Genomic DNA, 113,485 nt, shown 5'->3' with positions numbered 1-113,485 from the left:
CGTCGCTGACCCTCACGCTCGACGACGGCGACACCCTCGCGCTCCGCTTCGACGAGGACGCCGTGACGTGGGAGGGCCTCGGCACCTCCGGCCGGGACCCCTACGACGCCGTCCGCGTGCGCGACGACGTGGTGTTCGTCAACATCCCGTTCGAGAGCCGTGAACGCGAGGCACTCACCCTCGTGATCTCCTCCACCACGAATCGCGCGACCGTCATCCGCTCCCGCATCGCGGCAGAGGCCGTCGAGGGCACACCGCAGGTCGGCCAGGACTTCTGGGCGGCGACGACGGATGCGGGGCCGGTCACCGGCGAGGTCCCCGGCCCCAGCCGCGACCTGATCGGCAAGCGCAACATCTACCGCTACAGCCCGCACCACCTGTACGAGCACGTGTACGTGTCGAGCCAGCGCTACGCGTGGCAGTGCCTGGAGGGCGTGCAGCGCGGTCACGGCGACATGGACCTGTCGACGGTGTGGAAGTTCGCCGACGGGCTGTATCTGTTCTGCTTCCGCGAGTTCCGCATCGCGGTAGCGAGCGTCTGGCTGCACGACCTCGGCTACCAGCTGATGACGACAGGGATCTTCCTCGGACTCAACGGCGACGGCGATTCCGAGCACTCGCGGGCCGGCGGCCACATCTATCCGCTCGGGTCCGTCGCCTACCCCGACGCACAGCCCGTCTGACCGACGACGAGAAGAGGACACACCATGGGCAACGCCGACATCATCCGCGAGCACTACGCGGCGAGCGACCGCGGCGACCTCGACGGGATGCTCGCGCCGTTCGCGCCCGACGTGCGGTGGACCGAGGCCGCGGGCTTCCCCTACGCGGGGACGTACATCGGTCCCGATGCCGTCGCCGCGAACGTCTTCCGACGGATCCAGGAGGACTGGGACGACTACACCGTGGCGATCGACGAGGTCATCGACGCGGGAGACGTGGTCGTGGGAATCGGCACCTACTCCGGCACGTTCCGGCGCACCGGGCGCTTCTTCGCCGCGCGGGTCGCCCATGTCTGGCGCCTGACCGACGGCGAGGTCGTCGCATTCGAGCAGTTCACCGACACCGAGCTGGTGGCTCGCGCCCTGCGCGACTGAGTCCCGCACCTCCAGCAGCACCGCCCGCACCGCATCACCCGAACACACAGCACCACCCGAACACACAGCACCACCCGAACACACAGCACGACCCGAACACGAGAGGCAGGAATCACATGAACAAGCGAGCATCCGGCACCGCGGCACTCATCGCCGTGGCAGCCCTCGCCCTCGCCGGCTGCGCCGGTGGAGACGGCGGATCCGGCGGAGGCGAAGGCGCCCCGATCGTGGTCGGGTCCATCAACACGATCAGTGGACCGGCGACGTTCCCCGAGGCCTCGCAGGCCGCGGCCGCCGTCTTCGACGCCTTCAACGACGCCGGCGGACTCGACGGGCGCAAGATCGACTACAAGACCCTCGACGACAAGGGTGACCCGGCGACGGCCACGGCGTCGGCCCGGGAGCTGGTGGGCAGCGACGGCGCCGTGGCCCTGGTCGGCTCCGCGAGTCTGATCGAGTGCGAGATCAACGCCAAGTACTACGAGCAGGAGAGCATCCTGTCGATGCCCGGAATCGGCGTGGACACGGGGTGCTTCGACAGCGAGAACATCTCGCCCGCTAATGTCGGCCCCTTCAACGACATGACCCTCACACTGCAGTACGGGTCGGAGGTGCTCGGGCTCGACGACATCTGCATCCTGCTCGAGATCGCCGGCTCCACCCGTCCGACCTACCAGGCCGCGATCGACAAGTGGTCCGAGATCACCGGCAAGGAGCCGAAGTACGTCGACGACACGGTCCCGTACGGCGCATCCGACTACACCCCCTACATCGTCAAGGCGCGCGAGCAGGGCTGCAAGGCCCTCGCGATCAACCCGGTCGAGCCCGACGCGATCGGACAGGTCAAGGCCGCCAACGCACAGGGCTGGGACGACGTGACCTGGCTGTACCTGACGAGCGTCTACAGCGAGAACTTCGCCGAGGCGATCGATGACGCGGGCGCCGGCATCTACGTGCCCGCCGAGTTCTACCCGTTCACCGACGACAGCGAGATCAACTCCGATTGGCGCACGCTGATGGAGGACAACGACATCCCGCTCACCTCGTTCTGCCAGGGTGGCTACCTCGCGGCGACCTACTTCATCGAGGTGCTGAAGGGCATCGACGGCGACATCACCCGCGAGAGCGTGTCGGCGGCGCTGAAGAGCATGGACCCCATCGAGAACCCGATGGTCGGCACGCCCTACGCGTTCGGCACGCAGAACACCGCGGGCTGGCCGATCATCCTCAAGTCCGGCACCCACGCCTGGGAGCAGGTCGCCGACGACTGGCTCCGCATCGGCGAGTAGTAGCCCCACAGACCGCCTGCCGCCGGGCGCATTACCGGCGGCAGGCCCTTCCCCCTCCCCCCTCGGAACAGAAAGGACGCCCCATGCTGCAAGGCGCCATCGCCGGACTCGCCGCCGGCGGCCTCTACGCGGTTCTCGGCGTGTGTCTGACGCTCATGTCGCGTCTGGTGCGGGTCGTGAACTTCGCCCAGGCTGCGACCGGCATGTTCGGCGGCTTCACGGCCGTCTGGTTGGTGCGCGAGCTCGGACTGCCCATCTGGGCCGGCTCCGTGCTCGGTGTGCTCGTGGCAGGCCTCCTCGCCGCGGCGATCGGCTTCATCGCGGCGACATGGTTGTCCGAGGCATCGACGACCACCCGCTCGGCGATGACGGTCGGACCGCTCCTGCTGCTGATCTCGATGTCGTTCATCCTGTTCGGCAACAAGCCGCAGCCGTTCGCTCCGATCATCGCCGGTCCCGCGTTCTCGATCGGCGGCGTCGTGGTCAGCCAGGTCACCGTCGCGACCGTCGCTATGGCCGTCGTGACCGCAGTCGCCGTCCGGATCGTCCTGCGGCGCACCAGGGTGGGAACGCAGCTGCGCGCCCTCTCCGAGCGTCCGACGACGGCGGAACTGCTCGGCATCCGCTCCCGACCGCTCTCGATCGCGGTGTGGTTCGTCACGGGGGTGATCAGCGCGATCGCGATCATCATCGTGGCGCCGTCGCAGTCCAACGACGCCACCAGCCTGTCGATGCTCATCGTTCCCGCCGCGGCAGCCGCGCTGCTCGGCGGCTTCCGCCGTCTCGACCTGGCTGTCGTCGGCGGACTCGTCCTGGGGGTGCTGGGCGGACTCGTCGCCCAGATCGACGAGGTGGCGCTGGTGCGCAACTTCCTCCCGTTCCTGTTCATCGTCGTCCTCCTGTTGTGGACGCAGCGCAAGGAGGTGTGGGATGCCGCTCGCTGACCGCTCGTGGTTCCGCGTCACATGGCCGTTCGCCGTCGCCCTCGCCGGCATCGGGGTCGGCGCGATCCTCAGCTCGGCCCTGCCGGGTTACTTCGTCTTCCTCGCGATCAGCGCGGTCACCGCCGCGATCGCGATCCTCGGGCTGGGCATCGTGACCGGCTCAGCGGGAATGATCGCGCTGTGCCAGCTCACCTTCGCCGCCGTCGGCGCGTGGATCGTGTCGCTGCTGAACGTGATGCAGGCGCCCGGCGGGTTCATCGTGTGGCTTGTGCTGGGCGGCATCGCCGCCGGCCTCGTCGGCATCCTCGTCGGACTTCCCGCTCTGCGCCTGCGCGGTGTGAACCTCGCGGTCGTGACCCTCGGATTCGCCGCGGCCGCCGATGTCACCCTGGTGCAGATCCAGTTCCCCGGCTCCTCCGAGGGCACGGCCATCGAGCGGCCCGCGATGTTCTCGAACGACCGGCAGTTCTTCTTCCTCTCCATCGTGGTGCTGGCGGTCTGCGCACTCGGGGTGTTCTTCCTGCAGCGGGGGCGCTGGGGCTCGAGCTGGAAGGCCGTCGCGTTCTCCGAGCGCGGAACGGCCGCTGCGGGGCAGAGCGTGCAGACGGCCAAGCTGACCGCCTTCGCGGTGTCGGCGGCCCTCGGCGGCATCTCCGGCGGGCTGCTCGCCGGACAGGTGCAGCTGCCGTTCGCATCGAGCTTCACGCCTCTGCAGTCCCTCGCCCTCTACGTGCTGGCCATCATGTCGGGAGCCCACCTGATCGACATGGCGATCTTCGGCGGTCTGCTGTGGGTGCTGGTGCCCGAACTCCTCAAGCGCTGGGGCATCCCGCAGGACTGGGGCTTCGTCGTCTTCGGAGTGCTCGGCGTGCAGGCTCTCACCAGCGGCACCAACCTGGGTCAGGGCATCCGCAACCTGCTCTACCGCCGTGCGGACCGGCGAACAGCGAACGCGCAGCTCACCGCCCTGCCGCCGGATGCCGGCGCAGACGAGGCCGCCATCACCACGACCACCACGGCGACGGTCGACGAGGCTGCGCTGAGCGGCGCGCCCGTGCTCACCGTGGAAGGGCTCACGGTGCAGTTCGGCGCTCTGAAGGCACTGGACGACGTCTCGTTCCACGTGCCGGCCGCATCGATCATGGGCTTGATCGGACCCAACGGAGCCGGCAAGTCGACCTTCGTCGATGCGATCAGCGGGTTCCTGCCCAAGCACGGTGGACGCGTACTGCTGGGCGACCGCGATCTGGCGGGGCTCTCCCCCACCCGGCGCGCGCGACGGGGCCTGCGGCGCACCTTCCAGCAGGACCGGGTTCCGCCCGCTCTCACGGTCGGCGCCTACGTGCGCTTCGTGGCCCGGCGCCGCCTGGCGACCTCCGACATCGACGAGGTGCTCGCGTTCTTCGGATGCCCGTCCTCGCGCGCGCGCCTCTCCAGCGTCGATGTGGGTACGCGTCGACTGGTGGAGGTCGCCGCGAACGTGGCCGCCCGTCCGCGTCTGCTAATCCTCGACGAACCGGCCGCCGGCCTCTCGCACGAGGAGCACCTGGCGCTCGCGGCGCGGCTGCGCGACCTGCCGGCACGCTACGGCGTCGCCCTGATCATCATCGAGCACGACCTCGATCTCGTCCGTTCCGTATGCCCCACCCTGACCGTGCTCGACTTCGGTCGGGTGCTGGCGAGCGGACCGCAGGCCGAGGTCCTCGCGAACCCCGACGTCGTGAAGGCGTACATGGGAGAGACGGAGCTTCTGACATGAGCGAACTCGTACTGGACGCCGTGACGGTGAGCCGCGGCGCCGGGCCCGTGATCTCCGACGTCTCGCTGCGGGTCGCCGGCGGAGAGGTGCTGGCGCTGGTCGGTCCGAACGGCGCGGGCAAGACGAGTCTGATCGAGTCGGTGTCGGGGGTGACGCCCCACTCCGCCGGCACGATCACCCTGGATGGAGAGCCGATCGACAAGCTCTCCCGCGTGGCGCGGGCGCGCCGCGGCATCGTGCACATCGAGCAGGGGCGAGCGGTGTTCCCCTCGCTGACGGTGCGCGAGAACATCTCGCTCACCGCACGCACCCCGTCGGAGTTCGACGCGGTGCTGGCGCAGTTCCCCGAGCTCGAGAAGCGCATCGACGCGCCCACCGCCCTGCTGTCGGGCGGGGAGCAGCAGATGGTCGTGCTCGCCCGCGCCTTCGCCGCGAAACCCCGCATCCTGCTCATCGACGAGATGTCGCTCGGGCTCGCCCCCGTGGTGTTCCTGCGGCTGATGCCGATCGTGCAGTCAATCGCCGAGTCCGGTGTCGGCGTGCTGCTGGTCGAGCAGTTCACCCAGCTCGCCCTCGGACTGGCCGAGGAGGCGGTGGTCGTCGCCGGAGGGCGCGTCTCCTTCCAGGGAACGGCGAAGGCGCTGCAGGCCGACCCCGAGCTGCTGCACCGCGCCTACCTCGGCGGCTGAGCGCCGCGTCCTCGCGCTGAGCGGTGGTGGGGTTAGCCTGAAGGGGTGACCGAGATCATCCACGCCCGCGCCGCCCTCCTCGACATGGACGGCACCCTCGTCGACTCGACGTCGGTCGTCGAACGGCTCTGGCTGGCGTGGGCGGAGCCGCACGGGATCGCACCGGAGACGGTGCTGAGCGTGGTGCACGGCCGCCAGGGGCACCAGAGCATGGCGATCATGCTGCCCGAACGCGACCACGCGATCAACCTGCGCGAGAACGACGTCATGCTCGCGAACGAGGCGGAAGACGTGGACGGCGTCATCATGATCCCCGGAGCGGACGCCCTGCTGCGCACCCTCGAGCCGTTCCCGCACGCCATCGTCACCTCGGCGAACGTCGCCCTCATGACGGCACGGATGCGCCAGGCCGGACTCACCGTCCCCACCCTCGCTGTCACCGCGGAGAACGTCTCCGCATCCAAGCCCGACCCGGAAGGCTTCCTCCGGGGCGCAGAGCTGCTGGGAGTCGCCCCCGCCGACTGCGTCGTGTTCGAGGACTCCGGCGCCGGCATCCGCGCGGGGCTCGCGGCCGGGATGCGCGTGATCGGGGTCGGACCGCACGCCGCAGCGTACGAGCCCACCTTCCTCGTCGATGACCTGACGCAGGTGAAGATCGACGCCGACGGCGACGGCTTCACGCTCACGATCGGCTGAGACCCCCGCGCCGTCAGGGGCGCCGGCGACTACATCCCCGCGTGATCGAACGCGATCGTGGGCACATCGACCACGTGAGAGCCGCCGTCCGCCACGATGACGGCGCCCGTGATGTAGGACGACTCCCCTGAGCCGAGGAAGCGCACCACCGAGGCGATCTCGGACGGGCGGGCCGGGCGCCGCAGCGGCACGTCGGCCGTCACTGCGGCGTACGCCTCCTCGCGCGATCCGAGACCCGCGTGCGAGGCGAACTCGTCCATCTCGTCATCGGCCATGGGTGTCTGCACCCAGCCGGGACAGATCGCATTGACCCGGACGCCGTGCCGACCGTAGTCGCGCGCGAGAGTGCGGGTCAGACCGATCAGGGCGTGCTTGCCCACCGTGTAGCCGGCCACCGAAGGACCGGCGAAGAGCCCGGCGAGCGAGGAGACGATCACGATCTGCCCCTTCGCCTCGATCAGGGCGGGAAGGGCCTCCCTCGCCATCGTGAACGCGGTGGTGAGGTTCGCGCGGATCGCGGCCTCCCAGCTCGCGTCGTCGGTGTCGCCGACCGGTGAGAATCCGTGGCCCCCGGCATTCGCGACCAGCACGTCGATGCGCCCGAAGCGGGCCAGCACCTCGGCGACCGCCGCCTTCGCCGAGGCGGTGTCCGCCGCATCCGCGATGACGGGCACTGCACCGACCGCCCGCTCCACCTCCTGCAGGGGCGCCGCCCTTCTGCCGACGACCACGACGTGCGCTCCCTCCGCCGCGTAGCGCTCGGCGATCGCGGCGCCGATGCCGGTGCCCCCTCCGGTGATGACGACGACGCGCCCCGAGACGCTCGATCCGACCACGAGTCCCATGTCTTCTCCTGTGTTCTCTCCGACGCGCGTGCGCGCGATGGTCTTCGCTGACGCGGTCGCGTCAGGCGGGGAATCCCGACCGGGCCGTGTACCCGAAGTCGCTGATCAGGGTCGTGCCGTTCACGGCTCTGGAATGCGGCGACAGCAGGTAGGCCACGTGCGCGGCGACCTCATCCGCCGTCTGCACGGGGAACGCCGGCTCGTCGAGGGCGGCCTCGCCCAGATCGCCGCGGCTCATCGGCGTGTCGACGATCGACGGAGCGACCGAGTTCACACGGATCCCGGCGCCTGCGAGATCGACCGACAGCGCACGTCCGAACTGCACCAGCGCCGCCTTGGACGCGCAGTACGGCGCCATCCCGGGAGAGGCGACGGAGGCCGAATCGCTGGCGAGCAGGACGACGGATGCGTCGACCGCGAGGCGCAGAGCGGGGAGCGCGTGCTTGAGCACCAGGAACGGCCCCGTCACGTTGACCGCGAGCACGGCGTTCCAGGCGGCGAGGTCGGTGTCCTCGATCAGTGAACCGACCGGACCGGACACCCCCGCGCAGCTCACGACGTGGTCCAGCCCGCCGAGGGCCGCGACCGCGGCGGACACGGCTGCGCGCACCTGCTCCTCGTCGGTGACGTCGGCGACGACGCGAACCGTCTCCTGCGCCGGCCCGGTCGATGCCCGCACCACGTCGGCGGTGGCGTCCAGGGCGGCGCTGTCCCGGTCGAGCAGCGCCACGCGGGCGCCCTCCTGCGTCAGGAGGCGGGCCGTGGCGCGGCCGATGCCGCTCCCGGCTCCCGTGATCAGGACCGTCCTGGCGTGCAGCTGCAGATCCATCTCGTCCTTCGCAGGCCGTCGCTGCACCGGCGGTGCGGCAGGAGGACGGCGGTGTCATCACGGCCATCCTGCTCCCCCGCCGGTGCGGTGTCGAAAGCATGGGAGCGGGCTGTGCACGCTGACACCATCGTCTTTCCCTCAGGGTCAAGCGCACCGCCGACAGCACGAGCAGACTCGCTCTATCGACGATTCCCCTCGTCGTCGATGCCGTGTCCGCACGGCCGTCACCGAGCAAAGGAGCCGACGTGGCAGACCCGACATCCGCGTCCACGACGCACACGCACACCTCTCTCCGACCCGGCGCCCTCGGCGTCGCCGGGATCGTCTTCCTCGTCCTCGCCGCTGTCGCCCCGCTGACCGGCATCGTGGTCGTGGCCTCGCTCGCGATCGCGCTGGGCAACGGCGGCGGCACGCCCATGTCGTTCTTCCTGGTGGCGGCGATCCTGCTGCTGTTCGCGATCGGCTACGCCCAGATGTCGAAGCAGCTCGTGAACGCGGGAGGCTTCTACGCCTTCGTCGTGAAGGGCCTCGGCCGCACCGGCGGACTGATCGCCGGTCTGATCGCGACGCTCGGCTACAACTTCTTCGTCGTCGGCACGATCGGAACCAGCGGGTTCTTCATGCAGACGATCATCCGCGACCTCACCGGCCTCGACGTGCACTGGCTCGTGTGGGGTCTGCTCTCCATCGTCGTGTGCTTCGTGCTGGCGAGAGTCGGCGTCGACTTCAGCTCGAAGATCCTGGGGGTCTGCCTCGTGCTCGAGGTGCTGATGCTCGTGGTGTTCGACATCTCGGTCCTCGTGCAGACCGGCTACGACGTCTCGGCGTTCAGCCCCGAGGCCGTGTTCTCCGGCTCGCTGCCGATCGGCTTGCTGCTGGCGGCGACCGGATTCCTCGGCTTCGAGGCGACGGCGCTGTTCAGCGAGGAGGCCAAGCAGCCACTGCGCACGATCCCCCGGGCGACCTACACCTCGATCATCGCGATCGGCGTCATCCTGGGTGTCACCACGTGGGCGGTGGTGAGCGCGACCGGTGTGGCGCAGGCCCAGGCCACGGCGCTGGAGCACCTGCCCACCGGCGACCTGATCTTCTCCATCTCGCAGCAGTACCTGGGCGGCCCGCTCACGACCGTGATGATGATCCTGCTGCTGGTGAGCCTGTTCGCCGCCATGCTCGCGTTCCACAACTCGGCGACCCGGTACCTGTACTCGCTGGGACGGGCGAAGATCCTCCCGCAGGCTCTGGCGCGCACCCGCCCGAACGGCGCCCCGCAGCTGGCGGGGATCGTGCAGGCCGGGTTCGCCGCCGTCGTGGCGATCATCTTCGCTCTCGCCGGCGCAGACCCGATCCTCACGCTCGTCCCCGCCATGCTCGGTTTCGGCACCCTGAGCGTGCTCATCCTGCAGGGCCTGGCCGCGATCTCGATCGTGGTGTACTTCCGTCGGCGCCAGGATCCGCGGTGGTGGAGCACGTTCATCGCCCCCGGCATCGGCTTCCTCGGCATCGCCGCGATCTCGGTCCTCGCAGTGGTGAACTTCAACATCGTCGCCGGATCGGAGGAGCTCGCCATCCGTCTGATGCCCCTGCTCCTCGTCGTCGCCCTGATCGGCGGCATCGGGTACGGCGCCTACCTGAAGCGCACCAAGCCGGCCGTCTACGAGGGCCTCGCCACCGACCTGGAGAAGTTCAGCGACCGCTGAACCGGCTCACCCACCGAAGGAGAACCCATGACCACGCTGAACCCCGCCGACACCTCGACCTGGTTGCCGCTGGAGGGGCTCGCTCCCGGCTTCGACGCCAACAAGGCCCCCCACTCCACCGCGCTGAGCGGCACCGAGGTCACGGTCGTCGACGGGCGCGGCACCCGCATCGTGCACCGATTCGCGGAGTCCACCGTCACCTGGGACTACCACCCGGGAGCGGAGGACGACACCGAAGCCGCGTCCGACACCGACGACTACGAGGCGTTCGAGGTCGACGAGCAGCTCTACTTCGTGCAGTTCCACCACCGCTATCTGCCGAACGAGGCCGTCTCGCTCGTGCTCGACCTGCGTCAGGGACGCGCGCTGGCCGTCCTCTCCGAGATCCTGCCGGCGCCGGAGCAGGGCCGCACCCGGGTGCAGCACCACTTCGCCCCCGGCGTGATCGAGGGCATCGAAGCGCGCGGGGCCGAGGCCGCTCCCACGACCACGCTCATCGGTCGCCGCGTCGAGTGGGTCTACAGCGAGGAGCACGCCTACGAGCACGTCTACCTGTCGTCGCGGTGGTACTCGTGGCAGTGCCTCGCCGGCCCCGAGCGCGGGCTCGCCGACACGGATGAGAACAGCGTGTGGCAGATCCGCCCCGGCATCTACGTGTTCGCCTGGCGCGAGAAGGTCATCCCCTGCGCGTCGGTGACCATCGCCGACCACCGCGACGTGAACGCCATCCGCTCGCACGGGGTGCTGTTCGGCCTCGACGAGAGCGGAGAGGTGCCGACGCACTTCACGTTCGGCGCCCATGGACGTCTGCTCTCCACGACGCTGCATGCGCCGGAGCTGGAGCCTGCGACCTTCGGAGGCGTGTGAGATGACCGACGTCGCCGACCTCATCGTCACCGGTTCCGTGATCCGCACGGCCGACCGTGCGAACCCCGTGGTCGAGGCCTTCGCCGTGCGCGACGGCCGGATCCTCGCCGTCGGGGCGCGCTCCGACATGGAGGGGCTCCGCGGGCGCAGGACCCGACTGCTCGAGGTCGGCGACGCGGCCGTGTATCCCGGCTTCGTCGACGTGCACAACCACCACGCCCTCGCCGGGCGCACGGACCTGTTCGAGCTGTCGCTCGCTCCGTCGCTGACGCTCGACCAGGTGCTCGACCGGGTGCGGGAGAAGGCCGCCGATCTGCCGGAGGACGCCTGGATCGTCGGCGGCGCTGTCGCGACGACGTTGCTGCCGGCCCTCGCGAACACCGCTAGTCGCCGGCGTCTGGACGAGGCGAGCGGAGGGCGCCCGGTGATGCTGATGGAGGACTCGCGTCACAACCGCTGGGCGAACAGCCGAGCGCTCGAGCTCGCAGGGATCACGGCGCAGAGCATTCCCGACGCGGGTGTGACGCTGCTCGATCCCGACGACGGCACGCCCTCCGGCGTGCTGCTGGAGGCCGCGGGGATCCCTGTGCAGGAGGCGTACGACCGCACGGGTGGCCTCACGCCGCAACAGCACGCGGCGGCCTCCCGGCGCGGCGTCGAGATCCTCAACTCCTACGGCGTCACGACGTTCCAGGATGCGGGTGTCTCGGTGGACATCCTCCGCGCGCTCGCCGATCTCGACGGCGCCGACGAGCTGCATGCCTGGGTCGTGTCGTCCCTGCTGATCAACGACGAGATCTTCGGCTTCGATCCGATCGGCGCTGCTCTCCTCGACCGCGGAGAGGAGTTCCGCTCCCGGCATCATCGTCCCGACTTCGTGAAGATCTTCCTCGACGGCGTTCCGCCGGCGCACACGGCCGCATTCCTCGACCCCTATCCGACCGACGCAGCCCACGGTGCGCACTTCCACGGCGAGACGACCATGACCCTGGACGAGCTCACCGGGTGGCTGCGCGCCGTCGCTGAGCGGGGACTCGGTGCCAAGGTGCACTGCACGGGAGACGGCTCGGCCCGCCTGGTCCTCGATGCCGCGCAGCGGCTGCGGTCGGAGGGCTTCACCACGCCCGTGCAGATCGCGCACGGCCAGTTCCTCGCCGACTCCGACATCCCTCGTCTGGCGGCGCTGAACGTCTCCGCCGACATCTCCCCGTTCATCTGGTACCCGGGAGTGATCCCGCAGGCCCTCGCCGACGTGCTCGGCGATCGGGCCGAGCACTCTCAGCCCAACCGCGCGCTGCTCGACGCCGGAGCGCTGGTCGCCGGAGGCAGCGACTGGCCCGTGAGCGAGTCCCCGAACACTCTGGAGGGACTGCAGGGCCTGGTCACCAGGGCCGATCCTCTCGGCCGCGCTCCGGGAACGCTCTGGCCGGAACAGGCCATCACGGCCGAGGAGGCGTTGGAGGTCTTCACGATCAACGCGGCGACCGCGATGGGCCTCGGCGCCGAGACCGGCTCCCTCACCCCCGGGAAGTCCGCCGACTTCGTCGTGCTCGCGCGTGATGCGATCGCGGGACCCGCCGACGAGATCGTGCGCACCCCGGTCGTGTCGACGTGGTTCGCCGGCCGCCGCGTGCACGGACACTGATCGGGGATGCGGCGCCGCGCCGATACGATGAGGCGATGCGACGCTTCCCCTCGTCCGTGTACTCCGTCGGAGAAGAGCCGGATCCGCGATTCTCGCTCGCCAACGAGCGGACGTTCCTGGCCTGGACCCGAACCGCGCTCGCACTGATCGCCGGCGGCGTGGCTCTCGAGGTGCTCGGTCTGGATCTGCATCCGGGCTTCCGCCTTGCGGCGTCGCTGCTGCTGATGGTCACCGGGACCGTGGTCGCACCCCTCGCCTGGTGGGAGTGGATGCGCGCGGAACGGGCGCTGCGGCAGTCGCGGCCGCTGCCCGGAGCCCTGTCCGCGATCCTCCTCGCCGTCGTGGTGGTGACGGTCGGACTGCTGGTCCTGGCCGGCGTCCTGTGGCGCTGAGCGCGTCGGGATCATGATGCGCCGCACCGCGTCACCGCCCCGGTTGTACGATCCCGGCCTGCAGCCGGAGCGGACCGAGCTGGCGTGGCGGCGCACCGCGCTCGCGATCGCGATCGGTTCGCTGCTCTCGCTACGGGTCTTCCCCCTCGTGATGCCTCCCGCCTTCGCCGCCTGGGGCTTCGCTCCCGGGGTCGTCGGCGTCGGCACCGCCTGTGTGCTCTGGGTCGCGGCACGAAGACGACAACGCCGCGCGACCGCGGTGCTCACCGGGAGCGCCGCGGGTGCGCTTCCCGGCGGTGCCCTCCTGCTCCTGCTCACCGTGTTCGCGACGGGTTTCGGGGCGATCGCGGTGATCTTCGTCGCCGTCGCGCTGCCGCTGATGTGAACGAACGCAGCACGGTCAGCTCGGCAGACCGGACGGGATGAGGTCGATCGGCGCAGACAGCTGCTCTCGGCGTCGGGGCGCACCCGGAACAGCGGGCCCCCGTCGTCGAGCGGGGGCACCGCGTTCCACCATGCCTCGGCGTGCCGGCGTTGTGCCGGACCTTCAGTCCTCGAGGAGGAATCGGGCGCCGCGCTCGCCGATCAACGCGGCCGGTGCGTTCGTGTTGCCGGTGGGCACGGTCGGGATGACCGAGGCGTCCATGACGTGCAGCCCCTCCACCCCCTGCACGCGCAGACGGGCATCGACCACGGCCTCGGGGTCGGACCCCATCCGACAGGTGCCGACCTGGTGGTGGTAGGTGATGGCCGTGCGACGCACCCAGTCCTCGACCTCATCGTCGGCGATCTCGGGACCGGGGTACGCCTCGATCGCCCCCCACTCCTCGCCCAGCGCAGGACGCGCACCGATGCGACGGCACTGACGCACGGATGCGGCCAGCGCGGCCACGTCCCGATCGTCCTGGAGCGCGGCGAGATCGATCAGGGGCGGGTCGGCCAGACCAGGGCCGGACAGCGTCAGACGCCCACGACTGTGCGGCGTCACCAGGCCCGCCATCAGCGTGAACCCGTCGTCACCACGAGGGTCGAGCTCGCCCCACATGGGCACGGAGAAGTGGATCGGCTGCGTGTCGGGCTCTGCCAGATCGTCGCGGCTTCGCCAGAAGAGATGCGTCTGGGTGACGGACACCCCCGGCTGCGGGGGCCCGACGGGACGACGGGTGGTGAAGATCACGGGTGAGAGGAGGTGGTCGTGGAGGTTGGCGCCGACACCGGGCGCATCGTGCACGACCGGGATCCCGAGCGCGGCGAGATCCGCCGCGGGGCCGATCCCCGAGCGCAGCAGGATCACGGGGGAACCGATCGCCCCGGCGGAGAGGATCACGTCGTCGGCGAACACCTCCTCCGCACCCTCGCCCTCCCCCAGGCGCACGCCGACCGCTCGGCCGTCGCGCACGATCACCGAGTGCACCTCGACGCCGGTGCGGATCGTCATGCGCTCGGCCACCGGCTGCGCGTAGGCGGTCCAGGTGTTGACACGGCGCCCGTCCCGCATCGTGACCTGCTCCTGCGAGACGCCGTCGAGCACTCCCCCGTTGTAGTCGGGGTTGTGCGGCAGGCCCTCCTGCACCGCGGCGTCGATGATCGACGCCTGGATCGGCGAGAGGGGGTAGTCGTCGGTCACGGGCAGCAGATCGTTCTCGATCGCCTGATACACCGGCTCCACCTCGGACCAGCCCCACCCGGTGGCCCCCGCGCGTTCCCACGCGTCGTAGTCGGAGGCGGCGCCGCGCACCCAGATCATGGCGTTGAGGGCATGCGATCCGCCCGTCACCTTCCCTCGCGGGAGGTGCAGTCGGCGCCCGCCCGCGTGCTCCTGCGGAACGGTGAAGAAGTCCCAGTCCTCGGCGGAATGCCACAGCTCCCCCGCACGGGACGGATCGTGGATGGCGGGGTTCGTGTCGTAGCCGCCGGCCTCGATGAGGGTCACATCGACCCCCGCGTCGCTCAGGCGTCGTGCGATGATCGCACCCGAGGTCCCTGCGCCGACGACGATGACGGAGCGCATCGGTCAGGCCTTCCGGGCGGGGCCGGAGACGACCTGGGTGACGGCGACGGACTTGAGGCCCTCGACGCCGAACTCCAGGCCGTAGCCCGAGCTCTTGACACCGCCGAACGGCACCATCGGGTGCAGTCCGCCGTGGGAGTTGATCCACACCGTTCCGGACTGCATCCGCGACGCCGCATCGCGCGCCGCCTCGGGATCGCTCGCCCACACGGAGGCTCCGAGACCCACATCGACCGCGTTCGCCCAGGCGAATGCCTCGTCCACGTCGGTGTAGCGGATCACGGGGAGCGCGGGGCCGAACTGCTCCTCCTGCACCAGCGCCGCATCGTTGTCGATGTCGGCGACGATGGTGGGCCGGTAGAAGAGCTCGCCGAGCTCGGGCGCCGCCTCGCCACCGGTGACGATGCGCGCGCCGCGGCTCTTCGCATCCTCGACCAGGCGGCTGACGATGTCGAACTGCGGACGGTTCTGCAGCGGCCCGAGCACATTGCCCTCATCGAGGCCGTTGCCCATCGGCACGGAACCGGCGATCGCCGCCAGCGCATCGACGACGTCGTCGTAGACGGAGTCGTGCACGTACAGACGCTTCATCGCCGCGCAGGTCTGACCCGTGTTGATGAACGCGCCCCAGAACAGATCCTCCGCGATGGCGGCGGCGTCCGTGCCCGGCAGCACGATCCCCGCATCGTTGCCGCCGAGCTCGAGGGTGAGACGGGCCAGGTTGCCGGCGGAGCTCTCGATGATGCGGCGGCCGGTGGCGGTCGAGCCGGTGAACATGATCTTGTCGATGTCGGGGTGCGACGACAGTCGAGCACCCACCTCGCGGTCGCCGGAGACGCCGATCAGCACGTCGTCCGGCAGCACCTCGTTCATCACCGCGATCATCGCGAGCACGCTCAACGGCGTGTACTCGCTCGGCTTGGCCACGACCGTGTTGCCCATGCGCAGCGACGGACCGATCTGCCAGATCGTGATCATCAGCGGCCAGTTCCAGGGACCGATCGCGCCGACGACGCCCGCGGCCTTGTAGACGAGCTCGGCGTGCATGGTGTCGTCGTCGACGAGCACCTGCGACTCGAGCACCGTGGTGGCGTTGGTGCGCAGCCACGCCGAGCAGGCACCCAGCTCGAAGCGGGCGTTCGGGCCGTTGAGCGGCTTGCCCTGCTCGCGGGAGAGCAGATGGGCGAGGCCTTCGGCGTTGGCGTCGATCGCGTCGGCCGCGGCGAGGAGCAGCGCGCTGCGCTTCTCGTGCCCGAGCGCCTCCCAGCCCGGCTGCGCGGCCTTCGCCCTCGCGATCGCGTCGTCGAGGTCGTCGACCGTGGCGACGGGTGCTCTGCCGATGACCTCGCGGGTCGCGGCATCCGGGATCTCGCGGCCGGCACCCTCGAGCGCCTGGATGCGGTCGAGCAGCGCTGCGGCTGCGGAAGCTGCGGAATCGGACATCGGTGTCTCTCCTTCGAGCGTGGCGCTGGCCGGCGGCGGGGTGGACGCCGGTCGTCCTCTCATTCTCGGACGAGCACCGTCACCGCACTTGTCGCGGAGCGCGCCGCAGATGTCCGAGTGCGAAGGATGATCCGGTCGGGGCTCAGTTGCGGGGGTAGTCCTCGAAGATGAGCGTGGTCCTCGTCGAGCGGATCGACGGGATCGCCTGGATGTCCTCCAACACGATGCGACGCAGATCGCGAGCATCGTTCGCCCGCACCAGCAGGATCACGTCGAAGTCGCCCCCGACCAGCGCCATGTGCTCGATCTCGGGTATCGAGCGCAGCCGTTCGCTCACGGCCTGCCACGTCGCCTGCTCGATCGCGAGGGTCACATACGCGCTGGCGTGGTGCCCGAGGAGCACGGGATCGGTGCGCACGGAGTACCCCATGATGACGCCGGCATCGGTCAGGCGCTTGATCCGCGCATGGGCGCCGGCGCGGGAGATGTGCACCGCGTCCGCGATCGCCGTCATCGATGCCCGCGCGTCACGGCGCAGCTCCTCGAGGATCGCGCGATCCGTCTCGTCCAGAGCGACCATGCGACCCCTTCCCTCAGCGCAGTATTTCTGACACTTCGATCAAGAATGCCTCACTCCAGCCACATTCATCCAGGATTCTTCAAAAGATCTTGGATGACTGTCGCCCCGCAGGCAAGCTGTCCTCACCGAGTTCGGCAAGGAGGGCGAACGCATGCTGCACACCGACCTGCTCCCGCGAGACACCGCGGTGCAACTGATCGACCAGAGCGGAGCGCCGGTCGTGGACGACCGGTACGCGCTCCCCGACACCGACACCCTCCTGGCTGCCTACCGCGGGCTCGTCGAGGGCCGACGCATCAACGATCAGGCCGGAGCCCTGGTGCGCCAGGGGCGCCTCGCCGTCTACCCGTCGTCGCACGGCCAGGAGGCCTGCCAGGTCGGCGCCGCGATGGTTCTCGGCTCCACCGATTGGCTGTTCCCGACCTATCGCGACTCGGTCGCCGTGATCGCTCGCGGGGTCGAGCCCGCCGACGCCATGGTCCTCCTCAAGGGCGACTGGCACTCGGGGTACGACGTGCGCGCGCATCGCGTCGCCCCGCAGGCCACGCCGCTCGCCACGCAGCTGCTGCATGCGGTCGGCTTCGCCCAGGCCGCGAAGCATCGGGGCGAGGACACCGTGGTGCTCGCCCTCTGCGGCGACGGTGCGACCAGCGAGGGCGACTTCCACGAGGCGATGAACTTCGCCGCGGTGTTCCACGTCCCCGTCGTCTTCTTCGTGCAGAACAACGAGTTCGCGATCTCGGTCCCGCTCGCGCGGCAGACGGCGGCCCCCTCCCTCGCCCACAAGGCCGTCGGCTACGGGATGCCGGGACAGCGCGTCGACGGCAACGACGTCGCCGCGGTCCTCACCGTGCTCGGCGATGCCGTGTCTCGCGCCCGTGCCGGCGGGGGCCCGTCCCTCATCGAGGCGCACACGTATCGGATGCAGGCGCACACCAACGCCGACGACGACACCCGCTATCGCGAGCGCGACGAGGTGCAGGCCTGGGTCGCCCGTGATCCGCTGGTGCGACTGCGCGCACACCTCACCTCCACCGGCGCACTCGACGCCGAGGCCGAGGAGCGCTTCGCGGCGGGCGCGGAGGAGATCGCGACCGCGATGAGGGCCGCCCTGAACACCGATGCCGACCTCGATCCCGAAGACCTGTTCCGCTTCGTGACCGAGACCCGAGCCCCGCAGCTCGATGAGCAGTGGCACCTGCTGCGTGACGAGATCGAGCGCTCCGGTCTCGCCGATGCCGGAAGCACCCTGAACGGAGGCCACCGATGACGATCGCACAGGACGACACCCGCACCGAGACCGCGTCCGGCACGACGACGATGACGATGGCGGCCGCGCTCAACAGAGCGCTGGCCGACGCCATCGAGTCCGATCCGGATGTCGTGGTCTTCGGCGAGGACGTGGGCGCGCTGGGCGGCGTCTTCCGCATCACCGACGGACTCACCGCGCGCTTCGGCGAAGAGCGCTGCTTCGACACCCCGCTCGCGGAATCCGGCATCGTCGGCACCGCCGTCGGCATGGCCATGAACGGTCTGCGTCCCGTGGTGGAGATGCAGTTCGACGCGTTCGCGCTCCCCGCGTTCGAGCAGGTCGTCAGCCATGTCGCCAAGCTCGGCAACCGCACCCGCGGCGGTATGCGGATGCCTCTGGTGATCCGCATCCCGTTCGGCGGCGGCATCGGCGGTGTCGAGCATCACTGCGACTCGTCCGAGGCCTATTACGCGCACACGCCGGGCCTGACCGTCGTCAGCCCGTCCACGCCGCAGGATGCCTACTCCCTGCTGCGTGCGGCCATCGCCTCCCCCGACCCTGTGATCTTCCTCGAGCCCAAGAAGCTCTACTGGGCCAAGGGCGAGGTCGACACCTCGATCACGGCGGAGCTGGGAACAGCACGCATCGCCCGCGACGGCACGGATGTGACGCTTCTGGCCTACGGAGCCTCCGTGCCTCTGGCGCTCGAAGCGGCCGAGGTCGCCGCCGCCGAAGGACGCAGCGTGCAGGTCGTCGACGTCCGCTCGCTCTCGCCGTTCGATGACGCCACCGTGACGGCCGCCGTGAAGTCGACCGGTCGCGCCGTCGTGATCGCCGAGGCGCCGGGCTACGTGAGTGTGGCGTCCGAGATCCAGGCCAGGGTGTTCGAGCGCTGCTTCGAGTACCTCGCCGCTCCCGTACGACGGGTGACGGGCTTCGACACCCCCTACGCCCCTCCGAAGCTCGAGCACTGGTACCTCCCCGACGTCGACCGCGTGCTCGACGCGATCGACACGCTGCACTGGGAGGACGAGGCATGAGCACTCCGCTGAAGCCGCATGCGGGCGCCCAGGTGTTCCGGCTCCCCGACCTCGGTGAGGGCCTGACCGAAGCGGGCCTCGTGCAGTGGCTCGTCGCCGTGGGCGACACCATCACGACCGATCAGCCGATCGCCGAGGTCGAGACCGCGAAGAGCATCGTCGAGCTGCCGTCGCCCTTCGCCGGGGTTGTCACCGCGCTGCACGGCACCGCCGGCGACACGATCGACGTCGGCGCCCCGGTGCTCGAAGTGGCCGATCCCCTGACATCGCCGGCGCCGTCCGCCCCGTCTCCTGGGGCCCAGCCCGAGCACGAGGCGTACCGCGAGGAGGAGCGCGCGGGTTCCGGGAACGTCCTCATCGGCTATGGAACGACCGCGCGCACCGCGAAGGGACGACGACGCCCGTCCGCCGCCTCGGTGTCCGCGCCGCGCGAGCAGGTGTCGCCGGCGGCGCCGGCGGCGTCGCATGCCGCGCCCCGCACCTCCGAGGCTTCCGCGCCTTCGGGCCCGGCCGATCGCCGCCCGGTCGCCGTCCGCTCCCCGCTCGTGCGTCGACTCGCCAGGGATCTCGGTCTCGACGTGCACGCGATCACCGCGACCGGCGCCGACGGCGCCATCACCCGTGCCGACGTGCTGCGAGCCGCCGTGGACAGCGCCGTCGACGGCGCCGCCGCCCACCACGCCGGCACCACAGGACCTCGAACCGGCGAGACCGTGGACGGGCTCGGGGTGCGCGCCCGCGAACGGATGTCTCCCCTGCGCCGGGCCGTCAGCGCCAAGCTCACCCGCAGCAGGTCCGAGATCCCCGAGGCCACCGTCTGGGTCGACGTCGACGCCACGGCCCTGTGGGACCTGCGCGGGCAGATGGCCCCCGAGGGTGGGAAGGCGCCGTCCCTGACCGCACTCCTCGCCCGCTTCGTGCTGCTCGCGCTGGAGGACCATCCTCTGCTGGCGTCGCGGCTGAGCGAGAGCGGAGACGAGATCATCTCCTTCGACGGCGTGAACCTCGGGATCGCCGCGGATACGGAACGGGGGCTCCTGGTGCCGGTGCTCCCCCGCGCCCACGAGCTCACCGTGGCACAGCTCGACACGGCGCTGCGCGAACTCACCGTCACGGCGCGCTCCGGCACCATGCCGCCGGAGCGCCTGCGCGGGTCGACCTTCACGCTCAACAACTACGGAGGCCTGGGCGTCGACGGCTCGGCCGCGATCATCAACCACCCCGATGTGGCGATCCTCGGCATCGGTCGGATCATCGAGCGTCCGTGGGTGGTCGACGGGGCGATCGTGGCTCGACGGATCGTCCAGGTCTCGCTCGCGTTCGACCACCGCGTGTGCGACGGCGGCTACGCTGCCGGCTTCCTGCGGCGGGTGACCGAACTCATCGAGCACCCCCTGCGAGCGTTCGGGAGGGTCTGACCGAAAGCGCGGGTTCTCGATTCCGACGGCGCCGATGCGCTACGCTCGGCAATTACTGACCGACCATTCGGTCATGAATAGCCGGGGCGCCTCGTCGCCCTCCCCTCCCGGAATCGCAGAACAATGGAGTTCGCATGACGTCAGCAGTCTCCGACCGCACCTCGTCCGCACGGATGCCCGCCGAAGAACGGCGGGTGCTCGCCGGCACCCTCGTGGGCACCTCGATCGAGTGGTACGACTTCTTCATCTACGCCCAGGCCGCGGGATTGGTGCTCGCACCGCTGTTCCTGGCCCCGATCGCCCAGGAGAGCCCCGGCTTCGCCCAGGTCCTCTCGTTCGCGACCATCGGCATCTCCTTCCTCTTCCGCCCCCTCGGCGCGATCGTCGCCGGCCACCTCGGCGACAAGCTCGGGCGCAAGAAGATGCTCGTGCTCACCCTCATCATGATGGGGCTGTCCACATCGCTCATCGGCATCCTGCCGACCTACGCCGCGATCGGCGTCGCCGCGCCCATCCTGCTGATCCTGCTCCGCATCGTGCAGGGATTCTCCGCGGGCGGCGAGTGGGGCGGAGCCGCACTGATGGCGGTCGAGCATGCGCCGAGCAACCGACGAGGACTCTTCGGCGCGTTCCCGCAGATCGGTGTCCCCGTCGGCATGATCCTCGCCACCTCGACGCTGTGGGTGCTCACCAGCTCGATGTCGCCGGAGGCCTTCCTCGAGTGGGGCTGGCGCATCCCGTTCCTGCTCTCGATCGTGCTCATCGCGGTCGGCTACGTGATCCGCCGCGCCGTCGACGAGAGCCCGGTCTTCGAGGATCTGCGACGTCGCCGCAAGGAGGCATCCGCTCCGCTGAGCCGCCTGTTCCGCCAGAACACCAAGCAGGTGGTCCTGACCGCGATCATCTTCATCGCCAACAACGCGGCGGGCTACCTGCTCATCGCGTTCTTCGCGACCTACGCCGTCGCGACGCTCGGCATGGAGCGTCCTCCGGTTCTGCTGGCGACGACGCTCGCCTCGTTCGGATGGCTCATCTTCACCCTCTGGGGAGGACACCTCTCCGATCGACTCGGTCGCATCCGCACCTTCCAGATCGGGTACGTCGCACTCGCCCTGTGGGCGGTGCCGATGTGGTTCCTGATCGATACCGCGAACATCCTCTGGTACTTCGTGGCGTTGTTCGTGATGACGTTCGCGCTCGGTCTCTCCTACGGGCCCCAGGCCGCGCTCTACGCCGAGATGTTCCCCGCGAACGTGCGCTACTCGGGAGTATCCATCGGCTACGCCCTCGGCGCGATCCTCGGCGGGGCGTTCGCGCCGATGATCGCCGAAGCCCTGATGAACCAGTTCCACGCGGCCTGGACGATCGGCGCCTACATCGCGGTCGCCGCGGTGATCTCGCTCATCGGGGTCTCCCTCGTCAAGGAGACCAAGGGCGTCGATCTGCTCACGTGAGCCTCGGGCCGACCACCCGGGATCGCAGCGATCCCTGAGTCTGTGACATAATTACCGGACGATCGGTCAGTAATTCGGATCGATCGTCCGGACACGGGCCACCCGTCGAGACAACGCAGTCAGGAGTTCCGCATGACCGAGGCATACCTCGTGGGAGGCGTACGCACCCCGGTCGGACGCTACGGTGGCGCGCTCGCCTCCGTCCGCCCGGACGACCTCGCATCGATCGTCGTGCGCGAAGCGGCGCTGCGCACCGGAATCGACCCGCTGCAGGTCGAGATCGACGAGGTCATCCTCGGTGCCGCCAACCAGGCGGGCGAGGACAACCGCAACGTCGCCAGGATGGCGGTGCTGCTCGCGGGGCTTCCCGACAGCGTCCCCGGAATCACGGTCAACCGGCTCTGCGCCTCGGGGATGTCCGCCGTCACGATGGCGGCGCAGGCCGTCCGCGCCGGCGACGCCGATGTGATCCTCGCCGGCGGAGTCGAGTCGATGACCCGCGCGCCCTGGGTGCAGGCCAAGCCGGAGAAGGCCTGGGCGAAGCCCGGTGCCGCGTTCGACACCTCGATCGGCTGGCGCTTCCCGAATCCGCGCCTTCTGGCGCGCGAGAAGGCGACGTTCTCGATGCCGGAGACGGCGGAGGAGGTCGCCCGCGTCGACGGCATCAGCCGCGACGAGGCGGATGCCTTCGCGCTGCGCTCGCAGGAGCGCGCCGCCGCGGCGATCGCGGGCGGGCGGTTCGAGGCGGAGATCGTCGGCGTGCCCGTCGGCTCCGGCGAGGTCACGGTCGACGAGGGTCCGCGGCCGGAGACGACGCTCGAGGGCCTCGCGCGGCTGCGACCCGTCGTGGCCGGCGGTCAGGTCGTCACCGCGGGCAACTCCAGCGCCCTCAACGACGGTGCCTCCGCGATCGTGGTGGCGAGCGCTGCGGCAGTCGAGCGCTACGGTCTGGTGCCGCGTGCCCGCATCGTGGCCGGCACCAGTGCGGGCCTCGCGCCCGAGGTCATGGGCCTCGGTCCGGTTCCCGCGACTCAGAAGGCGCTGCGACGGGCGGGCCTCTCGATCGACGACATCGGCTCGATCGAGCTCAACGAGGCCTTCGCCACGCAGTCCATCGCCTGCATCCGACGGCTCGGCCTCGACGAATCGCGCGTGAACGCCGACGGTGGAGCCATCGCCCTGGGCCACCCTCTCGGTTCGTCCGGGTCCCGGCTGCTGGTCACCCTCCTCGGCCGCATGGAACGCGAGGGGTCGCGCTACGGCCTGGCCACCATGTGCGTCGGCGTCGGACAGGGCGCCGCCCTGATCGTGGAGAAGGTGTGATGTCGGAACCCTCGCCCGCCGGCGATCCCCTCCTCGTCGAGAGCCACGGCGACCGTGTGGTCGCGACGCTCCATCGTCCGCACAAGCGCAACGCGATCGACCAGGCCACCATCGATGCGCTGCACGCGCTGTGCGCCGAGCTCGAAGCCGCACCGCGCCCCTTGATCCTCACCGGCGCCGGCGGCGTGTTCGCGGCTGGGGCCGACATCGCCGAGCTGCGCGAGCGCCGCGCGGCCGACGCACTGCGCGGTATCAACGCTCACGCGTTCATCCGCCTCGCCGAACTGCCCATGCCGGTCATCGCGGCGATCGACGGATATGCGCTCGGGGGCGGAGCCGAACTCGCCTATGCCGCCGACATCCGCATCGCGACCCCGTCCATCGCCATCGGCAACCCCGAGACCGGACTGGGCATCCTCGCCGCGGCAGGAGCCGGATGGCGGCTGAAGGAGATCGTCGGAGATGCCAGGGCGATCGAGCTGCTACTCACCGGTCGCACCGTGAAGGCCGAGGAGGCGCTGCGCATCGGACTCGTCTCGGCGACCCACGAGCCGGCGGACCTGCTGCCGGCCGCGCACGCCATCGTCGATCGCATCGTCCGGAACGACCCGGCAGCCACCATCGCGACCAAGCGCGTGTTCCGCGCGCCTCGTGACCACCACCCCGCCGTCGACCTGGAGGCACAGGCCGAGCTGTTCGAGAGCCCGGAGAAATTCCGACGGATGACCGACTTCCTGGAGCGGAGAGACCGATGACCGAGACCAGTTCCCTCGCCCCTGGGCACGTGGGCGTGCTCGGCGGCGGACGGATGGGCGCCGGCATCGCCCACGCGTTCCTGCTCGCCGGTTCCCGGGTCACCGTCGTCGAGCGCGATGCCGACGCCGCACAGGCGGCCGCCGCCCGTGTGCTCGAGTCGGTCGACTCGTCGATCGCCAGAGGCACGGCGCTCGCACCCGTCGAGGAGTATCGGGAGCGTCTCGCGACGGGCACGGATGCCGCGCTGTTCGCCCCGTGCACCCTCGTCGTCGAGGCGGTGCCCGAGGACCTCGCGCTCAAGATCGATGCGCTCCGCCGTGTCGAAGCACACGTCGCCTCCGACGCCGTGATCGCCTCGAACACCTCCTCCATCTCGATCGATGAGCTGGCCGCGGTGCTCGATCGCCCCTCGCACCTGCTCGGCATGCACTTCTTCAACCCGGTGCCCGCCTCCACGCTCGTCGAGATCGTGCGCGGAGCGAGCACCGCTCCCCCGCTCGTCGACTCCGCCCGCGGCTGGGTCGCCGCCCTCGGCAAGACGCCGATCGTCGTCGCCGATGCTCCCGGGTTCGCGTCGTCCCGGCTCGGTGTCGCGCTCGGACTCGAGGCGATCCGCATGCTCGAGGAGGGCGTCGCCTCCGCCGAAGACATCGACACGGCGATGACGCTCGGATACAAGCATCCGGTCGGACCGCTCCGACTCACCGACATCGTCGGACTCGACGTGCGGCTGGGCATCGCCGAGTACCTCGCCGCCCATCTGGGTGAGCGCTTCGAACCTCCGGCTCTGCTGCGTCGCCTGGTCGCCGAGGGCCACCTCGGCCGCAAGAGCGGACGCGGCTTCTACGAATGGGACGCCTCATGAAGGGAACTGAGATGACCGAGATCCTCCCCAGCTACGTCGAGGGAGAGTGGTGGACGCCGGCGTCCGCGGCTCGGGCCACCGAGGTGCGTGATGCCTCGACGGGAGAGGTCGTGGCCCGCGTCTCGACCGACGGACTCGACCTGGGTGCCGCGCTCGACCACGCCCGCACGGTCGGGCAGGCGTCGCTCGGGGAGCTCACGTTCCACCAGCGCGCCGTGCGGCTCAAGCAGCTCGCCCTCGCCCTCACCGAACGCAAGGCCGAGCTGTACGCGCTCTCCAGCCGCACCGGCGCCACGACACAGGACTCGTGGGTGGACATCGACGGTGGGATCGGTGTGCTGTTCGCGTACTCCAGCAAGGGCCGTCGCGAGCTGCCCAACGCCAAGGTCTACGTCGACGGCGGCGTGGAGAACCTCGCCAAGGACGGCTCCTTCCTCGGCCGCCACATCTACACGCGACTGCGGGGCGTGGCGGTGCAGATCAACGCCTTCAACTTCCCGGTCTGGGGGGCGCTGGAGAAGTTCGCTCCCGCATTCCTCGCCGGCGTCCCCACCCTGGTGAAGCCGGCGACCCCGACCGGGTATCTCGCCGAGGCGATGGTGCGCGTGATGGTCGAGTCCGGTCTGCTCCCCGCGGGCTCGCTGCAGCTCGTCTCCGGCAGCGTGCCCGATCTCTTCGACGAGCTGCGGCTCGGCGACCTCGTGGCCTTCACCGGTTCGGCGTCGACAGCAGAGCAGCTGCGCGCGCACGAGTGCGTGCAGACGGGAGGCGTGCGCTTCACGAGCGAGACCGACTCGATCAACGCCTCGATCCTCGGGACGGATGCCGTCGCCGGCACGCCCGAGTTCGATGCCTACATCAAGCAGCTCGTCGCCGAGATGACCACGAAGGCCGGGCAGAAGTGCACGGCCATCCGTCGCGCGATCGTGCCGACGGCTGCCGTCGACGACGTCATCGCCGCGGTCCGCGAGCGGCTGTCCGCGCGGGTCGTCCTCGGCGATCCGCGCGCCGAGGGGGTCACGATGGGTCCGCTCGCCTCGACCGCACAGCGCGAAGAGGTGCTGCGTCAGGTGGGGCGCCTGCAGGCCGGCGGCGGAGAACTCGTGATCGGTACGACCGACGCCCCGATCGTGCGTCACGTCGACGGCAGCGAAGGACCCGCCCCCGATGGCGCCTTCGTCGCACCGATGCTGCTGCGATTCCCCGACGCCCAGAGCCCGGCGGTCAACGAGATCGAGGCGTTCGGCCCGGTGTCGAGCATCATCGGCTACCGCACCCTCGACGAGGCGAGCGCCCTGGTGGCACGCGGCGGCGGCTCGCTCGTGACGAGTGTGGCCACGCACGACCCCGAGGTCGCGGTCGCGCTCGCGACGGGCATGGCCGCCTACAACGGACGCGTGCTCTTCCTGGACCGCGATGATGCCCGCAGCTCGACCGGACACGGCTCCCCGCTCCCGAACCTCGTGCACGGCGGCCCAGGCCGCGCGGGCGGAGGCGAGGAGCTCGGCGGCATCCGCGCGGTGCTGCATCACATGCAGCGCACGGCCGTGCAGGGTTCTCCGACGATGATGACCGCCCTCACCGGCGTCTGGCATCAGGGCGCGGCCGCGCGCCCCTACGAGCAGGACGGCGGCGTGCATCCGTTCCGCAAGTCTCTGGCCGAGCTCCACGTGGGCGATCAGGTCAGAAGCGGCTCGCGCACCGTGACCCTCGACGACATCGAGACGTTCGCGGCGTTCACCGGCGACACGTTCTATGCGCACATGGATGAGACCGCAGCCTCCGCGAACCCGTTCTTCCCCGGACGCGTCGCGCACGGGTATCTGCTGGTGTCGTGGGCTGCGGGTCTCTTCGTCGACCCGGCGCCCGGTCCCGTGCTGGCGAACTCCGGGCTGGAGAACCTGAGGTTCGTGACGCCGGTCTCCCCCGGCGACGACATCCGTGTGGAGCTCACCGCGAAGCAGATCACCCCGCGCGAGACCGACGAGTACGGAGAGGTGCGCTGGGACGCCGTGCTGAAGAATCAGCACGATGACATCGTGGCCACCTACGACGTGCTCACGCTGGTCGCGAAGGAGCAGGCGGCGGCGTAGCAGCGGCGCCGGAGTCGGGGTCAGACGGCCGCGGCTCCGGCCTCACCGCGTGTGCGCAGCCCGTCGAGAGCGAGGGCGACCACATCGTCGGCGAGACGGTCGGCGCCCTCGCGTCCGCCGGGGCGGTACCACTCGACGATCGAGTTGATCATCCCGAACACGAGTCGCGCGACGACGCTCGCATCGATGTCGGCCCGCAGCGCGCCTTCGCTCTGCGCCTCCGACACGAGCGCGGTGATCCGACGGTCGAAGGCCCGCCTGCGGATCAGCGCCTTGCGCTCGACATCGGTGTTCCCCCGCACGCGCAGCAGCAGCGTCACGGCCGGCAGCTGGTCGACGAGCACACGGACGGCGCCGCGGAGCACGTGCTCGAGCCTGTCGACAGCGCTGGGTGCAGCCGGCCCCTGGGCCGATTCGGGAAGCGGGTTCTCCACGACGGCCTCGAGGCCGCTCAGGGCCGCGTCGAGAGCCAGGTCGAGGATCTCATCCTTCGAGCCGAAGTGATGGTAGATCGCCGACTTCGACAGACCGAGCCGCTCGGCGAGCATGCCGATCGACGTGGCGTCGTACCCGTATTCGTTGAAGGCGGCGACGGCGACACCGAGGATCCCCTGCTGGTCGTACCCGGGGCGGCCTCGTCGTGTGCTCTGCATCTCGGACATCACCCCACAGTCTCGCACCCGATGGGGCGTGCGCACCGGAGCATCGGCCGCGAGGCGACCGCGGTGTCGCTGGTCGTCACCGCAGGTCGTACACCCGCTTGTACTTCCCCTCGCTCCGAGGCAGCGTCCCCGGCTCGGCGAGCTGAACCGCGACGGTCGATCCCACGAAGATCTTGATCCGCTGCGCGAGCACCTCCGCCGCGCTCTGGCAGGTCTCCACGGACAGGTCGGGATGGCGCTCGATCCGCACCTTCAGCGTGTCCATCCGTCCTTCCTTCGACAGCTCGAGGATGAAGTGTGGGGTCAGCTGCTCGATCCCCAGGACCAGCTCCTCGATCTGCGTGGGGAACAGGTTCACACCGCGCAGGATGATCATGTCGTCGTTGCGACCGGTGATCTTCTCCATCCGTCGCATCCCCGGACGCGCGGTCCCCGGCAGCAGTCGGGTGAGATCGCGGGTGCGATAGCGGATCACGGGGAACGCCTCCTTGGTGAGGGAGGTGAAGACGAGCTCGCCGAGTTCGCCGTCCGGCAGCGCCGCCCCGCTGTCCCCGTCGATGATCTCCGGCAGGAAGTGGTCCTCCCACAGATGCGGACCGTCCTTGGTCTCGAGGCACTCATTGCCCACCCCCGGCCCCATGACCTCGCTAAGCCCGTAGATGTCGAGGGCGTCGATCCCCAGACGCTGTTCGAGCTCGTGACGCATCTCGTTCGACCACGGCTCGGCGCCCAGCACCGCGACCTTCAACGACGTGGAGCGCGGGTCGACGCCCTGCGCAGCCATCGCGTCGGCGATCGTGAGGAGGTAGCTCGGCGTGCACAGGATCGCATCCGGCTCGAAGTCGAGGATGAGCTGCACCTGGCGGGCGGTCTGGCCGCCGGACATGGGGATGGCGGTCGCTCCGAGCGCTTCGATGCCCGCGTGCGCGCCGAGACCGCCGGTGAACAGCCCGTAACCGTAGGCGTTGTGCACCTTCATCCCGCGGCGGATCCCGCTCGCACGCAGCGAGCGCGCCACCAGCGAAGCCCACCTGTCGAGGTCGCCCCGCGTGTACCCGACGACCGTGGGTCGCCCTGTGGTGCCGCTGGAGGCGTGGATGCGGGCGACGTCGGACATCGGCACCGCGAACATCCCGAACGGGTAGGTCTCGCGCAGATCCTCCTTGGTCGTGAAGGGCAGCAGCTGCACGTCGTCGAGGGTGCGGATGTCTTCCGGACGCACACCCGCCTCATCGAGTTTGCGCGTGTAGAGAGGCACGTTCGCGTAGGCGTGGCGCACGGTCTGCTGCAGTCGGGCGAGCTGGAGCGCGGCGATCTCGTCGCGACCCATGCGCTCTTCGGCATCGAGCTCGGCGGCTGCGGGCGGGCGGACACGGGAGGATGTTGCGGTCGTCATCGACACGGGGTGCTCCAGGGGGTCAGAAGGTCTGGCTGGTGGTGCGGGAACGCCCGCGGAACTCGGCGACGGGGTCGCCCTGCTCGTCGACGACGGTCACGTCGTAGATGCCGGAGCGTCCGGTGCGCGATCGCCGGATCGCGGTCGCGGTGAGCGTCTGGCCGGAGACGGTCGGCTTGAGGAAGGAGATGTCCGCTCCGGCGGCGACCGTGACCCGATCGTCTTCGTTGCACGCGATCGCGAAGGCGGTGTCGGCCAGGGCGAAGACGAATCCGCCGTGGGTGATCTGGAAGCCGTTGGTCATGTCATCCCGCACGCGCATCGAGACGACCGCGTGCCCCGGATCGTCGCGTTCGACGACCAGGCCCAACGAGGCCGAGGCGCGGTCGCGCTCCATCATGGCGCGATTGGGTCGCACGGCGTCGGTCGCCTGCGTCGTCGCTTGTGTCATCGTCGACCTCCTCGTCGAGCGGGTCGGACGTCGCACCTGCGACATCCGACCCGCTCATACTAACCGAACGATCGGTCAGTTAGTCAACGGAGTCGGCGAGCGCCGCCGTGGCGGCGGCCCGCGCTGCGGCGGCCGAGGGGGCACCGAGCGCGGCTGCCGCCGCTCGACGGCACGCCGCCGGAGACACCGCGCTCAACCGCGCAGCGACCCGCCCCAGCGACCGCGGGGCCATCGACAGGGATGTCACCCCCAATCCGACCAGCACGGGTGCGAGCTCGGGGTCACCGCCGGCCTCGCCGCACACCCCCACCGGTTTGCCGGCAGCACTGCCCGCGTCGCCGACGATACCGATGAGTCTCAGCACCGCGGGCTGCCAGGGATCGTTCAGATCTCCCAGGTCGCTGAGCAGCCGGTCCGCCGCCATCGTGTACTGCGCGAGATCGTTGGTGCCGAGGCTGACGAAGTCGACGACCTCGAACAGCTCGGCGGCGAGGAGAGCCGCCGACGGCGTCTCGATCATGATGCCCACCCGGTCGAGGCCCGCGGCCCGGCACCGTTCGGCGAAGCCAGCGGCCTCATCGACCGTCGCCACCATCGGAGCCATCACCTCGACCTGCGCCGCCTCCTCGGCAGCCGCCCGAGCGAGCGCAGCCAGCTGGCCGTCGAGGAGCTGAGGGCGCCGGCGCGCGATCCGCAGTCCGCGCACGCCGAGGGCGGGGTTGTCCTCGCTCTCGGCGTTGGCGAACGGCAGCGGCTTGTCGCTTCCCGCATCGAGGGTGCGCACGACGACCTTGCGCTCGGGGAAGGCGGCCAGCACACCGCGGTAGGCGGCGACCTGCTCGTCGATGCTCGGAGCATCGACGCGATCGAGGAAGCAGAACTCCGTGCGGAAGAGCCCGACGCCCTCCGCGCGGGCCGAGGCGGCGCTGACCGCGTCGGCTGCTCCGCCGACGTTGGCGAGCAGCGGGATCCGTTGCCCTCCGGCGAGCACGCCGACACCGTCGAAGTCGACGGCGGTCGCCGACGCCCGCGCCAGCGCGATGACCGATTCGGCAGGCTCGACCTCGACCGTGCCCCGGTCGCCGTCGACGAGCACCATCACGCCGGCGGGGATCGCTTCGGCGTCGTCGAGACCGACCACGGCAGGCAGACCGAGCGAGCGCGCGATGATGGCGGTGTGCGAGGTCGGCCCGCCCTGAGCAGTGACGAGGGCGACGCATGCTCCCCCGGCTAGCAGCGCGGTGTCGGCGGGAGCGAGATCGGGGGCGACCAGGACGAAGGGCTCATCGCGCTCCGGGACGCCAGGCATGTCGACCTCGAGGATCTCGGCGATGATCCGGTCGCGCACGTCGCGGATGTCGGCGATGCGCTCGGCCATCCGGCCCCCGAGCGCAGCAAGAGCCTTCTCGTGGACGACGGCCGTCTCCCAGACCGCGCGGGCAGCGCTGCATCCCTTCGACCGCACGAGCGCGGTCGCCTCGGACACCAGCTCAGGATCGGATGCCAACAGGCGGGAGGCATCGAGGATCGCCTTGGTCTCCCCCGTCGCCTGCGCGGTGCGCGAGCGCAGCTGATCGGCGACGGCGACGGCCGCCCACTCGATGGCGGAGACCTCGGAATCCCGATCCGCTTCGGCGACGACCGTGTCGGGGTCGGGTTCGGGAAGCGGGGGTGCGAGGTGGACGACGCGGGCGGCGACCTGGCCGGGGCTCACCCCGCGCCCGCGAAGCACGGAGCCGGCCGCGATCTCGCGCGTCGGACCCGTCCCCTTCTCCGGCGTCGACGGCGGAGCTTCCGCGGCTCGCGTCGTCGGTACGGCGTCGTTCTCGGGTCGGCTCTCCTGACGCACGTCGTCGGTGCCCTCACCGAAGCCGTCGTCGAACAGCGCGACCAGGCGATCGAGCACCTCCGTCGCGTCATCGCCGCGTGCGGACAGTTCCAGTTCGTCGCCCTGCCGCGCGCCGAGGACGAGCAGACGCGTCAGGCTCGCCGCCGCGGCATCGGGGCCATCGGGAAGGCGACGCAGGCGCACGTCCGCTCCTGCCGCCGCCGTGGCGATCAGGGCCGCAGGACGCGCGTGGATGCCGAGCGGATTGCGCACGCGCACGCGGCGCACCTGCACATCTGCGTCCGACGCCGGGGGAACAGTGGGTCCCGATGCGTGCTCTTCCTCGACGCCGAGCGCGCCGGTCTTCGCTCCGAGAGCGGCCGACGCCTCCGAGGCGACGTCGTCGAGCGACCCGCCGGCCGCCGCAGACACCGCGGCGGCGAGGAGTCCCTCCACGAACGGGGCCGGCGCGAGCCGCACGGGCACGACGCTGGATCGCAGCTCGAGAGCGAGCTCGGCGCTGAGCACAGCGGACCCCAGGTCCATGAGGACGAGCACACCGTCGCAGTCTGCGGCGAGCTCATCGATGGCGGCTGCCACCGCGACGGCGTCGGTTCCGAGGATCGGTGCGCCATCGGCATCCACGCCGGCTCCGGCCGCTACCTTCACCCGCACACCGCCGTCATGGACCATCTGCAGGGCAAGCTCCAGCGCCGCCTCCCCGAGCCGTGCACTGTGGGAGACGGCGACGATGCCGATCATCAGGCGTCGTCCGCGACCGCCGCGGCGAGCGTGTCGAAGAGGATCGCGGTCGATGCCGCCCCCGGGTCGAGGTGCCCGGCGCTGCGCTCCCCGAGGTAGCTCGCCCTGCCCTTGCGGGCGACGAGAGGCAGAGTGGCGTCGCGTCCGGCCGCGGCCGCGTCAGCGGCGGCCTTGGCCGCGTCCGGGACCGATGCCCCCGCGGCGAGCGCGGCGTCCATCGCGTCGACCGCTGGCGCCATCGCGTCGAACATGGTCTTGTCCCCCGCTTCGGCCTTGCCCCGCGCGACGATGCCGTCGAGTCCTGCCCGCAGCGCGGCCGCGAGAGCGGGGCCGTCGAGGGCGGTCACCGGCCCCGCCGCCATCCCCATCCTCAGGAAGAACGTTCCGTAGAGGGGTCCGCTGGCTCCGCCGACGGAGCTGACGAGAGTCATCCCGACGGTCTTCAGCAGCTCATCGACCGTTCCTGGCGCTCCGGCGGAGAGCTTCTCGCCGACGGCGCTCATGCCGCGAGCCATGTTGGCTCCGTGGTCGGCGTCGCCGATGGCCGAGTCGAGTTCGGTGAGCCAGTCGCGCTTCTCGGTGACGGCCGCACCGAACCGGGAGACCCAGTCGGTGAGCACGACGGTGTCGACCACGGCCATCAGACGCCCCACCGCAGACCGGGGGTGTTCACCGGGGCATCCCACAACCGCAGCAGCTCATCATCGGCCTTGAGCAGCGTCACCGAGCATCCGGCCATGTCGAGCGAGGTGATGTAGTTGCCGACGAGGTTCCTGGCCACCTGCACGCCGGACTTCTCGAGAAGCGCTGCGACCTCGCCGTACATGAGATACAGCTCGATGAGCGGCGTCGCGCCCATGCCGTTGAGCATCACGATCGCGGGCCCTGTGGCATCGATGTCGGCGAGGATCGGCTCGACCAGCTGCCGGGCGATCTCGGACGCCGGGGCGAGGGGTTCGCGATGACGACCCGGTTCGCCGTGGATGCCGATGCCGATCTCCATCTGGTCGTCCGGGAGGTCGAACGTGGGCTTGCCCGCAGCAGGGACCGTGCAGCTGGTGAGAGCCATGCCCATCGAGCGGCCCTGTCCGTTCACCTTCTTGGCGAGCTCGACCACGGCGGCGAGGTCGCGCCCCTCCTCCGCGGCCGCACCGACGATCTTCTCCAGCAGCACGGTGAGACCCACCCCGCGGCGTCCGGCCGTGTAGAGCGAGTCCTGCACCGCGACATCGTCGTCGACGATGACGCTGCCGACCTCGATCCCCTCCATGGAGGCGAGCTCGGCGGCCATCTCGAAGTTCAGCACGTCACCGGTGTAGTTCTTGACGATGTGGAGCACACCGGCTCCGCGATCCACGGCCTTGGTGGCCACCTGCACGCGGTCGGGGGTGGGCGATGTGAACACCTCACCGGCCACAGCCGCATCCAGCATCCCGGTGCCGACGAAGCCGCCGTGCAGCGGCTCGTGGCCGGAGCCACCACCGGAGACGATGGCGACCTTGCCCTGCGCCTTGGGGGTGGCGCGGGTGATGGCGTGGTTGTCGAGGTCGACGGAGAGCTCGGGATGAGCGAGCGCGACGCCCTTCAGGGATTCGACGAGAACGTCTTCCGGGGCGTTGATGAGCTTCTTCATCATTCGATCTCCTTTGATCCTTCGTGGTGTCTTTCGCAAAAATCCGAAAGCAATTCGTTAATGTCGAATATGCTCGGAGCCTGCCGGGTTGTCAAGATCATTCGTGAAGCCCGGCTCCATCTGCACCGGCTCGACGACGCACCGGAAGGAGGCCTCCCGTGATCCAGGCGATCGATCGCGCGGCGAAGGTCCTCGAACTGCTCCAGGGAGCACGCCACCTCGGCATCACCGACCTCGCCGCGGCCCTCAACCTGCCGCCGTCGACCGTGCACGGGATCGTGAAGTCGCTGCGTTCGCACGGACTCGTCGCGAAGGAGCGGGGTGGTCAGCGCTACATGCTCGGTCCGACCCTGCTGCGCCTGAGCAACGTCTATCTCGACACCCTCGACGTGCGAGCGCGGGCGATGCGATGGACGCAGGAGCTCGCGCGCCGCACCGACCTCTCGGTGCGCCTGGGCGCCCCGCACTTCACCGACGTGCTCGTGATCCACCACAATCTGCGCCCGGATGACAGTCAGCAGATGCTCGAGACCGGGGTCGCCATCCCCGCCCACGCCTCGGCGATGGGCAAGGTGCTCCTCGCCTACGACCAGGGATTCCAGCAGAGCGTCTTCGAACAGCCGCTGCGCAGCCTCACCGGCGACACGGTGACCGACCTCGCCCGCCTCACCCTGGAGCTGCCGGCCATCGCCGAACGCGGCATGGCCGGGGAGTTCGACGAAGCGGTGCTCGGCGAGTCGTCGATCGCGGCCCCCGTCGCCGATGCCTCGAACGCCATCGTCGCCGCCGTCGCCGTGGTGCTGCCGACCTCGCAGACGCCCGCCTCGGATGCGATCCTCAACGCCCTGCGCGAGACGGCCCGCAACATCTCGCGCGAGCTCGGCGCCACCACGTGGCCGCCGCGCGTCGCCCCGGCCGATGACTGAGAGCCTCTCGCCTCGACCCGGCGAGGTGGATCGCGCTCAACCGCGCAGCGCCAGGGCGAACGGCAGCACCTGGGTCGCCCCGGCCTGACGGAGCACACGGGCAGCGACCGTCATCGTCCACCGGCTGTCGACCAGATCGTCGACGAGCAGCACAGGACCAGAGGGCACGTCGAGGTGCTGAGCGCTGAAGCGGTCCCAGAGCCCGGCGAGGCGGAAGACGCTGTTCCCGCCCGGCCCTCCGGTGGGCCCACCCGCGACAGGGTCGAGCGCGCCGAGATACGGCAGGCGGCCGACGTCGGCGAGCCCTCGGGCGAGCGCATCGACCAGCAGCGGATGCGAACGCGAGGGCATGGCGACGACGGCGACGGGGCGCTCCTCCCACCCCCATCCGGCGAGAACCCGGATGCAGGCCTGGAGCAGCTGGGGCGTCACCGCGGCGTCGGGCGCACCGGCGGCGAAGATCTCGCGTAGTGCCCCTCCCCAGCCCAGGTCGGTGAGACGCGCGAGCGCCCGCCCCTCCCCCGCCTGCTCGTCGGCGGGGATGCGTCCCTTGACCGGCACCTCGAGCCGATCGGCACCGGTCGGCCATGCGCGCCGAGGCTCGATCGGGATGCCGACGCGGTCGAGCGACTCCGCCGCCTGCGTGCTCGCGGACTCGCCGATCTCGCGCGGGAACCACCCGCCCGCGCAGTTGTCGCACCTCCCGCAGGGCGCCGCCGTGTCGTCGTCGAGCGACCGCTGCAGGAACTCCATGCGGCATCCGTCGGTCTGCTCGTACTCGATCATGTGCTGCTGCTCGGCGAGGCGCTCGGCGGCGATGCGCTCGTAGCGTTCGGCGTCGTAGGTCCACGGCTCACCGGTCGCGACCCATCCCCCCTGCACGCGCCGGACCGCACCGTCGACGTCGAGCACCTTCAGCAGCAGCTCCAGCGGCGTGCGGCGGATGTCGACCATCGCCTCGAGCGCCGGCGTCGAGATCGGCGCATCGCCGAGCGCGTCGATCACTCGCTCCGCGCGTTCCCGATCCGGCATCGAGGCCGTCGCGAAGTAGTGCCAGATGTCGCGGTCTTCGACCCCCGGCAGCAGCAGCACGTCGGCGCTCTCACTCGCACGGCCGGCACGACCCACCTGCTGGTAGTACGCCACGGGAGACGACGGCGCTCCGAGGTGCAGCACGAATCCCAGATCGGGTTTGTCGAAGCCCATGCCCAGCGCGCTCGTGGCGACCAGAGCCTTGACCTCGTTGCGCTTGAGCATGCCCTCGGACTCGGCGCGCTCCTCGGTGTCGGTCTGCCCGGTGTAGGCCCGCACGTCGTGCCCGTGATCTCGCAGCAGGCGGGCGGTGTCGACGGCAGCCGCGACGGTCAGCGTGTAGATGATGCCGGAACCGGGAAGATCGTCGAGGTGGCTCAGCAGCCACGCGAGGCGGCTCGCCGAATCGCGCAGGCGCAGCACGCCGAGGCGCAGCGAGGTACGCGCGAGCGGTCCGCGGATCGTGAGCACCGGCTCTGCTCCGGAATCGCCGCGCAGATCGCCACCCGCCTGGAGGCTGCCGAGCTGCTCCGCCACATCCGCCACGACCCGGCTGTTCGCCGTCGCGGTGGTCGCGAGCACCGGCACATCGGCGGGCATCTGGGCGATCAGGTCGCGCAGCCGCCGGTAGTCGGGGCGGAAATCGTGGCCCCAGTCGCTGATGCAGTGCGCCTCGTCGACGACGAGCATCCCGATGCGGCGAACGAGCGCCGGCAGCTGCTGCTCACGGAAGGCCGGGTTGTTGAGCCTCTCCGGCGAGACCAGCAGGACGTCGACCTCGTCGCGGTCGAGCTGCCCGAGCACGTCGGTCCACTCGTGCGCATTGGTGGAGTTGATCGCGACCGCACGCACCCCTGCACGCTCGGCGGCCGCGATCTGGTCGCGCATGAGCGCCAGCAGCGGCGACACGAGCACGGTCGGCCCCGCCCCCTGACGCCGCAGCAGCAGCGTCGCGACGAAATAGACCGCCGACTTGCCCCAGCCGGTGCGCTGCGCCACCAGCGCGCGGCGGCGCCCTTCGACGAGCGCCTCGATCGCCTCGTACTGGCCGTCGTGGAAGTCGGCGTCTGAGCGGCCGACGAGCTCGCGCAGCGCCGCGCGGGCGGCCTCGCGAGTGTCGGTAGAGGCTACGGAGGTCATGTTCCCACTCTGCCCCACCCCGCCGACACCCCGGTGGCGGCATCCCCAGGTTCGCCGGCCCCTGGGCGCGTCCGTTCGTCTAGCGTGAGGACATGATCACACGTGAGCTCGCCGTCGCCCTGCGAGACCGCGGACTCGTCTGGCACCCCGCGGAGGGCGATCGCTTCCAGCTCGACCTGCCGGACGATGTGGAACTCGAGGCGGAGGCCGAGGTCTTCACCGTCAGCGAGATGACGATCGAGGCCCGACAGACTCCGAGCGGCACCGACCTGGCGTTCAACGGGACCACCGAGTGGGCTCTCGACGCGGTCACGCTCGCGGATGCGGTGTGGCTGCCGAGGGAGGATCAGCTGCGCGACCTGCTCCGGGGCACCTTCCGCGCACTGGTGCGCCTCGACGACACCTTCCGGGTCGACATCGAGATCGACGGAGATGCGCTCGCATTCGAGCATCCCGACCCCTCCGAGGCCTACGGGCGAGCCCTCCTGGAGCTGATCTCCCGCTCGCATTGAGAGTCGCGCCTTGAATCCGACCGTCCTCTGTGTCAGAATTACCTAACGATCGGTCAGTAAAGTTGACCGGATGCCGAGGAGTCGACGATGACCAGTGCCGCAGACCTGTCCCTGGTGGGCGAGATCTCCGATGAGGAACGTCTCTTCGACGAGCTCATCGCCAACGAGCAGCGCATCGAGCCGCGCGACTGGATGCCGGAGGCGTATCGCAAGACGCTGGTCCGGCAGATCTCCCAGCACGCGCACTCCGAGATCATCGGCATGCAGCCGGAGGGAAACTGGATCACGCGCGCGCCGAGCCTCAAGCGCAAGGCGATCCTGATGGCGAAGGTGCAGGACGAGGCCGGCCACGGCCTCTACCTCTACTCCGCAGCGCAGACCCTGGGCACCACGCGCGACGAGATGATGGATCAGCTCATCAGCGGCAAGGCGAAGTACTCGTCGATCTTCAACTACCCCACCCCGACCTGGGCGGACATGGGCGCGATCGGCTGGCTCGTCGACGGCGCCGCGATCTGCAACCAGGTGCCGCTGTGCCGGGCGTCGTACGGCCCGTACGGGCGCGCCATGGTGCGGGTCTGCAAAGAGGAGTCGTTCCACCAGCGCCAGGGCTTCGAGATCCTGCTGACCCTCATGCAGGGCAGCGAGGAGCAGCGCGCGATGGCCCAGGATGCGGTGAACCGCTGGTACTGGCCGAGTCTCGCGATGTTCGGGCCGCCCGATGACCAGTCCCCCAACTCGGCGCAGTCGATGAAGTGGAAGATCAAGCGGTTCTCGAACGACGAGCTGCGTCAGCGGTTCGTCGGCATGCTCGTGCCCCAGGCCGAGATCCTCGGCGTGACCCTGCCCGACCCCGACCTGCGCTTCGACGAGGAGACGGGCCAGTACGTGATCGGCGAGATCGATTGGGACGAGTTCTTCGAGGTGGTGCGCGGCAACGGACCGTGCAATGCCGAGCGTCTCGAACGGCGCCGCACCGCGCACGAAGAGGGCGCCTGGGTGCGCGAGGCCGCGGCCGAGTACGCGCGCAAGCAGTCCCTCAAGACGAAGGCGGTGGCGTGATGGCGACGCCGGGAGCAGACGAGCGCGAACCCTGGCCCCTGTGGGAGGTCTTCGTGCGCGCGAACCGGGGCCTCAGCCACGTGCACGTCGGCTCGCTGCACGCGCCGGACGCCGAGATGGCGATCCGCAATGCCCGCGACCTCTACACGCGCCGCGGCGAGGGCGTCTCGATCTGGGTCGCGCCGGCAGACGCGATCACCACGAGCGACCCGGACGCCAAGGGCGCGTACTTCGAGAGCCCCGCCGGCAAGAACTACCGCCACGCCGTGTACTACACGGCCTCCGAGGGAGTGCCGCACCTGTGAGCGCACCGCACCCGACCACCGCGCACGAGGGCACCGACGTCCACGGCGACATCCACGGCGACGTCTCCGTCGACGAGATCAGCCTCTCGCAGGAGCTCTCCGGCACCGGCGCGGTCGCCGCGTCGGCCGACATCGCCGAGTATGCACTGCGCCTCGGCGATGACGCGCTCATCCTGTCCCAGCAGCTGGGCGCCTGGATCTCGCGCGCCCCCGAGCTGGAGGAGGACGTGGCCCTGGGCAACATCGCGCTCGACCTGCTCGGCCACGCACGCTCCTTCCTGCACTATGCCGGCTCGTACGACGGCCGCAGCGAAGACGATCTCGCCTTCTTCCGCGACGAGCCCGAGTTCCGCTGCGCCTGGATCGTGCAGCAGCCCAATGGCGACTTCGCCCAGACCATCGCGCGGCAGTTCGTGGTGGCCACCTACATGTTCGAGCTGTACTCGGCCCTGCGCGCCAGCAGCGACGAGACCTTCGCCGCGATCGCCGAGAAGTCGCTCAAGGAGGTCGACTACCACCGCGATCACGCCGTGCAGTGGATGCTGCGACTCGCCGGCGGCACCGAGGAGTCCCGCACCCGCATCATCCGGGCGATCGGTGACGTCTGGCCGTACGTCGACGAGCTGTTCCGCGACGACGACCTGATCGACCGGCTCGGAGATGCGGCCGCGCGGCCCTCGAGCCTGCGCCCCGCGTTCGACCGCGTGGTCGACACCGTGTTCGCCGAGGCGGACGTGTCGGTTCCCGCCGTCATGTCCTCGTCGGCGGGTGGGCGCGACGGCGCGCACGCGACGCCGCTCGGACACATCCTGGCCGAGATGCAGGTGCTCGCCCGACGGCATCCGGGGGCGACATGGTGACCCTCACCCCGACGCAGGCCGCCTGGCGGATCGCCGCCTCCGTCCCCGACCCCGAGGTGCCCGTCCTCACGATCGAGGACCTCGGCGTTCTCCGTGCGGTCGAGGTCGACGGCACCAGCGTCCACGTCGACATCACCCCGACCTACAGCGGTTGTCCCGCGATGGACACGATCCGCGACGACGTGATCCTCGCCCTCACCGCCGCCGGCTTCGACGAGGTCGAGGTGCGCCTTGTCCTCTCCCCCGCCTGGACCACGGACTGGATGACGGAGGCAGGCAAGACCAAGCTCGCGGCCTACGGCATCGCGCCGCCCTCCGGCCGGGCTGCCGTCTCGACCGGCCCCATCCGCCTCTCGCTGAGCGTGCGCTGCCCTCGTTGCGGGTCGCTCGACACCCACGAGGTCTCCCACTTCGGCTCGACCTCGTGCAAGGCGCTGTTCGAGTGCCGCGCCTGCCTCGAGCCCTTCGATCACTTCAAGGTGCACTGACATGTCGCTCTTCACCTCCGCGCCGGTTTCCCTCCCGCGTGCGACGACGCCGCGCGCGGCCGCTCCGCGCACGCGCGCCCGCTTCCACACCCTCACCGTCGAAGACGTGCGCCCACTCACCGACGACGCGGTCGAGGTGACGTTCACCGTGCCCGCCGCACTCGCCGACGAGTACGACCATCTTCCCGGCCAGTACGTCGCGCTGCGCACCACCCTCGACGGCGTCGAGGTGCGGCGCTCCTACTCGCTGTGCCGTGCGCCGGAGCACCGCGACGACGGACAGGACACCCGGTTGAGCGTCGCCGTGAAGCGCGACGAGGGCGGACTCTTCTCGACCTGGGCGCAGACCGGCCTGCACGCCGGATTCGAGATCGACGTGATGAGCCCGCAGGGCACGTTCACCTCGGCGCTCGACGACCTCGACGACCGCCACGTGGTGGGCATCGCCGCCGGCTCCGGCATCACGCCGCTGATGGCGCTCGCCCACACGGTGCTGACGCGGTCCGAGACGTCGCGGTTCACACTGCTGTACACGAACAGGGCCACGCTCGACGTGATGTTCCTCGAAGACCTCGCCGACCTCAAGGACCGCTACCCGACCCGACTCGTGCTGCACCATGTGCTCTCCCGCGAGCAGCGGGCGGCTCCGGTGCTCTCCGGGCGGATCGACGAGGAGAAGCTGCGCACGATCCTCGGCACGCTGATCCCGCCGTCGAGCGTCGACGAGTGGTTCCTGTGCGGACCGCTCGCCCTGGTCGACCTCTGCCGCGAGGTGCTGGCCGACGTCGGGGTCGAGCGCTCGCACATCCGCTTCGAACTGTTCACCACCGGCGACGAACCGGCTCGCGCGGCCCGACCCGTGCAGGTGCGCGCCGGCGAGAAGACCGTGCGCATCGAGGTCACGCTCGACGGCGTCTCCTCGACCGTGGAGAGCCCGGTCGACGCGCACGAGTCGGTGCTCAACGCGGCACTGCGCGTGCGGCCCGATGCGCCGTTCGCGTGTGCGGGCGGTGTCTGCGGCACCTGCCGTGCCCGCGTGATCGAGGGCAGCGTGACCATGACCGAGAACTACGCCCTGGAGCCCGACGAGCTCGAGCGCGGATTCGTGCTCACCTGCCAGTCCCATCCGACCAGCGACCGCGTGGTCGTGGACTACGACGTCTGACCCGGAGGCCCCCATGATCGACCTCGCCATCGCCGACGACGTCGCGACGATCGTCCTGAACGCACCGTCGAAGCTGAACGCGCTCGACGAGAGGGCCCTGGCGGATCTGGATGCCGCCTACGAGGCCGCGGAGAGCGCCGGTGTGCGCGCCCTCGTGCTCCGCGGCGAAGGGCGCGCGTTCTGCGCCGGGCGGGACATCTCGGGGGTCGACCCTCGGGGCGACGATGTGCTCGGCTATCTCGGCGGCCTCGTCACCCCGCTGCTGCAGCGCATGGCGCGCTTCCCCGCACCGACGTTCGCCGTCGCGCACGGCGCCTGCCTCGGGGTCGGACTCGGGCTGCTCATCGCGACGGACGTCGTGTACGTCGCGGAGTCGGCCAAGATCGGGTCCCCGTTCGCCGCACTCGGCGCGACCCTCGACTCAGGTGGACACTCCCTGTTCCTCGACCGGCTGGGGGCGCACAAGACACTCGACCTGATCTACACGGGGCGCCTCATGAGCGGCGCCGAGGCCGTGGCCTCCGGCCTGTTCTCGCGCGTCTTCCCCGATGACGAGGTCGTGCAGGCGACGACCGATGCCGCAGCCACCGCTGCCCGCGGCGCGACGGCGGCGTTCCTCGCGAGCAAGGAGCTCATCGCCCGTATCCGCGACGAGCGGCTCGCGCTGTGGGACGCGGTCGGCATCGAGAACGCCGCACAGGCCGCACTGTGCGACACCGATGACTACCGCGAAGGGTTCGCGGCCTTCCAGGAGAAGCGCACGCCTGTCTTCCACGGGCGCTGAGCGCGCCGGTCAGCGCACCAGCTGACGCAGGATCGTCGGGTCCTTGATCTTGTCGTCGGCGGACAGCATCACGACCTTCGAAACGATCTCCGCCGTACGCGGATCGTCGTCGACGAATGGGAGGAAGACGCGCCCGCGGTGTTGCGCGCTCACCGGGATGATGAACAGCGTGTCCCCCGGGATGCGATGCACGATGCCCGATCCGAGGTGCACCGAGTAGGTGCCCAGCGCTCCCTTGATGCGCACGTGATGCCCGTCGGCCTCGACGTTGCGCATTCCGAGGAGCCGGCACGTCTCATCGACGATGCGCGCTCTCAGCTCGATGGTCGACTCCGAGCTCTGCGGGTCGACACCGCTCACATGCGCGACCGACACCACGAGATCGAGGTCTCGCATCGTCTCGGAGAACACCCGCGGTGGGACCTCCGACAGCGGGATCGCGAGACGCGAACCGACATTCCCGAACCGGACGTCGTCGGTCACGGCCTCCTCGACCTCGCCCGGAGTCCCCCAACCACCAGAGGTGTTGCAGAACGCGATGATCCGTTCGTTGTGGAATGTGCGCTCGTAGCCGAGCCCGTGATCGCGCACCCAGCCGCGGGCAGCGAAGAGTCCGGCAGCGCGGCGAGAGTCGAGCTGGTGGCCCACATACCTCCGCGAGGAGATCCCCTGCTCTGCCTGCTCGTTCTCATTGAGCACGTACAGCTCGCGGAAGAGCTGCTTGAACGGCTGCGGCCGACCGCGTGTCATGACCGCGTGCTGCAGGTCGGGCCAATCGCCGCTCGTCAGCAGATCGAGCGGGTGAGCGATGCGCAGACCACCGACCGCACGGATCACCGACTCATCGGCCAGGATGAGCTCGTCTCCCCCGGCGCTGAGGAATCCGGCTCGGCCCTCGCCGTCGACCATCACCAGCTCGGGAAGCATCCGTCCCAGAATGGGGTGCGACTGCAGAAGGGAAAGCTCTTCGGCGTCGATCACGTCGCCGACGACGCAGGCGGCCTCGAGCGACTCGCGCATCCGCTGCGCCTGCTTCTTGAGTTCGCGAGCGCGGACAGTCAGAGCGGTGATGCCTTCCACCTTGCGGCTCTTGGCAGGCACCGCGGCGAGCGGCTTCCCGGCGCGGTCGACCTCGATGACCGGCATGCCCAGATCGTCGATGCTCAGGCTCACCGTCACGTCGCCGTCGACGGCAGTGACGGCACCGCGGCCGAGGTCTGCGGCGGTCCTCGCCTCCATCGCCCACGTCAGACGTTGCGGGTCACGGTATCCGGCCGCCCGCGCGAGGTTCTCCAGCGCGGTGTGCACGGCGGCCGTCTCGGTCGCACGACGCTGCGGTCCTGACGTCTTCCCCGAGCGGACGAAACCGCGCAGCACCTCGTAGCGGCGCAGGACTTCATCCGAATCGCCCGACAGCGGCAGTAGACCATACGCGCGGACGGCGTCCTGGTGACGCTTTTCGTGCATGCGAGTGAGCAGCTCGTCTTCGCCGGTCCTGCCTCGCAGCACGTTCGCGAACAGCTCCGCTTGCTTCTGCTGCCCGGCGGTCGAGGCATATTTCGCCGCCTTGAGCACGCGGTCGAGACGGTCGTCGCCCAGCTCTGCGTGCATCCGCGCGAACCACTGGACGTCGGCACTGCCGACCTCGCGGTCCTCGTCGGTCACCGGTGTGCGCCGGTGGATCTCGCTCGCTCTCTCCGTACGGACCCACCCCTTGATCTCATAAAAGTCCGCAGGGGTGTGCGCATGGACCCACCAGACCGCTGAGGCGAACCCCGGCCACCCGAGGTGCTGCTCGAACAGCTCCGCCCACTGCGGGGCGTACATCGCGGTCTCGACGATGCGGCTCTCCGGGATCTTCGAGCCGGCAAAAGCTCGGCCCACCGATTCGACGGTCTCGTCCGCCCCGGGAGTGTGAATCCGCACCAGGTGGGACAAGACACCGTCGCGATCCGAGACGTACAGATAGCGGCGCACGAAGGGACGACGCCCGAGCGCCTGCAGTACCGCGACCAGGCTCTCGGCGCCGGTCGCCCGCTGCAGGGCCATCGCCATGACCGAGTTCGGCGTCGGGAACTCGCCACGTGGCAGTTCGAGGTCGACCACTGCACGCTGCACCTGTTCGACCAGTCTCTGCACCTGCGGGCTCGCCGAGGTGATCCGACTGAACAGCGCCAGCGGATTGGGTTCGATGACATTGAGCTCGCAGTTCAGCGACGGATGCGTGACGACGTGGTCGATGAGATCGGCGCGGCTGGCGATGCCGCGCTCGAACGCCTCGATCACGAATCTCAGCGGCGGCCGGAACCGGAAAGGCTGGTCGACGACGACCTTGGCCGGATGCCAGCGAGATAGCGGAGAGAGCTCGATCCGCTCTCCGCTCCACTGATCGACGACGCCCTCCGGTTCGTCGATGAAGCGGAGCGTCCGCCACAGCCGGTCGAGCTGCCCGTCATCGAGCGCGGCAGGATCCAAGGAGCCGAGCGCCGACCTGGTCGCGCCGGCGCTCTCGCGGGGATCGACCCCGGCATGACGATTCGATAGGATCTGCACGTTCCGCGGTCCGATCAGCTCCTCGACCGGCAGCTGGGAGGCCTCCAGATCGATCAGGTCGAGCACAGGATCCACCCACGTCGACCTCCGCTCTCGACGAGCCAGATGCTCGATCAACGAGAGGCGGAGCGATCGAGTCGACGGGTTGACCTCCTCCCCGAGATCACCGATGACCTGTCTCGCCAGTGGATAGGTGCCCGCTGAGAGCAGCCGCAGAAGGTCGAGCTCGACCCCGCCGTCCACCAGGTCCGCGCTGATGCGCTCCCACCACGGTTCCACGAGAGCCTCGAGCGGCATTGAACCGTCCTCGTTGCGCGCGACGCCCTTGACGTTGGAGAGGAGTTCGACGCCGCCGGGAGTGTGCACCTCGACACTTGCGTGCTCGTCGAGCCAGGCGCCCAGCGACTGCCAGATGCGTCGCGCCCCTGGGTGGTAGATCGCCCATCGTGATGTCGGGGGCGCGATCGGCCGCACGGCCGGCGTGCGATCTTCGACACCGTAGTGGAGAAGAGCGGGCAGCTGTGCAGTGCCCGTGGGGGTCGTCGTCGCGTCGGAGCGGAGCGCGCCGGTGGGCTCGTCCTGCGCAGCTGGGTCCCTCGGTGACGTCGATGCCGCCTGCGCGGTTCCAGCCCCGCTCTCCGTGAGCCCCGCGAGCTGCGCCAGCTCATCGGCCGCGCGCCGCTGCTCGGGCTTCCCGGCGCGCAGGCGCGCCAGCGTCGCCTCGACAGCGTCGGGACCCTGCTTCTGGAGAAGCTGGAGCGCCGTCTTGCGGATGTCGTCGGTCTTGCGCGTCAGAGCCTTCTCGAGCAGCAGCGCCTCCTCACCGGTGATCTCATCGATCTCGAGGGCGACGCGTGCCGAGGTGCGCACATGCCAGGAGACGTCCAGCGCAAGGGTGAAGAGCTCCGCACGGTACTTGGTGGGGTCTTTGGCGAACTTCGCCACCGCGTAGCGGCGCGCGTCCGCCGAGGCGATCGTGAGGTCGATCTCATCGGGGCCGGAAGCCGCCGTGAGGAGGTCGACGAGGTCCGACCGCTTCAGAGCCTCGATGCGAGAAGCCAGGATTCCCGTGTCGATGTTCTGCGAAACCCCTACCTGGTGCACGCGCTCTCGCAGCACGGAGAGGGCTCCCTCCGAGAGCGGAGCCGGCCCGCGCACGAAGCCACCGTCGACCCACCAGGCCCCCAGCGCGGTGCGCAGCACCGCGAGATCTCCATCCGCGAAGGCCGTCACGAGAACATCGGCGGCGGCGGGGCGAGCGAGCATGACGAGGATCCGCGCCGCGGCGAGGCGCTTCCCCGCATCGGGTTCGGCCAGGAGCACGGAGGCTGCGGCGATGGTCGCCTCGATGTCGCGGAATGCGAGCGCCCACAGGCCGAGGAATGCCTCGGTTCGCGAACCGGTACGCAGCTGCTCGGTCGAGGGAGGGGTTCGCGTGACCGTCGCGAGCGTCGCGAGGGCTTCGGCAGCCTGAGCGGATCGCCGGGTGTCGAGCGTCTCCCGCGTCCACCCTGAGAGCGCATGGATCGTGCTGGAGAACCGCACGAGGTCGTTCTCGACGATGAGCTCGAGCAGAAACGCGAACGCATCGGGGTGACCGGCGGGCGCCGCTTCGAGGATCGTCTGACGCAGCCCCTCGGCCCGCCCGGCCTCCAGCAGCTGCCTGCCGACGAACTCCCACGCCGCCGGGTCATTCGCCGCCAGCAGCGCCCGATAACCCTCCCGTGACGGGCCGCCGACCGGATGCGTGCCTTCGAGGCTGTCGATGAGGATGCGTCGCACCTCGGGATTCCCGGCGTCGAGCACCGAGGCGAAGACCTCGCCCAGCGGCGTGTACTCCCCGAAGTACAGCAGCCAGGTCGCCTGCCACTCGACCGGATGCGGGTAGTGGTTGACGTGCCTCAGCAGCGTGTCGAGCGTCACCCACCTCGACGACAGCGTGTCGGCGGAGCGCTCGGACCTCGCCCGCTCCCACCAGGCGGCCAGCTCGGTTCCGAGCGGAGGGCACAGCGCGACGAGGACCTTACGGAGCTTCCCGTCGGAGAGTTGATCGAGTTCGGTGGCGAGTGCCGCCGCTTGCTGCTTGAGCTCCTCACGGACGACGGCGTCGAAGTCTCCCGACCGATCGTTCAGATTCTCCGCGATGCGTCGAGCGAGACGTGGTGCCACCATGCCGCTCGCGCGGATCGGGCGTCGACCGTTGTGATCACAGGAGCACTTCTTCTGCAGTTCTTCGTGGGCCTGTTCGGCGGTCAACAACTGATTCCCTATCCCGTCAGCGCGACCAGTCGCACCAGCCGGAGCCGGGAATGCGGTTCGATCGTGACGATGTCGTCGAGGTCGGTGATCCGGAGATCGTCAAGAAAGGCGAGGAAGAGCTCGTCTGCAAAGGCCTCGACGGCGCGCGCGTGGGCGGCGTCGAGCGTCGGAGCCGCAGGGAGGGCTCGCGGCTCACGGCCATAACGGCCCGTCTCCGCACCCTCGATCAAATCGACCGGAGTGAGGATCTGCAGCAGTGCCGAACGAGACCGATGCGCGTCGTAGGCGGCGAGCCCCTGCGCGACCAGCGGCCGCAGCAGAGCACGAAGGGAGCGACGGCCGTCGAGCTCGTGGATCGTGAGGGTCTCCCCAACCGCACGACTGCCCAGCGTTGCGGTCTCGACGATCATGCGACTCATTGTGACATGCGGCCTCGGACATTCTTGACGGGGCTACCCCGCGGCTCACCCGGGCGGTCGACCAGGATGCGGATGTCCGGCCCCGGTGCGACAATGCCCACATGATGCTCGCTGAGCTCGTCACCACCGCCGACCGCGTCGGAGCCACATCGTCGAGGCTCGCCAAGATCGACTCCCTCGCCGAGCTGCTCGTGCGCGCGGATCCGGCCGAGCTGCCCGCGCTGATGGGGCTGCTGCTCGCGTCACCGCGCCAGGGCCGGCTCGGCGTCGGATGGCGCGGACTCACAGCGATCGAGATCGCACACGCCGTCGATCCCACGCTGAGCGTCGGCGATGTCGATGCCGCGCTCGACGCGCTGGCCGCGACCTCCGGTTCCGGCTCGGCGGCAGCCCGCAGCGGGATCCTCGGCGACCTCGCCTCTCGCGCCACGTCCGCGGAGTGGGACTTCCTCGCCCGCGCGATGCTCGGCGAGCTGCGCACCGGCGCCCTCTCGGGCGTGCTCCTCGATGCCATCGCGCGGGCCGCCGACCACCCTGCGGCCATCGTCCGGCGCGCGGCCATGCTCTCGGGCGACCTCGGCGAGACCGCCCGCGTCGCACTCACCGGAGACGAAGGCGACCTCGAGGCGGTGGGCCTGCGGGTCGGGCGCCCGGTTCTGCCCATGCTGGCCGCGACGGCTGCGACGCCCTCTGCCGCGCTGGAGGTCACCGGCCGGGCCTCTGTCGAGTACAAGCTCGACGGCGCCCGCATCCAGGTGCATCGGCACGGCGACGAGGTCGGCGTCTACACGCGGAGCCTGGCCGACATCACGCACCGCGTGCCCGAGATCGTCGAGATCGTGCGCGCTCTCCCGGCGCACGACGTCATCCTCGACGGCGAGACGCTGTCGCTCGACGAAGACGGCGGGCCGCGCCCGTTCCAGGAGACCATGTCGCGGTTCGGTGCCGATGTGTCGCGCGAGCTCGTGCTGCGACCGTGGTTCTTCGACGTGCTGCACGTCGACGGGCGCGACCTGATCGACGAACCGCTCTCCGTCCGTCTGGCCGAGCTCGAACGCGTGGTCGGCGACTGGCGGATGCCGGGCATCGTCACCGACGATGCGGATGCCGCCGAGCAGCTGTCGCGCGATGCTCTCGCCGCCGGACACGAAGGCGTCGTGATCAAGGCCGTGGATGCGCCGTACGCCGCCGGTCGGCGCGGCAAGTCCTGGGTGAAGGTCAAACCGGTGCTGACCTTCGATCTGGTCGTGCTCGGGGCGGAGTGGGGCTCCGGCCGCCGCCGCGGCTGGCTCTCGAACCTCCACCTGGGCGCCCGTGATCCCTCGGGAGAATTCGGCGACGCCGACGGCTACGTCATGGTCGGAAAGACCTTCAAGGGCCTCACCGACGAGCTCCTGCGGTGGCAGACCGCCGAATTCCCCGGGCATGAGTCGCACCGCACGGCGTCCACCGTGTTCCTGCGCCCCGAACTCGTCGTGGAGATCGCGGTCGACGGCGTGCAGCGCTCACCGCGATATCCCGGGGGCGTCGCCCTGCGATTCGCCCGGGTGAAGGGCTACCGGCAGGACAAGTCGCCGGCCGAGGCCGACACGATCCAGACGCTGCGCTCCCTGCTGCGCGGCTGACCCGCCGGCCTCACGCTGACGGCGCGAGGCCCTGGTCTTCTTCGCGGACCGTCCCGCGGAAAGACCACGGGAAGTCGATCCACAGATCGGTGTCCTTCCACGCGAAGTCGGGCTGGATGATCGTGGAGGGCTTGGTGTAGATCGTGACCGAGCGCACGTCGGCGCCCTTCTCCTTCAGCAGCTGCACGGCGAGCGCGAGTGTGCGACCCGAGTCGGCGACATCGTCGACGAGCAGCACCCGGCGGCCGTCGAGATAGGCCATGTCGAGCTCGGGAGGCAGAACCTCTGGGGCGTCGAGCACAGTGCCGATCCCGGTGTAGAACTCGACGTTGATAGCCCCGCAGTTCTTGGCGCCGAGTCCGTACGCGATCGCCCCGGCGGGGAGCAGACCGCCACGCGCGATCGCGACGACGACCTCCGGCAGGAAACCGCTGTCGAGGATGTCGCGCGCGAGATCGCGCGTCGCCGCCCCGAAGCCGTCCCAGGTGAGTGTCTCGCGCTCGATCTCTGCATCAGTCATTCCTGCATTCTCCCGCATCCTGCGCTGCTCCCCCGCCGGTAGACTGAGCGGGTCCGGCCCGGCCGGTGCCTGAAAAAGAGGCACGAAGCACTTCGCGAAGACGCGGAGGCGAGACACATACGGATCCCGCAGTTCCTCCGTCCCTGTCTCGAAAGGCTTTCGCATGCCCACCGTCTCCGCGCACGTCGCCCTCACCCTCGCTCAGCACATCGACGCCGTCTTCGGCGTGATGGGCAACGGCAACGCCTACTTCCTCGACGCGATCGAGACGCAGACGGATGCCGTGTTCACCGCTGTGCGCCACGAACAGGGTGCCGTGGTCGCCGCCGACGCCCACTTCCGCGCGTCCGGCCGCATCGCCGCGGGCACGTCGACGTACGGCGCCGGTTTCACGAACACCCTGACCGCGCTCGCAGAGGCCGTGCAGGCGCACGTGCCTCTCGTGCTCGTGGTCGGTGACGAACCCACCTCCGGTCCCCGCCCGTGGGATGTCGACCAGATCGCTCTCGCCTCCGCCGTGGGCGCCCGCACCTATACCGTCGGGCGGGCCGATGCCGCCGCCACCACCGTCATCGCGATCGAGCACGCCCTCACCTACCGGGTGCCGGTCGTCCTCGCGATCCCGTATGACGTCGCAGCTCTCGAGGCCGGCGAGGTGCCGGAGGCGCCGTCGCCGCGCATCCCCGCACCTCTCGCCCCGCGCGGTGAATTCGCCGACGCGATGCTCGACGAGATCGCCGCCGCTCTGGCCGGCGCCGAGCGGCCTTTCCTGCTGGCCGGTCGCGGAGCATGGTTGTCCGGAGCGAGCTCCGCACTGGGAGAGCTGGCCGCAGCGACCGGCGCGCTCACGGCTTCCTCGGCTCTCGGCCGCGGGGTCTTCCCCGACACGCGGTACGACCTCGGCGTGACCGGCGGCTTCGGTGCCGACGGTGCGATGGAGCTCGTGCGCTCCGCCGATGTCGCCGTCGTGTTCGGCGCCGCACTGAACCAGTTCACGATGCGTTTCGGTGAGCTGTTCGCGCCGGGCACCCGCGTCTTCCAGATCGACACGGCACCGGCGGCGACGCACGCGCACGTCGGAGGCTTCGTGCGTGCCGACGCCCGGCTCGCCGCAGAGGAGCTCGTGGCCCGGATCGGTACAGCCGGGTCGGCGCACCCCTGGCGTGAGACGGTCGACGTCGCCGCCGCGCGCACGTACGACGCCGGCGACGACCTCGCTCCCGACGGACGGCTCGACCCGCGCTCGGCCGCCCGACGCATCGCCGAGCTGCTGCCGGAAGACCGCGTGGTGGTCTCCGACGGCGGGCACTTCATCGGGTGGGCGAACATGTACTGGCCGGTTGCGGCTCCCGACCGCATGATGATGGTCGGCACGGCGTTCCAGTCGATCGGACAGGGATGGCCGAGCGTCGTGGGCGCGGCCCTGGCACGGCGCGAGTCGACCGTGGTGCTCACCTCCGGTGACGGCGGCGGACTCATGGCGATCGCCGATCTGGAGTCCGCCGTGCGCGCGGCCGGCGGCCGCGGCATGGCCGTGGTCTGGAACGACGCGGCCTACGGAGCCGAGGTGAACCTCTACGGCCTCAAGGGGCTGGCGGAGGGCCCGATGCGCATCCCCGAGGTCGACTTCGCCGCGTTCGGCGCGGCCGTGGGAGCCGAGGGCGTCGTCGTGCGTACGCTCTCCGACCTCGACCGCCTCGCGAGCTGGGCCGAGGAGGACACGGCGACGCGACGCTTCCTGCTGCTCGACCTGCGCATCTCGGGCGACGTCATCGCGCCGTACCAGCAGGAGATCATCCGCGTGAATTCCTGACGCATCCGTCGCCGGCCCTTCACCTGGCAGACTCGGACGATGCCGGGTCTCCATCACGTCGAACTGTGGATCGCCGACCTCGATGAGGTGCGCGCGCAGTGGCGCTGGGTGCTGGGCCGGCTCGGCTTCACGCTCGACGGCGAGTGGCCCGGCGGGGAGTCCTGGATGGCCGGCGACGCCTACCTCACCCTCACGACGTCGCCGAACCTGTCACACGCCGCACACGATCGCCGACGCGCCGGCCTCAACCACCTCGCGTTCCACGGCGGTGCCCGCGACGCGGTCGATGCGATCATGGCCGAGGCGCCCGCCCACGGCTGGCACCCGCTCTACACGGACCGCTACCCGCACGCCGGTGGCGACCGGCACTACGCCGGCTGGCTCGAGAACGCCGCAGGCTTCAAGATCGAGATCGTCGCGGACGTGGTCGTCTAGGCGCCGTAGTCAGGAAGCTCCTGCAGCGTCCAGGAGTTGCCGTCCGGATCGTCGAAGGACACGAACCGCCCCCAGTCGAGGTCCTGCACGCCGCGTGCCTCCACGCCGAGGCCCTGCAGATGCGCCAGCGCCTCGTCGGCATCCGGCACCACGACCTGGATCGTGTTCTGCGTGCCCGGTTCGAGGTCGATGCCCAGCCCCGTGCCGAACGCGATCGAGCATGCCGAGCCCGGTGGTGTCATCTGCACGAAGCGCAGTCCCTCGGTCGGCGTCTGATCCCAGTCGGCGGTGAAGCCGATCTTCTCGTAGAACTGCTTCGAGCGGTCCACATCGGTGACCGGCACGAAGATGAGCTCGATCTTCCAGTCCATCACGCACTCCTCCTGTCGGGCGTCGTCGCCCGTCGGCGTCCACCGTACGCGCGGCCGCCGACGTCCCGCCACACCGAAGCGGCGTCAGATCCATCCCTTGTCCTGAGCGATCCGCACGGCCTGCGCCCGGTTCGCCGCCCCTGTCTTCCCGATCGCCGCCGAGAGGTGGTTTCGCACGGTTCCCGCCGACAGGAACACCTCGGAGGCGATCGCGGCGGCGGAGCGCCCGTCCGCGGCGAGACGCAACACCTCCCGCTCCCGGTCGCTCAACGGGTTCGCGCCGTCGAACAGACTGTCGGCGGCGAGCACCGGATCCAGCACCCGCAGTCCCGACCGCACGCGCCGCACGGCTTCGGCGAGCTCCTCGGCAGGGGTGTCCTTCACGATGAAACCGCTCGCTCCGGCATCCAAGGCGGAGCGCAGGTAGCCGGGGCGCGCGAACGTCGTCACCACGAGCACGCGCGTCCCCGCGCTCGCCTGCCTGATGCGTCGCGTCGCCTCCACCCCGTCCATCCCCGGCATCTGGATGTCCATCAGACACACATCAGGACGAAGCTCTTCCGCGAGTCGCACAGCCTCCGCGCCATCCGCGGCCATGCCGACCACGGTGAGGTCGGGCTCGAGTTCGAGCAGCGCCCCCAGCGCGCCGCGCACGAGCGCCTGGTCGTCGGCGATCAGCAACCGGATGGTGTCACCGGCCGAAACGCTCACCACGTCACCTGCACGCGCGCGCCCGCGTCTTCCGTCGCGCCGAGCGCGAACGCCGCGCCCGCAGCCGCCGCGCGCTCGCGCATGCCGCGGATGCCGTTGCCTTCGGCCGCACCGATGCCCACCCCGTCGTCCTCCACCACCAGCCGCCCCGGCAGCAACCGCACCCGCACCGTCTGCGCCCGCGCATGCCTGAGGGTGTTGGTCGTCGCCTCGCGGAGAATCCAGCTCGCGGTGATCGCCTGCACCGGCGACAGGGCGCTCGGCTCCCCCTCGACCTGCATCTCGATGTCGGCCGCGCGGAACGAGTCCCGAGAAGACGCGAGCTGTTCGACGAGCGTGGTCACCCGCGCTCCCGCCACCGTCGAGCGGACCCCGGCGATCGCCTCCGCCGTGAGCCGCTCGATGTCGGCGAGCTCGGCCTTGGCGCGTTCCGGATCGGAGTCCATCAGCCGCCGCACCAGTTGCGCCTTGAGGCCGACGACCGTCAGGGAGTGACCGATCAGATCGTGCACGTCACGGGCCACGGCCTCGCGCCCCTCGCTCGTCGCCAGCTCGAGGCCGAGCCGCTCCGCTTCCGCCGAGCGCAGGATGAGCCAGGTCGACACCGTGTTGACCACTCCGAGAAGCGCCACGATCGCGAGGATCGAAAGGTAGCTCATCCCGCCGGGAAGCAGGAACACGCACAGCGCCGTGACCACGACCGCCGCGACGGTCGTGATCCAATGCCACGCACGCGTCAGACCGTACGAGGCGAAGGACATCACGAACGGCAGGAAGCTGAGCGCCGATCCGCCCTCCGCCGGTACCGAGAGCAGTGCGCACAGGATGAGCGCTGCGAACGTGATCCACTGCCGTGTCGACGGCGTACGTCCGAGTCCCCCGCCACCGCGCATGCCGTGCATGAAGCCGGTGACGTACAGCACGATGAACGCGACCAGGGCGACCCAGCCCACGATCACCCAGGCCGGCGGCGCTTCGGATCGCAGGAGCGCGATCACCGGATACACCAGGAAGACGAGCCAGATCACGGCCATCAGCCACCCGAACCGCGCCCACGGGTCTTTCCCCGTGGCGCTGTTCGTCTCGCGCTTCGCGTGTGGCGTCATCCGTCCAACCTACTGTCGTCGCGCACCGCTACTGCCGCGCCCTGGAGCGCTTCATGCCCATCATGACCAGCAGGGCGAACAGCGCGAGCCAAACGACGACGTTGAGGAACAGCATCCACAGCGGGTCGGTCTGTCCTGTCGTGAGCACCCCGTCGGTGAGCGGCCACCGGCTCAGGGCGACGAAGCCGTACAGAGGCGTGAATCGGGCGATGTCGAGCATCACGCCGTCGAGCGGCATGAACACGTTGCCGAAGAACGCGAAGAACGTCATTGAGATCGAGGCGAGAGCCGCTGCCGAGTCCGAGCTGAAGAACAGCCCGACGCCGAGCCCGAACAGTCCGTACATGAGGCCGATCCCGAGGATGATGCCCGCCGTCGCGACCCAGCGCCAGCCGTCTTCCACCTGCGCACCGGTCATCATCCCGGCGGCGAACACCGCCACCAGCGCCAGCGCCGCGAAGGTCACGGCCGTGAGCAGCTTCGTCAGCGCGTATCCGGCGGTGGTCAGCGGGGTCATGGCGAGTTGGCGCCCCCAGCCCTGCTTCGCCTCGGTCGCGGCGAGCGATGTGAGCGAGCTCATCGCGACCGCCGTGCCGTAGGCGGCCATCGAGGTCATCACGTAGAACGAGACGTTCCCGTGGCCGGCGGAGAGCGAGCCGTACCCCATCCCGGCGCCGAACAGCAGGTACATCGCGACCGGCATCGCCAGGGTGAACGCGAGCGTGTAGGGGTTGCGCAGCTGGCGGACGCCTTCGATACGCAGCATGGTGGGTGAGACGAGCATGTCAGTTCTCCGTCAGAGCAGTGAAGGCGGTTTCCAGAGTGGGGGCGGCGATCTCCAGGTCGTGGGCGCCGCCTTCGAGCAGGATGCGGGCGGCGGCATCGGAATCCGCGGCGCGCAGGCTGAGACGATCTCCGTCGAGTCGCACGGCGACGACGCCGTCGGTCGCGCTCAAGGTCGCGACGAGGGTCGCCGCGCCCTCGTCGACCGTCGCCGAGACGGTCCGCTCGCCGAGACTGGCCCGCAGCAGCGCCGTGGGGGCGTCCGCGACCACGGTCCCCCGGTGCATCACCACGGTTCGGCGCGCGAACTGCTCCGCCTCCTCGAGATAGTGGGTGGCGAAGATGATCGTGCGTCCGGCATCCGCATCCGCACGCATGACGTCCCAGAAATGGCGGCGTGCCGTGACATCCATACCCGCGGTGGGCTCGTCGAGCACCAGGATGTCGGGGTCGGAGACCATCGCGAGCGCGAACTTCACGCGCTGCTGCTCCCCCCCGGAGCACTTCGACACCCGGCGGCGGGCGAGGTGCTCCAGGTCGGCTCTGGCGAGGACCTCGTCCACTCTGCCGAGAGCCTGCGCACCGTGAAGAGAGGCGATGAGGCGCACGGTCTCGCCGACGGTCAGGTCGCCCAGGAGCCCGCCGGTCTGCAGCACCGCCCCGATCGCTCCGCTCGAGGTGGCGCGCTCCGGTGCGACGCCGAGCACCCGCACGGTGCCGCTGCTGGGTTGCGTGAGCCCCAGCAGCATGTCGAGCGTGGTGGTCTTGCCCGCGCCGTTGGGTCCCAGCAGTGCGACGACCTCCCCGCGCCGGATCGACAGGTCCACCCCGTCGACGGCCTGCACGCGGCGGTCGCCGGTGCCGAAGTGTCGTTTCACGGCGCTCAGTTCGAGCACCACGGGGTCATCGATCGGGGCGGCGGATACCGGTCGAGCGGTGGCCCGCGTCACCGACCCGTCCACGGAGGTGTTGTTCATGCCTCCAGCCTCCTCCGCCGAGGGCGAGGAGACCGGAGGGCAGTGTCATCTCCTCGACATGACACGTGTCATGTCGAGGACGGGTCAGCGTGCAGGCAGCAGCGCCCCCTCGAGGAACGCGGCCAGCTCGGTCGTGTCGTCGAGCGGAAGGATCGCCGCCACGTACTGGTCGGGGCGCACCACGATCACGACGCCGTCGCGGGAGAGCTCGCGCGCGGCGAAGATGTCGGTCTCGGTCCACTTGCTGGGGCCTGCGGCGTAGACCTTCTCCCAGTCGGTGAGTCCGAGGGGGCCGGTCTTCGGCTGGAACAGCGCGGGCGCCGAGGTGACCTCGATCTCCTCGAACGGCTGCTGGTAGACGGCCTTCACATCGAAGACCGCATCGACATCGGCGTCCGCCGGGGTGAAGCGCGCGAACAGGGGCTCGGCCTTCTCGGCCCACGCGGCGAGCGCGTCGCCGGTGCGGTCGCCGAAGGCGTAGACGCGCCAGCGTCCGTCGGCCTTCGCGTGGTGTCCGAGGTGCACCACGTTGCCGTCGCCGACCCGCACGACCTCAGCCGACTTGAAACGCTTGCCCAGCGGATATCCCGGGGCGAGGGACTGGTGCGTGTCGGACCCGGTGATCATCGACGAGGTGTACTGCGTCATGAATCCGGACGGGAACTCGGCCGTCGCAAGGTAGTAGGTGGCCAGCTCGTTGGGGTCGGAGATCTCCTCGGGCTTTCGGGCCATCAGGCTCGACCACTCGCGGTCGAAGTCGATCAACTGCTGCGCCACGGGCCGCCGTTCGGCGCCGTACGTGGCCAGCAGGTCTTCGGACGCGCGTCCGGTGAGCACCGAGCCTAGCTTCCAACCGAGGTTGAAGCCGTCCTGCATGGACACGTTCATGCCCTGGCCCGCCTTGGCGCTGTGCGTGTGGCAGGCGTCTCCGGTGAGGAACACGCGCGGCGTCCGCCCCGACCCGTCGATCACATCGTCGAAGCCGTCGGTGACGCGGTGTCCGACCTCGTACACGCTGTGCCAGGCGACCTCGCGCACGTCGAGCGTGTACGGGTGCAGGATCTCGTTGGCGCGACGGATGATCTCCTCGATGGGCGTCTGCCGCACCCGGTGATCGTCGTCGTCCGCGACCTCGCCGAGGTCGATGTACATGCGCGAGAGGTAGCCACCCTCGCGCGGGATGTGCAGGATGTTGCCCGCCTCAGAGTTGATGGCGCACTTGGTGCGCCAGTCCGGGAAGTCGGTGTTGACGAGCACGTCCATGACGCCCCAGGCGTGCGCGGCCGAGGCGCCCACGTGCGTGCGCCCGATGGCCTGGCGCACACCGCTGCGGGCACCGTCGCACCCCACGACGAACTTGGCGCGGATGGTCCTCGCCTCTCCTGCCCGCTCGCCGGCGACGTAGCGGATCCCCACCTCCACGGGGTACTCCCCCGTGTCGTGGACCGTGAGACCGGTGAACTCGACCCCGTAGTCGGGCACGATCCGTCCGGGGCCGTTCGCCGCGGCCTCGGCAAAGTAGTCCAGCACTCGCGCCTGGTTGACGATCAGGTGCGGGAACTCGCAGATGTCGTAGGCGTAGTCGGACGTGCGGGAGGTGCGGACGATCTCGTCGCGCTTGTCGGGGTTCGGCCCCCAGAAGTTCATCCAGCCGATGTTGTAGGCCTCGGCGATGATCCGCTCGGCGAACCCGAACGCCTGGAACGTCTCGACACTGCGCGGCTGGATGCCATCGGCCTGGCCGAGCGGGAGGCGGCCGTCGCGCTTCTCGATGATGCGCGTGGAGATGCCGGGGTACTGCGCCATCTGGGCCGCGAGGAGCATTCCCGCCGGCCCCGATCCGACGATGAGCACGTCGATCTGGTCGGGAAGGTCGGCGGAGCGCGCGGCGCCGATACCGGCGGCGTCCTGCACGCGCGGGTCAGCGGAGACGTAGCCGTGGTGGTGGAACTGCATCGTCGTCGATTCCTTCCGGACTTCTTCGTCGGGTGTTGCCTGTCGGGTCTTGCATCCTGAACCCGCGTGTTCTATATTCGAACACAGAGTTCTACTATTGAACACAGCCTAAACCTCGCCGTCCGCGATCGCAAGGGAGCGCCCGCATGCCCGAGAACACCGCCGCCTCCCCCGCCTCGCAGACCCTCAGCCGCGGCATCCGCATCCTCGAGGTGCTGGCCGACGCACGCGGCCCCCTCACGATCGACGAGATCGCCTCGCGCCTGGGCGTTCACCGCTCGATCGCCTATCGCCTGCTGCGCACCCTCGAAGACCACGGGCTCGTCTCCCGAGACGCGTCCGGCGCCGTGAGCCTCGGCGCGCGCATGGCGGCACTCGCGGCCGGAGTCGCCCACGATCTGCAGGCCGAGGCCCTCCCCGAGCTCACCGCGATCGCCAACGAGCTGGGGATGACCTGCTTCCTCGCCGTACTCGACGGCGAGGAGTGCATCACGCTGGCGAGCGTCGAGCCCCGCCACGCCGTCGCGAGCGTCGCCCAGCGCCCCGGCGCCCGCCACCCGGTGACGGTCGGAGCTCCCGGCAAGGCGATCCTCGCGCAACTCCCCGAGCACGAGTGGCCCGAAGCGGCGCCGTCGTCACTGCCCGCCGATGTGGAGGCGACCCGGAGCCGCGGATATGCGACGAGCCACGATGAGGTCATCCCCACCGTGCAGTCCGTCGCCGTCCCCCTCGCCCTGCGCGGCCAGCGCCCCGCCGCGATCGCGGTCGTGCACGTGGCCACCGACCTGGACGACGCCGAGATCGCCGGGCGGCTGCAGCGCTCGGCATCCGTCATCCGCGAATCCCTCGACGGCTGACCGCCGCGACAACGCGTGAGCACGCCCACCCAGAGGGGGACGTGCTCACGCGTTCGGGTGACTCCGGAGAATCAGGCCTTCGCGAGTCCGTAGATCGGGCTGACGGACTGCTCCTCCTCGTGATCCGGTCCGAGCGGGATGCCCGAGCGGTCGCGCAAGAGCAGTGTGGCGATGAGACCGAGCACGGTCATGCCCGCGAGGTACCAGGTGACGGCCTGGGTCGACCCGGTGGCGCTCACGATGGCCGTGGCGATGGTCGGCGCGAAGGCCCCACCGGCGATCGCGCCGATGGCGTACGAGATCGAGACGCCGGAGAAGCGGATGCTCGCCGGGAACAGCTCGGCGTACAGCGCCGCCTGCGGTCCGTACGTGAAGCCGAGACCGATCGTGAGGATCGCGAGCCCGGCGAACAGCAGACCGATCTCGCCCGTGTTGACGAGCGGGAAGAGCGTGAAGACACCGACCAGCTGCAGCACCCAGCCGATGACGTACGTCGTGCGACGGCCGATGCGGTCGGACAGCCAGCCGGCGAGGAGCGTCGTGAGCAGCCAGGTGACCGCGGATCCGGCGACGGCCCAGAGGACCGGGCCCCGCTCCAGGCCGATCGGCCCCTCCGGGTTCGTGGCGTAGCCCTGGATGTACCCGCCGGTGGTCATGTAGCCCACGGCGTTGTTGCCGGCGAAGACGAATGCGGCGATGATCACGAGCAGCAGGTGCTTGCGGAACAGCTGAGCGATCGGCATCCGCGCCTTCTCCTTGCGGGCCGAGAGCTCGGTGAAGACGGGGCTCTCCTCGACCTTGCGGCGCACGTAGTAGCCGACGAGGATCAGCACGACGCTGAGCAGGAACGGCACACGCCAGCCCCAGGCGAGGAACTGGTCGCCGGGGGCGATCACCGTCATCAGCGCCATCACACCGGAGGCGAGCAGCAGACCGAGGGGCACGCCGATCTGCGGAGACGCCCCGAAGATGCCGCGCTTGCGGCGAGGAGCGTGCTCGACGGCCATCAGCACCGCGCCGCCCCATTCACCGCCCGCCGAGATGCCCTGGACGATGCGCAGCAGCACCAGCATGATCGGCGCCATGATGCCGATCGTCTCGTACGTGGGCAGCAGACCGATGAGCGCGGTCGCGGCGCCCATCAGGATCAGCGTCCACATCAGCACGGTCTTGCGCCCGAGCTTGTCGCCGTAGTGCCCGGCGAGGAACGCGCCGAGGGGGCGGAACAGGAAGCTGACGCCGACCGTAGCGAAGCCGATCAGGGCGCTGTTCTCGCCGAGCGGGGCGAAGAAGAGCTGGCCGAAGACGAGCCCGACGGCCGTCGCGTAGATGAAGAAGTCGTACCACTCGACCGTGGTGCCGACGACGGTGGCGAACACGACGCGGCGTCGATCGGCCGCCGTCGCGATGGTTCCGGTGGGCGTGAACCCAGCCTGTGACTGCCCGCTCATGGGGTGTCTCCTTTGGTTGTGACCGCATTGTCACGGCGTGCAGCGGAATGGATCCGAAGTGCTTGCCGAGGGGTGAACCGATGATATATGATTTCGAATACGACGCACAAGGCGTCCCGCACGACAACGCAGACGAGCGCGAGGAGGCGCCCCGTGACGGACACAATCGACCGCCCCGGCAAGATCATCGCGATCCATCTGAGCTATGCCTCACGCGCCGATCAGCGCGGCAGACGCCCCGCCTCGCCCTCGTACTTCTTCAAGCCGGCCAGTTCCGTCGGCGCCTCCGGAGGCACGGTCGAGCGACCGGCCGGCACGGAGCTGCTCGCCTTCGAAGGGGAGATCGCCCTCGTGATCGGCACGGCCGCGCGCCGCGTCTCGCTCGACGAGGCCTGGGCGCACGTGGGGTGGGTCACCGCCTCGAACGACCTCGGACTGTACGACCTGCGCGCGAACGACAAGGGCTCCAACGTCCGCTCCAAGGGCGGCGACGGCTACACGCCGCTCGGTCCCGACCTGATCGATGCCCGCACCGTCGACCCTGCGGCCCTCCGGGTGCGCGCCTGGGTGAACGGCGAGCTCCGCCAGGACGACACCACCGCCGGGCTCATCTTCCCGCTCGCGCAGCTCGTCGCCGACCTCTCCCAGCACTTCACCCTCGAACCGGGCGACGTGATCCTCACCGGAACCCCCGCGGGCTCATCGGTCATCGTCCCCGGCGACGTCGTCGAGATCGAGGTGGACGCCCCGGATGCCCCCGGCGCCCCCACGTCCGGACGCCTCGTCACCACCGTCACGCAGGGCGAGACCCCTTTCGACGGCGAGATCGGATCGCTCCCCGCCGTCGACGACCTGCAGCGCACCGAGGCCTGGGGGTCTCGCGAAGAGGCGGGCCTGCCTCCCGTCGAGAAGGCTCCTGCCCTCTCCCCCGAACTGCGCGCCCAGCTCCTCGCCGCCCCGACGGCCGGTCTCTCGGCCCAGCTCCGCAAGCGCGGACACCACTCCTGCTTCATCGACGGGGTGTCGGCGAACATCACCGGCAGCAAGATCGTCGGCACCGCCAAGACGCTGCGCTTCGTGCCCTTCCGCGAAGACCTCTTCGCCGCGCACGGCGGCGGCTACAACGCGCAGAAGCGCGCGTTCGATGCCGTGGAAGACGGCGAGATCATCGTCATCGAGGCCCGAGGCGATGCCACGACCGGCACCCTCGGCGACATCCTCGCCCTGCGCGCGAAGGTCCGCGGCGCCGCCGGGGTCGTCACCGATGGCGGCGTACGCGACTTCGACGCGGTCGCCGAGATCGGACTCCCCGTGTTCTCGCAGGGCGCGCACCCCTCCGTGCTCGGCCGCAAGCACGTGCCGTGGGACGTGGATGTCACGATCTCCTGCGGCGGTGCGACCGTGCAGCCCGGAGACATCATCGTCGGCGACAGCGACGGAGTGATCGTGATCCCGCCGGCCCTGGCCGCCGAGGTCGCCGCCAGCGCCGTCGCGCAGGAGATCGAAGACGCCTGGATCGCCGAGCAGGTCGCCGCAGGTCACCCCGTCGACGGCCTGTTCCCCCTGAACGCCGAGTGGCGCGCCCGCTACGAGGAGGCCACGGCCCACCGGAGCACGCGATGACCACGACGACGGCCAGCAAGTCCGAGGTCGCGTACGAGTGGCTCCGTTCGCGGATCACGGGGCACATGTTCAGCCCCGGCTACCGGCTGGTGCTGGGTTCCATCGCCGAGGATCTGAAGATGAGCGTCGTCCCCGTGCGCGAGGCGATCCGCCGCCTCGAAGCCGAGGGACTCGTGACGTTCGAGCGCAACGTCGGAGCGCGGGTGACCCTCGTCGACGAGAGCGAGTACGCGCACACCATGCAGACGCTCGGCCTGGTCGAGGGCTGCGCCACCGCGCTCTCGGCTCCCCTGCTCGACGAGGACGCTCTCGAGGAGGCCGCCCGTATCAACGAGCGGATGGCGCAGATGCTCGATCATCTCGACGCCCACGCCTTCACCGAGCTCAACCGCCAGTTCCACTCGGTGCTGTTCGAGCCGTGCCCCAACCCTCACCTGCTCGACCTCGTGCACCGCGGCTGGTCGCGGCTCTCCGCCATCCGCGACACGACTTTCGCATCGATCCCCGGACGCGCCCAGCACTCGGTCGAGGAGCACACCGAGATCCTCGACCTCATCCGCGCGGGCGCCGACCCGCTCGAGATCGAACTCGCCGCCCGCAACCACCGCTGGCGCACGATGGACGCGTTCCTCGACGCACTGCACACCCGTTCCGCCCAGACGACCGGAGAAACCTCATGACCGATTCGCGCATCCCCGCCGACCTCCCCGACCACATCCAGCACTACATCGACGGCGCGTTCGTCGATTCCGTCGACGGCGACACGTTCGACGTGCTGGATCCGGTCACCAACCAGACCTACACGACCGCCGCCGCCGGCAAGAAGGCCGACATCGAACTCGCCGTCGCGGCAGCCACGCGCGCGTTCAACGAGGGCCCCTGGCCGCGGATGCTCCCCCGCGAGCGCTCGCGGGTGCTGCACCGGATCGCCGACATCGTCGAGTCCCGCGACGCACGCCTGGCCGAGCTCGAGTCGTACGACTCCGGCCTGCCGATCACGCAGGCGCTGGGACAGGCCCGCCGCGCCGCCGAGAACTTCCGGTTCTTCGCCGACCTGATCGTCGCGCAGTCCGACGACGCCTTCAAGGTGCCGGGCAAGCAGATGAACTACGTCAACCGCAAGCCGATCGGTGTCGCCGGCCTCATCACGCCGTGGAACACGCCGTTCATGCTCGAGTCGTGGAAGCTCGGGCCCGCACTCGCGACCGGCAACACGGTCGTGCTCAAGCCGGCCGAGTTCACGCCGCTGTCGGCATCCCTGTGGGCCGGCATCTTCGAGGAGGCGGGGCTGCCCAAGGGCGTCTTCAACCTCGTGAACGGTCTCGGCGAAGACGCGGGCGACGCGCTCGTGAAGCACCCCGATGTGCCGCTCATCTCGTTCACGGGCGAGAGCCGCACCGGACAGATCATCTTCGGCAATGCCGCCCCGTTCCTCAAGGGCCTGTCGATGGAGCTCGGTGGCAAGTCGCCCGCTGTGGTCTTCGCCGACGCCGACCTCGAGGCCGCAGTCGACGCCACGATCTTCGGCGTCTTCTCCCTCAACGGCGAGCGCTGCACCGCCGGCTCCCGCATCCTGGTCGAGCGCTCGATCTACGAGGAGTTCGTCGAGCGCTACGCCGCGCAGGCGAAGCGGGTCAAGGTCGGCTACCCGCACGACCCGGCCACCGAGGTCGGCGCGCTCGTGCACCCCGAGCACTACGACAAGGTCATGAGCTACGTCGAGATCGGCAAGACCGAGGGCCGCCTGGTCGCCGGTGGCGGTCGCCCCGAGGGCTTCGAGGAGGGCAACTTCGTCGCACCGACCGTGTTCGCCGACGTCTCCCCCGACGCCCGTATCTTCCAGGAAGAGATCTTCGGCCCCGTCGTGGCGATCACGCCCTTCGACTCCGACGAGGAGGCGCTCTCGCTCGCGAACAACACCAAGTACGGGCTCGCCGCCTACATCTGGACGAACGACCTCAAGCGCGCGCACAACTTCGCGCAGTCGGTCGAGGCCGGCATGGTGTGGCTGAACAGCAACAACGTGCGGGACCTGCGCACGCCGTTCGGCGGCGTGAAGGCCTCGGGCCTCGGTCACGAGGGCGGCTACCGCTCGATCGACTTCTACACCGACCAGCAGAGCGTGCACATCACGCTCGCGGCCCACTCCCACAACCCGACCTTCGGCAAGAACTGACCCCACTGTCTCGTTCCGGTCGCACTTTGTGCCGCCCCGCCGACGCGGATGCGACAGAAAGTGCGACCGGAACCCTCACGCAAGGACGCTGACATGACACACCGCGACGACATGACTCTGACCTCCTCGGGCTTCTACGTCTCCCAGGAGGCGCCGATCCGCTCGGACAACCCGATCGCGACGCCGCAGAGCTCGCCGCCAGACATCCTCCGCTGCGCGTACATGGAGCTCGTGGTCACCGACCTCGCCGCCTCCCGCCAGTTCTACGTCGACGTCCTGGGGCTCTACGTCACCGCGGAGGACGACGAGGCGATCTATCTGCGTTCGACCGAGGAGTTCATCCACCACAACCTGGTGCTGCGCAAGGGCCCGATCGCCGCCGTGGCCGCCTTCTCGTACCGGGTCCGCACGCCCGAAGACCTCGACCGCGCCGTCGAGTTCTACACGGAGCTCGGCTGCGACGTGCGCCGCAACGAGAACGGCTTCGTCAAGGGCATCGGCGACTCGGTGCGCGTGGTCGACCCGCTCGGCTTCCCGTACGAGTTCTTCTACGCCACCGAGCACGTCGAGCGGATGTCGTGGCGCTACGACCTGCACATCCCCGGCGAGCTGGTGCGCCTGGACCACTTCAACCAGGTCACCCCCGACGTACCGCGTGCCGTGGGGTTCATGCAGGACCTCGGCTTCCGCGTCACGGAGGATATCCAGGACGAGGAGGGCACCGTCTACGCCGCCTGGATGCGCCGCAAGCCCACCGTGCACGACACCGCCATGACCGGCGGCGACGGACCCCGCATGCACCACGTGTGCTTCGCCACGCATGAGAAGCACAACATCCTCGCCATCTGCGACAAGCTCGGAGCCCTGCGCCGCTCCGACTCGATCGAGCGCGGTCCCGGCCGCCACGGCGTCTCGAACGCGTTCTACCTCTACCTGCGCGACCCCGACGGGCACCGCGTCGAGGTGTACACGCAGGACTACTACACCGGCGACCCCGACAACCCGGTCATCACCTGGGATGTGCACGACAACCAGCGCCGCGACTGGTGGGGGAACCCCGTCGTCCCGTCCTGGTACACGGATGCGTCGCTGGTGCTCGACCTCGACGGCAACCCTCAGCCGGTGGTCGCCCGCACCGACTCCAGCGAGATGGCGGTGACCATCGGCGCCGACGGCTTCTCGTACACGCGAGCGGACGACGACAAGGACATGCCCGAGTACAAGCAGGGCGAGTACAAGCTGGGCCACCAGCTCTAGGAGGCACGGATGCTGTCAGCAGACACGATCACGCAGATCGCGGCGGAGCTCGCGGAGGCCGACCGCACGCACGCGGTGATCCCGCGCATCACGGCGCGGTACCCGGAGGCCACGGTCGAGGACTCCTACGCGATCCAGGGTGTCTGGAGGGACTCCCAGATCGCCGCGGGTCGCCGGCTCGTCGGCCGCAAGATCGGGCTGACGTCCAAGGCGATGCAGCAGGCCACGGGCATCACCGAGCCGGACTACGGCGTGATGTTCGACGACACCGTGTACGAGTCCGGCTCCGAGATCCCGGTCGATCACTTCTCGAACGTGCGCATCGAGGTCGAACTCGCCTTCGTGCTGAAGACCCCGCTGGAGGGCCCGGACTGCACCCTCGAGGATGCCCTGGCGGCGATCGACTACGCCGTGCCGGCGCTCGAGGTGCTGAACTCGCACATCGAGCTGGAGGGCCGCACGATCGTCGACACGATCAGCGACAACGCCGCGTACGGAGCGATGGTGCTCGGCACGGTGCACCGGCGCCCCGACGAGATCGATCTGCGCTGGGTTCCCGGCGTGCTCTCCCGCAACGGCGAGATCGAGGAGACCGGCGTCGCCGCCGGAGTGCTCGGCCACCCGGCGACCGGGGTCGCGTGGCTCGCGAACAAGTTCCATCAGCACGGCGCGCGTCTCGAGGCCGGGGAGATCATCCTGGCAGGATCGTTCACACGCCCGATGTGGGTGTCGCGCGGCGATGAAGTGCTGTGCGATTACGGACCGATGGGAACAATTGCATGCCGCTTCGTCTAGACCCCTCGTTCCGTGAGCAGCTCGCGGCCTCCGATCGAGCGTTCGTGGGCATGTGGGTCTGCTCCGGCAGCCCGCTGCTCGCCGAGGTCGCCGCGGGGTCGGGACTGGACTGGCTGCTGATCGACATGGAGCACTCGGCGAACACGCTCGATTCCGTGCTCGTGCAGCTGCAGGCTGTCGCCGCGTACCCGATCGCCCCGCTCGTGCGGGTGCCGTCGAACGACACCGTCGCGATCAAGCAGGTCCTCGACCTCGGGGCCCAGAACCTGATCGTGCCGATGGTGTCGTCGGCCGACGAGGCCCGCGCCGCGGTGTCCGCGACGCGGTACCCGCCGGAGGGCGTGCGCGGCGTGGGCAGTGCTCTGGCCCGCAGCGCGCGCTGGAACCGTGTCGATCAGTACCTGCAGGAGTCCGCGCAGCACGTCTCCCTCACGGTGCAGATCGAGACGGCAGCGGGCGTCGAGGCCGCAGCCGACATCGCCGCGGTCGACGGCGTCGACGCGGTGTTCGTCGGCCCCTCCGATCTGTCCGCGTCGATGGGCCTGCTGGGTCAGCAGACCCACCCCGATGTCACGGCCGCGGTCGAGAGGGTCTTCGCCGCGGTCAAGTCCGCTGGCAAGGCCGTGGGCGTGAACGCGTTCGACCCGGCAGCCGCCGACGCCTACCTCGCCGCGGGCGCCGACTTCGTGGCGGTCGGAGCGGATGTGGCGCTGCTCGCCCGCGCCTCCGAGGCTCTCGCCGCGCGCTTCACCTCGGCAGACGGCGGCTCCCGCGCCAGCTACTGATCCGCGGGGTCGTGCGCCTGCGGCCTGGGGCAGGCAACGCCTGAACTAGCGGATTCATAGCATCGACCGCGAGACTGTCGGCATGACCTTCGCCGCGCTCCAGCCCCTCGCCGACCGTGCCGCCCTCTTCGTCGCGCTCCGTCAGGACGCTCTCTCCGCAGCCGCCGACGCCCTCGGCGAGCACCGCTGGGACGCGGACCTGGCCGCGGGCACCCTCACCTTCACGGCCGACGCCGACCCGTCGCGGCAGCTCGTGGCGCGCGCGCACCTGATCGCGACGATCGCCCCCGGGCCCCGCTCGCTCCTGTGGGCCTGGGCGCACCCGAGCGGCGACGCACAGGGTGTCGCAGCGCAGCTGCAGGCCTACGGCAACGAGCACGGGATCGCCGAGCTGACCGCTCCCGAGGTGCCGTTCCCCGCCGAGGTCTCGGGCGACGACGACTGGATCGCGCAGGCCGCGCACACGGTCGGTGCCGTCGCGGTCGAGCTCACCGGACGCTCCCCCTACTACTCCGCCCCGGTCGGCAACGGAACCCGTGCGGTGTTCGTGCTCGATGCTCCGCTGGCACCGCTCACCGTGGCGGATGCGGTCATGGCGCTGCCCCGTGTCCTCTCGGGCATCAGCCTCCCCGATGCGCGCACTTCCGTCTGGGACCTCGCCCGACTCGCGGGTTGGACCCTCGCCTGGACCGACGAGGCGTTCTCCGGCGCCGATGTCTCCGATGCCACGGGCACCGCGACCTTCCGCTTCGACGAGCAGGCACGCATCAGCGGGATCGAGAGCACGCTGCACGCGCAGGGCTGATCCTCCGCGGGAGGATGTGGGATTCTGGTCGCATGAAGAACGGAATCGTCCGGTTCGCCGCGCTCTACGTGTTCAATGTCGCCGCACTGCTGGTGATCGGCCTGCTGCTGCCGGGCGTCTCGGTCGGGTTCAACGCCCTGTGGGCATCCGTCATCCTGACCCTCGCCGCCCTGTTCGTGAAGCCCCTGCTCGCCGGAGCCTTCCGCAGGTCGGCGGCGAAGTCGGCCGCCGAGCGCACCAAGACCGGCGAGAAGGTCGTGCAGTACGTGCTGGTGTATCTGGTCGAGCTGATCGTCTGGGTACTCACGGTGTGGCTGAGCGGTGTGCGCGCCTCCGGCTTCTGGGCGTTCGTGCTGCCGCCGCTCGCGCTGCTGTTCGGATGGATGATCTACGACCAGATCGACGACCGGCTCCGCGCCAAGGCGGGAGAGATCTACGACTCGGTGCAGGCGCGGGTGAAGGGTGGCGAGACGAAGACGGCGTCTCCGACCGCCGCCGCGGCGGAGGCGCCAGAGACACGCGCCGCGCGCGATGAGCTCGACGACGGTCTCACACCCGAGCAGCGGCGCATGCTCGACGAACTGGGCTGAGTGCGAAGAGCCGACCCGAACCCGGCTGAACCGGGCGCGCGACAGACCGGCTGCGAACGTGGAAAGGCGCCCATCCTCCGAGGAGGACGGGCGCCTTTCGCATGCGGTGCGCGCGCGCTGACGTCAGGCGATCCGCTCGGCCGCTTCCACGACGTTCGTCATGAGCAGCGCGACCGTCATCGGGCCCACGCCTCCCGGGTTCGGGGAGATGTACCCGGCGACGTCGGCGACGTCGGGGGCGACGTCGCCGAACACCAGGCTCTTCCCGGTCTCGGGGTCGGTCTCTCGCGTCACGCCGACGTCGAGCACGGCGGCACCGGGCTTGACGTCTTCGGCGCGGATCAGATGCTTCACCCCGGCCGCGGCGACGATCACATCGGCCTCTCGCAGGTAGCGCGGCATGTCGACGGTTCCGGTGTGCGTGAGCGTGACCGTGGCGTTCAGGTCGCGTCGCGTGAGCAGCAGCCCGATCGAGCGGCCGATCGTCACCCCGCGGCCGACCACGACGACATGCTTCCCCTTGAGGTCGTAGTCGTTGCGCAGCAGCAGCTCGATCACCCCTCGCGGTGTGCACGGCAGCGGGGTGTGGATGGGTCCGTTGACGTTGAGCACCAGACGCCCGAGGTTGGTCGGGTGCAGACCATCGGCATCCTTCGCCGGGTCGATCCGCTCCAGGATCGCATCGGTGTCGAGGTGCTTCGGCAGCGGCAGCTGCACGATGTACCCGTGGCACGCGGGGTCGGCGTTGAGTTCGTCGATCAGAGCTTCGACGTCGGCCTGCGTGGCGTCGGCGGGCAGCTCGCGTTGGATCGAGTTCATCCCGATCGCCTCGGACTGCCGGTGCTTCATGCCCACGTAGAGCTGCGAGGCCGGGTCGGCGCCCACGAGCACGGTCGCGATGCCCGGCGTGATCCCTCGCGCCTTGAGTGCGGCCACGCGTTCGGTCAGCTCGGCACGGATCGCGGCGGACGCCGCCTTCCCGTCGAGGATCTTCGCGGTCACTGCTGCAGGTCGGGGTAGAGCGGGAACGCGGCGGCGAGGGCGTCGACGCGAGCGCGCAGCGACTCGACGTCAGCGCCGGGAAGCAGCGCGAGCGCGATGATGTCGGCGACCTCGGTGAACTCGGTGTCGCCGAAGCCGCGGGTCGCGAGCGCCGGGGTGCCGATGCGCAGACCGGAGGTGACCATCGGCGGGCGCGGGTCGTTCGGGACGGCGTTGCGGTTCACCGTGATGTGGATGTCGTGCAGCAGGTCTTCGGCCTGCTTGCCGTCGATCTCGGCGTCGCGCAGGTCGACCAGCACCAGGTGCACGTCGGTGCCGCCGGAGCGCACCGCGATGCCGGCGTCCTTCACATCCTGCTGCGACAGGCGCTCCGCGATGAGCTTCGCGCCACGCAGCACGCGCTCCTGGCGCTCCTTGAACTCGGGGGTGGCTGCGAGCTTGAACGCCGTCGCCTTCGCGGCGATCACGTGCATGAGCGGGCCGCCCTGCTGACCGGGGAACACCGCGGTGTTGATCTTCTTGGCGAGATCTGCGTCGTTGGTGAGGATGAAGCCCGAGCGCGGACCACCGATCGTCTTGTGCACGGTCGAGGAGACGACGTGGGCATGCGGCACCGGGTTCGGGTGCAGACCAGCGGCGACCAGACCGGCGAAGTGCGCCATGTCGACCCAGAGCAGCGCACCGACCTCGTCGGCGATCGCGCGGAAGGCCGCGAAGTCCATCGTGCGGGGGTAAGCCGACCATCCGGCGATGATGACCTTCGGCTTGTGCTCGATCGCGAGACGGCGCACCTCGGCCATATCGATCGTCGAGGTCTCGGGGTCGACGCCGTAGGCGACGATGTCGTACAGGCGACCGGAGAAGTTGATCTTCATGCCGTGCGTCAGGTGGCCGCCCTGGTCCAGCGACAGGCCGAGCAGGGTGTCGCCGGGGCGCGCGATCGCATGCAGGACCGCCGCGTTCGCCGACGCACCGGAGTGCGGCTGCACGTTCGCGAACTCGGCGCCGAAGAGACTCTTCGCCCGCTCGATCGCGAGGGACTCCGCGACGTCAACCTCTTCGCAGCCGCCGTAGTACCGGCGTCCGGGGTAGCCCTCGGCGTACTTGTTCGTGAGCACCGAGCCCTGCGACTGCAGGATCGAGACGGGCACGAAGTTCTCCGAGGCGATCATCTCGAGGAAGGTCTGCTGGCGCGTCAACTCGCGATCCAGGACCTCGGCGATCTCGGGGTCGACTTCGGAAAGCGGGGCGTTGAAGTAACGGTCGGTCATGACGTGCTCCTTTGACAACGGATTCGAAAGGGGTGTTCCTATCGGCCCAGGCGCGCGGTCGAATTCCGTGGTCAGTCGCTCCCCGGTGGTAGTCCACCCAGACGCCAGTCGCGACGTCTACGAGCATAGCCGATGCGACGACCCCGCACGCCGGCGTGTCCACGATCGTCGCAGAATCGATTCGACTTCCGCCATTCCCCTGAGCGATGCCGACGGGTAGGTTTTGTTCATGGTCCTTCCTCATCCTCTTCCGCTCGTGCCAGCGCCTGTGTCCGCCACCACGCGAGAAGGACGGATGCCGATCACCGCGACGACGCGTGTGCACGGCTCCTCCCCCGCTGCCGCCCAGCTGATCGACGCGGTCGAGCGCCGCACCGGCATCCGCCTCTCCACCTCCGACGGGAGCTCCGGCGAGATCGAGCTGCTGATCGACCACGGCTCCTCGGCGCCGGAGGGGTACACGCTCGAGATCGGCGAGCGTGCGATCATCGTCGGCGCCGACGAGCCAGGGCTCTTCTACGGCGTGCAGACGCTGCTGCAGCTGCTGCGACAGGACGACTCCGGCTGGGCCCTGCTCGGCGCCGATGTCGCGGACTCGCCGCGCTTCCCGCGACGGGGCGTCATGCTCGACGTGGCCCGGCACTTCTTCGGCGTCGGCGACGTGAAGAAGTTCATCGACAGCACGAGCTCCCTCAAGTTCAACCACCTGCACCTGCACCTGAGCGACGACCAGGGGTGGCGCGTGCACATCGACGCCTGGCCGCTGCTGACGGAACGGGCCTCCGCGACATCGGTGGGCGGCGACCCCGGCGGTTTCTACACCAAGGCCGACTACCGGGAGATCGTGGCGTACGCCGCTTCGCGTCACATGATCGTGATCCCCGAGATCGACCTGCCTGGTCACACCCACGCGATCGGTGTGGCCTACCCCGAGCTCGTCGAGGCGCCGGTGCTGAACGACAACCTCATCGCGGATTCCGCGCGGCTCGGCCAGCCGCTGCCCGTCGCCGGCGAGACGTACCTGGGCTGGGGCGTCGGCCACTCCAGCGTCCGCATCCACGAGGAGCGCACCTACGACTTCGTGCGCGATGTCGTCCAAGAGCTGGCCGAGATGACCCCGGGTGCGTACATCCACATCGGCGGCGACGAATCCCTCGGCACGCCCCAGGCCGACTTCGACCTCTTCGCCGAGCGCGCGACCGCGATCGTCGTGGAAGCGGGCAAGATCCCGATGGCCTGGCATGAGATGGGATCCGCGACGAACATCGCCGAGGGAACCGTCGGACAGTACTGGGGCAAGACCACCCCCGAGGGCACGCATGCCGAGGAGGCCGCGCACTTCGTCGAGCGCGGAGGCGCCCTCATCATGTCGGCGGCTGACGTCACCTACCTCGACATGAAGTACACGGAGGACTTCCCCCTCGGCCTCACCTGGGCGGGGATCATCGACGTCCGCTCCGCCTACGAGTGGGAGCCGACAGCCGTCCTCGACGTGCCGGACGCCGCGATCCTCGGCGTCGAGGCCCCGCTCTGGTCCGAGACCACCCGCACGCTCGGCGAGGTCGAACAGCTGGTGTTCCCCCGTGCGGCGGCTCAGGCCGAGGTCGCCTGGTCGCCGAGAGAAGCGCCCGAACGCGTATGGGAGTCCTTCCGCGTGCGCGTCGGCGCCCTCGCTCCGCTGTGGAAAGCTGAGGGGATCGACTTCCATCCCGCAGACGAGATCCCCTGGAGCGCACGTTGATCACCCACTCCTCCGCGACCGGTTCGCTGGTCATCCACTCCGCACGGATCGTCGACGGCGGCGACATCGTCGAGGACGGCTGGGTCCGCATCCAGGACGGCGTCGTCACCGGCCGCGGGACGGGATCGGAGTGGACCGCGGCGGATGAGGTCGTCGATGCGGTGGCCCTCGCCGGTCCCGGCGCCCTGCTCACTCCCGGATTCGTCGACATCCACGGCCACGGCGGCGCCGGCGCCGCATTCGACGACGGCGTGGAGGCGATCCGCACCGGGCGCGAGATGCATCGTGCGCACGGCACCACCCGCGCTGTCATCTCGCTCGTCACGGCGCCCCTTGAGTCGCTCGCCCGCAGTGTCGCGCTCATCGCCGATCTCACCGAGACGGATGCGGACATCCTGGGTTCGCACCTCGAGGGCCCGTTCCTCGACCCCGGGCACCACGGCGCGCACGAACCGTCGCTGCTGCGTCACCCGACGGCGGCGGATGTCGCCCTCCTGCTCGATGCCGGACGCGGCACCGTCCGCCAGATCACGATCGCGCCGGAGCTGCCCGGCGGGCTCGACGCGATCAGGCAGATCGTGGCCGCGGGCTCGGCCGCTGCCGTCGGCCACACGGATGCGGACGCCACGATGGCCGTCGCCGCCTTCGAGGCGGGGGCCTCCATCCTCACCCACGCGTTCAACGCGATGCCGGGCATCCATCACCGTGCTCCTGGACCGGTGCTGGCAGCGGCAGCCGATCACCGGGTGGTGCTCGAGGCCATCGCCGACAACGTGCACCTCGATCCGCACGTCGTCAAGCTCGTGTTCGACTCCGCACCCGCACGCGTGGCACTGATCACCGATGCGATGGCGGCTGCGGGCAGCGCCGACGGCCACTACGACCTCGGGGCCGTGAGCGTCACGGTCGAGAACGGCGTAGCGAGGGCCGATGACACCGGGTCGATCGCCGGCTCCACGCTCACGCAGGACGTGGCCCTGCAGCGCGCCGTGCAGGCGGGAGTGGCGCTTCCCGAAGCCGTTCGCGCACTCACGCAGACACCGGCGCGTGCGATCGGACGCGATGCATCCCTCGGCAGCCTGACCACCGGAATGCTCGGCGATGCCGTGCTTCTGGATGCGGATCTGCGCGTCGCGCGCGTGTGGTCAGGACCACGGCTGCTCGTCTGAGACGGCGCCGCGCGCGACGCGCAGCTCTGCGCTCTCCGGTCATACGTGTGTGATGGGGCGGGAGGCCGCCGTTCCCCAGATCGGCGGCCTCGTTCCCCCTCGTGAGACGGGCGGCCGGGCTCTCCTCCCCCGAGGCTCCCGACCCGCCCGACCGGCGCGAATACCCCCCGCACCAGTGCCTGGATCCCGCCCCCCGGTGGGATCCTCACGGCTGTCTCTATGGGATGAGACGATGCTCATCCCGATTCATTACGCGACTTCTCGAAAATCTTTCGAGAAGTCATCCCGATCCTCGGATCGAAACGTGTGGGAGGCCGCCGTTCCCCAGATCGGCGGCCTCATTCCCCCTCGTGAGACGGGCGGCCGGGCTCTCCTCCCCCGAGGCTCCCGACCCGCCCGACCGGCGCGAATACCCCCCGCACCAGTGCCTGGATCCCGCCCCCCGGTGGGATCCTCACGGCTGTCTCTATGGGATGAGACGACGCCCCTCCCGATTCATTACGCGACTTCTCGAAAATCTTCGAAGGAGTTTCGGATACCGTCTGCAGACGCCGCCGGAGGCCCCCTCGCGCGAACCCGGGCATCGGCTTGGAGTTCGCGGAGAGGGTGGCTTCCCTGGGAGATTCGCGAGAGAATGGAGAAGTCGCGTGATGAGAGGCGCTCTCATGCGTCTCTTCCCGTAGAGGCGCACCCGCGCCCGGCGACAGATGGATGATTGTGCACGAAGAGAACACGACTCACGACGAAACGATCGGCGACGCCGACCTGATCCTCCGCACCCGTTCGGGAGACACGGAGGCGTTCGGTGAACTCTGGAGACGGCATTACCCGTCGGGGCTCTCCGTGGCGCGCTCGGTCACCTCCTCCATCGATCCCGATGACCTCGTGCAGGAGTCCTACACGCGCATCTATCAGGCGATCATCAAGGGCGGCGGCCCCAACGGCTCCTTCCGCGCCTACCTCTTCACGAGCATCCGCAACACGGCGGCAGGGTGGGGACGTGCTCGTCGCGAGACCGCGATCGACGAACTCGACACCGTCGCCGACCCCGACACCACCGACCAGGCGGCGAGCGAGGCGCTCGATCGCAGCCTCACCGCGCAGGCCTTCCGCAGTCTCCCCAGCCGCTGGCAGGAGGTGCTCTGGTACACCGAGATCGAGCAGATGAAGCCGCAGGAGGTCGGGCCCCTCCTCGGGATGAAGGCCGGCGCCGTGTCGCAGTTGGCGTTCCGTGCGCGTGAAGGCCTTCGTGAAGCCTGGATCCAGGCGCATCTGCGCAGCGCCGAAGACGGCTCCGAATGCCAGTGGACCATCGAGCACCTCGGCGCCTATTCTCGCGGCAACCTCAGCACCCGCGATCACAAGCGACTCGAGCTCCACCTCGACGAGTGCGCCCGATGCATGATCGTCGCCGCCGAGGCGAAAGACGTCTCCAAGCGTCTCGCCCTGGTGCTGCTGCCTCTCGTGCTCGGCGTCACCGGTGCCGCAGGCTACCTCGCCACGCTGCAGGGTGCGGGCACGCCCATCGTCGCTCTGGCGGCCATGCCGTCGAGCATTCCGGGTGCCGTCTTCGCCGGGGACCCCGGTGTCACGCACGCCGCGACGGGCCTCGCCGCTTCGGGCGGTTCAGGTTCCGGCGCCGGCGGCTCGGCAGGCGGCACGGCGGGCTCTTCCGCCGGCGCCGGTGCCGGCGCGGCGGGCGGGGTGTTCACCGGGATCGGTGCACTCGTCGGCGTGGGCTCGGCCGCACTGGTCGTCGCTGGCGTCGTCGCCGCCTCCACGATCATCCCCGGACTCGCCGGAGCCGATCCCGCGACCTCGCTCCCGAACGCCGGGGACGAAGACCCGTCCTCGATCTCGGCGGACGTCGGTCCCGACGAGAAGATGAGCCTCGACGAGCCCGTCATCATCGAAACGCCCGTCATCGTGCCGGAGGAGGCGCCCGCGCCCCCGACCGACGATCAGGCGGAGCCAGGACAGGATCCGTCGTCCGCACCGGCCGTCACACCGCCACCCGTCACGACCCCGCCCACGGCCCCCGTCGAACCGACGAAGCCGGTCGAGCCCGAGAAGCCCGTCGAGCCCGTCGACCCCGGTGTTCCCACGGAAGCGCCGACCTGGACGACCGCGACGATCGTCTTCGACGAGCTGACCGTGCACTACCGCGTGCCGATCACCGGCGCACCAGGCGCGACGGTCGAAGCGCTTCTCGACGGCAGCCTCGGCGGGGGTGACACGATCGTGCTCGACGACTCCGGAGCGGGTGCGATCGACCTGCGCCCCGGCCTGTTCCAGTACTACTTCGCCGCTTCGACGAAGGTCACCTTCCGGTACGTCCTCGATACGGGCGACGCGCCCTTCGCGGACACCACTCTCCTCGCGCTGCAGCCCAACCGCCCCGGCATCGAGATCCCGATCGAAGAGGGTCCGGTCGAGGAGGACCCGACGGAGAGCGACCAGACTCCCGTCGATGAGAACCCGGTCAGCTCCGCTCCTGTCGACGATGTCGTCATCACGACCGATGCTCCCGCAGAGGTCGCACCCGTCGACGAAGCTCCGGCAGAGGTCGCACCGGCAGAGGTCGCACCCGTCGAGGTCGCACCCGTCGTGGCCGCACCCGTCGTGGCCGCACCCGTCGTGGCCGAGCCGGTGATTCCCGCTCCCGTGGGGCAGGAGCCGATCACGACCAAGGTCGCCGATGTCGCCGCGCCCGTCGAGGCGGGCGCCGTCCCGACCGAGGACTCCCCCGTCGCCGAATAGACTGGATCCATGCCCTCGGATCCCGCTCCTGTTCCCGGCGTCGAGCGTCCGGTCATCACCGCTCTCGACATCGTCCGCGCCGTCGTCCTCGTCGTCGCCGTGGCCTCTCTCGCTCTGTGGGGCTTCGCGAGCTGGGATCTTCCCTGGAACATCGTCATCGGTGTCGGAGCGCCCGTCGTCGTGATCCTGGTCTGGGCGCTGTTCCTCTCGCCGCGCCCGGTGCTGCGTGTGCACCCCTTCCTGCGCGCAGCCGTCGAGCTGCTGATCTACGTCGGCGTCACGATCGCGTGGTGGTCGATGGGACAGGCACTGATCGGCACCGCATTCGCCCTCGTCGCCGTGGTCGCCGGCGTGCTCAGCGGTCGACGCGCGCTGTCGTGAGGTTCCCCTCGTGAGCGCACTGTCGTGAGCGTACTGTCACTCCTGCAGGAGTCCCTCGGCGCGCTCGTCGACACCGATGAGGCATCGCTCGAGGATGCCAGAGCAGATCGTTCCGGCCACGCCGCTGCGGGGCGACCTCTCGCCGTCGTCCACGCCGAGCGTGTCGAAGACGTGCAGCAGACCATGCGCATCGCGACGGCCACGCGCACACCGGTCGTGGTTCGCGGCGCCGGTACCGGACTCGCGGGAGCCGCGAACGCCGGGGCGGGCGAGATCGTGCTGTCGCTGCGGCGGATGACCGCGATCAGCGAGATCCGCCCGGACGACCTGCTCGCCGTCGTCGAACCCGGCATCCTGAACGCCGACCTCAATGCCGAACTCGCCACGCACGGTCTCTGGTGGGCTCCGGATCCCGCCAGCCGCGACATCTCCACCGTCGGCGGCAACATCGCTACGGGCGCCGGCGGTCTGCTGTGCGCCAAGTACGGAGTGGTGCGCGACGCGGTGCTCGGCGTCGACCTCGTCCTCGCCGACGGCCGGCTGCTGCACCTCGGTCACCGCAGCGTCAAAGGCGTGACCGGCCTGGACCTCACCGCCTTGATCGTCGGCTCGGAAGGCACACTGGGCGTCGTGGTCGGAGCCACCCTCAAGCTGCGCAGGCTCGTGCCCGGCGAGACCTGCACCGTCACCGCGACCTTCCCCGGAGTGCGCAGTGCCGCCGCGGCCTCCGCCGCCGTGACGGCGGCGGGCGTGCAACCGGCGATCATGGAGCTGATGGATGCCGCCAGCCTCGCGGCCGTGCACGCCCTGCTTGCCCTCCCCGTCCCGTCTGCGGGCACGGCCCAGCTGGCCATCCAGACCGATGGGCCGGCTGCCGCTGAAGAGGCGGACACGATCGCCGCGATCCTGCGCGCCCACGACGGCGAGACGGTCGTCTCCCACGACCGTGTCGAGGGCGAGCGCCTCCTCGCCATCCGGCGGTCTATGCACGCGGCGATGGCCTCGCTGGGAACGACGCTGATCGAAGACGTGTCGGTGCCCCGCAGCGCCATGCCGGCGATGTTCGACGAGATCGCGCGCATCGAACGCGAGTACGGCATCACCATCCCGACGGTTGCCCACGCCGGCGACGGCAATCTGCACCCGAACTTCATCTTCGACGGGCCGGAGACCCCGCCGCACGTCTGGGCGGCGGCCGATGATCTCTTCCGCGCCGCGATCCGTCTCGGGGGCACCCTGACGGGCGAGCACGGCATCGGCGTCCTGAAACGCCGATGGCTCGTCGATGAGCTGGGCGATGACCAATGGCAGCTTCAGCGTCAGATCGCCGCCGTGTTCGATCCCCTCGGCATCCTCAACCCCGGAAAGGTGTTCAGCCTCGATGCCTGACATCCATGTGAGCGCGGCCGTGATCGTCGACGAGGCCGGACGAGTGCTCGTGGTCCGCAAGCAGGGCACGAGCATGTTCATGCAGCCGGGTGGCAAGCCCGAGGCCGGCGAGTCCGCGGCGCAGACGCTGATCCGCGAGCTCCACGAAGAGCTGGGGCTGGAGCTCGACGAGGCCGATCTCCAGCCGCTGGGCTCTTTCGTGTCCGCGGCCGCGAACGAGCCGGGTCACCGCGTCATCGCCGAAGCGTTCGCGACGTCCGTCGATCCCCGGGCGGTCACGGTCCAAGCCGAGCTCGCCGAACTGCGCTGGATCACCCCGGACGACATCGCCACACTCCCGCTGGCGCCCCTGAGCGTCGAGCACCTGCTCCCGATCGCCTGGCCCGCGTCGGCGGGCTGAGCGCGGGCCAGGCGTCGGGCAGGTGTCAGATGCCCTGCCAGGAAGGCTTGTTCGCGAACGTGTAGCGGTAGTAGTCCGCGAGCGCGAGGCGCGAAGCTGCGGCTTCGTCGACCACGATCGTCGCGTGCGGGTGCAGCTGGATCGCGGAACCGGGCAGCAACGCCGTGAGCGGCCCCTCGACCGCGCCGGCGACGGCTGCGGCCTTCCCCTCGCCGAAGGCGAGCAGCACCAGGTGACGCGCCTTCAGGATCGTCCCGAGCCCCTGCGTGATGCAGTGCATGGGCACGTCGTCGATCGAGTCGAAGAAGCGAGCGTTGTCCTCGCGGGTCTGCTCCGTGAGCGTCTTCACGCGAGTGCGCGACGCGAACGACGATCCGGGCTCGTTGAAGCCGATGTGCCCGTCCGTGCCGATACCGAGGATCTGCAGATCGACACCGCCTGCGGCGTCGATGGCCGCTTCGTAGTCGTCCCCGGCGTGCTGGATCGTCGCCTGCGCGCCGTTGGGGACATGGATGCGCTGCGGGTCGAGTCCGAGCGGCTCGACGACCTCACGCGTGATGACGGAGCGGTAGCTCTCCGGGTGCGCGGGGTCGATGCCGACGTACTCGTCGAGGGCGAAGCCGCGCACCTGGGAGACGTCGCGACCCGCGAGCTGGGAGCGGAGCGCCTGGTACACCGGCAGCGGGGTCGATCCGGTCGCGAGGCCGAGGACCGCGTCGGGACGACGGGCGATCAGCTCCACGATCTCGGTGGCGACCAAAGCGCCGGCGGCCTCGGCATTCTCGACGATGACGACCTCAGCCATGCGGAACGATCTCCTTCTCGGTGATGGAGGCGCCGACCAGTGCGGCGCCGAATGCGGCGGCGGGAGACCCCGCCGGGAGCAGTTCGATTCTCTCATCCAAGCGGAGCGACCGCATGAACGGTGACGCCTCGGCGCCGGCGTGCAGCGCCGCGCGGATGCCGTTCTCGAGCCGGTCACCGAGAGCCGTGAGCCCTCCCCCGATGACCACCGTCTCGACGTCGGCGGAGAGCACGAGCACGCGCACGGCGGCTGCGGCTCCGTGGTACAGGTCGTCGCGAAGCGAGAGCGCCAGCGGATCGCCGGCGTCCGCCGCGTCGAAGATGTCCCTGATCGGCAGCGCACCCGGGCGTCCCCAGGCCTTGGCCAGAGCACCGCCGCCGCAGAAGGTCTCGACGCATCCGTGCTGTCCGCAACCGCACAGGCGTCCGTGCGGGTCGACGGAGAGGTGACCGACCTCGCCGGCCGTTCCCCGAGCGCCACGCCAGATGCGCCCATCGATCACGATGCCGGCGGCGACGCCCGTTCCGAGGTTCAGATACGCCATGGAGCCGGCGATCCCGCTCAGCACCGCAGCGCCGAGGGCTGCGGCCTTCACGTCGTTCTCCACCCGGAAGGGCACGCCGAGCGCGCGTTCGGCCTTCTCGGCGAGGTCCAGGGACTCCACACCGAGGTTGACCGCGTGATCCACCCGCCCGGCCTCGGCGTCGACGAGCCCCGGGATGCCGATGCCGACGGAGCCGACGTCGGCGAGGGGGAATCCGCTCTCGTCGGCGAGCGCCGTCACGGCCATCACGATGCTCTCGACGACGGCGTCATCGCCCCATCCGGTGGGTCGTCGCAGCCGTCCGCGGATGTGACCGGAGGGGTCGACGGCCACCGCGTCGATCTTGGTGCCGCCGACGTCCAGGCCCACTCGAATCTGCCGACCGGAGCGGTCGGCCGTGTCTGCACCCGTCATCGGATGTCGCTGCCCGTCGTGCCGGTGCGGGTGGAGGTGACGATCACGACACTCCCAGCTGCCCGGAAAGCACCATGACCGCGGCTCCCCGCAGGACGATGTCCTCCTGGTGCGTCAGGCGCACCACGACGTCTTCGAAAACACCCTCGAGGGTGCGAGCGTGCAGAGTCTCGATCGCGGCATCGATCAGGATGCCGTCGAGCAGATCGGCAGGTCCGGAGAGCACGACCTCGGAGAGGTCGAGGGCCGCGACGATCGGAGCGATGGCGATCGCCATGCGCGTTCCGGCATCGCGGAGGATCTCGTCGCGCGCATCGGGTTCCGCCGCGATCGCCGCACCGAGGCGGCTGACGCTGAGCCACGCCTCGAGACAGCCGTCCTTTCCGCACGCGCAACGGGGTCCGCCGTCGGTTCCGACGACCACGTGCCCGATCTCGCCCGCCGCGAAGCGGCTGCCCAGCAGCGGCTGGCTGCCGGTGATGAGGCCGGCTCCCACGCCCTTGCCGATCTTGATGAGCATGAAGTCGGCTTTCGCATCGCCGAAGGTGTACTCGGCGAGCACCGCCGCGTTGGCGTCGTTGCGCGCGAGCACTGGCAGGTCGAGATCGACGCCGAGCTTCGCCTCGAGCGGGAAGTTCGTCCAGCCGAGGTTGGGAGAGCTGAGGACGAGGCCGTCAGGGCGCACGACACCCGGGGTGCCGATACCCACGCCGAGCAGCGGTTGGGTGGATGCGGCGACCAGGGTCTGCGCGAGCTCCCGGAGGGCTGCGTACGCCGCCTCGCCGTCGGGCGACTGCGGACGCGGCACCGCACGTCGTTCGAGCACGTCGCCGTCGAGGCTCAGCACCGCGCCGGTGAAGGCGTCGGGTCCGGAGAGATCGAGACCGACGATTTGGTGACCGAACCGGTCGATGTCGATGAGGATGGGCGGCTTGCCCGGGCCGACGGCCTCGCGCACGCCCATCTCGATGACGATCCCATCGGCGATGAACTCGGCGACCAGGTCGGAGATGGTGACCCGGGTGAGCCCCGTCTCCCGGGAGAGGTCGGCGCGACTCATCGCCCCTGCGTGGTACAGAGTCTGCAGGACCAGGGCGCGGTTATGACCGCGGGCGTGCTCGGGCAGCACCTTGGATCGCGAGCGCAGGTGGCGCCCTGGGCCGAAGGCGTGCGCATTCGCACCGACGTACTCTGACGGCGATGCGGAACGCTGTTCATCCGAAACGGACATGTTTGTTAGTAGACCTTACGAACAAAAATTGCGCAACCTCCGCTCGCGGACGCGCGAGGAGGGTTACCGAAACGTTACATTACTTCGGGTCGTCGGCGACGACCGTCTTCGAGCGCTCGATGAGACGCTCCACGAGCCCCGCGACGATCTGCTCCCGAGCCTCGATCGTGAGTGGCTTCCCCGGCACGCCGGGGCGGCGCTGTCCGGGCTCCGGCCCGTCAAGGGGACGATACCGCACCCCTGCCGCGGCGAGCCGGCGCAGGTGCGTCGGCAGACGCCGTCCGAAGTCGGCATACGGCGCCGCGTCCCCGCCCTCCCAGAGCCTCTCGGCGATCGCCGACAGACGCGGGAACATCGCGAAATCGACGCGATCCCTGGACGGCAGATGCTCGCTCCACACGTTCGCCTGTCCCCCGACCGCGCCGTCCTCGACGCGCAACGTGTAGGCGCGCTCGATCGACAGCGGCGGGCCGACCCTGATCGGCTCCTCCTCCGAATCCGACTGCGGGTAGTCGAGGTACACCTCGAGATCGGGGCACGCCACGACCTCGATGCCACGACGGAGCGCCTCGCGCATCGCGGCGGGACCACGCCACGCGAGGATGCGCACCCCCTCGGGGACATCCCCCTCGAGGACCTCGTCCCAGGCGAGGGCGACGCGACCGCGAGCACGGACGTGCGCGACGAAATGCGCCGTGAACCACGGCTGCACGTCGTGCGGAGTGCCGAGCCCGAGCTGTCGCATCCGCTCGGCGGCCGCGGGGCTCTGGGCCCACTCGGTCACCGGCACCTCGTCGCCGCCGATCCCGATCCACTCCGAGTCGAACACGTCGCACAGGGCATCGATCGCCGCCCGCCCGAACGCCAGCGCGGCATCCGTCGGAGCGAGGGTGCGGGGGTTCACCCCGAAGCGCTCCCAGGCGGAGAGGATCGGCTCCCCGACGTCGACGTTGCCGAGTTCGGGGTAGGCCGCCAGGCCCGCCTGGATGTGCCCGGGAAGCTCGACCTCGGGTACCAGGGTCACGAATCGCTCGCGCGCGTAGGCGACGAGCTCGCGCAGCTGCGCGGTCGTGTAGAAGCCCTCGTGCACGCCGACCTCGACCGTCGAGAGCGGCCCGTGCCCGAGCTGCGTCGCCTCGCGGCGCGCGCCCACCTCGGTGAGCCGAGGGAAGCCCGGCACCTCGAAGCGCCAGCCCTGATCGTCGGTGAGGTGCAGATGCAGGACGTTGAGGTGATGGTCGGCGAGCAGATCGATCAGACGGCGGACGTCGTCGACCGTGCGGAAGTGCCTGGCGACGTCGAGCATCGTCCCGCGCCAGCTGTAGGCGGGCGCCCCCTCCCAGACGCCGGTGGGGATCACCGCCGTCGAAGCCTCGGGGTCCCTGAGCTGTCGCAGCGTGGTGACGCCCCGGAACACTCCGACCGGACTCGCCCCCCTGACCTCGATGCCGGCGCCGCTCACGCTCACGCGGAAGGCTTCATCGGCGATACGGCCCGCCGCTGCGGCCTCGGCACCGAGGGTCTCGTCCACGCACAGACGGATCGGCGGCAGCTCGGTGTCGCCTCCTCCCCCGCCGCCGCCCAGCCGCGCCACGGAGGCGGCGAGATCGGCAGTGGCGAGGATCGGCGTCCGGGCCGTCCACACGAAGGCGGGAAGGGCCGGATCGATGACGGCCTCGACACGAGGTACCGTCGCGCGGTGCGCAGGCGGCGGCATCCGCAGCGCACGTCCGGGGGTGAGGCCGGTCACGTCGCCGTCCGACACCACCGGCACGCCGCCGACCAGCACCTCCACGATGCCGCTCGGGGCGGTGAGAGGCGCCTCGAACGTCGCCCCCGCCGCGACGGTCTCCGGGTCGAACAGCACCAGGTCGGCGGTCGCCCCCTGTCTGACGATTCCGCGAGGAGCGTCGCCGCGATCCAGCCCCAGCCGCCTCGCCGGGGTCCCGGCCAGGTGACGGACGGCCTCCTCCCAGGTGAGGATGCCGAGCTCACGCACGTAGTGCCCGAGGTACCGCGGGAACGTGCCGCGCCCACGCGGATGCGGCCGGGCGCCGATCAGGATCCCGTCGCTGCCACCCGAGTGCTGCGGGTGGCGCATGATCGCGCGAACGTTCTCCTCATCGCCGATGTGCATGAGGATGCCCGTGGCGCCGGCGTCCTCGAGGATCGTGTCGAGCACCACGTCGACGGCACGGCGACCGGTCGTGGTCGAGATCTCGGCGATCGTGCGTCCGACGAGAGCGGCGAGGGCGGGGTTCGCCGTGCCGGAGATCTGGATCTGCGTCCAATCGGCCTTCTCGCCGTGGAAGCCGTCGCAGCCGATCTCCTCGAGCTCCACGCGCACGGCTTCCCTGCCTGCGGCGTCGAGGGCTGCGATGGCCCCCAGCAGATCGCCGCCCGCTGCCAGCCGGCTCGGCAGCAGCGCGGAGAGCGTGGTGGCGCCGGGGAGGTAGGGATAGGTGTCCAGCGTCACGTCCACGCCGTCCGCGATCGCCTCATCGATCAGGGCCAGCAGTTCCTGCGCGCGACCCCGGTTCGGGGCGAAGTTCATGGTGGCGTGCGTGAGATGCACCGGGCAGCCGGTCCGACGTCCGATCTCGAGCGCCTCCCGGTACGCCTCGAGCGCCGCGCCCCCGTAGCTGCGCGTGTGCGGCGCCCAGTATCCGCCGCGTTCGGCGACGACGCGGCACAGGGCTTCGAGCTCCGCCGTGTCGGCGTACATCCCCGGGGTGTAGGTGAGGCCGCTCGACATGCCGAACGCTCCCGCATCCAGTGCCTCTCCCAGCAGATCGGCCATCGCGGAGATCTCGGTCGACGTCGCGGGACGGTTCTCATGACCGACGACCATCATCCGCAGATTCCCCTGCGGGACGAGGACCGCAGCGTTCGCGACGGCCGCAGCGTCGATCGCCGCGAGCAGATCGTCCATCGTCCGCCACGGCGCCTGTGCAGGCATCCCGTTCCACCCCGCGATCTGCGCCGGGATGACGGCGGCCGCGGCATCATCGAGGGGTGCGTAGCCGAGGCCGTCCTGGCCGAGCACCTCTGTCGTGACGCCCTGGCGGATCTTCGCGTCGTGGGCCGCACCGCTCAGCACGGCGAGTTCGCTGTGCGCGTGCATGTCGATGAAACCCGGGGCCAGCACGAGCCCGGAGGCCGCGATCTCCACGGCGCCGTCGGGGAGTTCGAGCTCGGACCCCTCCGCGCCGTCGGGGAGGATCGCGACGACTCTCGCCCCCTCCACGGCGACGTCGGCGACGTACCGCGGCGCCCCCGTGCCGTCGATGACGGTGGCTCCGCGATAGACCCGTACGAGCCCGGCCGCAGCCTTGTGCGCGCTCAGAAGCATGTCGCCACCGCTCCGATCACCCGGGGGTCGGCGGCGTCGGGGTCGTCGATCACCGCGACCACCCGCCACTTGTCGAAGGCCGTGCAGGGGTGCGAGAGTCCCAGCCGCACGACATCGCCGACGGCGACCGTCGCATCGTCCGCGAGACGCAGGAACGCGTGCTGATCGTTCAGCGCGGTGACCTCGCCCGCGACGCTCTGCGGAGCAGGCAGGTCGAGGTCGAACGGCACGTCGCGTCGGCCCGCGTCGAGCAGCGCGAGGCCGTGCTCCGGCTGTGACACCACTCGTGACCAGGCGTGCATCGCCGAACGGAGCGGCGCGGTCCCGGTGAGCGGGCCGAACGGGGACATCCGGGAGTAGAAGCCGTCGTCGTGGATCTGGAAGGCACCGGAGCGCAGCACGACATCGGCATCGGCTGCCGCCTCGGAGAGCACCGCTGCGGCGCGATCGGGGAAGGAGCTGCCACCGGCGCTGAGCACCGGGCGCACATCGTCGGGATAGTCCAGGCGCGTGTGCAGTTCGACGAGCGTCCGCAGGTAAGCATCGACGGCGGCGACGGAGGCCTCGCTGCGGTCCGGACCGAACGGTCCTTCGTATCCCGTGACACCCGCGAGCCGCAGGCCGGGCGCGGCGGAGAGCGCCTGCGCGATCCGCACTCCCTCCTCCACGGTGCGCGCCCCGGTACGACCGTGCGCCCCGCCGAGCTCGACCAGCACATCCAGCGGCCGCGCGGCGTCGCGCATCTCCTTCGCGAGGATCGCGGTGCCTGCGAGCGAGTCCGCCCAGCACAGCACGCGCAGTCCCTCATCGGCGGCGAGCAGCTCTCCCAGCCGCCGCACCGCGGCCGGGTCCGTGACCGCGTTGGCGATCAGCACGGTCGAGACGCCGGCGTCGATGGCCACCTCGGCCTGCCAGGGCGTGGCGACCGAGATCCCCCAGGCACCGGCGTCGAGCAGCCGCTGCCACAGCGCGGGGGCCATGGTGGTCTTGCCGTGCGGGGCGAGCAGCACCCCCTGCTCCCGCGCCCAGGCGAAGACGGTCTCCTCGTTGTGGGTGAGGGCGTCCTCGTGCACCGTCAACACCGGGGTGACCAGGTCGGAGAGGTGCAGATCGGCGTCGGCCACCTCCGAGAGTCGGAGGCCCGCAGCACGCGCCGGGAAGCCCTTCGTCCAGGCGCCGAGAACGGGATCCGGAATTTGTAGAGGCATCTAACAAGGCTACTAGGCTGGCGGCATGACCGCGAAGATCCGAGTTTCCACCGACGCCGCTCCCGCCCCCGCCCACACCTTCTCGCAGGGGATCCGCAAGGGCCCGTTCGTGCAGGTGTCCGGCCAGGGTCCCGTCGACCCGAAGACGAACGAGTACCTGTTCCCCGGCGACGTCGCCGCCCAGACGACCCGCACCCTGGAGAACGTGAAGGCGATCGTCGAGGCATCCGGTGCGACGTTCGACGACGTGGTGATGCTGCGCGTCTACCTGACCAAGCGCGAGGACTTCCCGATCATGAACGATGCCTACGGCGCCTTCGTGACCGCGCACACCACGAATGGCGTCCTGCCCTCGCGCACCACCGTCTTCACCGGTCTGCCGCGCGAAGAGATGCTGGTCGAGATCGACGGCATCGCCATCATCGACTGACGGGCCTGACGCGGGGAGGCACGTTATCACGGACCGTTGCCTCCCCGTTACCTCCCATCCCGTACCATTGAACATCAGGACACGTTTGAGAGCCGGGGGGTGAAGTTCGTGACCGATCTGATTTCTGCGCCGGGCGCAGCCGAGGCGCAGAGAGATGACTCCGCGCCCACCGCAGTACTCGCACCGACGGGAGCTCCCACGGAGACCGTCCCGCCGTCCACCGGCGAACAGCCCCTCGCCTGGGCCCCCATCGAACCGTCACCCAAGAAGCGCCGCCTCGGCCTCTGGATCGGTCTGGGTCTCGGCGTCATCGCGATCGGTGCGGGCGCGGCCTCCATGATCCTCATCGCGCCCGGCACCACGGTCGCGGGCATCCCCGTCGGATGGATGACCCCGGGCGCCGCGGCCGACACCATCAACGCCCACCTCGCCGAGACCGAGGTCACCCTCACCGGCGAAGGAGAGGGCACCGTGCTGACCGGCACCGACCTCGGTGTGAACGTCGACGCGACGGCTCTCGCCGACACGGCCTTCGCCGAGCACCCGCTCTGGAACCTCGGAGCCTGGATGGGCGACCCCGTACCGGCGGAGATCGCGTTCGATTCCGAGAAGGCGACCGCGGCACTGCGCGCCGCAGTGCCGACGAGCTTCGACGACCCCGTGGACGCCGGCGTGGTCTTCGACGCCGCCAGCGGCACCTTCGTCATCACCCCGTCGGAGACCGGCACCGGGATCGACGTCGCCGGCCTCAACGCCGCCTTCACCGAGGCGGTCGGCGACGGCCGCACCACGCTCGAGTACTCGGGCGACGCCGCCACGGCCCAGCCCGCCGTCTCCGACGACGACGCCACGGCCACCGCGTCCACACTCAACACGATGCTCCCGGCTGTCGGCTTCTACGTCGGCGAGGAGCGCACCGTTCCTGTCGATCCCGCCGTCGCCGCGTCCTGGCTCTCGGTCGTCGACGACGACGGGCAGCTGCGCATCGAGGCCGACCCGCAGGCGATCCAGGCCACCGTCGACGGTCTTCCCGCTCTCGTAGACCGCGCTCCGGTCAACGCGACCAACATCGTCGATTCCGCCGGAAACGTGCTCCGCGCGGAGCAGGAGGGCGTCGCGGGCCGCGCGCTCGGCGACACGTCGGACATCGCGGACCAGTTCGCCGACAAGCTCGCGGCCGGCGACGGCACGTTCGCCCTCACGGTCACCGAGACCCCGTTCGAGACGGTGAGCCTGTTCCGCCGCATCGACATCAACCTGAGCTCGCAGCGGGCCGTCCTCTACGAGAACAACGAGGTCGTGAACTCCTGGGCCGTCTCCACCGGCCTCCCCGGAACGCTGACCCCCACCGGCAACTTCAAGGTCTTCGCGCACACCCGCATCCAGGACATGGGCTGCTACGAAGGCGCTCCGTACTGCACGGAAGACGTTCCCTGGATCACGTGGTTCGCTCCGAACATCGGATTCCACGGCACCTACTGGCACAACAACTTCGGCCAGCGCATGAGTCACGGCTGCGTCAACCTGCCGATCGACCTCGCCAAGTACGTCTACGACTGGTCTCCCCAGGGCCTCGAGGTCTCCGTCCACTACTGACGATCGCTCCTCCCCCGCCGACCTGTGAACGGCGGGAGGAGAGCGCCGTCCAGCGGCGCTCCTGACGGCGGCACGGTTCCGAGACCGATGCGCCCTTCGCCGATGGCACCAGGCCGTCTCCCGGAGCCGCCCGGGTACGAAGAAGGGGGCGGATGCCGCAGCATCCGCCCCCTTCTCTCATGTCAGCGCAGCGCGTCGACGATGCCGTTCAGTGTCGCGGAGGGACGCATGACGGCCTCGACCAGCGCGTCGTCCGGACGGTAGTAGCCGCCGATCTCGACCGGCGTGCCCTGCACCGCGTTGAGCTCGGAGACGATGGTCTCCTCGTTCTGCGCCAGCGTGGCGGCGATCGGCGCGAAGGCGGCTGCGAGCTGGGCGTCCTTCGTCTGCTTCGCCAGCTCCTGAGCCCAGTACAGGCCCAGGTAGAAGTGGCTGCCGCGGTTGTCGATCGTGCCCAGGGCACGGCCGGGCGAACGGTCCTCCTCGAGGAAGATCCCGGTGGCGGCATCCAGCGTCTCGGCGAGCACACGGGCCTTGTCGTTGCCCGTACGGTCGGCGAAGTGCTCGAGCGACGCGGCCAGCGCGAAGAACTCGCCGAGCGAGTCCCAGCGCAAGTAGTTCTCCTCGACCAGCTGCTGCACGTGCTTGGGTGCGGAACCGCCCGCACCGGTCTCGAACAGCCCGCCGCCCGCGAGCAGCGGCACAATCGAGAGCATCTTGGCGCTCGTGCCGACTTCGAGGATCGGGAACAGGTCGGTCAGGTAGTCGCGCAGCACGTTGCCGGTGACCGAGATCGTGTCGAGCCCGTGGCGCATGCGTGCGAGCGTGTAACGCGTGGCCTCCTCGGGCGCGAGGATCGTGATCGTGAGGCCCTTGGTGTCGAGCGTCGCGAGACCCTGGTGCACCTTGGCGATGATCTGCGCATCGTGCGAGCGGTTCGCGTCGAGCCAGAACACGGCGGGGTCGCCGGTCGCCCTGGCACGGGTCACCGCGAGCTTGACCCAGTCCATCACCGGGATGTGCTTGGTCTGCGTCGCGCGCCAGATGTCGCCCTTGCCGACCGTGTGCTCGATGAGCACGGTCCCCTCGCCGTCGAGGACCTGCACGATGCCGTCTGCGGCGATCTCGAAGGTCTTGTCGTGGCTGCCGTACTCCTCGGCCGCCTGCGCCATGAGCCCCACGTTGGGGACGGTGCCGATGGTCGCCGGGTCCAACGGGCCGTTCGCGATCACGTCGTCGATCACGGCCTGGTAGACGCCCGCGTACGACGAGTCGGGGATGACGGCGAGCGTGTCCGCCTCTTCGCCCTCCTTGCCCCAGAGCTTGCCGCCGTTGCGCACGAGTGCGGGCATCGACGCGTCGACGATCACATCGCTCGGCACGTGCAGGTTCGTGGTGCCCTTGTCGGAGTTCACGTACGACAGACGCGGCCCCTCGGCGATGGCCTTGTCGAAGGCGGCGGCGATCTCCGCGCCGTCCGCGACGTTGGCCAGACCCGAGAGGATCGAGCCGAGACCGTCGTTGGCGCTGAGTCCGGCTGCGGCGAGCTTGTCACCGTACTGCGCGAACACATCGGCGAAGAACGCCTTCACGACGTGACCGAAGATGATCGGGTCGCTGACCTTCATCATGGTCGCCTTGAGGTGTACCGAGTACAGCACGTCGTCGGCCTTGGCCTGGGCGAGCGTCTCGGCGAGGAAGGCGTCCAGCTCCTTGGCCGAGAGGAACGTCGCGTCGATGATCTCGCGCGGCAGGACCTTGAGGCCTTCCTTCAGCACGGTGACCGTGCCGTCGTTCGCCGTGTGGCGGAAACTCAGCACGTCGTCGTGGGCGGCGACCCAGGAGCGCTCGTTGTGCTTGAAGTCATCGTGACCGAGTGTCGCGACGCGGGTCTTGGATCCCGCGGCGAACGGCTTGTTGCGGTGCGGGTGCTTCCTGGCGTAGTTCTTCACAGCGAGCGGGGCACGGCGGTCGCTGTTGCCCTCGCGCAGCACCGGGTTCACGGCGGAGCCCTTGATGCGGTCGTAGCGCGCTCGAACGTCCTTCTCCTCGAGGGAGGACGGCTCGTCCGGGAAGTCGGGGATGTCGTAGCCCTGCTTCTGGAGCTCGGCGATCGCCCCCTTCAGCTGCGGGATGGAGGCCGAGATGTTCGGCAGCTTGATGATGTTCGCCTCGGGGAGCGTGGCGAGACCGCCGAGCTCGGCGAGCGAGTCGCCCACCTGCTGCTCCGGGGTGAGCTTCTGCGGGAAGGCGGCGAGGATGCGGCCGGCCAGCGAGATGTCGCGGGTCTCGACCTCGATGCCGGCCTGGCCGGTGTATGCCTGGATGATCGGAAGGAACGAGGCGGTGGCGAGCGCCGGTGCCTCGTCTGTGTGCGTGTAGATGATGGCGTCGTCGGTCACCGGGAGGTTCTCCGTTCACGGGGCTATTTGTCTCGATACCAAGATACCTGAGCAGGTCTGACGCCGTGGCCCCGGCCTGCGACCGATGGCCGTTCGGATGTCGACGAACGGCCACAGCACGGCGAAATGTTCCCCTGAAACGTGTCCGGTGCGCCCGGAGGGGTTAGCCTGGGTCCATGTCCGAACTGCGCATGGTCGAACTCTCCGCTGCGACGATCGTCGCCGTGAACAACCTGTCGCTCAAGCCCGGACAGGAGCAGTTCCTCGCTCCGGTCTCGTACGGGATCGCAGCGACCGTCATCAACCCGCAGACCTCCTGGCAGCGGGTGATCCTGGATCGCAACGAGGTCGTCGGCTTCGTGAGCGCCAACTTCGACCCCGAAGCACCGGAGGAGCACTTCCGCTCCGTGCTGTGGCGCATCAACGTCGACGCCGACGACCAGGGCCGCGGTGTCGGCCGGTACGCCGTCGAGGCGCTCGTCGACGAAGCCCGCGAACGCGGCGTCGACCACGTCAACGTGATCTACGAGGCCGGCGAGGGCGGGCCGGAGACCTTCTTCCACCGCGTCGGCTTCACTCCCGTGGGCGAGACCGCCTACGGCGAGGTCATCGCCGAGATCCGCGTCACGACCTAGACCGGGCGGCGGGGTCTCGAATCCCCTCCCCCATCGAGACCTCGTCGCCCTTCACGGTGATCGAGGGGAGCGCTCTCACGCCGTCGCGCTCCTGGTGTCAGGGGCGATCGTCCGGCTTGCCACCGGGCTTGCGTCGGCTCGTCCACGACGACAGCGCCGCGGCGGCAGCGCCGGCGGCCCGATCGATCGCTTCGGCCGAACGGTTGAGCATGTCCTGCGCGGCGTCCTGCCACGCCGCCGTCTCCGGCGCCTCCCCTGCCTGCACCTTGGCCGCGTGCTCTGCCGTCTCGAAGGCACGCTCCAGGTCGGCGACGGCATCGCGATAGGCGGCGAACTCCGCCGGGGTGATGCGCCCGGCTGCCGCGCGGCGCATCTCTGCCGCGTGACCTGCGGCGCGGAGGTATGCCGCCGTCTGCGGATGCTTCACATCGGTCATCGCCGGGTAGGAGATCTGCAGGGCGGGGTCGGTCTCGTACCGCATCCACCGGACGGTCACGGCCTCATGCGCGGCGTGCAGACGCTCCAGGGGGCGAGGCTCCGATGCCGAGGGCACCGCGGCTCTCGCGGCGTTGAGGCGGACCTGACGCGCGCGCACATCCGCCGAGGCGGCCTTCGCATCGCGCTCGCGCTCCTTGAGCATCCGTCGCGCTCCCGCCACCTGTTCGGCGGTCGCGCGCTGAGCGGCCCGCTCCGCGGTGACGCGAGCCAGGTCGGCACGCGCGATCTTCCACGCGGTGCGTCGCTCGGCCGCAGCCAGCTGCGCCTCCCTGAGGTCGTGACGCGCGGCGTCGACCGCGAGGCGGCGTCCGCTGACCGTGCTGTTGCGACGACGTATTCCCATCACACCCACCGTCCCCGCGGCGACCGCAGTCGGCGCGATCCACCACCACTCGGCGACGAGCAGCAACGGGTCCATACCTCGATGCTACCCACGCGCCGCGCTCGACGCTCACCCACGGGTGCTCGCCCACCCCTCGACCGCTGCGGCCAGGGCGGCCCCGCCGCACCGGCGAGGTCGGGCATGGCCGCAGTCGTCGAGGGAGTGGTCAGACGAGCGTCTCCTGCCAGGCTGCGTGCAGCTGCGCGAACTTCCCGGTGCCGCTGATGAGCGCGGCGGGGGTGTCGTCCTCGATGATGCGGCCGTGCTCCATCACCAGCACCCGGTCGGCGATCGCGACCGTCGACAGTCGGTGCGCGATGATGATCGCCGTCCGGTCCTTGAGAAGAGTCTGCAGCGCATCCTGGATCAGACGCTCCGACGGGATGTCCAACGATGCCGTGGCCTCGTCGAGGATCAGCACCGCAGGGTCGGCGAGGAATGCCCTGGCGAAGGAGATGAGCTGGCGCTGACCGGCCGAGACCCGCCCACCGCGCTTGTTCACATCGGTGCCGTAGCCGTCTGGCAGCGACGAGATGAAGCCGTCGGCCCCCACGGCGCGTGCCGCGGCCTTGATCTCGTCGAGCGTCGCCTCCGGCTTGCCGAGGGCGATGTTGTCGGCGACCGTTCCACTGAACAGGTAGGCCTCCTGCGTGACCATGACGATCGCGCGACGGAGATCCTTCGGGTGCAGCGAGCGCAGATCGACCCCGTCGAGGGTCACCCGCCCTTCGGAGGGGTCGTAGAAGCGCGAGATGAGCTTGGCGAGCGTCGACTTGCCGGCACCGGTCGTTCCCACCAGGGCGATCGTCTGCCCCGCCGGGATGTCGAGCGAGAAGTTCGGGAGGATCGTCTTCTCGCCGTTGTACCCGAAGGTCACCTCGTCGAACTCGATGTGTCCGCGCGACTCCCACAGGTCGACCGGCTTCTCGGGGTCCGGAACCGTCGGCACCTCTTCGAGCACGCCCGACACCTTCTCCAGCGCGGCCGTCGCCGACTGGTAGGAGTTCAGGAACATGGCGATCTCCTGCATCGGAGCGAAGAAGTTGCGCACGTACAGCACGGCGGACAGCAGCACACCGACCGTGAGCGCCCCCTCGGAGACGCGGATGCCGCCCCACAGCACGACGATGCCGAGCACCAGCGCGGCCACGCCCATGAGTCCGGGCTCGAACGTGCCGAACAGCAGCATCGAGCGACGGTTGACATCGCGGTACTCGCCCGCGATCTCCTGGAACGCCTTGTCGTTGCGGGGCTCCTTGCGGAACGCCTTCACGGCACGGATGCCGGTCATCGTCTCGACGAACTGCACGATCACCTTGGCACTGATCACGCGCGACTCGCGGTAGACGAGCTGCGAGCGCGAGTAGAACCACTTCATCAGGAAGAACAGCGGCACTCCGCCGATCGCGAGGATGAGTCCGGACTGCCAGTCCCACACGCACAGGGCGATGAAGGTGAACAGGCCGAAGAGCACGCCGGAGACGAGCTCGTTCAGGCCGCCGTCCAGGAGCTCCTTGATCGAGTCGAGGTCACTCGTCTGGCGCGAGATGATGCGGCCAGACGTGTACGACTCGTGGAACTCCAGGCTGAGGCGCTGGGTGTGCAGGAAGATGCGCTTGCGCAGATCGAGCAGCACCGCCTGGGTGAGTTTGGCGGCGATGATCACGTACCAGGCGATCAGGACGGCGGCCAGGGCTCCCGCCAGCAGGTAGATGCCGCCGATCATGAAGGTCGGCATCCAGTCGGCCCGTTCGATGGCCGCAGGCAGTGCGCGGTCGAGGCCGATGCTGATGAGGATGGGGCCGGCGACCTGCAGAGCGGTCGACACGACCAGCACCGCGGCGGCCAGCACGATCCGCGGTTTCAGAGGGCTGACCAGGGATCCGAGCAGTCGGAGGGACCGACGACGGATCTCCCTGCTCTCGTCACGGGTGTATTCGGAACGGTCCTCGTTCTGGGTTCCGGTGATGGCGGAGCTCATCGCTGCACCTCCTTCTCGGTGATCGGGTCTTCGTCGGCGGCTCGCATCCCGAGGCCCTCCTGGACCTCTTCGTCGATCTCGGCCTGTTCATCGCGGATCACCGGGATCGCCCCGGTCCGCGCCGCCTCCTCCGCCTCCAGGCTGGAGATGACGTGACGGTAGTGCCGGCTCGTCTTCAGCAGCTCGGAGTGCGTGCCCACCGCCGTCACGCGACCGGCTTCCAGCAGGGCCACGCGGTCGGCGAGCGCCACGGTCGATGGCCGGTGCGCGACGATCATGGCCGTGGTGTCGGCGAGCACGTGGCGAAGGGCCTCCTCGACGAGAGCCTCGGTGTCGACGTCGAGCGCCGACAGCGGGTCGTCGAGGACGAGAACCTTCGGGTTCGCCGCCACCGCGCGAGCGAGGGCGAGTCGCTGCCGCTGGCCGCCGGAGAGGCTGAGCCCCTCCTCGCCGATGACCGTCTCGACGCCGTCGGGCAGCGCATCGACGAACGACGCCTGGGCGACGTCGAGGGCTTCGCGCAGCACGCGCTCCCCCTCCTCGCTGTGCACATCGAGCTCGGCACGGCCGAGGAGCACGTTCTCCCGGACCGTCGCCGAGAACAGCGTCGCGTCCTCGAACGCCATCGCGATGTGCTGACGGAGTTCCGCGAGCGGAAGGTCGCGCACATCGACGCCGTCGAGCGTGACCCTGCCACCGGTCACGTCGTACAGACGAGTGGGCAGCGTGGTGAGCGTGGTCTTGCCGCTGCCGGTGAGTCCGACCAGCGCCATGGTCTCACCGGGGCGCAGCACCAGGTCGATGCCGTCGAGCAGATCGCGCTCGTGGGCGCCCGCATCCTGGTAGCGGAAGTGCGCGTTCTCGAACGCGAGCTCTCCGCGGGGGTTCCCGATGTGCACCGGGTTCTCCGGGTCGGTGATGGTGTTGGTCTCCGAGAAGATGTCGAACACACGGTCGGTCGCCGTGCGGGCGTCGAGCATGAACGAGAACAGGAAGCCGATCGACTCGATGGGCCAGCGCAGCACGACCGCCATCGCGAAGAACGCGAACAGCTGCGCCTCGTCGATCTGCCCCACCGAGATCAGCCAGATGCCCGACATCAGGCTCAGACCGAAGGCGATCTGCGGCATGAGGTCGAGCCAGAACCAGATCGACGCGATCGCGCCGGCCTTGCTCATCTCGGTCTCGCGCAGAGTCTCGGCCTGACGGCTGAAGCGGCTGAGGGCGTGCTTGCCGCGCCCGAACGCCTTGAGCACGCGGATGCCGTGCACGCTCTCCTCCACGCTGGTGGCGAGGTCACCGGCCTGATCCTGGCTGCGACGGGTGAGGGCGCCGTAGCGCTTCTCGAACAGGTAGCCGCGGATCCACAGCGGGATCGCGGTCACCAGGAAGATCACGCCCAGCAGCCAGTGCCACCGGAACAGCAGCACGGATCCGATGATGATCGTGAGGATGTTGACCACGAGCAGCACGAGGCCGAACGCGAGCCAGCGGCGGATGAGGCCGATGTCCTGCATCATGCGGCTGAGCAGCTGACCGGAGCCCCACCTGTCGTGGAACGACACCGGGAGGGTCTGCAGGCGCGAGTAGAGCTCGGTGCGCATCTTGTACTCGACCTCGGTCGAGGGGTTGAGCACGAACTGGCGTCGCAGCCAGACCATCAGTGCCTCGCCGAGAGCGAGGGCGAAGACGGCGACGGCACCCCAGACGATGGCGCTGAGATCACCGGAGTAGACCGGACCGCTGATGATCTGCTCGAGAACGATCGGGATCATCAGGGCGATGACGGCGGCGATGAGCGCGCTGGCGGCACCGCCGGCGAGCCGCCAGATGACGGGCTTCACGAAGGGCTTCAGGCGCCACAGTGCGGCCGGAGTGGAAAGGGTCGATGACGGCGAGGGGTTCTGCGCGGAAGGCGAGGAAGACATGTCTCTCAGACGAGTTTCGTATGGACAGCGGGTGCGGAAGGGGACGGATGCGAGAGCGGACTCACAGAGTCCGGCATCCGACGAAGAAGGGGCGGGGTGGCTCTAGGAGAGCGGGCGCGCCGTGGTCGAGCCGAGAGCTGCGATCCGCGCGATGGCGATCGTGGTCATGGTGTCCTCCTCAGGGGCTCGGCGATGTCGTCCGGTTGGCGCGACAGCCCACCAGCCTATTGCTGTGAACCAGCTGAAAGCAAGAGTCATTCCCGATTCCTGCGCCGCGATCGTCGAGGTCGCGAGAAAGGAGACCTCGCGACGCTCAGGCGCCGGCGGTGACGGCGAGCTCCGACCGGAGGAAGCGTCGCAGGTTGCCGCCCAGCACGGCGAGGATGTCCGCCTCCGGCCAGCCGCGGCGCAGCAGAGCCTCGGTCACGAGCGGAAGCCCGGTCGGGCCCTCGAGTCCTGGGAGGTACCGGTCGGCGGGGACTCCCTCGATCGTCGTCTGCACGCAACACGGGGCCGTCGTGTCCGCGAGCACCTCGCGGACGAAGTCCGACCCCATCCCGACGTGCGCGATCCCGGCGACCGACACCACCCGCTCGAAGTGGTCGATCAGGGTGTCGATCGTGTAGGCGCTCTCGTGCAGGTAGGGCGCGAAGAAGTTGACGCACACGACTCCCCCGCTCTCCGCGACCCCGGCGATCTGCGCGTCGGTCAGGTTGCGGTGGTGGTCGAACAGCGCACGCGCCGAGGAATGCGTGGCCATGACGGGCCGTGTGGCGATCTCGAGCACGTGGTCGACTCCGCCCGCTCCGAGATGGCTGATGTCGAAGATCATGCCGACGCGCTCCATCTCCGCGAGCGCCCGGATTCCGGTGCGGGTGAGCCTGCTGCCCGCGGCGTCTTCGCCGCTGCCGTCGGCGAAGGCGCTGCGTCCGAAGTGCGCGACCGCGCCGATCCGGATCCCGAGGCGATGCACGGTCTCCAGCAGCTCGACGTCGTCGGCGATTCCGGGCATCCCCTCCAGGGCGAGTACCAGCGCGATGCGCCCTTCGCCGATCACGCGGTCGATGTCATCGCCGTCCAGGCACAGCCCGACGGCGTCCGCGTTGCCCTCCGCCAGCCGGTGGGCGGCTTCGATCATGCGCAAGGTGCGACGCAGTGCCCCCTCCGGGCGGTACACGTCGTCGATGAACACGGGCAGGACCTGAAGGTCCACACCGCCCTCCTGCAGCTGCGGGAGCCACTGCGTACGGAAGTAGTCCGACCACTCATCCGAGGGGCGGGTCGCCACCGAGCACAGCAGGTCGTTGTGCGCGTCGGCGACGACGGCACGGCGGTGGAGGACGAGTGCATCGTTGGCGGTCACGGGACGAGCCTACGGCCGCGTCGGTGCGGATGCTTCGTCGACGGGCACCATGACGACAACCCGTCGTGGTGCCCGCGGCTCAAACGCCGGCGCTCTCCCGCGCGAGCAGACTCTCCTTGACGTCGAGACCCCAGGCGAATCCGCCGAGGCTGCCGTCGGTACGCAGCACGCGATGGCAGGGCACGAACAGCGCGGGCGCGTTGCGGGCGCAGATGGACGCCGCCGCCCGCACGGCCCGAGGGTTGTCGAGCTGTGTCGCGAAGCTCGTGTAGGTCAGCGGCTCGCCCGGCTCGATCGCCCGAAGCGCCGACCAGCCGGCGAGCTGGAGCGCGGTTCCGGACTGCTTCACGGCGACCGCGTCGATGGCCGAGAGTTCGCCCGCGTAGTAGGCGAGTGCGGCGGCTGCGGCATCGGTCTCTCCCTCGCGGAACTCCTCGGGACGATGCGCAGCGGACAGCCGGCCCAGGATCGCCTCGACGTCGGAGGTCCAGCCGGAGGCCAGCACCCGCTGACGGTCGTCGGCGAGGATCGTGAAAGCGCCGTCCGGGGTCTCGATGGTCTGGAGGATGGCGGTCATGAGGTCTCCTTCGTCGTGGTGTCGCCGGTGGGGGCGGGGTGGGCGGCGGATGCGCGCCGAGATGCGGCAGGGCGCACCGGGGCGGCGCGCCAGAGGTGTGCGCTGAGGTAGCTGCGCCACGGTGCGGTGCGCTCGGACCACGCCGTGAGTGCTCGGGCCTCCCCGGGCAGGCCCGCCGCCACCGCGCCGGCGCGCAGTGCGACGTCACCCGGCAGCAGCACATCGGGATCGCCGAGCACACGCATGCGCACGTAGTCGGCGGTCCAGGGGCCGATACCCGGCATCGCGAGCAGCGCGGCACGCTGCTCGGTGCCGTCGTCGCCGACCGTCAGCCGCAGGGACCCGTCGGCGAGAGCGGCTGCGGCGCCCGTGATGGCGCGGATACGGGCGGCCGGTCCACGCAGCACCTCGGCACCGCGCTCGGCGATCGCCGTCATGGTCGGGAACAGCAGGCCGCTGTCGGTGCGCTCCCCGAGAGCCTCGGCGAGGGCGATGAGCGCCGTGCGGGCGGCGACCACGGTGATCTGCTGCCCGACCATGGCACGGACGAGCATCTCGTGCGGATCGGCGGATCCGGGAACCCGGATGCCAGGAGTGCGCGCTACGAGAGGGGCCAGTTCGACGTGCGCCGAGAGCGCGGCGTCGACCGCGAGGGGGTCGGCATCGAGGTCGAAGATGCGCCGCACCGTCGACACCAGCGGGGCCAGGTCGCCCAGCCGCGCGACGCGCGCACGCAGGTGCAGGCGCGCCGTCTCGTCCTGGCGCACCTCGAACCAGGCGGGACCGCCCGACATGCGCAGGTACCGGGAGAACGACGTCGCCGTGGCCTCCTCGATCCCGGGGACGGCGCGCGCCACCATCCAGGCGAAGATGCCGCTCGCGTCGAGCGGTCCTCGGTACGGCAGCACGAGGTCGATCGCGCCGGGTGCCGCCGACGCGTGCGACCGGCGACGTGCCCTGAGCTCACCCGGTGTGAGTGCGAAGACCTCGCGGATCGTGTCGTTGCACTGGCGGATGCTGGCGAAACCGGCGGAGAAGGCGACGTCGGAGATGGGCATGTCGGTACCCACGAGAAGCATCCGCGCGGTGTGCGCTCGATGCGCCCTCGCCAACGCGAGAGGGCCGGCGCCGAGCTCGGTGCTGAGCAGGCGCGTGAGGTGCCTGCTGGAGTATCCCAGGCGCGCGGCCAACCCCGGGACGCCCTCGCGCTCGACGACGCCGTCGGAGATCAGGCGCATCGCACGCGCGGCGGTGTCGCCGCGGATGTCCCACGCCGGAGAACCGGGCGCGGCTTCAGGCAGACACCGCTTGCATGCCCGATACCCGGCCTCGTGCGCGGCGGCGCTCGTGGGATAGAACGTCACGTTCTGCGGTTTCGGCGTGCGTGCAGGGCAGCTCGGGCGGCAATAGATCCCGGTCGAGCGCACGGCCGTCACGAACTGCCCGTCGAAGCGGGTGTCGCGTGCGCTGATCGCACGGTAGCGCTCGTCGAAGCCGTTCGCGGGGAAGGTCATGCCCCCACTCTGCCACCCTCCGCCGACGTCGACTGGCGGAAATCGGACATGACCGTCGACAGAGAGACGACGAGACCCACCCGCCTCGTCGGGAACCATCGCGACCACAAAGGCGCGTATGTTCTCGGCGTGGCGAGTGGGTCTCGAACGTGCGAGCGGCGAGCGCTCAGTGGAAGAAGTGACGCTCCCCGGTGAAGAACATCGTCACGCCGGCCTTGCGCGCAGCGTCCACGACCTCCTCGTCGCGCACCGAGCCACCCGGCTGCACGATCGCCGTGACTCCGGCGTCGATCAACACCTGGGCCCCATCCGCGAACGGGAAGAAGGCATCGGACGACGCGACCGATCCGGCGGCGCGCTCCCCCGCACGCTCGACCGCGAGGCGGCACGAGTCGACGCGGTTGACCTGGCCCATGCCGACACCCACCGTGGCGTTGTCCTTCGCGAGCACGATCGCGTTCGACTTGACCGCGCGGCACGCCTTCCAGGCGAAGATGAGGTTCTCCATCTCCTCGTCGCTCGGACGCTCTCCCGAGACGAGCTCCCAGTTCTTCGCGACCGAGACGATGTCGTCCGGGAAGCGGTCGGCATCCTGCAGCAGCAGTCCGCCGGAGACGAGGCGCACATCCATGCGCTCCTGCTGCCAGTCCTCGGGCAGCTGCAGCAGACGCAGGTTCTTCTTCGCCTTGAACACCTCGAGCGCGGCCGGCTCGAACGACGGCGCGACGATGACCTCCGTGAAGATGTCCTTGAGGTTCTCTGCCATCTTGAGCGTCACCGTGCCGTTCGCCGCGATCACGCCGCCGTAGGCCGAGACCGGGTCGCACTCGTGGGCGCGCAGGTGGGCGCTGGCGATCGGGTCGAGGGCGTTCGGCGCGGTGGTCGCGATGCCGCACGGGTTGGCGTGCTTGATGATCGCGACGGCGGGCTTGATCATGTCGTACGCGGCGCGCAGGGCGGCATCCGCGTCGACGTAGTTGTTGTACGACATCTCCTTGCCCTGCAGCTGCCTGGCCTGAGCGATGCCGTGACCGCCGGCGCGCGTGTAGATCGCGCCGCGCTGGTGCGAGTTCTCGCCGTAGCGGAGAGTGGCGAGGCGCTCGGCCTGGATCGTGAGATGGGTCGGGAGGTCGCCGTCGTCCTGCAGCGTGCCCTCGGCGAACCAGGAGGCGACCGCCGTGTCGTAGGCCGCCGTGTGTGCGAAGGCACGGGCGGCGAGCTCGCGGCGCTGGGAGACCGAGGTGCCGCCCTGGGCGAGCGCTGCGATGATCCCGGGGTACGACTGCGGCGAGACGACGATCGCCACGTTGGCGTGGTTTTTCGCTGCGGCACGCACCATCGCGGGTCCGCCGATGTCGATCTGCTCGACCACGTCGTCGCCGACGGCGCCCGAGGCGACGGTCTCGACGAAGGGGTAGAGGTTGACGACGACCAGTTCGAAGGGGGTGATGTCGAGCTCGGCGAGCTGGCGCTCATGGTCCTCGAGGCGCAGGTCGGCGAGAAGGCCGCCGTGGATCTTGGGGTGCAGCGTCTTGACGCGTCCGTCGAGCATCTCGGCGACGCCCGTGACGGCGGCCACGTCCGTGACAGGGAAGCCCGCATCGCGGACGGTCGACGCCGTCGAACCGGTCGAGACGATCTCGACACCCGCATCGGCCAGAGCCGCGGCCAGGACGAGCAGGTCGGTCTTGTCGCTCACCGAGACGAGCGCGCGCCGGATCGGCACGGTGTCGCGGTCGCGGTAGAGCGTGGGGTCGTGGCGGGGGCCGGCCATGATGGCTCCTTCGTGCGGGGGCGTCGGGTGGAGGGGTCAGGAAGAAGGGCTGAGGGCGAGATCACCGTCGGCGATCGCGCGGACGACGTCGATGAGCAGACGGCGCTCGACGGGCTTGATCCGCTCGTGCAGGCTGTGCTCGGTGTCGCCGTCGAGGATCGGGACTCGTTCCTGGGCCAGGATCGGGCCGGTGTCGACACCGTCGTCGACGACGATGACGCTGGCGCCGGTCTCGGCCGCACCGGAGGCGAGCGCATCGCGGACGCCGTGCGCACCGGGGAACTCGGGCAGGAATGCGGGATGGGTGTTGATGAGGCGCGGCGAGTACTGCGCGACGAGTGACGGCGGCAGCAGACGCATGAGTCCGCTGAGGACCACGAGGTCCGGGTTCCAGACGGCGAGCTGGCGCGCGAGCTCTTCGCCCCACGCCTCGCGGCTGTCGTGCTCGTGCCACGGCACCGTGAAACTGGGGATGCCGAACTCCTCGGCGTGAGCGAGCCCGTCGGCTTCGCGGTCGGCTCCGACGACGATCACCCTGGCGGGGAAATCGGGATGACGAGCGGCCTCGAGGAGGGCGCGAAGATTCGAGCCGGTGCCCGAGATGAGAACGGCGACCGTGAGCACGCGCCCAGTCTACCGGGGTGGGACGACCTGTTCCGCCCGACGTCCGCACATACGCGGCGGGTGTCAGTCGCGGTCGACTCGAGGCGGTGTGAAGCCGCGGAGATCGTCCAGGGGTGCCGTGTCGTCGAAGGTCTGCGTGTCGGAGAAGGGGATCCCCGGCACCGCGCCGGCCGCGGGTGCACCGGCCGACGTGAGGCTCGGGTCGAGCTCCGTCATCTCGGCGATCCAGCGGTCGGTGCGCTCCTCGGCCAACTCATCGCGATGGCGCGGGGAGAGCAGCAGGATCGCCGCTCCCACGAGGACCTCCAGACCCAGCGCGAGCATGAACGCCGGTGCCGAGGGGCCGACCTCCGCCAGTCGACCCGGACCCATCGAACCGCTCGCCAGCACGGCCGCGAGACCGAAGACTCCCGCGCTCACGCCGGCGATCCCCACCGCGATCGCGGCGCGCTGCATCATGCCCAGCGGCGTGCCCTCCCAGACGAGACGGGAACGAACGGCCCAGCCTGCGAACGCCCCGGCGGCGATCGGGACGAGCACGACGATCAGCATCCACATCGAGCTGTTCTCGGGCAGCAGCCCGAACACGGGGATGCCGGGCACGACGCCCAGCTGCGTGCCCGCGGGCGACACCGCGGTTCCCGCTCCGACGGCGAAGCCGGGACCGGCGAGCCAGGATGCGGCCCACACGATGAGGGTCGGAAGGTAGACGAGCTGCGCAAGGGTCATCACGGTCGCACCGAGCGCATCGACGCGGGCGGACTGGAACAGGGCGACGACCTCGCCGCCGCGGAACAGCGTCATCACGGCGAGTGCCAGGGCTGCCGCGCCGACGACGCCGACGAGCGCGAAGGCCGTGCCGCGCAGGATCGCGACGGGCACGGGCGCCCAGTCCTCGCGGGTGTCGATGCGGTCGTGGAGACGGTCGAGGATGCCGCCGTCGCCCTCCTCCCATGCGACGCGGACGGCACCGCAGAGCGTACCGACGAGGTAGACGGCGGCAGGGAGGACGATCGCGAGGAGGAGCGGGGTCTGCACGGCCTCCAGCCGCGCCGTCAGCGCGACGCCCGTGGAGATCGCGGCGAACACCACCGTGCCCGACAACGATCCGAGCAGCCAGGTCCCTGCCGATGCGGCCCTTGACCCCGAGCGCGCGGCGAAGAGCAGCGTGAAGAGCAGGAACGCCAGCGGGGTGATCGACACCGCGAACGAGGCCGCCTCCGACGGGATCGCGAGAGCGACGAGGAGCTCGTCCGGGATGGTGACCGCCAGAGGCACCCCATGGCCGAACTCCCAGAGCGTCCCGGTGAGCGGCCAGAGCGCGCCCCAGTCGGCTGTGATGCCGAAGGCGAGCGTCCACAGCAGCGTCAGCGGCGCGAGCAGCACGACGAGACCGACCGCCGCGGCGATGGCGGCGTCGAAGGCGGCGAGGAGCGCGACGAGGAGGCGTTGCATAGCGTTTCGAGACTACGACGAGTTGCCGACGAAGCCCCGGGGGCGCGCGTGAGGTCGGCGACACGATAGCGTTTCTCCGGAGGTTTCCCGATGACAACTGCCCCGCCCGCCCCGGCATCCACCGAGCCCAAGAACTCCCTGGACCGCTTCTTCGAGATCAGCAAGCGCGGATCCACGATCGGCACCGAGATCCGAGGGGGTCTGGTGACGTTCGTCACGATGGCCTACATCGTGATCCTCAACCCGATCATCCTCTCCGGCAAGCCCGACGTCGCCGGAGACATGCTCAGCTTCAACGCCGTGGGCGCCGCCACCGCCCTGACCGCCGGCGTGATGACGATCCTGTTCGGGCTCGTCACGCGCCTGCCGTTCGGCTTCGCCGCAGGACTCGGCATCAACGCCTTCGTCGCGTTCTCGGTCGTCGGTCAGGTGACCTGGCCCGAGGCCATGGCACTCGTCATGATCAACGGTGTCGTCATCGTGCTGCTCGCCGCCACCGGGCTGCGCAAGGCGATCTTCGACGCCGTCCCCTTCCAGCTGAAGATCGCCATCACGGTCGGCATCGGCCTGTTCATCGCCTTCATCGGCTTCGTCAACTCGGGCTTCGTCACCGCGACCGGCGCCTCGTCTCCCCCGGTCGGCCTCGGTGTGAACGGCTCGGTCGCGACCGTGCCGACCCTGCTGTTCGTGATCACGCTGCTGCTCACCGGCATCCTCGTCGCTCTCAAGATCAAGGGCGGCATGCTGATCGGCCTCATCGGCGGCACCGTGCTCGCGGTCATCGTCGAGGCGATCTGGCACATCGGCGCCCGCGGCTTCGACGACGAGGGCAACGTGGTGAACCCCGGCGGCTGGGGCCTCACGGTACCTGCGCTCAGCGGCTCTCCCGTCGGCGTTCCCGACCTCAGCCTGATCGGCGCCGTCGACTTCAGCTTCGACCTCAGCAAGGTCAGCCTCGTCGCGATCGTGATGATCGTCTTCACACTGCTGTTCACGAACTTCTTCGACGCGATGGGCACCATGACGGGCCTCGCGAAGGAGGCGAACCTCGCCGACGACAACGGGGACTTCCCGCGCATCAAGTCGGCGCTGGTGGTCGAGGGCGTCGGTGCGATCGCCGGTGGTGCGACCTCCTCGTCCTCGAGCACGGTCTTCATCGAGTCGGGTGCCGGCATCGGCGAGGGCGCCCGCACGGGTCTCGCGAACGTCGTCACCGGCGTGGTGTTCCTGATCGCGATGTTCCTGACCCCGTTGACCTCGATCGTCCCCACCGAGATCGCCGCCGCAGCGCTGATCATCGTCGGTGCGATGATGATGGCGCAGATCCGCTACATCGACTTCAGCGACTTCCGCGTGCTGCTGCCGGTGTTCCTCACCGTCTCGGTCATGCCTCTGACCTACTCGATCGCGAACGGCATCGGTGCGGGCTTCGTCAGCTGGGTGCTCATCCACGCGTTCTCCGGCAAGGCCAAGACCATCAGCCCGCTGCTGTGGGTCGTGGGCGCCGGCTTCCTGATCTTCTTCGCCCGAGGTCCGATCGAGGCCCTCTTCGGCGTCGGGATCTGACACCGATCCGAGATCACGAGGGAGGGGCGGGTGCTGCGGCACCCGCCCCTCTCTCGTGCCCCCCATCCGCCGCGGCCGTCACATGCATGAGCATCCGCCGGATGCAGGAGCACACGCCCCGAGCAGTCATGCATCCGTCGAGAAGTCATGCATCTGACGAAGACGGCCACCTCTCGAGGCTCAGGCGTAGGCGGCCGCGAACTCCGGCGACGGCTCGATCGGCTCGATCACGTCGATCAACACGCCGCCGGGCGCCTCGACGATGAAGTGCCGCTGCCCGAAGTCCTCGTCTCGAAGGGGCAGTCGCTCAGGAAGACCCTGCTCCCCCACCAGTCGCGCATGCTCGGAAGCCGCATCCGGCACCTCGACGTTCAGCAGCAGACCGCGCACGGGCTCGCGGAAGCCCTCCGGAATCGTCTCGTGCGCCCGGTCGAGGATCGCAAGCTCACCACCGTCGATGCGCAGGCTCACGTACCAGTCGGCCTCGAACACCACCTCGAAGCCGAGCTCCTCGCGATAGAAGCGCGCGGCGGTGGCGACATCGTCCACCATCAGCACCGGATAGAAGCTCGTGATCTGCATGACTGCCCCTCTTACGTACACTGTGTTTGTATCTGGCGGGACTAGGATACATACAACCTGCATGTAAAGGAAGACCATGGCCCGAGCATCCGCGGCCGACGCCGCCGAGACTGCACGACGCATTCTCGAGACCGCCGCGTCCCACTTCGCCGCGCAGGGATACGGGGCAGCGTCCGTCGACGAGATCGCCCGCGCATCTGCGGTGACCCGTGGAGCCGTCTATCACCACTACACGTCGAAGCCGCTGCTGTTCGCCGCCGTCGCCGCGGAGCAGCAGCGGATCGTCGCCGATGCGATCGTCACAGCCACCGCCGACAGCACCCCGGACACCGCGCTCCGCGACGGCAGCCACGCGTTCCTCGACGCCATCACCCGGGGAGCGGCGTCGCGCGTGCTGCTCATCGACGGTCCTGCCGTTCTGGGGTGGGAGGAGTGGCGCCGACTCGACGGAGAGGGACCGGAGCAGGAGCTGCGCACCGGCCTGCGCGAGGCCGGCGTCTCCCCCGCCCTCCTGGGCCCGCTCACCGCGGCGCTGTCCGGGGCGATGAACGAACTGGCCCTCTGGCTCGTCGCCCGCCCGGACGACGACGACGCGCGAACGGATGCGCACGCGGCGCTCGATCGCCTCCTGAATGCCGTGGCGCCGCGGAGCTGAGCCGGGGCGCTGCCCGCCGTCGAGCAGCCGACCGAACGGGCACGGACGGGCATGAAAGAAGGCCCCGGAGTGGAGTCCGGGGCCTTCAGATCAAGCGTAGCTCAGATCAGAGCGCTTCGATGATCGCGCGCATCAGGTCTGCCGTCTCGGACGGCGTCTTGCCGACCTTGACGCCGGCGGCCTCGAGGGCCTCCTTCTTCGCCTGAGCGGTACCGGCGGAACCGGACACGATCGCACCGGCGTGACCCATGGTCTTGCCCTCGGGAGCGGTGAAGCCCGCGACGTAGCCGACGACCGGCTTGGTGACGTTCGCCTTGATGTAGTCGGCCGCACGCTCCTCGGCGTCGCCGCCGATCTCGCCGATCATCACGATCGCCTTGGTCTCCGGGTCGGCCTCGAACGCGGCGAGCGCGTCGATGTGCGTGGTGCCGATGACCGGGTCGCCGCCGATGCCGATGGCGGTGGAGAAGCCCAGGTCGCGCAGCTCGAACATCATCTGGTAGGTCAGGGTGCCCGACTTCGACACGAGGCCGATCGGTCCCTTGCCCGTGATGTTCGCCGGCGTGATGCCCACGAGCGCCTCGCCCGGCGTGATGATGCCGGGGCAGTTCGGGCCGATGATGCGGGTCTTGTTGCCCTTGCTCTGGGCGTAGGCCCAGGCCTCGGCCGAGTCGCCGACGGGAACGCCCTCGGTGATCACGACGAGCAGCGGGATCTCGGCATCGATGGCCTCGATCATCGCGTCCTTCGTGAAGGCGCCGGGCACGAAGGCGATCGACACGTCGGCGCCGGTCTCCTTCATGGCCTCGGCGACCGAGCCGAAGACGGGCAGCTCGACGGCGTTGCCGTCCTTGTCGGTGTGCGAGACCGTGGTGCCGGCCTTGCGGGCGTTCACGCCACCGACGACCTGGGTGCCGGCCTTGAGCATCAGTGCGGTGTGCTTGGTGCCCTCGCCGCCGGTGATGCCCTGGACGATGACCTTGGAGTCCTTGTTGAGGTAAATCGACATTCTTCTCGTCCTTCAGTCTCAGGCGTTGGCGAGCTCGGCGGCCTTGTCGGCGCCCTCGTCCATGGTGGCGGCCAGGGTCACGAGCGGGTGCGCGTACTCGGCGAGGATCGCACGACCCTCGTCGACGCGGTTGCCGTCGAGGCGCACGACGAGCGGCTTGGAGGCCGTGGCGCCCAGCGTCTCGAGGGCACCCTTGATGCCGTTGGCGACGGCGTCGCACGCCGTGATGCCGCCGAAGACGTTGACGAACACGCTCTTGACCTGCGGGTCGCCGAGGATGACGTCGAGGCCGGCGGCCATGACCTCAGCCGAAGCGCCGCCGCCGATGTCGAGGAAGTTGGCCGGCTTCACACCGTTGTGGTTCTCGCCCGCGTAGGCGACCACGTCGAGCGTGGACATGACCAGTCCTGCGCCGTTGCCGATGATGCCGACCTCGCCGTCGAGCTTCACGTAGTTGAGGCCCGACTCCTTGGCCTTGGCCTCGAGCGGGTCTGCGGCGTCCTTGTCCTCGAGCGCCTCGTGCTCGGGGTGGCGGATCTCGGAGGCGTTGTCGTCGAGCGTGACCTTGCCGTCGAGCGCGATGATGTCGCCCTCTTCGGTGCGAACCAGCGGGTTGACCTCGACGAGCGTCGCGTCCTCGCCCTTGTAGACGTCGAAGAGCTTCACGAAGACGTCGGAGACCTTCTCGACGAGGTCTTCCGGGAAGTTCGCCGCGCGGGCGATTTCTGTGGCCTTCGCCTTGTCGATGCCGGTGAGCGGGTTGACCTCGACGCGCGCGAGCGCCTCAGGGCGCTCGACGGCGAGCTCTTCGATCTCCATGCCGCCCTCGACCGAGCAGAGGCTCAGGTAGGAGCGGTTGGCGCGGTCGAGCAGCACGGAGAAGTAGAACTCCTCGGCGATGCGCGCACCCTGCGCGACCATGACGCGCTTGACGACATGACCCTTGATGTCGAGGCCGAGGATGGCCTTCGCTGCCTCATACGCCTCGTCGGGCGTCTTGGCGACCTTGACGCCGCCCGCCTTTCCACGGCCGCCGGTCTTGACCTGAGCCTTGACGACGACCACTCCGCCGATCTTCTCGGCAGCCGCCCTCACCTCTTCAGGGGTGTCCGCGACGATGCCGGCGAGGACCGGCACTCCGTACTTTTCGAAAACGTCTCGTGCCTGGTACTCGTACAGATCCACTGTGGTTCCTTCACTGGGCTGCTGTCTGGTAATTCTCTCGATGTCGAGACATCGACCAGTCCCCCAGCCTACTACCTCGGCCTGGGCGCTCCTGCGGCCCCGGCTCTCAGCGCCGGGCGGGCACCCCTGCTCGTCGCGCCGGAAGCGCGGCCCGACGCAGCTGCCGGGTGATCAGGAACGGCAGCACCACCAGAGCGGCGCCGGTGGCGACGATCACGGGGCGCACCACGAGCACCGGCAGGGAGCCCCACAGGGCGATGAGTATCGCCCCGACCAGCACCGCCGCGAGCACGAGCTCGCTCACGAGCAGCTGTCTGCGCACCGCCGCACTGTCCTCGGCCAGAGTCGTCCGCCGCCCGTGCACGGTGATGTGGGGGGTCCATCGTGTGCCGTCCCACCAGCGCCGCGTGCCGCGCCGCCGCGTGTCGAACCAGCCGGCCGGGATCCCGTCATCTCTCACGCTCCTCAGTATGACGTCGGCGCCTCGGCGTCTCCGCCCGGCGAGGTCTAGGCTTTCGCCATGCACGAATCCGCAGAACTGCGCACCGGCGTCGTCGCCGCGGCGCTCGAACTCTTCAGCGCTCAGGGGTTCGACCAGACGTCGGTGGAGCAGATCGCCAAGGCCGCCGGTGTCTCCCGCTCGACGTTCTTCCGCCAGTTCGGCGGCAAGGAGGACGTGGTCTTCGCCGATCACGAGGTGCTCCTGGAACAGCTCAGGGAGTTCCTCGACGAGGGACACGACGATCCGTGGGGTGCGGTGTGCGCAGCCTCCGAGTCGGTCTTCGCCCACTTCGCGCACGATCCGGAACTCGCCAGGCGCCGCTACCAGATCGTGCGTCAGGTGCCCGTGCTGCGCGAACGCGAGATCATCACGGTCTTCCGCTATGAGCGCCTGTTCGACGACTATCTGCGCGGCGCGCTCCCCGGTGTCGACCCGCTGGATGCGGTCGGCTTCGCCGCCCTCGTGACGGCGGTGCACAACCACGTGCTGCGCCAGCTGCTGCGCGGCCGCAAGAAGGTGCCGCTGGCGACACTGCAGACGGCACTGGCCGATGTGCGTCGTCGCTACGGCGTCGCCGGCGACGATGCCGTAGCCGCCCCGGACGACATGGTCGTGGCGGTGTTCCCCCGCTCCATGCCGATCGCCGAAGTCGGTCGCCGGCTGCAGTCCCAGCTCGACTAGTCTCGCGAGGGTCGTGGAACCGAGTATCGAGGAGTACGATACTTGGTGCCACGAAGGAGCCCCATGAGCACTGCAGCCTCCCCCTTCCCCGGCGAGCGCGTCTCGTCGTACGACATCACCGGACGTCAGGACAGCGACTACTACGCGGTCTTCTCCGACATCCCCGCTGCCGACAGTGCGGCGTGGGACCGTGCCAAGGCCTACATCGACGAGGTCGCCCCGCAGATGGCGGATGCCTGGGACCGTGCGGAGTATCCGCTCGAGGCTGCCCGGCGAATGGGCGAGATGGATCTCGTCGTCGACGGCGTCCAGCACCCCGCGCTCACGAGCCTGTCCCCGCTGGCCGCGGGCCTGGTGAACATGGAGATCTCCCGCGGCGACGGATCGCTGGGCACGATCCTCGCGGTGCAGGGCGGACTCGCGCTGCGCACGCTGGCGCTGTTCGGTTCCCCCGCCCAGCAGGAGAGATGGCTCACTCGTGTCGCCGACGGCTCGGTGCTCGGGTCGTTCGCGCTCACCGAGCCCGACCACGGCTCGGACTCGGTCTCGCTGGAGACCGTGGCCCGCCGCGACGGCGACGAATGGGTCATCCGCGGGACGAAGAAGTGGATCGGGAACGGCGCCTCCGGCGGCATCACGTTCGTCTGGGCGCGCGTCGACGACGAGGGCGCCGAGGAGCACGGCGCCGTGCGGTGCTTCCTCGTGGAACAGGACACCCCCGGCTACACCGGCAACGTGATCCGCGGCAAGGCCTCGCTGCGCGCGATCCATCAGGCGCACATCGTGCTCGACGACGTGCGGGTCCCGCTCGACGCCGTGCTGCCGGGGACGAAGAGCTTCAAGGATGCCTCCATCGTGCTGTACGCGACCCGCTCGGGCGTCGCGTGGTCGGCGCTCGGACACGCGACCGCCTGCTACGAGGCGGCGCTGGCGTATGCGACCCAGCGGGTGCAGTTCGGAAAGCCACTCGCCAAGTTCCAGATGGTCCAGGAGCGCCTCACCCACATGCTCGAGGACCTCACCGCCATGCAGCTGTACTGCCGGCGCATGGCCGACCTCGAGACGGCCGGCGAGCTGCGCCCGACCCAGGCGTCGCTGGCGAAGTTCCACAACACGCGAGCCGCCCGCCGGATCGCCTCGACCGCCCGCGACATGCTCGGTGGCAACGGCATCCTCCTCGAGAACGGCGTGATGCAGCACATGGCCGACATCGAGGCCATCCACACCTATGAGGGGACCGAGAGCGTGCAGGCGCTGCTGCTCGGGCGCGACATCACAGGGATGAGCGCGTTCGTCTGAGCCGCTGTTCGCCGGGGTCGACTCACCGGCCGCCGGCGCGCACGTGGCGCTCTCTGCTCGCCGCTGCCCCGGCGACGCTCTGCACACCGAGCAGGAGGACCAGCGCCGCGACCGGCAGCGCCCATCCGCCGACGGCGGCATGCAGGATGCCGAGTCCGATCGGGCCGAAACCGGCGAGCAGGTAGCCGATCCCCTGGGCCATGGTCGACAGGTGCGCCGTGTGCGCCGCGTCGGGAGCCCGCAGCACGATGTAGGTCAGCGACAGCGTGATGGCGGCGCCCTGACCGAGCCCGAGCAGCGTCATCCACACCCAGGGCGCGGCTCCTCCCGGCACGACGAGGAGGCCGATCAGCCCCGCTGCGCACAGCAGCGTCGAGAGCAGGACGGGCAGCCACGTCGGCCGGATACGTCGCAGCATCATCGGCGCGAGGAGCGCTGCCGCGACCCCGGGGAAACTCGAGTACGACAGCAACAGACCGGCATCGGCCAGCGGTACTCCGGCGTCCTGCAGCATCGTCGGGATCCATGTCAGCGCGGCGTAGTAGCTCAGACTCTGCAACCCCATGAACACCGTGACCGCCCACGCGACCGGGTCGCGCAGCAGCACCGACATCTGCGGCTCGTCCCGCGGCTCCGCGATCGCGTCGCCGGGCGTTCCGGCCACGCTCGCGGACCCGCGCACCGCCCGGGGCAGCCAGACCAGCAGCGCGAGGACCGCGGGAACGGCCCAGAACGCCAGCGCGCCACGCCATGACCCGTCGAGCGCGGTCATGAGCGGCACCGTGAAGGCGGCGGCCGCGGCAGCGCCCACGAACAGCGCCGTGGAGTACAGCCCCATCATCAGACCGAGACGGTGCGCGAAGTCCTGCTTGATCACCGCGGGCATGCAGACGTTCGCGACCGCGATACCCGCGCCGACCAGCACCGTGCCGCCGAAGAGCGCCACCGGAGAGTCGAGGAGGCGGGTGCCGATGCCGACCGCCACGACGACCATCGTCAGCGCGAGCAGCCGATGCAGCCCGATCCGGCGGGTCAGCGTGGGGGTGAGGAAGGCGAAGGCACCGAAGGCGAACACGGGGATCGTCGTCAGCAGACCTGCCGCCGCGGAGGGGATGCCGAGGTCGCGCTCGATCGCCGGGAGCACCGGGCCGACCGAGGCGACGCCCATCCGGAGATTCAGCGCGATCAACAGCAGCCCGACGCCCACGTAGACCCCGAACAGGACGCCGCCGTGACGAGCCGACGGCGTGGTCAGCGGGGTCGGGGCGGTGTCGAGCGGCTCGTGCATCGTGGTCATGCTTCGAGTCCAGCACCCGGGCACCGCATCAGAAAACACGTAAACTGCAACGCGATGTCGAATACACGCCAATCCGCTCGGCTCGTCGATCTGAGCCTGGTCGACTTCGACGCCCTCGCCACTCTGCCGATGGAGGGCGCCTACCGCTTCGCGCACGCCGAGACCTCACCGCGCCATGCCCATCCGCTCGGACACCTGGTGCATGCGGCTTCGGGAGTGCTCTCACTGCTCACCGACGACGGGGCCTGGATCGCGCCATCGACGCGCATGGCGTGGGTGCCCGCCGGCGCGGAGCACCGTCATCGCGCGCACGGACGCACCGACATGCGCATCGTCCACCTGACCGCGGAGCTCGCCGCGCGGCTGCCGACCACCCCCGCCGTCCTCGTCGCGACGCCGCTCGCACGAGAGGCAGTCCTGGCGATGACATCCGACCGCCCCCGCAGCGCGGGCGCGCTGGAGCACCTGCGCCGGGTCATCGTCGACGAGGCGATCACCGCCCCCGAGCAGCCGCTGCATCTGCCGGAACCGCGCGACCCGCGTCTGCGTCGGGCGGCCCGCATCGTCGAGGACGACCTCGCCACGCCCGTGAACCTCGGCGAGCTCGGCATGCGCACCGGAACCACCGAGCGGACCCTGAGCCGCCTGTTCCCTCGGGAGACCGGCATGGGATACCGGCAGTGGCGTCTCCAGCTGCGCGTGCATCGTGCGCTCGTCCTGCTCGCCGACGGCACCTCGGTGACCGAGACGGCCGCGGCCTGCGGGTGGGCGACGACCAGCCAGTTCATCCAGCAGTTCACACCGCTCGTGGGGATGACCCCCGGCCGCTACCGTCTGTCTCAGCACTCGGCGTGATGCGGTCGGCTCAGACCGCGCGCACCATGCACACGAGCCGCTCGCGATCGTCCCACGAGGGCACCCGCTCGAATCCCCGCGATTCATACAGACGCACGGGACCATCACGCCAGTCCCACACCGACAGCCGCACCTGCACGGCACCGAGAACGGCCGCATCGTCGAGGGCGGCGTCCAGCAGCGCCGAACCCACCCCGCGACCGCGCGCCGCAGGCTCCGCCCACAGGCGCTTGACCTCCGCCACCTCGTCGCGCACCGAGAGGACCACGACGCCGACGACGCGTGCGCCCAGCAGCGCCACACGCACCCGGTGCGCGGCGTACGCCGCCGCAGGGTCTTCGACCTCGCGCAGGTAGCGTTCGGGCAGCGGCGGCACGGGATCGGGGGCGGCCCCGTGCTCCTGCAGGCTCTTCTCGAGCTCGGTCTGCTGCAGATAGGCGCGCACTGCCGCGCCGACCTCGATCGCATCAGGTCCCGTGAGGTCGGCGAGGCGGATCAGCGGTCGGTCGAGCGCTGATCCCGCAGCGGTGCTCATGTTCAGTCGCAGCCGCAGCCGCCGGACGGGGTCTTCACCATGAAGCACACGTCGCACACGCCGTAGTCGCGCTCCTCCACGGGCTTCGGGGCCTTCTCGGCGCGGGGCGCGGAGACACGAGGAGTCGTCGCGCGCTTCGCCGCACGCGGCGGCGTCAGCGGGATGAACTCGCTCGGGTGGCTGACGTAGAAGTACGGTGCGCGCCCCTCGCTCGGCTGCAGTCGCAACGGGGCGGATCCGACGACGAGACGCTCGTCTTCGGTGAAGCCGTTCGTGTAGGTGCGCCCGATGTGGAGCGGAGCGCCCTCGCCACGGCGGATCGCCTCGATGTAGCGACCGCGGTCGATGAACGAGCTGATCCCGATCTCTTCGACGATGGCGGTGATGAACGCGTGGTTGGACGGATCGATGCGATGCGCGCGCAACGCTTCCGGGAGCGAACGGTATGGACGGGAGGTGCCTGCGGGGGTCGGCCCCTGTGCTTCTTTCATCAGTTCCAGGATCGCACGCCCAGAGGGGTGCGTTCGACCGTTTTCCGCTCGTATACGTGCCAAACTGACGTCATGGCCCAGGCGACGATCATCGGCTCCGGCCCGAACGGGCTCGCCGCAGCCGTCACGCTCGCCCGCGCCG

General features: G+C 69.8%; 102 protein-coding genes, 1 pseudogene and 1 riboswitch (2 of these 104 running past the window's edge). Of the genes and pseudogenes, 55 read left to right on the top strand and 48 right to left on the bottom strand.

The features are described 5' to 3' along the window. The 7 genes from F6W70_RS14855 to F6W70_RS14825 form a co-directional block, all read left to right on the top strand. On the top strand, positions 1-683 hold the 3' portion of the coding sequence (locus tag F6W70_RS14855) for a MoaF C-terminal domain-containing protein (RefSeq protein ID WP_151487145.1). 106 nt of this gene lie to the left of the window's left edge; the window shows 683 of its 789 coding nt (coding positions 107-789); its start codon lies off the left edge, out of view; it ends in the stop codon at positions 681-683. Positions 684-707: 24 nt separating this feature from the next. Further along, entirely contained in the window at positions 708-1,097 is a 390-nt protein-coding gene (locus tag F6W70_RS14850; protein ID WP_055870712.1) for a nuclear transport factor 2 family protein, read from the top strand. Between the two features lie 116 nt (positions 1,098-1,213). Next, positions 1,214-2,386 carry an ABC transporter substrate-binding protein gene (locus tag F6W70_RS14845; RefSeq protein ID WP_151487144.1) on the top strand — a complete coding sequence of 391 codons (1,173 nt, stop codon included), beginning with the start codon at positions 1,214-1,216 and terminating at the stop codon, positions 2,384-2,386. 83 nt (positions 2,387-2,469) lie between these two features. Further along, on the top strand, positions 2,470-3,330 hold the full coding sequence (locus F6W70_RS14840) for an ABC transporter permease subunit (protein WP_151487143.1): 861 nt from the start codon (positions 2,470-2,472) through the stop codon (positions 3,328-3,330). Continuing rightward, entirely contained in the window at positions 3,317-5,089 is a 1,773-nt protein-coding gene (locus F6W70_RS14835) for a branched-chain amino acid ABC transporter ATP-binding protein/permease (protein WP_055870706.1), read from the top strand. The genes F6W70_RS14840 and F6W70_RS14835 overlap by 14 nt, the downstream gene beginning before the upstream one ends. Then, positions 5,086-5,778 carry an ABC transporter ATP-binding protein gene (locus F6W70_RS14830; RefSeq protein ID WP_055870703.1) on the top strand — a complete coding sequence of 231 codons (693 nt, stop codon included), beginning with the start codon at positions 5,086-5,088 and terminating at the stop codon, positions 5,776-5,778. The genes F6W70_RS14835 and F6W70_RS14830 overlap by 4 nt, the downstream gene beginning before the upstream one ends. 45 nt (positions 5,779-5,823) lie before the next feature. Continuing rightward, positions 5,824-6,474: an HAD-IA family hydrolase gene (locus tag F6W70_RS14825; RefSeq protein ID WP_151487142.1), complete on the top strand. Its 651-nt coding sequence runs from the start codon at positions 5,824-5,826 to the stop codon at positions 6,472-6,474. Positions 6,475-6,503: 29 nt separating this feature from the next. On the opposite strand, the gene F6W70_RS14820 is transcribed toward F6W70_RS14825, so the two are convergent. Then, positions 6,504-7,319: an SDR family NAD(P)-dependent oxidoreductase gene (locus tag F6W70_RS14820; protein ID WP_055870699.1), complete on the bottom strand. Its 816-nt coding sequence runs from the start codon at positions 7,317-7,319 to the stop codon at positions 6,504-6,506. 61 nt (positions 7,320-7,380) lie between these two features. Continuing rightward, the gene (locus F6W70_RS14815) at positions 7,381-8,148 is read right to left on the bottom strand and encodes an SDR family NAD(P)-dependent oxidoreductase (RefSeq protein WP_151487141.1); all 768 of its coding nucleotides are present in this window, start codon (positions 8,146-8,148) and stop codon (positions 7,381-7,383) included. Between the two features lie 245 nt (positions 8,149-8,393). On the opposite strand from F6W70_RS14815, the gene F6W70_RS14810 reads away from it, so the two are divergent. Genes F6W70_RS14810 through F6W70_RS14790 form a run of 5 tightly spaced genes read left to right on the top strand, consistent with a single transcriptional unit; the run spans position 8,394 to position 13,137 of the window. Then, positions 8,394-9,848, top strand: a complete 1,455-nt coding sequence (locus F6W70_RS14810) for an APC family permease (RefSeq protein WP_151487140.1) — start codon at positions 8,394-8,396, stop codon at positions 9,846-9,848. Between the two features lie 27 nt (positions 9,849-9,875). Continuing rightward, entirely contained in the window at positions 9,876-10,715 is an 840-nt protein-coding gene (locus F6W70_RS14805; RefSeq protein WP_127482029.1) for a molybdenum cofactor biosynthesis F family protein, read from the top strand. Position 10,716: 1 nt separating this feature from the next. Beyond that, positions 10,717-12,360 carry an amidohydrolase gene (locus tag F6W70_RS14800; protein ID WP_151487139.1) on the top strand — a complete coding sequence of 548 codons (1,644 nt, stop codon included), beginning with the start codon at positions 10,717-10,719 and terminating at the stop codon, positions 12,358-12,360. 35 nt (positions 12,361-12,395) lie between these two features. After that, entirely contained in the window at positions 12,396-12,752 is a 357-nt protein-coding gene (locus F6W70_RS14795) for a YidH family protein (protein WP_017828398.1), read from the top strand. Positions 12,753-12,765: 13 nt separating this feature from the next. Beyond that, the gene (locus F6W70_RS14790) at positions 12,766-13,137 is read left to right on the top strand and encodes a DUF202 domain-containing protein (protein ID WP_235562608.1); all 372 of its coding nucleotides are present in this window, start codon (positions 12,766-12,768) and stop codon (positions 13,135-13,137) included. A gap of 162 nt (positions 13,138-13,299) precedes the next feature. Here F6W70_RS14790 and F6W70_RS14785 read toward each other — a convergent pair whose 3' ends face one another. The 3 genes from F6W70_RS14785 to F6W70_RS14775 form a co-directional block, all read right to left on the bottom strand. Beyond that, positions 13,300-14,763, bottom strand: a complete 1,464-nt coding sequence (locus F6W70_RS14785) for a GMC family oxidoreductase (RefSeq protein WP_151487138.1) — start codon at positions 14,761-14,763, stop codon at positions 13,300-13,302. A 3-nt stretch (positions 14,764-14,766) separates the two neighbouring features. Then, positions 14,767-16,206 carry an aldehyde dehydrogenase family protein gene (locus F6W70_RS14780; RefSeq protein ID WP_318278910.1) on the bottom strand — a complete coding sequence of 480 codons (1,440 nt, stop codon included), beginning with the start codon at positions 16,204-16,206 and terminating at the stop codon, positions 14,767-14,769. A 142-nt stretch (positions 16,207-16,348) separates the two neighbouring features. Further along, the gene (locus F6W70_RS14775; RefSeq protein WP_318278909.1) at positions 16,349-16,786 is read right to left on the bottom strand and encodes an Lrp/AsnC family transcriptional regulator; all 438 of its coding nucleotides are present in this window, start codon (positions 16,784-16,786) and stop codon (positions 16,349-16,351) included. A 151-nt stretch (positions 16,787-16,937) separates the two neighbouring features. On the opposite strand from F6W70_RS14775, the gene F6W70_RS14770 reads away from it, so the two are divergent. From F6W70_RS14770 to paaZ, 8 genes are all read left to right on the top strand, one after another. Then, on the top strand, positions 16,938-18,056 hold the full coding sequence (locus F6W70_RS14770; RefSeq protein ID WP_151487137.1) for a thiamine pyrophosphate-dependent enzyme: 1,119 nt from the start codon (positions 16,938-16,940) through the stop codon (positions 18,054-18,056). After that, positions 18,053-19,078 carry an alpha-ketoacid dehydrogenase subunit beta gene (locus F6W70_RS14765; protein WP_055877552.1) on the top strand — a complete coding sequence of 342 codons (1,026 nt, stop codon included), beginning with the start codon at positions 18,053-18,055 and terminating at the stop codon, positions 19,076-19,078. Before F6W70_RS14770 ends, F6W70_RS14765 begins: the two co-directional genes overlap by 4 nt. Next, positions 19,075-20,496: a dihydrolipoamide acetyltransferase family protein gene (locus F6W70_RS14760; RefSeq protein ID WP_151487136.1), complete on the top strand. Its 1,422-nt coding sequence runs from the start codon at positions 19,075-19,077 to the stop codon at positions 20,494-20,496. The genes F6W70_RS14765 and F6W70_RS14760 overlap by 4 nt, the downstream gene beginning before the upstream one ends. 134 nt (positions 20,497-20,630) lie before the next feature. Beyond that, a complete protein-coding gene (locus F6W70_RS14755) occupies positions 20,631-21,950 on the top strand; it encodes an MFS transporter (RefSeq protein WP_151487135.1) in 1,320 nt (439 codons plus the stop codon). Between the two features lie 132 nt (positions 21,951-22,082). After that, positions 22,083-23,273: an acetyl-CoA C-acyltransferase gene (locus tag F6W70_RS14750; protein ID WP_151487134.1), complete on the top strand. Its 1,191-nt coding sequence runs from the start codon at positions 22,083-22,085 to the stop codon at positions 23,271-23,273. After that, positions 23,273-24,028: an enoyl-CoA hydratase/isomerase family protein gene (locus F6W70_RS14745; RefSeq protein ID WP_151487133.1), complete on the top strand. Its 756-nt coding sequence runs from the start codon at positions 23,273-23,275 to the stop codon at positions 24,026-24,028. The genes F6W70_RS14750 and F6W70_RS14745 overlap by 1 nt, the downstream gene beginning before the upstream one ends. Then, the gene (locus F6W70_RS14740; RefSeq protein ID WP_127482022.1) at positions 24,025-24,894 is read left to right on the top strand and encodes a 3-hydroxyacyl-CoA dehydrogenase family protein; all 870 of its coding nucleotides are present in this window, start codon (positions 24,025-24,027) and stop codon (positions 24,892-24,894) included. Before F6W70_RS14745 ends, F6W70_RS14740 begins: the two co-directional genes overlap by 4 nt. 11 nt (positions 24,895-24,905) lie before the next feature. Beyond that, on the top strand, positions 24,906-26,987 hold the full coding sequence (gene paaZ, locus F6W70_RS14735) for a phenylacetic acid degradation bifunctional protein PaaZ (protein WP_151487132.1): 2,082 nt from the start codon (positions 24,906-24,908) through the stop codon (positions 26,985-26,987). A gap of 20 nt (positions 26,988-27,007) precedes the next feature. On the opposite strand, the gene F6W70_RS14730 is transcribed toward paaZ, so the two are convergent. The 7 genes and pseudogenes from F6W70_RS14730 to dhaK all read right to left on the bottom strand — a co-directional run bounded on the left by F6W70_RS14730 (position 27,008) and on the right by dhaK (position 33,719). Continuing rightward, entirely contained in the window at positions 27,008-27,649 is a 642-nt protein-coding gene (locus F6W70_RS14730) for a TetR/AcrR family transcriptional regulator (protein WP_055870647.1), read from the bottom strand. Positions 27,650-27,725: 76 nt separating this feature from the next. Further along, the gene (gene paaK, locus F6W70_RS14725; RefSeq protein WP_055871216.1) at positions 27,726-29,045 is read right to left on the bottom strand and encodes a phenylacetate--CoA ligase PaaK; all 1,320 of its coding nucleotides are present in this window, start codon (positions 29,043-29,045) and stop codon (positions 27,726-27,728) included. A 22-nt stretch (positions 29,046-29,067) separates the two neighbouring features. Further along, the gene (gene paaI, locus F6W70_RS14720; protein ID WP_055871214.1) at positions 29,068-29,496 is read right to left on the bottom strand and encodes a hydroxyphenylacetyl-CoA thioesterase PaaI; all 429 of its coding nucleotides are present in this window, start codon (positions 29,494-29,496) and stop codon (positions 29,068-29,070) included. 79 nt (positions 29,497-29,575) lie between these two features. After that, complete coding sequence (gene ptsP / locus F6W70_RS14715; RefSeq protein WP_373695319.1) at positions 29,576-31,243, bottom strand: phosphoenolpyruvate--protein phosphotransferase; 1,668 nt, start codon at positions 31,241-31,243, stop codon at positions 29,576-29,578. A 141-nt stretch (positions 31,244-31,384) separates the two neighbouring features. Beyond that, positions 31,385-32,086: pseudogene (locus F6W70_RS18055) on the bottom strand (HPr family phosphocarrier protein); the annotation flags it as partial. Further along, positions 32,086-32,727, bottom strand: coding sequence for a dihydroxyacetone kinase subunit DhaL (gene dhaL, locus F6W70_RS14710; protein ID WP_151487130.1), 642 nt, complete (start codon positions 32,725-32,727; stop codon positions 32,086-32,088). The gene dhaL and the pseudogene F6W70_RS18055, both read right to left, overlap by 1 nt. Beyond that, positions 32,727-33,719 (bottom strand): dihydroxyacetone kinase subunit DhaK, encoded by a 993-nt coding sequence (gene dhaK, locus F6W70_RS14705; RefSeq protein WP_151487260.1) that lies wholly within the window; start codon positions 33,717-33,719, stop codon positions 32,727-32,729. The genes dhaL and dhaK overlap by 1 nt, the downstream gene beginning before the upstream one ends. 158 nt (positions 33,720-33,877) lie before the next feature. On the opposite strand from dhaK, the gene F6W70_RS14700 reads away from it, so the two are divergent. Further along, positions 33,878-34,645, top strand: coding sequence for an IclR family transcriptional regulator (locus F6W70_RS14700; RefSeq protein ID WP_151487129.1), 768 nt, complete (start codon positions 33,878-33,880; stop codon positions 34,643-34,645). 36 nt (positions 34,646-34,681) lie between these two features. Here F6W70_RS14700 and F6W70_RS14695 read toward each other — a convergent pair whose 3' ends face one another. Next, entirely contained in the window at positions 34,682-36,817 is a 2,136-nt protein-coding gene (locus F6W70_RS14695; protein WP_151487128.1) for a RecQ family ATP-dependent DNA helicase, read from the bottom strand. A 92-nt stretch (positions 36,818-36,909) separates the two neighbouring features. Between F6W70_RS14695 and F6W70_RS14690 the strand changes: the two genes are divergently transcribed. The 7 genes from F6W70_RS14690 to F6W70_RS14660 all read left to right on the top strand — a co-directional run bounded on the left by F6W70_RS14690 (position 36,910) and on the right by F6W70_RS14660 (position 41,993). Then, entirely contained in the window at positions 36,910-37,329 is a 420-nt protein-coding gene (locus F6W70_RS14690; protein WP_151487127.1) for a pilus assembly protein CpaE, read from the top strand. A gap of 87 nt (positions 37,330-37,416) precedes the next feature. Continuing rightward, on the top strand, positions 37,417-38,391 hold the full coding sequence (gene paaA / locus F6W70_RS14685; protein ID WP_055877528.1) for a 1,2-phenylacetyl-CoA epoxidase subunit PaaA: 975 nt from the start codon (positions 37,417-37,419) through the stop codon (positions 38,389-38,391). Continuing rightward, a complete protein-coding gene (gene paaB, locus F6W70_RS14680; protein ID WP_017828375.1) occupies positions 38,391-38,696 on the top strand; it encodes a 1,2-phenylacetyl-CoA epoxidase subunit PaaB in 306 nt (101 codons plus the stop codon). The genes paaA and paaB overlap by 1 nt, the downstream gene beginning before the upstream one ends. Continuing rightward, positions 38,693-39,556 carry a 1,2-phenylacetyl-CoA epoxidase subunit PaaC gene (gene paaC, locus F6W70_RS14675; protein WP_055870631.1) on the top strand — a complete coding sequence of 288 codons (864 nt, stop codon included), beginning with the start codon at positions 38,693-38,695 and terminating at the stop codon, positions 39,554-39,556. The genes paaB and paaC overlap by 4 nt, the downstream gene beginning before the upstream one ends. Continuing rightward, positions 39,550-40,044, top strand: a complete 495-nt coding sequence (gene paaD / locus F6W70_RS14670; protein ID WP_151487126.1) for a 1,2-phenylacetyl-CoA epoxidase subunit PaaD — start codon at positions 39,550-39,552, stop codon at positions 40,042-40,044. The genes paaC and paaD overlap by 7 nt, the downstream gene beginning before the upstream one ends. Position 40,045: 1 nt before the next feature. Continuing rightward, positions 40,046-41,209, top strand: coding sequence for a 1,2-phenylacetyl-CoA epoxidase subunit PaaE (gene paaE, locus F6W70_RS14665; RefSeq protein WP_151487125.1), 1,164 nt, complete (start codon positions 40,046-40,048; stop codon positions 41,207-41,209). Between the two features lie 13 nt (positions 41,210-41,222). Beyond that, positions 41,223-41,993, top strand: coding sequence for an enoyl-CoA hydratase/isomerase family protein (locus F6W70_RS14660; RefSeq protein ID WP_151487124.1), 771 nt, complete (start codon positions 41,223-41,225; stop codon positions 41,991-41,993). A 9-nt stretch (positions 41,994-42,002) separates the two neighbouring features. On the opposite strand, the gene F6W70_RS14655 is transcribed toward F6W70_RS14660, so the two are convergent. Then, entirely contained in the window at positions 42,003-46,802 is a 4,800-nt protein-coding gene (locus tag F6W70_RS14655) for a DUF5724 domain-containing protein (RefSeq protein WP_151487123.1), read from the bottom strand. An 11-nt stretch (positions 46,803-46,813) separates the two neighbouring features. Continuing rightward, a complete protein-coding gene (locus F6W70_RS14650) occupies positions 46,814-47,215 on the bottom strand; it encodes a hypothetical protein (RefSeq protein ID WP_151487122.1) in 402 nt (133 codons plus the stop codon). A gap of 110 nt (positions 47,216-47,325) precedes the next feature. Between F6W70_RS14650 and F6W70_RS14645 the strand changes: the two genes are divergently transcribed. Beyond that, the gene (locus F6W70_RS14645; RefSeq protein WP_151487121.1) at positions 47,326-48,849 is read left to right on the top strand and encodes an ATP-dependent DNA ligase; all 1,524 of its coding nucleotides are present in this window, start codon (positions 47,326-47,328) and stop codon (positions 48,847-48,849) included. Positions 48,850-48,859: 10 nt separating this feature from the next. On the opposite strand, the gene F6W70_RS14640 is transcribed toward F6W70_RS14645, so the two are convergent. Continuing rightward, positions 48,860-49,369 carry a phosphoribosyltransferase gene (locus tag F6W70_RS14640; RefSeq protein ID WP_151487120.1) on the bottom strand — a complete coding sequence of 170 codons (510 nt, stop codon included), beginning with the start codon at positions 49,367-49,369 and terminating at the stop codon, positions 48,860-48,862. A gap of 163 nt (positions 49,370-49,532) precedes the next feature. Between F6W70_RS14640 and F6W70_RS14635 the strand changes: the two genes are divergently transcribed. After that, positions 49,533-51,182, top strand: coding sequence for a thiamine pyrophosphate-binding protein (locus tag F6W70_RS14635; protein ID WP_055870619.1), 1,650 nt, complete (start codon positions 49,533-49,535; stop codon positions 51,180-51,182). A 39-nt stretch (positions 51,183-51,221) separates the two neighbouring features. Then, complete coding sequence (locus F6W70_RS14630; protein ID WP_055870616.1) at positions 51,222-51,617, top strand: VOC family protein; 396 nt, start codon at positions 51,222-51,224, stop codon at positions 51,615-51,617. On the opposite strand, the gene F6W70_RS14625 is transcribed toward F6W70_RS14630, so the two are convergent. From F6W70_RS14625 to F6W70_RS14600, 6 genes are all read right to left on the bottom strand, one after another. Then, positions 51,614-51,988 carry a VOC family protein gene (locus tag F6W70_RS14625; RefSeq protein WP_055870613.1) on the bottom strand — a complete coding sequence of 125 codons (375 nt, stop codon included), beginning with the start codon at positions 51,986-51,988 and terminating at the stop codon, positions 51,614-51,616. The two genes, F6W70_RS14630 and F6W70_RS14625, sit on opposite strands and share 4 nt — an antisense overlap. An 84-nt stretch (positions 51,989-52,072) precedes the next feature. After that, on the bottom strand, positions 52,073-52,702 hold the full coding sequence (locus tag F6W70_RS14620) for a response regulator transcription factor (protein ID WP_055870611.1): 630 nt from the start codon (positions 52,700-52,702) through the stop codon (positions 52,073-52,075). Then, positions 52,696-53,805, bottom strand: coding sequence for a sensor histidine kinase (locus F6W70_RS14615; protein WP_151487119.1), 1,110 nt, complete (start codon positions 53,803-53,805; stop codon positions 52,696-52,698). The genes F6W70_RS14620 and F6W70_RS14615 overlap by 7 nt, the downstream gene beginning before the upstream one ends. A gap of 28 nt (positions 53,806-53,833) precedes the next feature. Then, the gene (locus F6W70_RS14610) at positions 53,834-54,589 is read right to left on the bottom strand and encodes an ABC transporter permease (protein ID WP_055877508.1); all 756 of its coding nucleotides are present in this window, start codon (positions 54,587-54,589) and stop codon (positions 53,834-53,836) included. A gap of 1 nt (position 54,590) precedes the next feature. Further along, positions 54,591-55,565 carry an ABC transporter ATP-binding protein gene (locus F6W70_RS14605; protein WP_082524387.1) on the bottom strand — a complete coding sequence of 325 codons (975 nt, stop codon included), beginning with the start codon at positions 55,563-55,565 and terminating at the stop codon, positions 54,591-54,593. An 84-nt stretch (positions 55,566-55,649) separates the two neighbouring features. Continuing rightward, the gene (locus tag F6W70_RS14600; protein ID WP_151487118.1) at positions 55,650-57,521 is read right to left on the bottom strand and encodes an FAD-dependent monooxygenase; all 1,872 of its coding nucleotides are present in this window, start codon (positions 57,519-57,521) and stop codon (positions 55,650-55,652) included. Between the two features lie 146 nt (positions 57,522-57,667). On the opposite strand from F6W70_RS14600, the gene F6W70_RS14595 reads away from it, so the two are divergent. Continuing rightward, positions 57,668-58,378 (top strand): IclR family transcriptional regulator, encoded by a 711-nt coding sequence (locus F6W70_RS14595; RefSeq protein ID WP_127482007.1) that lies wholly within the window; start codon positions 57,668-57,670, stop codon positions 58,376-58,378. A 71-nt stretch (positions 58,379-58,449) separates the two neighbouring features. Here F6W70_RS14595 and F6W70_RS14590 read toward each other — a convergent pair whose 3' ends face one another. Then, positions 58,450-59,829, bottom strand: a complete 1,380-nt coding sequence (locus F6W70_RS14590) for an MFS transporter (protein WP_151487117.1) — start codon at positions 59,827-59,829, stop codon at positions 58,450-58,452. A 153-nt stretch (positions 59,830-59,982) separates the two neighbouring features. On the opposite strand from F6W70_RS14590, the gene F6W70_RS14585 reads away from it, so the two are divergent. The 8 genes from F6W70_RS14585 (at position 59,983) to F6W70_RS14550 (ending at position 67,860) form a co-directional block, all read left to right on the top strand. Next, a complete protein-coding gene (locus F6W70_RS14585; RefSeq protein ID WP_151487116.1) occupies positions 59,983-61,452 on the top strand; it encodes a fumarylacetoacetate hydrolase family protein in 1,470 nt (489 codons plus the stop codon). Further along, a complete protein-coding gene (locus F6W70_RS14580; RefSeq protein ID WP_151487115.1) occupies positions 61,449-62,132 on the top strand; it encodes a GntR family transcriptional regulator in 684 nt (227 codons plus the stop codon). Before F6W70_RS14585 ends, F6W70_RS14580 begins: the two co-directional genes overlap by 4 nt. Continuing rightward, positions 62,129-63,628: a 5-carboxymethyl-2-hydroxymuconate semialdehyde dehydrogenase gene (gene hpaE / locus F6W70_RS14575; protein ID WP_055877488.1), complete on the top strand. Its 1,500-nt coding sequence runs from the start codon at positions 62,129-62,131 to the stop codon at positions 63,626-63,628. The genes F6W70_RS14580 and hpaE overlap by 4 nt, the downstream gene beginning before the upstream one ends. A 93-nt stretch (positions 63,629-63,721) precedes the next feature. Beyond that, positions 63,722-64,885: a 3,4-dihydroxyphenylacetate 2,3-dioxygenase gene (gene hpaD / locus F6W70_RS14570; protein WP_017828355.1), complete on the top strand. Its 1,164-nt coding sequence runs from the start codon at positions 63,722-63,724 to the stop codon at positions 64,883-64,885. Positions 64,886-64,894: 9 nt separating this feature from the next. Further along, on the top strand, positions 64,895-65,680 hold the full coding sequence (locus tag F6W70_RS14565) for a fumarylacetoacetate hydrolase family protein (protein WP_127482004.1): 786 nt from the start codon (positions 64,895-64,897) through the stop codon (positions 65,678-65,680). Beyond that, on the top strand, positions 65,665-66,465 hold the full coding sequence (locus tag F6W70_RS14560; RefSeq protein ID WP_127482003.1) for an HpcH/HpaI aldolase family protein: 801 nt from the start codon (positions 65,665-65,667) through the stop codon (positions 66,463-66,465). Before F6W70_RS14565 ends, F6W70_RS14560 begins: the two co-directional genes overlap by 16 nt. A gap of 82 nt (positions 66,466-66,547) precedes the next feature. Beyond that, positions 66,548-67,270: a DUF6882 domain-containing protein gene (locus tag F6W70_RS14555; protein ID WP_055870581.1), complete on the top strand. Its 723-nt coding sequence runs from the start codon at positions 66,548-66,550 to the stop codon at positions 67,268-67,270. A gap of 32 nt (positions 67,271-67,302) precedes the next feature. Then, the gene (locus F6W70_RS14550) at positions 67,303-67,860 is read left to right on the top strand and encodes a phage holin family protein (protein ID WP_151487114.1); all 558 of its coding nucleotides are present in this window, start codon (positions 67,303-67,305) and stop codon (positions 67,858-67,860) included. A gap of 123 nt (positions 67,861-67,983) precedes the next feature. On the opposite strand, the gene F6W70_RS14545 is transcribed toward F6W70_RS14550, so the two are convergent. Together F6W70_RS14545 and glyA are read right to left on the bottom strand one after the other, a co-directional pair. Then, on the bottom strand, positions 67,984-68,862 hold the full coding sequence (locus F6W70_RS14545; RefSeq protein ID WP_151487113.1) for a bifunctional methylenetetrahydrofolate dehydrogenase/methenyltetrahydrofolate cyclohydrolase: 879 nt from the start codon (positions 68,860-68,862) through the stop codon (positions 67,984-67,986). Next, a complete protein-coding gene (glyA, locus tag F6W70_RS14540) occupies positions 68,859-70,133 on the bottom strand; it encodes a serine hydroxymethyltransferase (protein WP_055870573.1) in 1,275 nt (424 codons plus the stop codon). The genes F6W70_RS14545 and glyA overlap by 4 nt, the downstream gene beginning before the upstream one ends. Before the next feature lie 37 nt (positions 70,134-70,170). Beyond that, positions 70,171-70,255: riboswitch (ZMP/ZTP riboswitch) on the bottom strand. Positions 70,256-70,362: 107 nt separating this feature from the next. On the opposite strand from glyA, the gene F6W70_RS14535 reads away from it, so the two are divergent. From F6W70_RS14535 to F6W70_RS14510, 6 genes are all read left to right on the top strand, one after another. Next, positions 70,363-71,874 carry a beta-N-acetylhexosaminidase gene (locus tag F6W70_RS14535; protein ID WP_151487112.1) on the top strand — a complete coding sequence of 504 codons (1,512 nt, stop codon included), beginning with the start codon at positions 70,363-70,365 and terminating at the stop codon, positions 71,872-71,874. Then, positions 71,871-73,043, top strand: coding sequence for an N-acetylglucosamine-6-phosphate deacetylase (nagA, locus tag F6W70_RS14530; RefSeq protein WP_151487111.1), 1,173 nt, complete (start codon positions 71,871-71,873; stop codon positions 73,041-73,043). The genes F6W70_RS14535 and nagA overlap by 4 nt, the downstream gene beginning before the upstream one ends. Positions 73,044-73,760: 717 nt before the next feature. Continuing rightward, positions 73,761-75,803 (top strand): sigma-70 family RNA polymerase sigma factor, encoded by a 2,043-nt coding sequence (locus F6W70_RS14525; protein ID WP_170287923.1) that lies wholly within the window; start codon positions 73,761-73,763, stop codon positions 75,801-75,803. Positions 75,804-75,812: 9 nt separating this feature from the next. Next, positions 75,813-76,184: a YrdB family protein gene (locus tag F6W70_RS14520; protein ID WP_055870560.1), complete on the top strand. Its 372-nt coding sequence runs from the start codon at positions 75,813-75,815 to the stop codon at positions 76,182-76,184. Positions 76,185-76,208: 24 nt separating this feature from the next. Continuing rightward, a complete protein-coding gene (locus tag F6W70_RS14515; protein WP_151487109.1) occupies positions 76,209-77,573 on the top strand; it encodes an FAD-binding oxidoreductase in 1,365 nt (454 codons plus the stop codon). Continuing rightward, entirely contained in the window at positions 77,566-77,973 is a 408-nt protein-coding gene (locus F6W70_RS14510) for an NUDIX hydrolase (RefSeq protein ID WP_055870554.1), read from the top strand. The genes F6W70_RS14515 and F6W70_RS14510 overlap by 8 nt, the downstream gene beginning before the upstream one ends. 25 nt (positions 77,974-77,998) lie before the next feature. Here the strand turns inward: F6W70_RS14510 and nagB are convergent, their stop codons facing one another. From nagB to F6W70_RS14485, 5 genes are all read right to left on the bottom strand, one after another. After that, positions 77,999-78,778, bottom strand: coding sequence for a glucosamine-6-phosphate deaminase (gene nagB, locus F6W70_RS14505; protein ID WP_127481997.1), 780 nt, complete (start codon positions 78,776-78,778; stop codon positions 77,999-78,001). After that, positions 78,771-79,736: an ROK family protein gene (locus F6W70_RS14500; protein WP_174799539.1), complete on the bottom strand. Its 966-nt coding sequence runs from the start codon at positions 79,734-79,736 to the stop codon at positions 78,771-78,773. The genes nagB and F6W70_RS14500 overlap by 8 nt, the downstream gene beginning before the upstream one ends. 43 nt (positions 79,737-79,779) lie before the next feature. Continuing rightward, entirely contained in the window at positions 79,780-80,967 is a 1,188-nt protein-coding gene (locus F6W70_RS14495; RefSeq protein ID WP_055870549.1) for an ROK family transcriptional regulator, read from the bottom strand. Positions 80,968-81,046: 79 nt separating this feature from the next. Continuing rightward, positions 81,047-84,319, bottom strand: coding sequence for a family 20 glycosylhydrolase (locus F6W70_RS14490; RefSeq protein ID WP_151487108.1), 3,273 nt, complete (start codon positions 84,317-84,319; stop codon positions 81,047-81,049). Beyond that, positions 84,310-85,527, bottom strand: coding sequence for an alanine racemase (locus F6W70_RS14485; RefSeq protein WP_318278908.1), 1,218 nt, complete (start codon positions 85,525-85,527; stop codon positions 84,310-84,312). The genes F6W70_RS14490 and F6W70_RS14485 overlap by 10 nt, the downstream gene beginning before the upstream one ends. A 25-nt stretch (positions 85,528-85,552) precedes the next feature. On the opposite strand from F6W70_RS14485, the gene F6W70_RS14480 reads away from it, so the two are divergent. Continuing rightward, positions 85,553-85,957, top strand: coding sequence for a RidA family protein (locus F6W70_RS14480; RefSeq protein WP_017828337.1), 405 nt, complete (start codon positions 85,553-85,555; stop codon positions 85,955-85,957). 108 nt (positions 85,958-86,065) lie between these two features. Then, positions 86,066-87,553: a L,D-transpeptidase family protein gene (locus F6W70_RS14475; RefSeq protein WP_318278907.1), complete on the top strand. Its 1,488-nt coding sequence runs from the start codon at positions 86,066-86,068 to the stop codon at positions 87,551-87,553. Positions 87,554-87,735: 182 nt separating this feature from the next. Here the strand turns inward: F6W70_RS14475 and F6W70_RS14470 are convergent, their stop codons facing one another. Next, complete coding sequence (locus tag F6W70_RS14470) at positions 87,736-89,955, bottom strand: NADP-dependent isocitrate dehydrogenase (protein ID WP_151487106.1); 2,220 nt, start codon at positions 89,953-89,955, stop codon at positions 87,736-87,738. 176 nt (positions 89,956-90,131) lie between these two features. On the opposite strand from F6W70_RS14470, the gene F6W70_RS14465 reads away from it, so the two are divergent. Continuing rightward, a complete protein-coding gene (locus F6W70_RS14465; protein ID WP_141386349.1) occupies positions 90,132-90,590 on the top strand; it encodes a GNAT family N-acetyltransferase in 459 nt (152 codons plus the stop codon). A 97-nt stretch (positions 90,591-90,687) separates the two neighbouring features. Here F6W70_RS14465 and F6W70_RS14460 read toward each other — a convergent pair whose 3' ends face one another. The 10 genes from F6W70_RS14460 to F6W70_RS14420 form a co-directional block, all read right to left on the bottom strand. Then, the gene (locus tag F6W70_RS14460; RefSeq protein ID WP_151487105.1) at positions 90,688-91,506 is read right to left on the bottom strand and encodes a hypothetical protein; all 819 of its coding nucleotides are present in this window, start codon (positions 91,504-91,506) and stop codon (positions 90,688-90,690) included. Between the two features lie 130 nt (positions 91,507-91,636). Then, positions 91,637-93,451, bottom strand: a complete 1,815-nt coding sequence (locus F6W70_RS14455; protein ID WP_055870527.1) for an ABC transporter ATP-binding protein — start codon at positions 93,449-93,451, stop codon at positions 91,637-91,639. Then, positions 93,448-95,379, bottom strand: coding sequence for an ABC transporter ATP-binding protein (locus tag F6W70_RS14450; protein ID WP_151487104.1), 1,932 nt, complete (start codon positions 95,377-95,379; stop codon positions 93,448-93,450). Before F6W70_RS14450 ends, F6W70_RS14455 begins: the two co-directional genes overlap by 4 nt. Positions 95,380-95,481: 102 nt before the next feature. Beyond that, positions 95,482-95,637, bottom strand: a complete 156-nt coding sequence (locus F6W70_RS17855) for a hypothetical protein (RefSeq protein ID WP_157535648.1) — start codon at positions 95,635-95,637, stop codon at positions 95,482-95,484. A gap of 55 nt (positions 95,638-95,692) precedes the next feature. Further along, positions 95,693-96,742 carry a dipeptidase gene (locus F6W70_RS14445; protein ID WP_151487103.1) on the bottom strand — a complete coding sequence of 350 codons (1,050 nt, stop codon included), beginning with the start codon at positions 96,740-96,742 and terminating at the stop codon, positions 95,693-95,695. A 79-nt stretch (positions 96,743-96,821) separates the two neighbouring features. Continuing rightward, positions 96,822-97,319: a methylated-DNA--[protein]-cysteine S-methyltransferase gene (locus F6W70_RS14440; RefSeq protein ID WP_055877451.1), complete on the bottom strand. Its 498-nt coding sequence runs from the start codon at positions 97,317-97,319 to the stop codon at positions 96,822-96,824. After that, positions 97,316-98,833, bottom strand: a complete 1,518-nt coding sequence (locus F6W70_RS14435) for an AlkA N-terminal domain-containing protein (protein ID WP_151487102.1) — start codon at positions 98,831-98,833, stop codon at positions 97,316-97,318. Before F6W70_RS14435 ends, F6W70_RS14440 begins: the two co-directional genes overlap by 4 nt. Before the next feature lie 166 nt (positions 98,834-98,999). After that, positions 99,000-100,607 carry a bifunctional phosphoribosylaminoimidazolecarboxamide formyltransferase/IMP cyclohydrolase gene (purH, locus tag F6W70_RS14430; protein ID WP_151487101.1) on the bottom strand — a complete coding sequence of 536 codons (1,608 nt, stop codon included), beginning with the start codon at positions 100,605-100,607 and terminating at the stop codon, positions 99,000-99,002. Positions 100,608-100,643: 36 nt separating this feature from the next. Continuing rightward, entirely contained in the window at positions 100,644-101,231 is a 588-nt protein-coding gene (gene purN / locus F6W70_RS14425; RefSeq protein WP_017828325.1) for a phosphoribosylglycinamide formyltransferase, read from the bottom strand. Positions 101,232-101,294: 63 nt separating this feature from the next. Then, a complete protein-coding gene (locus F6W70_RS14420) occupies positions 101,295-102,686 on the bottom strand; it encodes a cell division protein PerM (protein ID WP_151487100.1) in 1,392 nt (463 codons plus the stop codon). Between the two features lie 90 nt (positions 102,687-102,776). Here F6W70_RS14420 and F6W70_RS14415 point away from each other — a divergent pair, with 90 nt between their 5' ends. Beyond that, positions 102,777-104,252 (top strand): NCS2 family permease, encoded by a 1,476-nt coding sequence (locus tag F6W70_RS14415; protein ID WP_055870506.1) that lies wholly within the window; start codon positions 102,777-102,779, stop codon positions 104,250-104,252. 180 nt (positions 104,253-104,432) lie between these two features. Here F6W70_RS14415 and F6W70_RS14410 read toward each other — a convergent pair whose 3' ends face one another. Next, complete coding sequence (locus tag F6W70_RS14410; RefSeq protein ID WP_151487099.1) at positions 104,433-104,834, bottom strand: VOC family protein; 402 nt, start codon at positions 104,832-104,834, stop codon at positions 104,433-104,435. A 76-nt stretch (positions 104,835-104,910) separates the two neighbouring features. Here F6W70_RS14410 and F6W70_RS14405 point away from each other — a divergent pair, with 76 nt between their 5' ends. Next, on the top strand, positions 104,911-105,489 hold the full coding sequence (locus tag F6W70_RS14405) for a TetR/AcrR family transcriptional regulator (protein ID WP_127481989.1): 579 nt from the start codon (positions 104,911-104,913) through the stop codon (positions 105,487-105,489). 106 nt (positions 105,490-105,595) lie between these two features. On the opposite strand, the gene sucD is transcribed toward F6W70_RS14405, so the two are convergent. The 3 genes from sucD to F6W70_RS14390 all read right to left on the bottom strand — a co-directional run bounded on the left by sucD (position 105,596) and on the right by F6W70_RS14390 (position 108,143). Next, positions 105,596-106,498 (bottom strand): succinate--CoA ligase subunit alpha, encoded by a 903-nt coding sequence (sucD, locus tag F6W70_RS14400; RefSeq protein ID WP_055870498.1) that lies wholly within the window; start codon positions 106,496-106,498, stop codon positions 105,596-105,598. Positions 106,499-106,516: 18 nt separating this feature from the next. Further along, entirely contained in the window at positions 106,517-107,683 is a 1,167-nt protein-coding gene (gene sucC, locus F6W70_RS14395) for an ADP-forming succinate--CoA ligase subunit beta (protein ID WP_151487098.1), read from the bottom strand. Positions 107,684-107,789: 106 nt separating this feature from the next. After that, on the bottom strand, positions 107,790-108,143 hold the full coding sequence (locus tag F6W70_RS14390; RefSeq protein ID WP_141387190.1) for a DUF2510 domain-containing protein: 354 nt from the start codon (positions 108,141-108,143) through the stop codon (positions 107,790-107,792). A 60-nt stretch (positions 108,144-108,203) separates the two neighbouring features. Between F6W70_RS14390 and F6W70_RS14385 the strand changes: the two genes are divergently transcribed. Then, positions 108,204-108,866, top strand: a complete 663-nt coding sequence (locus tag F6W70_RS14385) for a TetR/AcrR family transcriptional regulator (protein ID WP_017828317.1) — start codon at positions 108,204-108,206, stop codon at positions 108,864-108,866. 63 nt (positions 108,867-108,929) lie between these two features. Beyond that, on the top strand, positions 108,930-110,165 hold the full coding sequence (locus F6W70_RS14380) for an acyl-CoA dehydrogenase family protein (RefSeq protein WP_151487097.1): 1,236 nt from the start codon (positions 108,930-108,932) through the stop codon (positions 110,163-110,165). 22 nt (positions 110,166-110,187) lie between these two features. On the opposite strand, the gene F6W70_RS14375 is transcribed toward F6W70_RS14380, so the two are convergent. Beyond that, positions 110,188-111,462: a CynX/NimT family MFS transporter gene (locus F6W70_RS14375; RefSeq protein ID WP_151487096.1), complete on the bottom strand. Its 1,275-nt coding sequence runs from the start codon at positions 111,460-111,462 to the stop codon at positions 110,188-110,190. 54 nt (positions 111,463-111,516) lie between these two features. On the opposite strand from F6W70_RS14375, the gene F6W70_RS14370 reads away from it, so the two are divergent. Further along, a complete protein-coding gene (locus F6W70_RS14370) occupies positions 111,517-112,317 on the top strand; it encodes an AraC family transcriptional regulator (protein WP_151487095.1) in 801 nt (266 codons plus the stop codon). Positions 112,318-112,327: 10 nt separating this feature from the next. Here the strand turns inward: F6W70_RS14370 and F6W70_RS14365 are convergent, their stop codons facing one another. Then, complete coding sequence (locus tag F6W70_RS14365; RefSeq protein WP_151487094.1) at positions 112,328-112,852, bottom strand: GNAT family N-acetyltransferase; 525 nt, start codon at positions 112,850-112,852, stop codon at positions 112,328-112,330. A 2-nt stretch (positions 112,853-112,854) separates the two neighbouring features. Continuing rightward, complete coding sequence (locus F6W70_RS14360; protein WP_151487093.1) at positions 112,855-113,343, bottom strand: hypothetical protein; 489 nt, start codon at positions 113,341-113,343, stop codon at positions 112,855-112,857. 72 nt (positions 113,344-113,415) lie between these two features. Between F6W70_RS14360 and F6W70_RS14355 the strand changes: the two genes are divergently transcribed. Next, positions 113,416-113,485, top strand: the start of a protein-coding gene (locus F6W70_RS14355; protein ID WP_151487092.1) for a phytoene desaturase family protein. It continues 1,382 nt past the right edge of the window; the window shows 70 of its 1,452 coding nt (coding positions 1-70); the start codon lies at positions 113,416-113,418; its stop codon lies beyond the right edge, outside the window.

The organism is Microbacterium maritypicum, from assembly GCF_008868125.1.
Lineage (GTDB): Bacteria > Actinomycetota > Actinomycetes > Actinomycetales > Microbacteriaceae > Microbacterium > Microbacterium maritypicum.
This window is presented reverse-complemented; position numbering and strand designations above follow the sequence as displayed.

What these genes read in the sequence shown, in the direction of transcription:
- F6W70_RS14385 (WP_017828317.1), top strand. Translation starts at nt 108,204, where the DNA reads ATGCACGAATCCGCAGAACTGCGCACCGGCGTCGTCGCCGCGGCGCTC.
- F6W70_RS14760 (WP_151487136.1), top strand. Translation starts at nt 19,075, where the DNA reads ATGAGCACTCCGCTGAAGCCGCATGCGGGCGCCCAGGTGTTCCGGCTC.
- F6W70_RS14360 (WP_151487093.1), bottom strand. Translation starts at nt 113,343, where the DNA reads ATGAAAGAAGCACAGGGGCCGACCCCCGCAGGCACCTCCCGTCCATAC.
- F6W70_RS14840 (WP_151487143.1), top strand. Translation starts at nt 2,470, where the DNA reads ATGCTGCAAGGCGCCATCGCCGGACTCGCCGCCGGCGGCCTCTACGCG.
- glyA (WP_055870573.1), bottom strand. Translation starts at nt 70,133, where the DNA reads ATGACCGACCGTTACTTCAACGCCCCGCTTTCCGAAGTCGACCCCGAG.
- F6W70_RS14660 (WP_151487124.1), top strand. Translation starts at nt 41,223, where the DNA reads ATGATCGACCTCGCCATCGCCGACGACGTCGCGACGATCGTCCTGAAC.
- F6W70_RS14755 (WP_151487135.1), top strand. Translation starts at nt 20,631, where the DNA reads ATGACGTCAGCAGTCTCCGACCGCACCTCGTCCGCACGGATGCCCGCC.
- F6W70_RS17855 (WP_157535648.1), bottom strand. Translation starts at nt 95,637, where the DNA reads ATGACTCTTGCTTTCAGCTGGTTCACAGCAATAGGCTGGTGGGCTGTC.
- hpaD (WP_017828355.1), top strand. Translation starts at nt 63,722, where the DNA reads ATGACACACCGCGACGACATGACTCTGACCTCCTCGGGCTTCTACGTC.
- F6W70_RS14645 (WP_151487121.1), top strand. Translation starts at nt 47,326, where the DNA reads ATGATGCTCGCTGAGCTCGTCACCACCGCCGACCGCGTCGGAGCCACA.
- F6W70_RS14440 (WP_055877451.1), bottom strand. Translation starts at nt 97,319, where the DNA reads ATGACCGCCATCCTCCAGACCATCGAGACCCCGGACGGCGCTTTCACG.
- F6W70_RS14625 (WP_055870613.1), bottom strand. Translation starts at nt 51,988, where the DNA reads ATGGACTGGAAGATCGAGCTCATCTTCGTGCCGGTCACCGATGTGGAC.
- F6W70_RS14780 (WP_318278910.1), bottom strand. Translation starts at nt 16,206, where the DNA reads ATGTCCGATTCCGCAGCTTCCGCAGCCGCAGCGCTGCTCGACCGCATC.
- F6W70_RS14750 (WP_151487134.1), top strand. Translation starts at nt 22,083, where the DNA reads ATGACCGAGGCATACCTCGTGGGAGGCGTACGCACCCCGGTCGGACGC.
- F6W70_RS14510 (WP_055870554.1), top strand. Translation starts at nt 77,566, where the DNA reads ATGCCTGACATCCATGTGAGCGCGGCCGTGATCGTCGACGAGGCCGGA.
- F6W70_RS14785 (WP_151487138.1), bottom strand. Translation starts at nt 14,763, where the DNA reads ATGCGCTCCGTCATCGTCGTCGGCGCAGGGACCTCGGGTGCGATCATC.
- F6W70_RS14520 (WP_055870560.1), top strand. Translation starts at nt 75,813, where the DNA reads ATGCCCTCGGATCCCGCTCCTGTTCCCGGCGTCGAGCGTCCGGTCATC.
- F6W70_RS14800 (WP_151487139.1), top strand. Translation starts at nt 10,717, where the DNA reads ATGACCGACGTCGCCGACCTCATCGTCACCGGTTCCGTGATCCGCACG.
- F6W70_RS14415 (WP_055870506.1), top strand. Translation starts at nt 102,777, where the DNA reads ATGACAACTGCCCCGCCCGCCCCGGCATCCACCGAGCCCAAGAACTCC.
- F6W70_RS14775 (WP_318278909.1), bottom strand. Translation starts at nt 16,786, where the DNA reads ATGGTCGCTCTGGACGAGACGGATCGCGCGATCCTCGAGGAGCTGCGC.
- F6W70_RS14590 (WP_151487117.1), bottom strand. Translation starts at nt 59,829, where the DNA reads ATGAGCGGGCAGTCACAGGCTGGGTTCACGCCCACCGGAACCATCGCG.
- paaI (WP_055871214.1), bottom strand. Translation starts at nt 29,496, where the DNA reads ATGACACAAGCGACGACGCAGGCGACCGACGCCGTGCGACCCAATCGC.
- F6W70_RS14495 (WP_055870549.1), bottom strand. Translation starts at nt 80,967, where the DNA reads ATGTCCGTTTCGGATGAACAGCGTTCCGCATCGCCGTCAGAGTACGTC.
- sucD (WP_055870498.1), bottom strand. Translation starts at nt 106,498, where the DNA reads ATGTCGATTTACCTCAACAAGGACTCCAAGGTCATCGTCCAGGGCATC.
- F6W70_RS14480 (WP_017828337.1), top strand. Translation starts at nt 85,553, where the DNA reads ATGACCGCGAAGATCCGAGTTTCCACCGACGCCGCTCCCGCCCCCGCC.
- F6W70_RS14370 (WP_151487095.1), top strand. Translation starts at nt 111,517, where the DNA reads ATGTCGAATACACGCCAATCCGCTCGGCTCGTCGATCTGAGCCTGGTC.
- F6W70_RS14380 (WP_151487097.1), top strand. Translation starts at nt 108,930, where the DNA reads ATGAGCACTGCAGCCTCCCCCTTCCCCGGCGAGCGCGTCTCGTCGTAC.
- F6W70_RS14610 (WP_055877508.1), bottom strand. Translation starts at nt 54,589, where the DNA reads ATGCTCGTCTCACCCACCATGCTGCGTATCGAAGGCGTCCGCCAGCTG.
- F6W70_RS14695 (WP_151487128.1), bottom strand. Translation starts at nt 36,817, where the DNA reads ATGACCTCCGTAGCCTCTACCGACACTCGCGAGGCCGCCCGCGCGGCG.
- F6W70_RS14405 (WP_127481989.1), top strand. Translation starts at nt 104,911, where the DNA reads ATGGCCCGAGCATCCGCGGCCGACGCCGCCGAGACTGCACGACGCATT.
- F6W70_RS14555 (WP_055870581.1), top strand. Translation starts at nt 66,548, where the DNA reads ATGACCTTCGCCGCGCTCCAGCCCCTCGCCGACCGTGCCGCCCTCTTC.
- F6W70_RS14580 (WP_151487115.1), top strand. Translation starts at nt 61,449, where the DNA reads ATGACCACGACGACGGCCAGCAAGTCCGAGGTCGCGTACGAGTGGCTC.
- F6W70_RS14550 (WP_151487114.1), top strand. Translation starts at nt 67,303, where the DNA reads ATGAAGAACGGAATCGTCCGGTTCGCCGCGCTCTACGTGTTCAATGTC.
- F6W70_RS14630 (WP_055870616.1), top strand. Translation starts at nt 51,222, where the DNA reads ATGCCGGGTCTCCATCACGTCGAACTGTGGATCGCCGACCTCGATGAG.
- F6W70_RS14795 (WP_017828398.1), top strand. Translation starts at nt 12,396, where the DNA reads ATGCGACGCTTCCCCTCGTCCGTGTACTCCGTCGGAGAAGAGCCGGAT.
- paaE (WP_151487125.1), top strand. Translation starts at nt 40,046, where the DNA reads ATGTCGCTCTTCACCTCCGCGCCGGTTTCCCTCCCGCGTGCGACGACG.
- F6W70_RS14595 (WP_127482007.1), top strand. Translation starts at nt 57,668, where the DNA reads ATGCCCGAGAACACCGCCGCCTCCCCCGCCTCGCAGACCCTCAGCCGC.
- F6W70_RS14490 (WP_151487108.1), bottom strand. Translation starts at nt 84,319, where the DNA reads ATGCTTCTGAGCGCGCACAAGGCTGCGGCCGGGCTCGTACGGGTCTAT.
- paaK (WP_055871216.1), bottom strand. Translation starts at nt 29,045, where the DNA reads ATGACGACCGCAACATCCTCCCGTGTCCGCCCGCCCGCAGCCGCCGAG.
- F6W70_RS14845 (WP_151487144.1), top strand. Translation starts at nt 1,214, where the DNA reads ATGAACAAGCGAGCATCCGGCACCGCGGCACTCATCGCCGTGGCAGCC.
- F6W70_RS14455 (WP_055870527.1), bottom strand. Translation starts at nt 93,451, where the DNA reads ATGAGCTCCGCCATCACCGGAACCCAGAACGAGGACCGTTCCGAATAC.
- paaA (WP_055877528.1), top strand. Translation starts at nt 37,417, where the DNA reads ATGACCAGTGCCGCAGACCTGTCCCTGGTGGGCGAGATCTCCGATGAG.
- F6W70_RS14740 (WP_127482022.1), top strand. Translation starts at nt 24,025, where the DNA reads ATGACCGAGACCAGTTCCCTCGCCCCTGGGCACGTGGGCGTGCTCGGC.
- hpaE (WP_055877488.1), top strand. Translation starts at nt 62,129, where the DNA reads ATGACCGATTCGCGCATCCCCGCCGACCTCCCCGACCACATCCAGCAC.
- F6W70_RS14690 (WP_151487127.1), top strand. Translation starts at nt 36,910, where the DNA reads ATGATCACACGTGAGCTCGCCGTCGCCCTGCGAGACCGCGGACTCGTC.
- F6W70_RS14565 (WP_127482004.1), top strand. Translation starts at nt 64,895, where the DNA reads ATGCTGTCAGCAGACACGATCACGCAGATCGCGGCGGAGCTCGCGGAG.
- F6W70_RS14650 (WP_151487122.1), bottom strand. Translation starts at nt 47,215, where the DNA reads ATGATCGTCGAGACCGCAACGCTGGGCAGTCGTGCGGTTGGGGAGACC.
- F6W70_RS14500 (WP_174799539.1), bottom strand. Translation starts at nt 79,736, where the DNA reads ATGACGGGTGCAGACACGGCCGACCGCTCCGGTCGGCAGATTCGAGTG.
- purH (WP_151487101.1), bottom strand. Translation starts at nt 100,607, where the DNA reads ATGGCCGGCCCCCGCCACGACCCCACGCTCTACCGCGACCGCGACACC.
- F6W70_RS14600 (WP_151487118.1), bottom strand. Translation starts at nt 57,521, where the DNA reads ATGCAGTTCCACCACCACGGCTACGTCTCCGCTGACCCGCGCGTGCAG.
- F6W70_RS14815 (WP_151487141.1), bottom strand. Translation starts at nt 8,148, where the DNA reads ATGGATCTGCAGCTGCACGCCAGGACGGTCCTGATCACGGGAGCCGGG.
- F6W70_RS14820 (WP_055870699.1), bottom strand. Translation starts at nt 7,319, where the DNA reads ATGGGACTCGTGGTCGGATCGAGCGTCTCGGGGCGCGTCGTCGTCATC.
- F6W70_RS14435 (WP_151487102.1), bottom strand. Translation starts at nt 98,833, where the DNA reads ATGACCTTCCCCGCGAACGGCTTCGACGAGCGCTACCGTGCGATCAGC.
- paaD (WP_151487126.1), top strand. Translation starts at nt 39,550, where the DNA reads ATGGTGACCCTCACCCCGACGCAGGCCGCCTGGCGGATCGCCGCCTCC.
- F6W70_RS14745 (WP_151487133.1), top strand. Translation starts at nt 23,273, where the DNA reads ATGTCGGAACCCTCGCCCGCCGGCGATCCCCTCCTCGTCGAGAGCCAC.
- F6W70_RS14605 (WP_082524387.1), bottom strand. Translation starts at nt 55,565, where the DNA reads ATGAACAACACCTCCGTGGACGGGTCGGTGACGCGGGCCACCGCTCGA.
- F6W70_RS14790 (WP_235562608.1), top strand. Translation starts at nt 12,766, where the DNA reads ATGATGCGCCGCACCGCGTCACCGCCCCGGTTGTACGATCCCGGCCTG.
- F6W70_RS14420 (WP_151487100.1), bottom strand. Translation starts at nt 102,686, where the DNA reads ATGCAACGCCTCCTCGTCGCGCTCCTCGCCGCCTTCGACGCCGCCATC.
- F6W70_RS14535 (WP_151487112.1), top strand. Translation starts at nt 70,363, where the DNA reads ATGGTCCTTCCTCATCCTCTTCCGCTCGTGCCAGCGCCTGTGTCCGCC.
- dhaK (WP_151487260.1), bottom strand. Translation starts at nt 33,719, where the DNA reads ATGAAGAAGCTCATCAACGCCCCGGAAGACGTTCTCGTCGAATCCCTG.
- F6W70_RS14850 (WP_055870712.1), top strand. Translation starts at nt 708, where the DNA reads ATGGGCAACGCCGACATCATCCGCGAGCACTACGCGGCGAGCGACCGC.
- paaB (WP_017828375.1), top strand. Translation starts at nt 38,391, where the DNA reads ATGGCGACGCCGGGAGCAGACGAGCGCGAACCCTGGCCCCTGTGGGAG.
- F6W70_RS14615 (WP_151487119.1), bottom strand. Translation starts at nt 53,805, where the DNA reads ATGACGCCACACGCGAAGCGCGAGACGAACAGCGCCACGGGGAAAGAC.
- F6W70_RS14485 (WP_318278908.1), bottom strand. Translation starts at nt 85,527, where the DNA reads ATGCCTCTACAAATTCCGGATCCCGTTCTCGGCGCCTGGACGAAGGGC.
- F6W70_RS14770 (WP_151487137.1), top strand. Translation starts at nt 16,938, where the DNA reads ATGCTGCACACCGACCTGCTCCCGCGAGACACCGCGGTGCAACTGATC.
- F6W70_RS14560 (WP_127482003.1), top strand. Translation starts at nt 65,665, where the DNA reads ATGCCGCTTCGTCTAGACCCCTCGTTCCGTGAGCAGCTCGCGGCCTCC.
- paaZ (WP_151487132.1), top strand. Translation starts at nt 24,906, where the DNA reads ATGACCGAGATCCTCCCCAGCTACGTCGAGGGAGAGTGGTGGACGCCG.
- F6W70_RS14465 (WP_141386349.1), top strand. Translation starts at nt 90,132, where the DNA reads ATGTCCGAACTGCGCATGGTCGAACTCTCCGCTGCGACGATCGTCGCC.
- F6W70_RS14730 (WP_055870647.1), bottom strand. Translation starts at nt 27,649, where the DNA reads ATGTCCGAGATGCAGAGCACACGACGAGGCCGCCCCGGGTACGACCAG.
- F6W70_RS14365 (WP_151487094.1), bottom strand. Translation starts at nt 112,852, where the DNA reads ATGAGCACCGCTGCGGGATCAGCGCTCGACCGACCGCTGATCCGCCTC.
- F6W70_RS14805 (WP_127482029.1), top strand. Translation starts at nt 9,876, where the DNA reads ATGACCACGCTGAACCCCGCCGACACCTCGACCTGGTTGCCGCTGGAG.
- dhaL (WP_151487130.1), bottom strand. Translation starts at nt 32,727, where the DNA reads ATGGCCGTGGTCGACACCGTCGTGCTCACCGACTGGGTCTCCCGGTTC.
- F6W70_RS14375 (WP_151487096.1), bottom strand. Translation starts at nt 111,462, where the DNA reads ATGACCACGATGCACGAGCCGCTCGACACCGCCCCGACCCCGCTGACC.
- F6W70_RS14640 (WP_151487120.1), bottom strand. Translation starts at nt 49,369, where the DNA reads ATGACTGATGCAGAGATCGAGCGCGAGACACTCACCTGGGACGGCTTC.
- F6W70_RS14830 (WP_055870703.1), top strand. Translation starts at nt 5,086, where the DNA reads ATGAGCGAACTCGTACTGGACGCCGTGACGGTGAGCCGCGGCGCCGGG.
- F6W70_RS14450 (WP_151487104.1), bottom strand. Translation starts at nt 95,379, where the DNA reads ATGTCTTCCTCGCCTTCCGCGCAGAACCCCTCGCCGTCATCGACCCTT.
- F6W70_RS14410 (WP_151487099.1), bottom strand. Translation starts at nt 104,834, where the DNA reads ATGCAGATCACGAGCTTCTATCCGGTGCTGATGGTGGACGATGTCGCC.
- F6W70_RS14835 (WP_055870706.1), top strand. Translation starts at nt 3,317, where the DNA reads ATGCCGCTCGCTGACCGCTCGTGGTTCCGCGTCACATGGCCGTTCGCC.
- F6W70_RS14765 (WP_055877552.1), top strand. Translation starts at nt 18,053, where the DNA reads ATGACGATCGCACAGGACGACACCCGCACCGAGACCGCGTCCGGCACG.
- nagB (WP_127481997.1), bottom strand. Translation starts at nt 78,778, where the DNA reads ATGGCTGAGGTCGTCATCGTCGAGAATGCCGAGGCCGCCGGCGCTTTG.
- F6W70_RS14460 (WP_151487105.1), bottom strand. Translation starts at nt 91,506, where the DNA reads ATGGACCCGTTGCTGCTCGTCGCCGAGTGGTGGTGGATCGCGCCGACT.
- F6W70_RS14635 (WP_055870619.1), top strand. Translation starts at nt 49,533, where the DNA reads ATGCCCACCGTCTCCGCGCACGTCGCCCTCACCCTCGCTCAGCACATC.